Below are 115,343 nucleotides of genomic sequence, written 5' to 3'. Positions count from 1 at the left end.
CCGGTTTCTGTCGATGATTTCATTGAAGATGCCAATAACTATGCCTTAGGTAAGGCGAGTTTATTAGCCGCGGCTCAGACTCAAGCGATAGTTAAGGGCTTAGATAAAAAGTCGACTAAGATTTATCGCCACGCGACCTTTACCCTGACAGAGAAGAGTATTGCTCAGCTTGATGCCCTATCGAAATCCACCAGCATTGCAAAATCTCGCTTACTGCGTATTTTAATTCATGAGTTTAGCCAACTCACACCCGCGCAGCAGGACCAAATTGCCAATAAACGCCACGACGAAACCTAAGTTTCAGGGATTCAAGGAATCAGAGCTTCTAGAATCCTGAGCTCCAAGCTGCCTTAAGCTCAAACTCAAGATAGCTAAACCTCAAGAAATTTGGGAAACTTAGGCTTCAATCTCATAATGGTACTTCTCGCTTAAGCTTCTAAGGTGATAAACCCAATCAGAAAAATCAGCCTCGCTAGGTGTCATTCTATGGTCAAGCGATTGCCACACTCTGACTGCAATCTCGTATTACTACTGTGTTCTCGTATGACAGTTACGCCATCGCCAAAATATGTATGGCCACAATAGGCTAGTGCTCACACTTTCACCCAGCGGCCAGTTCAATGCCTTGGGGCGTTTCGTGAAACTTACCTTTACCTATGAGTAACTGAATCAATGCTTCAGCACTAAGATCGGCGGCACTACAAGTATGGTATCGAGCCGCAAAGCCAAACTTTTGTCCCATAAGGCATAATAATTCAGGCTTTATAATAGCGGCCCCTTGCGCTACCATCAGCGCCATAACATCATGACCGTGAACAGAATTGGACATATGTCCTCCTAAAGATGCAATATTATTGTTCTTTATATCCTAACGGTTGAATTTGAACCCTGATCTCGCGCACAGACTTTCTAATTGATACCACTGCGCTGACATCTGTGACGATAATGTGAGCCATTATGTCTTTAATCCTATTATTGACCCAACAGATGTCGCTGTACTTAGTGATCGTTTACTTAGTCAGTAAAACGCCGCTGTTTAAACTGTTTGCCGAAACCTCCCCGCGTCTGCCACATAAGATTTTTATGTATCTGATTTTTTCGAGTTTCTGCATCATGGCCACCTATTTTGGTGAGCAAACATCAGGCGCGATTGCCAACACCCGTGCTATGGGCGCAGTGTTAGGTGGATTACTTGGCGGGCCCGTTACCGGTTTTCTGGTAGGACTAACAGGTGGCCTTCACCGCTACAGTATGGGCGGCTTTACGGAAATAGCCTGCGCCATTTCCACCACCTTAGAAGGCTTATCCGCAGGGATGATAAGCTTCTACTTAAGACGTGCGGGTAAAAGTGAGCTTATCTACAATCCAATACTCGTTTGCCTAGTGACTTTTTATGCCGAAATGATGCAAATGAGCATCATCTTACTGGTCGCCCGCCCCTTCGATGATGCGTGGGAATTAGTGCGCCAAATCGCGCCGCCCATGTTGTTAGTCAATTCAGTGGGAGCGGCACTCTTTATGAGCATGATCCGCGACCAAAAAACCATGTTCGATAAACTCTCCTCCAGTTTTTCAACTAAAGCATTAAAGATAGCCGAACGCAGTGTCGGACTCCTATCCAAAGGATTTAACGAAGAAAGCAGTAGCCGTGTCGCCAAAATCGTCATAGAAGAAACCAATGTGGGCGCAGTAGCTATCACTGACAGGGAAAAACTGTTGGCTTTTATTGGCATAGGCGCCGATCATCATCTGCCTGGTACGCCAATTTCTTCCAAGATCACCTTAGAGGCAATCAATCAAAATAAAGTCATGTTTGCCGATGGCGTTGAAATACCCTATTCATGTTCTATTTCAAGCAACTGCCGCTTAGGGTCGAGTCTGGTGATCCCACTGCGCAGTGATACCGAAGTCATTGGCACCATTAAACTCTACGAGCCGAAAAATAAGCTTTTTTTGAATATTAACCGCACCTTAGGTGAAGGTATTGCGCGTCTGTTATCAAACCAGATTCTTTATGGCCGGTTTGAACAACAGCAAAATCTGCTGACTCAAGCCGAATTAAAATTACTGCAAGCGCAGGTTAATCCACACTTTCTGTTCAATGCACTCAATACCATTAGCGCGATTATCAAGCGCGATCCCGATATGTCTAAGCAGTTGCTGCAGCAGTTATCTCAATTTTTACGGATCAATTTAAAGCGAACGACAGGCTTAGTGACGCTTGGGGATGAGCTAGATCACATCGCATCCTATCTCACCATTGAAAAAGCGCGTTTTATTGATAAATTACAAGTCAGTATCGCGATACCTGAATCACTCTACCACTGCAAAGTACCGGCCTTTACCCTGCAGCCGATTATTGAGAATGCCGTAAAGCACGGCACTTCGCACATGATAGAGCAAGGGCAGATCAAAGTGACGGGCAAGCTCGAAAATGATGTGCTGGAATTAGAAGTCACAGACAATGCCGGATTATATCAGCCCGTTGAGGGCTCTGAAGGCCTAGGGATGAACTTAGTGCATAAACGCATTCAAAATATTTTTGGCGAGCAATATGGTGTCACTGTGGAATGCGAAGCCGATGAATTGACTCGTGTCACCATAAGATTACCCATAGAAAGACCTGAGATATCCAATATGGACACCCGCACGTGATCACTTGTTTAATTGTTGATGATGAACTGTTTGCTCGTGAAGAATTAGCCGATCTTTTGGGGCAAGAACACGACATTGAAATTGTTGGTCAATGCGCTAATGCCATCGAGGCGTTGCAAAGCATAGCCAAAGAAAAACCTCAGTTAATTTTTCTCGATATCCAAATGCCGCGCATTTCGGGCATGGAACTTATCGCTATGCTCGACCCTGATAACATGCCGAAAATTGTGTTTGTTACCGCTTACGACGAGTTTGCCGTCAAGGCCTTCGATAACCATGCCTTCGATTATTTGCTTAAACCGATAGATGCCGAGAGACTTAGTAAAACCCTCACTCGGGTGCGTAAAAATCTGACGCCTCAAATTATGGATCCCATTACCCCAAAGCGTCTGGAACATATTCCCTGTTACAGCGGCAATAAACTCAAGGTGATTGCAATCCAAGATGTGGAATATGTGTTCAGTGATTTAAGCGGCATTCATGTGGCCAGTACGAAAGGCAAAGTCCATACCCAATTGACCTTAAAAGTGTTTGAAGAAAAAACCCCACTGGTGCGCTGCCATCGGCAGTATTTGATTTCACCTAAGGCGATTGCCGAAATTGAGCTGTTAGACACGGGCGCCGAAGTCACCACCCATTCGGGGGATAAAGTGCCCGTATCACGGCGCTACCTAAAGAGCCTTAAGCAGCTGTTCGGCTTCCAATAACTCAAGGAAAAGCCATCTTAACGGCATGTTTTTAACCATAAGATGGCTAACAACACCCGCCGTTAACATACGATTGCAACCACTCAAGCCCACCTATTACCGCTCACCCTGCATTTTCGACCACTCATTGAGATTGCGAAGTTTTATATCAAAAACTTGTTTACACTCGCCAGAACTCAAATGGGGAGATAACAAAAATGATGTGGTTCCTACTCTGTGTCGGTCTGCTGATCGGCGGCTACTTTATCTATGGCGCCTTTGTCGAGAAAGTCTTCGGCATTAACGCTAATCGTCAAACACCCGCTTTCGCTCAAACTGATGGCGTCGACTTTGTGCCTATGTCTAAGGGTAAAGTCTATTTAATTCAATTATTAAACATCGCAGGCGTAGGCCCAATCTTTGGTCCTATCTTAGGTGCTCTCTATGGTCCTGCGGCCATGTTGTGGATTGTGGTTGGCTGTATCTTTGCGGGTGCCGTGCATGACTACTTCTCTGGCATGTTGTCAGTGCGCAACGGCGGCCAATCTGTGCCAAACCTTGCGGGTAAATATTTAGGAAAGAGTGCCAAACACTTCATGAACGTGTTTGCTATCGTGCTGTTATTGCTGGTTGGTGTGGTCTTTATCTCTGCGCCTGCAGGTTTACTGGGCAAGCTTACCGGTTGGGACGTCAGTATTTTCGTCGGCATTATCTTCGTCTACTACCTGATCGCAACTGTGGTGCCAGTCGATAAAATTATCGGTCGTCTGTACCCCTTCTTTGGCGCTTTACTGTTCTTCATGTCGTTCGGTCTGGCTTTCGCGATTATCCTATCAAGCGAGCACACCTTACTGCCGAACGTGCAAGCGGGCGATTTCTTCCAAAACTTAAATCCAAATGACATGCCACTTTGGCCTGCGCTATTCATCACCATCGCCTGTGGCGCGGTATCGGGTTTCCATGCAACTCAATCACCATTAATGGCACGCTGCGTTGAAAACGAAACCAATGGTCGCTTCGTCTTCTTTGGCGCTATGATTGGCGAAGGCATTATTGCACTGCTTTGGTGTGCGATTGCATTGTCATACTTCGGCGGTGTTGAAGGCTTAAGTGCGGGCATGTCAGGCAACCCTGCCAACGTGGTCTATGAGGCTTCTACTGGTCTGTTAGGCGCTGTCGGTGGCTTTATGGCTATCCTAGGTGTAATTATTCTGCCGATTACTTCAGGTGATACGGCTTTCCGCTCTGCGCGTTTGATTCTGGCTGAATTTTTCAACATGCCACAAATCTCACTGCCAAAACGCTTAGTGTTAGCTCTCCCACTGTTTGTTATCGGCGGTATGTTGACTCAAGTGGATTTTGGTGTCATTTGGCGCTACTTCGGTGTGGCAAACCAAACCACCGCGGTATTAATGCTGTGGACGGCTTCGGCTTACTTGTTACGCCATAACAAACTGCATTGGATTGCGACTATTCCAGCGATGTTTATGACCACAGTGGTCATCACCTTCCTGCTGAACTCGTCAACCTTAGGTGCAGGCTTACCGATGACGGTATCAACCATAGCGGGCGTGGTCACCACCTTAGTGATTACAGCGCTGTTGATTGTTAAAACCAAAGGTAAAGGTAAAGGTAAAGGTGAGATTGATTTACCGGTAGAAACTGAGCTTAAAGAAACAGTCAAAGACTAGTAAAACAGTCCGAATGACCAAGCTAAAACAGGCGCTTTATTGCGCCTGTTTTGATCATACTGCTCCATCAATAATAGCTATCGCAGGTTTACGCTAGCAAGGTATTCAGGCTTGACTCGATACCATTGCACACTGTATCAGGCATACAAAACTGCTATACTCCCGCCATAGCACACTGCAACATGCATAATATGAATCAATCGAATAACCCGCTCCACGGCATTAAACTGGAAACGATCATCACTTACTTAGTCGAGAAATACGGCTGGGAAGAATTAGGTGAGAGAATTAATATCCGCTGTTTTACCCACGATCCCAGCATCAAATCCAGTTTACGTTTTTTAAGAAAAACAGAGTGGGCGCGAGATAAAGTCGAATATCTTTATTTAAGAGCCAACAAATTACCGTTACCGCCACCTAAAGCCGAAGCGAGTCAAACCGCTAAAAAGCCTGCGGCAAAAGTCGCGACTAAAAAGCCCACTCAAACCGCTCCTGAAAAGCCGGCTAAAAGTGATAAACCCAGCTCAGATGGCACAGTAAACAGTCATATTTGGGGCAATAATTAATCTTCGCCTCTGCAGCCATAAAACGTAAACAGCCCTAAAATAAGGGCTGTATTGTCGTGATGAATCTATTACTAATCGATTTTCACGGATCTATTTGCGGCGAATAGCGCTCACTTATCGAATTTTGAACCAATAGCTTGCACACTTTTTAGCTGAACAACCCAAAATTGACTTCAGTTTTCAAATCTATGGCCGATACCGACTGTTATAGTGACTTGAGTATCAACGCAGTTTGCATCAATGGAGTGTTAAATGAACATTAATGGAATAAACAGTAGCGCAACTGGCTCTGCTTTCACCGCCATATCAAGCGCATATATCGCAGCGACACCAGCCGCAACACAAACAGCGAATAGTGAGTCCGCTGACTCACAAGATAGCCAAGACACTGTCTCCATTTCTAATGCGGGCCGCGCAGCTTTATCCGCAGATGTGGGCGCAACCTTAAGAGACAAAGCCTCAGCCAAAAAGAATGAAGTCGACAATGCCTCATCAGAAGAACCCATGACGTTAATTGATCAGCAGATCCAAAAAATAAAAGAGCAAATCAAGGCACTCCAAGAAATGTTGGCCAAGCTTGAAAATGATGACTCAGAGACCGCAGATCAGCAACGTAAGATGATCCAAGAACAAATAATGCAGCTGAGTAGTCAGATAGCAACCTTGACTGAGAAGAAGATGCGCGAAGCCCAAAAAAAGGAATCGGCTTAAATTAAGCGGTGATGATACTGCGCTAAGCTAACCCATGTTCACAACATCGACATGTTCAAGTGGTTTATATATTCAAGCCGTCTAGTTGACCCTACTTAGATAGGAAAACTGAACATCAAACGCCAAATGTTCAATCCATCACCACGGCGATAGCTGAATCCAATACGATCAACACCCAGCAATTCGCCCCCAAGGGGCTTAGAAAACGCGAGGGAAAAACCAGCCTCATAACTGCCTGAAACTATGGTATCTTGCTCTATCTCGCTGATAAATCTGAGCTCATTGAAATACCAATAACCCACAGCAAAGATCCTTGGTTGCACCTGCAGATCCCACCATTGCCACCGCGGCGCTAATCCTAAATCCACGCCAGTTTGTAACACCGCAAATTGATCGGCAAACTTGCCATAGTGCTCACTGTACCCAGCGAAACGTAATCTCGACACCCACACCGCATCTTGCCCAGCTAGGGTAAAATCATACAAGCTACTGATCCCAGAGGCGATAATGGCAACGTTATCGTTTTTATCGAAGTTAGTACCAAAACCGATATCTAAATACCCTTCCATTCGAGTGTTTTCGCTCGCCTGCCAGTGGTGCTCAAAACCTGGGGTAATGGTCATAGTGCCTATCGACGACGGTAACTCGCCTTCGGTGATATCTTTGGCTAAATAATCAAAAAAGCCAAAGGAGATAGGTAAACGTAACCAAGTCTGGCTTCCGCTATCTTTCTTTAAATCAAAACTTAACGGAATACTGACCACGGTCGCATTTTGGTTAGCGGCGCGATACACACCAGTGCCGAGATAACTGCCAAAGGCATAAACAGAATTGGGATTACTGCTCAACTCTATCGGATTGCTGCCATTGGCATTACTGCTAGGCACGTGACTGATAGAAACAGGATCAACAGACACGCCAGCATCATTTGCTTGAGACGCAGATGTAAGTGTCGCAGGTGTAAACGTATTGGCGGGGGATGCACTATTGGCGAAAACGGCAGGAACAATGCTCAGAAATACTAAGCAAGTTAACGACAAACATAATGGCAACCGACTGAAAAAATGGCTCAATTGACTTAAACCTTACTCATTTCTGACTCAATCGGTCGACCTATCATAAATACAAAGCTACTTATTTTCATCCATAAAATGATATTCAGACATCATGTGTCCAAGCTCAGTGGATTTGGTTTTTAAGTAGGCTTCGTTGTAACGATTCTTACCAACTTGCAGCGGTACGCGCTCAACCACTTCGATGCCAAACTCCTTCATTGCTTTCACTTTACGAGGGTTATTGGTCATCAAACGCACATGCTTCACGCCTATCTGTTCCAGCATAGGTTTGATCATGTCGTATTTACGCATATCGGCTTCGAAGCCCAGTTGCTCGTTGGCTTCAACTGTGTTGGCACCTTTATCTTGCAGCTCGTAGGCGCGGATTTTATTCAACAAACCAATGCCACGGCCTTCTTGGCGCAAATAGAGGATAAAGCCACTGCCCGTTTCCGCAATATTTTGCATCGCCGCTTGTAACTGAAAACCACAGTCACAACGCAAGCTAAATAACGCATCGCCAGTTAAACACTCGGAATGAATTCGACCCAACACAGGTTCATCCGCACTGAGCGTACCGAATGTGAGCGCAACATGCTCTTTGCCTGATTCTGTATCTTCAAAACCATGCATGGCAAACACGCCCCAAGGAGTGGGTAACTTTGACGTTGCGACATATTTTATCGACATACTTAACCTTAACGACAACTCTCATTCCATGAGACGAATAAGATCCCTAGAAACAAACGAGGATTAGGCACTTAGCCAACTAAGCGCACTATTCTAAAGTGTTTTTGAACAATCAAGAAATACTTTAGTGTTTTAATCAACTAAACCAAACATGAATGTCATTTTCGATGGGCAGCACGAAGGAATGGATTAAAACGAAGCTGTGCATAAAGTACTAGGCGCACAAACACGCGATCGACACTCGATCCCGTGTCAGTGACAGCCTAACCCACATTAAAATTTTGCGGGCGCGTATCCAGTGACTTCCTTTAGCCCCATTTCACGGCCGATAGCCGTCATAGGGTGGATCACCACAAGACCTTTGACAGACTTTTTCAGTTTGCCCATGTCCGCTTGTTCATCTTTAGTCAAAGCGCGATGGAAAGACAAACCTTTGATATCTGAACCTTGCTTATTCAATAAGCGGGTTTGTTGGCCTTTCACACTGCCAATTTGCTTAGTGACTGCAGCGATTTCGCGCTTGAACTGGGCAATAATGACGTCATCGCCTCTTTGTTCAGCCGCAGCAAGTTTACGACGAAATTTATCTAATTTATCGTTAAGCTGCTGCAGTTCTTGCTTTAAATTCATTCTGTTACCTTAAATTACCTAAGTTAGCCACAGTAAAATCTTAGCCTGATTATGCTAGCGTCTGTGTCAAGGCCTGAGATTATAGCAGCAAGTTACAGATCCTCGTTACCGCTTTTATAACAAACGAATGATCTGATTGCTGCTACCGCGGAATACGAGACTTGGATCGGCAAGACTTTGTTCAAATTTGCCATCCACCAGTACATCAATATAGGCCAACACGGCGCGCTGTTCATCACTCAACTCATCAAGCACATAACCCGTCCACAGCCAAATATCTTTACCTGCACACTCGCTCTTGACTCGTTTGACGAGCGCCAAAATGGCACTGAGATTGACAGGCAATAAAGGATCGCCCCCCGAGAGCGATAAACCACGGCGTACAATCCGCTTGTCATTGAGATCGGCAATCATCCTATCTTCCATCGTCCTATCAAACACATGCCCAGAACGGGGATCCCAAGTACTTTGATTGTAACAACCACGGCACTGGTGCTCGCAGCCAGAGACAAACAAGGTCGCACGGGTACCAGGGCCATTGACCACATCGATAGGGAAATATTGATGGTAATTCATTGATAGTACTTCATAGTGCATTTCATCTTTTAACATTGGGACTTATCCCATGGCACTATTTGATTTGATGCCACGTGATGCCACGGAATAAGTCTAACAAGCAGAATAAAATAATAGTGTTACAAGTGTTTGATCCTACGTTTTACTTCTTCCTGTTTACCATAATTAAAGGGTCGCGCATCTGGGCTGCCTAAGTAACCGCACACTCGGCGCGTCACTGACACCCGACTTGGCTCATGGTTGCCGCACTTAGGGCAAGTGAACCCTTTACTAGTACAGCTAAATTCGCCAGTAAAGCCACAGTCATAGCATTCGTCGATTGGCGTGTTCGTGCCATAGTAAGGCACGCGGCTATAACTATAATCCCACACGTTTTCCAGCGCTTCGAGGTTATGCTGCATGTTGGGATATTCGCCATAACAAATAAAGCCGCCGTTCGCAATTGCGGGATATGGCTGTTCAAAATCAATTTTATCGTAGGGGTTAACGCTTTTTTCCACATCAAGGTGGAAACTATTAGTGTAATAGCCCTTGTCTGTCACGCCTGTGACTAGGCCAAATTGCTTCGCATCCAGTTTACAAAAACGGCTGCAGAGACTCTCACTTGGCGTGCTATACAGGCTAAAGCCATAACCTGTTTCAGCCTTCCACGCATCCGTGGCGGCTTTAAGATAGGCAACAATAGCGACGGCTTTGTCCCTTAATTGTGCATCGTCAAATACATGGGTTTGGGTGCCATAGAGTGCATTCATGGTTTCATGCAGGCCAATGTAACCGAGTGAAATCGAAGCGCGACCATTTTTAAAGATTTGAGAGACATCATCATCGGCACGTAAACGTACTCCACAGGCGCCTTCCATATAGAGGATAGGTGCCACACGGGCTTTAACGCCATTGAGTCGCTCAATGCGAGTATCCAGCGCTTTACGGGCTAAGACTAATCTGTCATCTAAAAGACGATAAAATTCCGCTTCATCACCCTTAGCTTCCAAGGCAATTCGCGGTAGGTTTAAGCTCACTACCCCGAGATTATTGCGCCCTTCATGCACAAGTTCGCCATTTTCCTCGTAGGTGCCTAAAAAGCTGCGGCAACCCATTGGAGTTTTAAATGAACCTGTGACTTTCTCGACTTGCTCGTAATTGAGAATGTCGGGATACATGCGCATAGTTGCGCATTTGAGTGCCATCTGTTTGACATCGTAATTGCAATCGCCAGTCTTGTGATTAATGCCATCGCGAATCGCAAACACTAACTTAGGGAAAACTGCCGTCTTGCGATTTTTACCTAATCCCGCCATCCGTACTTTCAGCATAGATTGCTGAATTAAGCGGGATTCCCATGATGTGCCTAACCCAAAGCCAAAGGTCACGAACGGTGTTTGGCCGTTGGCGGTATGCAAGGTATTAACTTCATACTCCAAAGACTGAAATGCATCGTGACATTCTTTTTCAGTTTGCGCCGTGGCAAAAGCTTTGGCGTCGGTGATCTTCCAATTCAGGGCGATTTGGTAATGTTTGTCGTAGCTCTTAGCAACAAATGGCGCTAACACTTCGTCGATACGATTAATGGTCGTGCCGCCATAAATATGGCTCGCCACTTGGGCAATGATCTGCGCGGTGACGGCTGTCGCCGTTGATATAGACTTAGGGGTTTCAATTTCGGCATTTCCCATTTTAAAGCCATGGGTCAACATACCAGCCAAATCAATCAGCATACAGTTAAACATCGGGAAAAAAGGCGAGTAATCTAAGTCGTGGTAGTGGATCTCCCCCGCTTCATGGGCAGCAACCACGTCCTTTGGCAAGATATGACTCTTGGCATAATGTTTGGCGACTATGCCCGCGAGCAAATCCCGCTGAGTTGGGATAACTTTCGAATCTTTATTGGCATTTTCATTGAGTAACGCCGCATTGCTTTGCTCGACTAAACCACGGATTTCGAGGTTTAATTTACTGGTCGCTTCACGGCACACATCTCGGTCGTGACGGTATTCGATATACACCCGCGCCAAGGACTTATACGGCCCTTCCATCAGTAAATTCTCCACCGCATCCTGTAGATGATGGATATCAACTTCGGTTAAGGTCGCAACGCTTTGACTGATACACGCTGCCACTGTCGCTGCATAGTCGCCATCCTCTATTCCAACTGAGTTTGCAGCGGCATTCACTGCATCCCGTATCCTTGTTTCATCAAAAGGTGTGCGGCAACCATCACGCTTAATTACGACTGGCATTGTTCAGTTCCTCTCCATCTCGCCTAAAAATTAACACTACATCTAGTGATTTTAAAATCATAAAACACAATATGTAGAGCATTAGGCTACAACGACGGTGAGGCGTCCATGATCCAGATCATAGTTTTTAGGATGAAATAAAAGAACAAACCAGAACTGCAGCTAGGCCCAATTATCTGAAAATTGCGCCTTGACCTGCTGATTAAACCCAGCTAGTTGATGCCTGAAATCAGTGATGCTCAAGCACCATAACTCAAGATTAACGCTTAGCGAGTGCAAGATAACTACTGAGTTGGCCCGATGCCGACTGATGCGAGCCCATAGATGAAGCGAGTTGCATCATAGATTTAAGCCCCTGCCATTGCTGTTTTTGAGCATCTGTTAGCGGTGGCTCGGAATTCAAATAATCCGTTAATTGGCCAAGGACTTTGGTGGCTTTTTGGGCGAGCACCGGCGACTGAGCATCATCCATATTGGTCAAAACGTTTTTCGCATCGACCAAAGTATTAATCAGGGGGTTGTTCGGTGATTTTTTGGCTAATGATTTGAGCTCATCATCTAAGAAATCTTGCAGCGACTGCTTACTCGACGTGGTTGTGCTCGGAACTGTAATACCGTTTTTTGATAAACGGTCGAGTTGCACGTCCGATAAAATGCCGTCTTTTTGTAAACGTGACACTAATGCGGGAATATCGGCGACACCAAATTTGCCATCGGCAAAAAAATCCTTCGCCATCGACTGAATTTTCTGTGCACGTTGCGCCCGTGGCGACAGCGCTATCTCATCGGCTTTACCCGCGTCGGGTTTAGCGGCATCCGTCTGAGTTTTCTTGGTCTCAGTGGTCGCATCGGTTTTGGCCGTACTCGTCTTTTGGCTATTGGCACCATAGGCATCGGCGATACTGGTACTGCTGCGATTAAGATTGAAGGCATTTAAAATAGAATTCATCGTCAAAAATTCGGCGTCTAAGACTCAATGACGGTTTTAAAGCAAAAACTAAGCCAATCAAGTATTAATCTGTGCAGAGCCTGAATTTTCGGGTAGCGAACAGCACCAGTAGCTTTATCTCTAGGACTGTAAATCTTTAATAAGGGCAAGACATTGCCGCCTCAGTAAATCGAGTGCCTCGGCATCCATCTGCACTTTATTCAGCAAAGTTTGTTTCAAGGCTAGGGCTTCATGCTTAATCGCCTCTCCCTGAGCCGTCAGAGTGATCAATTTTTTCCGCTCATCTTCAACGCAGGCCAAACGCGTGATCAAGCCTTTTACCTCTAACCGCTTAACGATAGGCGTTAGCGTCCCCATATCGAGCTTAGTCGCCGCCGATAGCTGGGTTTGACTGCAGCCATTTTGACGCCACAGGGTTTGCATCACCAGATATTGAGGGAAAGTTAACTCGTATGCCTCTAGTAAAGGACGATAAGCGCGCACTAAGGCATTACTCGCGGAATATAACGCGAAGCACACATTATCAGATAAACACAGTGCATCCCTTGGCGCTAGGCTTTGTGACTCTGGGTTTTGTAGCTCTGGGTTTTGACTCTGCTCTGTAGATCCGAGCTCTGGGTGAGATAAACAATTTTGCACGTTTAAGCGCCTGTCATTCAAACATAGCGCTATCTTATCCGATCCGCCCCATCGCATCTAGTTTGCGCGCAAAGTATTTGCATTGTGTCATGAAGCCACGTACAGTTGACGCAGTTAGTTTGCGCACAAACAAAAGGTTAATTTTCTATGAATAGCACTATTACCGAAACCCGTGAAATCCATTTAGCCAGTCGCCCTGAAGGCATGCCTACGGCAGAAAACTTTGCTTTAGTAAATAATCCCTTAGCACCGCTCGCCGATGGGCAAGTGTTGATAAAAAACCTGTGGATGTCGGTCGACCCTTATATGCGCGGCCGCATGGTAGATCGTAAGAGTTATGTTCCGCCCTTCGCCCTGAATCAAGTCTTAGAAGGCGGCTCGATTGGTGAAGTTATCGCGTCTAAAAACAGTGATTTCCCAGTAGGCACTAAAGTCAGCAGCATGTTAGGTTGGCGCGAGCACGCTGTCACTGACACGGCTGGACTGACCGCTCTGCCGCAAACCGAATTAGACAGTTCACATTTCCTCGGCGTGCTTGGTATGCCGGGCATGACAGCGTGGACGGGACTGACTCGCATCGCAGATTTAAAAGCAGGTGAAACCCTGTTTGTTTCTGCCGCATCAGGCGCCGTCGGCAGTGTTGCTTGCCAGATTGGTAAACTGATGGGTGCTCGCGTAATCGCCTCAGTGGGTTCAGACGAAAAAGCGGAATTGCTGCGAAGCTATGGTGTTGATGCCATCATCAATTACAAAACCTGTGGCAATCTCACCCAAGCGCTCACAAAAGCCGCGCCAGAAGGGATTGATGTGTACTTTGAAAACGTCGGTGGCGAGCATTTAGCCGCAGCGCTGAGCAATATGAAAGATCATGGTCGTATCGCCGTTTGCGGTATGATTTCGCAGTATAACGACACAGCGCCAACACCTGGTCCAGACAACTTGGCCCTGATAGTGATGCGTAAACTTAAGTTAGAAGGTTTTATCGTATCCGAACATTGGGCGCATTATCCTGAGTTTGCCGTGAAAATGGCTCAATGGTTAGCTGAAGGTAAAGTCAAAGCTGAACAAACCATTTATCAAGGGCTTGAACAAGCACCTGATGCCTTTATCGGTCTGTTTGAAGGTAAGAATCGCGGTAAAATGTTGGTGAAATTAGCGTAACTCGCCATCAAAGCGACATAAATGCTCAGTTTTAGATAGCAAAAAGTCGGTATAACGCGAGTTATACCGACTTTTTCTATTTGATAGTCAACTGTTTATCTTTTAACGTTTTAGCCCTTCCACAGTGCAGCTTCAATCAAGTGAGCCACCTTCTCCACAGCAGCTTCACCAGCGGCAATCGCCTCATCAGCACGGTGAAACTCCATAGTGCCGATATTGCCAACCTCAGGCACAATACAAATATCTGGCGGATCGCCCATCAAGCGTGCCCGTTTATGTCTTTGCTCTAAAATGCCCATAGATTGCGACATTACAGCGATCATGCCAGGATTCGATTTAGTGCCAAGTGAAAAATTATCGGTCAGATTGCTGACATAATCTCGGCCACGGGCAAACAAATCCATAAATCCAGTTTCTTGTCGCGCTGACATATCCATTTCAGCTTCAACGTTTTTTTGGCTCGTCATGCTCACAGGTAATACTTGGATGCGACCAGAATGATAACCATATAAATCCACAGCGATCACCACATCGACACCCATGGCACGGCTAACAGAAACAGGCACTGGATTCACCACAGCACCATCGACAAGCCAGCGGTCACCTTGTCTCACAGGCGCCAAAATCCCCGGCATAGAGCAAGAAGCCCGCACCGCTTGACGTAAATCCCCTTCAGTAAACCAAATCTCCTGCCCGGAGTACAAGTCGGTCGCAACCGCCGCAAAGGGACGATTGAGGTTCTCAATATTCACATCCCCTATTCGAGCTTGCAGCACATCAAATACTTTATCACCGCCGATAAGACCGCCTTTACGCCATCGAATGTCCATCAAGCCAAGTACGTCCCAGCTAGAGAAACTCCGAACCCATTCTTCTAATTCAGGTAAATGGTCATGGGCGTACGCGGCACCCACTAAAGCGCCCACCGAACATCCCGCAACTTTATCGGGTTTGATCCCCATGGCGGCAAGGCCATTCAACACGCCAATGTGTGCCCAACCTTTCGCAGCGCCACTGCCCAAGGCAATACCAACCGAAGGGGTTGTTCCGTTAGCCATAAATCATTCTCCTGTTGCTCAATCCACTACACGATAACGTAAAATCATTTCATATCCAGTGTCAATTGGTGAAACCAAGGCAATTAAGTACTTGTAACATCAATGTAAACAAATGCAGGCAACTAAGTGTAAATGGCACACTTTCGCGATAAATCAACGCGTGAAGCAGAGATAATCACCGATGTGGATAGCTGAGTTAGGGCGATTAAGGCTATAATCTGCCCTTACTAAGATTTAGGGGATATACCTTTGCAATTTACCGATTTTTCTCTGGACCAGCGTCTGCTTCAAAGCATAAAACATATGGGGATCACAGAACCCACCGCCATCCAGGAACAAGCACTGCCTATCGCATTGGCAGGTAAAGATTTAATGGCGTCATCAAAAACAGGCTCAGGTAAAACCTTAGCGTTTTTGTTACCCGCATTGCAAAGAGTCATTTCTACCCGCTCACTGTCAAAACGCGATCCTAGAGTATTGATTTTATTACCGACCCGCGAACTAGCACATCAAGTGTATAGTCAGCTTCGCCTGCTGGTCGCCAACACCCAATACAAGGCCATCAGCGTTCTAGGCGGTGAAAACTTTAACGATCAAGCGAAAGCCCTAGCGAAAGAACCGCATTTTATTGTCGCGACGCCGGGCCGTATCGCCGATCATTTAGAGCAAAAACATTTATTCCTGAATGGGTTAGAGTTACTCGTGCTCGATGAAGCCGACCGCATGTTAGATTTAGGCTTTGCCCCGCAGTTGAAAGCCATCAACGATGCTGCCGATCATAAACGTCGTCAAACGCTGATGTTTTCTGCCACGTTAGATCATGACGAAATCAATGATATCGCGGCAACGCTGCTAAAAAATCCAGCGCACGTGGCGATTGGCGCGGCTCACTCTGAGCATAACGACATTCACCAACGCATCTTCTTATGTGACCACTTAGACCATAAAGAAGCGTTATTAGCCCGTTTACTTAAAGATGAAACCCACAAGCAAGTGATCATCTTTACTGCGACGCGCCCAGATACAGAACGCTTAGCCGCTAAATTAACTGCGCAAGGTTTTGCAACCGCCGCACTCAGCGGTGATTTAAAGCAAGCCGCACGAAACCAAATCATGGACCAATTTGCCCGTGGCCAACAACAAGTCCTAGTGACAACCGATGTTGCCTCTCGTGGTTTGGATTTGCTCAATGTGTCTTTGGTCGTCAACTTCGACATGCCTAAATTTGCCGAGGAATACGTGCATCGTATCGGCCGTACTGGCCGTGCTGGCGCGAAAGGTGATGCGATATCGCTCGTCGGACCTAAAGATTGGGACAACTTTAAGAAAGTCCAAGTGTTCCTTAGAAAGACCTTTGAGATCAGTACGATTCCAGGTCTAGAAGCTAAATTTAGTGGTCTAAAAAGCAAAGCCAAACAGACACCAGCAAAACGTGTTGCTAAAGCCGAGCTTGCTAAAGGTAAGAGCAAAAGAACTAAAGCAGCCACACCGGCGCCTTCACGGGATAAGCGTTTTATCACGGGCGTGGACATTGGCGATGCACCAATGCGTAAAAAGCCTGCTGCGGCGAAATTACTGCAAGACAATGATACAGAAGAAGTTTAGAACAAATTAAAGCATACATGCCGGTGGATTTAACATCAGATTTTATTTCTGATACACAACACATTGGCTGATCGAATACTGGGAATTGACGCACTAAGCGCATCAGTCTGTCGCCAAGCGAATCAAAAGCGCAGGGTAAACACTGATCCTCACGTCATTTCCAGCTACAATAGCGCTATTATCGATATTTTGAAGGTGTAACATGAGAGTTTGTGGTGTTGAATTAAAAGGTGGCGAAGCCATTATCAGTTTATTGAGCTATGAAGGTGAAACCTTCAATGTGCCAGAATGCCGTAAGGTGTCTTTCACCGTTTCCCAATCTGCTACCACAGAAGCTATTCGTGAGTTTCACTTCGCTTTTCATAAGCTTATGCAAGATTATCGCGTTGATGAAGTTGTCATCATTGAACGTGAACAAAAAGGTAAATTGGCGGGCTCAGCCACAAGTTTTAAACTTGAAGCCGCGATTCAATTAGGTGAATTACCTGTCAGCTTACTGTCTCCTGTCACTATCAAAGAGCAAAACAAGCGCAATCCACCACAGGTTGATTTCGATAGTTTAGATCTTAAAAAAGTGCAGCAGTTAGCTTTCGAAGCCGCTTACGCCCAGCAAAATCGCCGTATTTTCGGCAAAGTTTAAGTAATGCGATGACTCAGGCTCCGAAGTCATTCGGAGCCAAATTCCCTATGAATCCATTAAAATACTTAAGCGGTTACAGCCCAGATATTCAACAGCAGGTACAGCAACATCTCGATGCTGGCACATTACCTAAGCTACTGTTGAAACGTCATCCTGTCATACATAGCGTTCGCAGCGATAAAGCGCTGTACGACTACACCCAAGCGATTAAAAACCAATTTTTACGCCAGTCGTCACCACTCTCGAAAGTGATCTTCGATGACAAAATTAACATTAGTCATCATGCACTTGGCTTACATTCCTACGTCGCGCGAGTTCAAGGCAATAAAATCAAAGCTAAGAACGAAATTCGCATATCTTCACGTTTGAAGCGTGTACCGGAACCCTTATTGCGTATGGTCGTTGTACACGAATTAGCCCATTTAAAAGAAAAAGATCACAACAAGGCTTTCTATAATTTGTGTACTCATATGGAGCCGGATTATCACCAGTTTGAATTTGATTTACGCTTATTATTGACCTGTATCGACGCCAACGTATCCCCTTATTCCGCAGATAAAGCCGACACTTGACCTTAGTATATTTTTCGCCCACAACTTGACTGATAATAGTTTTCATTTAGAATACTGAAGTATCTCACGCTGCAGAATTCAGTAACGACAATGACGAAACAGAATATCGATAAACTTTTGAGCAAGTGGTGTAAAAAACAAGCTAAAAAGTTACTCAAAACACAGCCGAGATCTGTTCCAAGTTCAGGAAAAGCGATTCCATCCTTATCTCATCTGAACACACTGACTGATAAATCTTTGACGAATAAAAAAGCTCAGCGTAAGCACCTCACCAAATTACTCACGAAACATATTTCACAACAAGAATTTGCCCATAGCAATAAATCCGCACTCAAGAAACAGTTAAAACTGGCAAAGGCTAAGTTTATTGCCGCTAATGATGCAACATTTTCATCGACTATGATTACTCGGCTCACTCCTTTACCCACAGAACGCAGCTTTGCATTACGTCCTTTTAAAAAGTCTCCCTGCGGTGGCTGTCCCGCTCTAAAAGGTAAACTGTGTAAGTGTGCATTAAAAGTGATGCAAAGACGCCAAGCAAGCTGATAGACGCTATTTAACGCTAGGTATTTAGTTCTGTTCAGTCCCTAATAAATAGTGCTAGTTACTTTAAAGGTCATCAACTGCCAAATTGAGTCTCTTAACAGTCAAAAGAATAACTCGCTATCAGACCCTAACTGAAGCTCACCACATCCGCTCTATTTATCCCCTTCTGTGTATATCGCTATTACTACGAATCGAATAAATTTTAAAGCTTCCTTACAACTCGAAGAATACTTGTGATAGCAGAAAAATATCTACAACAAGAAGAATGATGGAAACAAAAATGCCGATGAAATTTACATTTCATCGGCATTAATAAAATCTTAGAACGCTTATTCAGACTTGGCGAGACTTAGTTCTATTAGCCAAGGTTCATCATAGCTTCACGACTCTTCACCATATTGGTAAATGTGCGTAAGTCTTGATTCGCTAACTTGCTAGACATAGGAATATCCGCTTTCAACGGGTCAACAGGTTTACCATTGATATGGAATTCATAATGTAAGTGTGGACCCGTTGAGCGACCAGTATTACCTGATAAAGCAATCACTTGGCCTCGAGTCACTCGCTGACCTTTACGCACAAGCGCCTTAGATAAATGCAGGTAACGGGTACGGTACTTACCACCGTGGTCAATCACAATATACTTACCAGCGAACTGATGGTCAGTCACTAAACTAACAACACCATCACCAGGAGCAATCACTTTAGTCCCGATAGGCACTGAAAAGTCGGTTCCGTTATGGGGTGAAATACGGCCAGTAATAGGATGCTTACGATATGGATTAAAACGGGAACTCATGCGGGGTTGTTTAGCTAATGGATAACGCTGGAACGCACGTACTAAACTCTGGCCCTTGGCATCGTAATAACTGCCGTCAGTATATTGAAATGCACTAATTTCAGAACGACCGGTTTTAATACTCACGCCTAAAATTTGGCTACTGCCCGTTGCTTCACCTTCAACATATTGATCATTTACCAAAACAGAGAATTTATCGCCAACGCGTAAATCACGGGCGAAATTCAATTTTTCTTTGAGTAAATCTTCAATCCGCTGAATGTCTGCCGCAGCTAAACCCATTTTTTGTGCAGAGACGTAGAATGAGCCTTTAATATCGCCAGATATAATACGATTTTGCCAAACGCCTTCAACGTTGACTTCTTCAACATTAAAACTGCCGTCTTCATAACGTGTAAACACCACTTGGCGAGCGGCGTTAAAATAAAGTTCTAATTTCTGTAATTGGCCTTCGTTATCGAGCCAAAATTGCATTCTGTTACCAGGCAATAAGGTATCAAGTGCCAAAATATTTAAATCAGCTTCTAACACCTTATACATGGTCTGCTGATCAACACCCGCTTTCGAAAATAACCCACTTAAGGTATCACCAGAAACGATAATTCGCTCAAACTGTGGAGCGTTATTAATAAGGGTTGCTTGATCTTGGACTTCAGGTTCAGAAACTTGGGGGAGAATATTTTCAATATCGAGGACAACAGGGATACGCTGAGCAGTTGGCACAACATGACCATTATTCGGCATTAACATAGCAGCGCCAATCAACAAACCACCCATTAATAGAATGTTTTTTTGGGTCGATGATAAGTTCTGCAAACGGGTTTGCGATAAGTTGATAAAGTTGGGTTTGCCTGTCTGCAACGCTTTTCACCTTTCGTTAACTTTGCGTTTTATTTTTGAACCAGTCCCTATGAGGGAAGCCCGAATTTTTTCCAACTTATCCCAAAAATCCCATTATGACAAATGCTATTTCGTACTTTTACCTGACTATTAACAAGAAACATGCGCCAGTTGGCATTTTCAACTCAGTTTGCGCACATTATCCTAATGTTAAACACGCAAGAATCACAATAAATAACATATACAAAACAGCAGGTTATTTATTGGACTCTGAGAGAACGAGCGACTAAGGCAAAACTATCGTCATTTCGCTCCCATGTGAGGTTTTATTGATGTCGATGCGAGTATTTATCTGCTCTTTCATCTCAGAAACGTGCGAGATCACCCCTATCATGCGGCCCGAAGACTGCAGATCCATCAAGGTTCGAATCGCCAATTCCAATGAATCTTGGTCTAAACTGCCAAAGCCTTCATCGATAAATAAGGTGTCGAGTTTGATCCCCCCAGCATAAGCTTGCACCACATCGGATAGCCCTAACGCCATGGACAAGGCCGCCATAAAACTTTCGCCGCCGCTTAAGGTTGCCACTGGGCGCACTTTTGAGGTGTAGGCATCTTCCACTTCTAACTCGAGCCCAGACGCCTTGTTGCCCTTTGCTCTATCTTCCTTACGCAGCAAGCGATAACGTCCCTTACTCATCAGATGCAGCCTATGGCTCGCTTCGAGTAACACATCGTCGAGCAGTACGCTTAACACAAAACGCTGCAAACTGATCTTATTTCCTGTTTTCCCATTCGCCACATCGGCAAGCGTGCCGATAACCGCATATTCATCGTCTAACGCCTTAGCTTTCGTATCTGCAATACTGAGCTGGGTTTGAGTTTGTGTGAGCAATACTGTGCGAGTATGAAGTAGCTGCCATACCTGCTCTGCTGCGTGTAATGCTTGCTGCGCCGACTCAAGCTCGGCAGCGAGCTTAATGCTATCGGGTGGCACTTTATCTTTAAGCTTCAGCGCTAACTGCTCGCACTGCGCCTTGGTCAAAGCACTGCGCTGCTGGTAAGCCTCAATCTCGCTGGCTAATGCATGCAGTTGATCTTCATCCAGCATGGCCGCAAATAAGGCCTGTTGGTCGGTAAACCCCGCTGCGACTAATTGCTGATTGAGTTGCTGCTGGGCGCGCGTTTGCTGAGCTAATGCCGCCTCAGCGGTATTTTCGGCACCATTCAATGCAGCTTTAGCTGCAACAAAGGTTTGCCCTGTTTGTTGCTGAAGCGCCCTCACGTCAGCAATCTGCTGTTTAATATGGCTTATCTGTTGCTGGTTTTGCGTTATTGCTGCGGTTAATGCCTCAAGCGTTGCAAGCGCAGGTGGGACGCTTTGCTGCATGTGCGCCAACTGCCCCTGCAATAAATCCACTTTAGATTGCAGAGCACTGTCGTGTGTTTGTCCTTGCTCCAGCTTTTGTTGCAGATGCGTTTCCTGCGCGTGCAACAATACAATCTCTTGCTGTAACTGCTGCAAATCTTGATGAGCTTGCTCAGCTTGCGTGAGGGAAAATGCATATTGCGACAAGGTATGCGCATGTTGATCTTGAGAAATATCAACCGCAGTACCCAATTGGGCCGCGAGATCTTGCGCTTGTTGCTGCAAGGTTTCTAGCTGTGTTTGTAATCCACGGTATTCCGCTCTGGCTTTGCTCAGGATATCTTGGGCCGTCGTTTCAGCGTCTTGGGCCAATTGCAGCGCTTCATCACTTGGGAGCGGCTCTTGGCTCTGTGCTGGCTGCGGATGGATTTGGCTGCCACAGACGGGGCAAGGTTCATCTTGCTGTAATTGCCGCGCTAAAATGGCTGCCTGTCCTTGGTGCCAAGTCAATAATAGGGCTTTATGCGCAACCTGTGCTTGCTGATGCTCAGCATTGAGTTGTTGCCCTTGTGCTTTCGCATTGGCAAGTTTTGCCTTTGTCGACGATACCCTTGCCGCCACTTGTTGCCATTGCTGATAAGTCGACAATAACTGCTGTTGCTGCTGGTGCGCCTGTTGCAATGAGAGGCGAGTGTCGCTGTTAGCCTGCAATTGTGGCAAAGCCGATTCCAGTTCACGGCGTTTTTGGGTTGCGGCGGTTAACTCATTTTTACTGATCTGAAGCTGTGTTTTAGCTTTAACTAACTGCGCTTGCTCTTGCTCGAGGGTTTTATTGAGTCTATCCAGTTCCCTAAGCTGCGGCCCCAGCGCATTAAGTTGCTGTTTGGCTTGTTCCTGTTCCAGTAGCGACGCTTCCAATAAGGGCAAGTCTTGCGCTTTGAGCCCGGCATCATCAAAGGCTTGCTTGGCCTGAGTCAACGCCGTTTGCGCATGACTAAAGGCGAGATTGGCGGCTTTGGCTTCTTGTTCACGAGCCAAAAACACCTCAACCATAGGCGCTAAACGCTGCGCTTGTTTGGCTAAGTTCAGCTTATGGGTTTGCGCGACTATGCTTTCTTGCTGCGCCTCGAGCGCTGCTGCGGTTTGAGTTAAGGTATCAAACTGCGCAAATTCAGCCAGTAGATGCTGGGCGGCATCGCTGGCTTTAATGATTAATTGTTGCTGCTGTAATGCCTGTTCCTTGGCACTTTGAGCGAGCGCAAGTTCAGGCGTGAGCTTGGCTAATTCATTGCTAAGCTCGTCATCGGATGCTAAGCCCGCACTTTGTAAAATACCATCGCGGCGGCTGCGTTGATCTTTCACTAAGGCGCTAATATCGGCAGCCTTATTTTTTAAGGTATCTTCAATCCGGCGATAAATATGCGTTTGAAATAACTGACTAAATATCAGCTCACGCGCTTTAGAGTCCGCCATTAACAATTCGCGAAACTTACCCTGAGGTAATACCATCACTTGGCGAAACTGCTCCACATCGAGCCCAGTTAAGGCTTCAATCTCAGCGGTGGCCTCGGACACTTTACTGGCAACTAATAAGCTTTCATTGCCATCGGCGTCAATTTTATAGAGCTGTGCTTCGGGCTTTTGCACTGTCGAGCCGTCACCGCTTTTCTTAACTCTGTCTTGCTCTGGCACCCGGCGAATACGATAGCTGTTACTGCCGAGCTGAAAACTGAAAGTGACTTCTGTTAGTAAACTATTGTCGGCCATATCGCAGCGCATCTGGCTGCCTTCACGCTCATTACCTGTGGTTTTGCCATAAAGCGCAAAACAAATGCCATCGAGCAAAGTCGTCTTACCCGCGCCTGTGGGGCCGTTGATGAGAAATAACGGATTGCTTCCAAGGGCTGTAAAATCAAGTGTCTGAGTCGATGCAAAGGGACCAAAGGCTGACATTGAAAGGCTAAGGGGTCTCATGCTTGGCGCTCCTCATTGTGTAGCTTAGTCAGGAGGTCATCCATCACGGCTTGCTGTGCCTGCGTCAATGACTCGCCAGACACCTGGGAGAAAAAGTCACAGAACATATCCATCTCGCCTTTTTTGATATGATCCCGGCTCAAAGCGACCTGTTGCTGCGCCGCCATCAAGCCTGTCCGCTCTAAATGCAGCACATTAGGGTAGACGGCCCTAAGTTTGCCCATAGCGTCTAAAATCGCATGTTTATCGAGGAGCCTGACCATAAGGTAATCCTCACGTTTTGCATCCGTTTTACCTTGGGCGAGTAAAGTGTCTAACTCCCCTTCTAAGATGCGAACATCACGCATCGACGTTAACGGCAATAAACGGATATCAATCGGCGTTTGCGTGCCCAGTTCGACTAAGGTCACCGACTTGTGTTGATGTTGTTCACTAAAGGAATACTTCAAAATCGATCCTGAGTAACGCACATACTCGGCGCCTTTGTATTGCGGTCCGTGTAAATGTCCAAGGGCGACATAATCAAACTCAGTAAAGAGCTTTGGCGATATTTTATCGGCGCCACCAATACTGAGCGGTCGCTCTGATTCTGACTCACTGCCACCATCCAAAAAGCAATGGCTTATCACCACTTTGGGTAAGCCTTGGCTATCGTGCTGACGCACTTTTTCCAGCAACACATCCATGGCCATTTCGTGGCTCGATGCCTCACACTCAAACACTTGCCGTACTGTTGCAGGTTCAGCGTAAGGCAAGGGATAAAAAACCACATCACCGCTTGAACTTGACAAAGTAATAGGATGAATGTCAGCACTCAAGGGGCCAATAATATGTAACCCACTTGCCGCCATTTGTTTTGCCGCAAACCCTAAGCGCTCGTGGCCATCGTGGTTGCCGGCAATCATAATCACTTGCACGCCTAAATCCTGTACTAAGCGGTTGAGCACATCATCTAACAGCGCGACCGCGTTTGCTGGCGGAATCGATCTGTCATAAATATCCCCCGCCACAATCACAGCATCCACCTTGTGCTCATCTGCTAATGCAATAATTTGCTCGAGCACAAAGGCTTGATCATCCAGTAATGACTGATTGTGTAACTGACGACCTATGTGCCAGTCCGAGGTGTGGATAAATTTCATAATCGCTCTTTTAAAGAAGTGGTAGCGCTAAACCCGAGCGCATGTGCCGGCACATCAACGCAAATATAAGGCGGACGAGATAGACACTGCACGCATGCAAATCGGGTTAAATCGTATTAAATAAAGACATAGCGTTTAAATGCACATAGAAAAATGAGAAGCCTAAAAAGTGCATTAAAATTGACAGGTTATACTATTCAAAAACCTTGAAAGAGTACACCTATTGCTAAAGTAGGAAGAGACGTTGCGATCATCTTTAGAGGATATTCTGAGCGATATCCACCTCAGCTAAACTTATGAGCCAAGGTGAACGTCACTCAGATCAGATAAAATAAGATAAATTAACTTAAGCTTACGCGCTAAGATTAACTAATTCGCCGTTTAAAGCTGCGCTTATTGATTATAAACAATCAATTAGAATAAATGATATTGCGTTGCGAGGAGTTTAAAGCTCATGGCAAGGGACATAGTCACGACGAGCGGCTTGATGATCTTCGTGCCTTTGGTCACAACCAGACGAGAACCCAAAGTTGCGCCAATCGCTTGTCCTGCGAGCATGACCAACCCCAATAACCAAATCACTTTGCCGCCCAAGGCGAAGAAGATCAGCGAAGCTATGTTGGTTGAGAAATTAAGTAGTTTCGCGTGAGCCGTAGCCTTAGCCAAACCAAAACCTGCTAACGATACAAACGCCAGCGCAAAAAAGCTGCCAGTGCCAGGACCAAAAAAACCATCGTACAATCCCACACCTAAGGCGGCAGTGAACGCAAACGCGGTAGGTGTCAGTACTTGATGCTTATCGTCTTCAGAAATCTTTTTCGAAAATAAGAAGTAACAACCAATTGCCAAAATCAAAAATGGCAACATTAATTCCAGCACTTTGGTATCGACGAGTTGAACGAGAATAGTGCCTAATGCCGCGCCGATGAACGCACAGATCAAGGCTAACTTTACGGATTTAAGATCCACGAGTCCTTTACGGACAAAGTACAAGCTCGCAAAAAAACTGCCGCCACAGGCCTGCAGCTTATTTGTGCCCAAGGCAACCGCAGGCGGCAAGCCAGCCCACATGAGTGCAGGAATCGTCAACAAGCCACCGCCACCAGCGATAGCGTCGATAAAACCTGCCACCATAGCGACGGCAAAAAGTATCGCAGCGATTTGTAGCGTCAGTTCAAATTCCATAATGATTTATTATTCTTCTGATAAAAAAGGGAGTGATAGCTGGGCATTAGACTGCGTTTGCCAAATAAACGCAAAGGAGTTATTGTCGTCACTGCGTGAGCTAAACTCACACAAAATCTGTAATCCTGTTCGAATTCCCCCAACAATAGGGCATCAAATGTTGACCGAACTGCCGCCACTTAATTCCCTCCGTGCTTTTGAAGCGGCTGCACGCTTGCAGAGCATGACATTAGCCAGCAAGGAGCTGCATGTCACCCATGGTGCGGTCAGTAAACAAATCCGAGTATTAGAGGATTATTTAGGTTTTGCGCTTTTTGTGCGCTTACATAAAAAAGTCAGTTTAACCGATGAAGCCAAGCGCTATTTGCCCCATGTCCAAGCCGCGCTGCAAACCCTGTCAAGTGCAACGAGTGACCTACGCCGCCAGCCTTCTAAGCCACAAACCTTAGCCATCAATGTGCTGCCAAGCTTAACCATTAATTGGCTCATCCCGAGAATGGAGCAGTTTAAGTCCCGCCATCCGCACCTTTATGTCGATTTGTCGATTGGTGACTTTGCCGTGGACTTTAGCCAAGGCCGTTATGATATTGCGATTCGCAGCTGCACAGCTATTCCTAAGGGCGCGAATTATATCAAACTGATGGATGAGGATTTGTGTTTGGTTTGCGCGCCTTCGTTAGCGCCAAAACTGCAAAATATCGAAGATATCAATCACGTCACCTTACTGAAACACACTACAAGACCCGAACTGTGGGAATATTGGGCTGAAAAAGTGGGCTTAACACTCACCCAAGTACAAACCTTTGGCGTCGAGCATTTCTACATGCTCAGCCAAGCCGCCGCGAGTGGCATGGGGGCAGCGCTTATTCCGCGATTTTTTATCGAAGAGCAATTGGCAAACGGCAGTTTAGTCATTCCCTTTGACGCCCCTTTTACCAGCCCCTATCGCTATTACCTGCTCACGCCCAAATCCCCTAGCCTGCCGTTAAAAGCCCAAGCTTTTATTGACTGGTTATTAGAAGTGTTTGCGCCTTATCGCCACTAAACAACATTTGGAATGTCACCATTCCAGCAAAGTGCAATAACGCTATGTGTGCCAAATAAGACTATCGAGTGCTGAACACAAGTGCAGCAAATGGGCGCAAAAAAACGGCAATAAAAAACCACCAAGAAGGTGGTTTCTTAGACTCAAAGGTCAAAGCAAATCAGCATCAGTGATTGCAATGAGCACCGTGAACATGCTCATGGTCATCATCTTCCATAAACTCGTCATCACCGTCTTGGTGTTGCATTACGCCCCAACCGTCGGTCATACCACCGAATTCGGCGGCAAAATCATTCAACATGACTTCTTGCTCAACCAAAGTATCGTAATCAGGTACCATATTGAGGCAAACAATGATTTCCCACTTGCCCAGCTCATCATTCAGATTCAGCTCAAGCTCGCCTTGCAAGTCAGAATTTGTGAGTTCTTCTAACGCCGTTTCAGCATCACGTTGGTCATCAAAAACCAAAAAGAAATCAACATCTAACTCTTTTGTTAAATCGATTCCTGCTTCAGCCATTGCGGCCAGCATTTTACCATTGTCATCATCTGGAAATTGCATATCTTGCTCCACTGTTTCAGGCTTATTCTGCCGCAATGATTTGAACTGATTCACCATTAAAGCTGACGATATCGCCCGCAATAATTTTTTTACGCTTACGAGTTTCAACTTCACCATTCACTGTGACTTGACCTTCCTCGATAAAATGCTTGGCTTCGCCGCCGGCATTGCTCATGCCCTGCACTTTTAATACTTTGTACAATTCAATGAAATCTTCGCCAGAATGCAAAGCCAATTGATTAATTTGCGCCACTTAATACACGCCTTCTAAAAATAAACCTGCGGCATTATACCAGCACCGCACAAAATCCGCTGAAGATAATTTGGCTAGAGACGTCTTTCATCGGCGAGTAAACCGAAGAGCGATTCATCGAGCCAGTTTTCACCCATTTTGAATTGCTGCCTGAGTAAACCTTCAGGCCTGAAGCCACACTTTTCAAGAACCCGCGCCGATGCATGATTATCTTTGGCGCAATGACCAACAAATTTATGCACATTAAAACTTAAGCAGGCCCAATCAATAACCGCCATTAAGCTCTCAGTCGCATAACCTTTGCCGTGGCCCTCTGCGGCCAGCAAGTAACCCACTTCGGCACGCTGCTCATCAAGGCTTTGGCAATAAAGACCTGTTAACCCGACAAATTGCCCTGTATCGACGGTCTCAATCACTAAGGTGAGCCAATCGCCAGAACCGTAAAACCAAGTATCGGAGCGCTGCTGAAACTTACTGCGGATCACCTCTTGCGACTCAGGAACTCGCACATAGCGATTAATCTCAGGATCGCTGTGCAACGCATAAAAATGTTCCCAATCGCTGTCTTGTAAGCTCCTGAGTTTCAATCTATCGGTATAGAGTTCCAGCATAGTGACTCCGTGATGAGCAGATAAAACAAAAACGGCAGCAAACGCTGCCGTATCAAACAAGCTGTATCAAATAAGCCGTAAAACTTATGCGCGGCTGGTCACTTCAAGTAAATGAAAACCAAACTGCGTTTTAACTGGACCTTGCACTTCGTTTAATGGCGCGCTGAAGACGACTTCATCAAACTCTCTCACCATCATACCAGGACCGAATGAACCCAATTCGCCGCCTTGGGCGCCTGATGGGCAAGAAGAGTGCGCGCGAGCAATTTGAGCGAAATCTGCGCCTTCTAATATTTGCTGTTTCAGCGCTTGGCATTGCTCTTCGCTGCTGACTAACAAATGTCTTGCTGTTGCCTGGACCATAGTAAAACTCCTGTGAGGATCATGAGACATTTGCCCCAAATATCATTGAATTCCCATTAAAACATCCGTTTTAACAGGTTTTGAATCAACAGTATAAAAACTTTCTGTTGAATAAAAAAGTCTTAAAATGCCGTCATTCACATCAAAGTCAAATAACGACATATTACGGACTAAGCCTGTTTAGATGCTATCCAACGATCGATTTTGTTTTCCATGACCGCCATAGGTAATGAACCTGAGGTGAGGATTTGATCGTGGAACGCTTTTAAATCAAATTTATCACGCAAGGCTTTTTCAGCGCGGGCGCGCAGTGCCAGGATCTTCAGCTGACCGACTTTGTAAGACAAAGCTTGGCCAGGGATCGCCATATAGCGCTCCACTTCAGCGACTATGTCACTTTCAGCCATCGGCGAGTTGTCTTTCATGTACTGAATAGCTTGTTCACGACTCCAGCCTTTTGAATGAAGACCGGTATCCACCACTAAGCGCATCGCACGCAGCATTTCATCGGAAAGCTTGCCAAAATACTGGTAAGGATCCGTAAACAAGCCCATCTCAATACCTAAGTACTCAGCATACAGTGCCCAACCTTCCTCGAATGCCGTATAGCCACTGAAACGCTGGAACTCAGGTACACCGGTTAGCTCTTGCTTGATCGCAATTTGGAAATGATGCCCAGGAGCAGCCTCGTGTAAAGATAAGGTCGTCATTCCCCACTTTGGCTGCGCCTTGAGGTTATAAGTGTTGATATAAAACACGCCTGGACGACTGCCATCCACCGCTGGCGATTCATAAGAAGCACCCGCCGCAGATTGTTCTCTGAAGCTTTCAACCGGCTTGACCACGTAATCAGCTTTTGGCATCACATTAAAGTAGTTAGGTAAGACTTGATTGATTTTATCTTTCAACACCATATAACCATCAATCAAACCTTGACGGTCGCTGTAGAAATACTGAGGTTCGGAAGATAAAGACGCGAAAAATGCTTTCAAATCGCCCTTAAAACCGACTTGCTCACGTACCTTATCCATCTCAGATAAAATTCGCGCCACTTCACTTAAGCCAATTTGATGAATTTCATCCACAGACATAGTGGTGGTCGTATGTGAGTTAGCCAGATGCTGATACCAAGCTTTGCCGTTAGGTAAACCAGACCAACCATCAGTCGCCCGCGATTTAGGTAAATAGGTTTGCTTAAAGTAATCACGTAAGTCCGTCAACGCTGGCACGATACGTTCGGCTATCATGGCTTGATAACGAGCTGTCAATTCCGCTTTATCTTGCTCAGAAAAACTCTCAGGGAAATGCTGAATGGGCGAGTAGAAAATGCTCTGAGTCGCATCAGTCGTTAGCATAGCGTCTAACTGGGGAATAATGCGCTCTACCAACACCCGAGGTAACACCACTTTACTTTCAATGCCTTGATTCATCCGATTTTCAGCAAGTGCTACCCACTTGATGAAACCATCGACTCTCTGTTCCCAATTACGATAATCTTGAACAGTATTAAAAGGTTGTGCACTCTCGCCACTTCCCAACTGCACCATGGTAATAACAGTACTATAGAACTGGCTTATCGGCATAAAGCGAGATGGGAAAGTTTCGTCCACTAACGCCATATCACGGTCATAGACAAACAGGTCATAACTTAACTGTAAATCAGCGGGCAGTTGCTTTGGATCTATCGCGCGCACCTGAGCTAAATAGTGAGTATTAAGATCATGGCGAGCCTTGAGGTAATCTTCAGTCAGATCCCCGCCAAAATCGGCGTTATAGTCATTAACGCCGACAAAAGTGGCGTAGATGGGCTCAAGCTTTAGGTAATCTTTAAAATAAGCATCCACAAGCGCTAAATAACGCTGCTCGGCCGTTTGTGTTTCGCCCTGCTCTGCAACTGCATTAGCTTGGCTGTTTTCTTGAACTGCAGTGGCTTCAGGCTTAGAACAACCTTGAAGGGTGAAGATTAACGCTATCGATCCTGCCAATAAACCCAATTTCATTTTAATATTTTTCCTTTTTGGCCCGCTATTGCAGAACTGTTTCTATACTTAGTTCAAGGTCTGCTATCGGAGTTAATCTATGATCTACTCGTTCCGCAACTCAGGTTTCAGGGATCCAGAAACTGGAGTCTATAACCAAACCTATTTCATGGAAGTATTCAACCGAGAATGGCATCGTCACATGAGAGAACACCAAAGCTTGGCACTATTGTATCTGTGCCCTCACATTCATGAAACCGTCAAACAACCCCATTTACTCGAATTCTTTACCAAACAAGTGCAGGAAGCACTATTAAGAGCAACAGATATGATTGCTAGGCTTGATCATAATCACTTTGCGCTGGGTTTATTCAACATAGATGAGGTGGGAACTGAGGTAGTGTTAAAGCGAATAGAACAACAAATATCTGACTTTAACCAAGATTTTGGTAAAAATCATAAGCTGACAATCGATTATAAGCTTGCCGCCTGTATTTGCTTACCGACGCAAGAAAACAAAATCGAGTCACTCTTCAGTAATGTCAGCCAACTTTCACAAGATCTTGAAAAAAGCCATGATCAATCGCAAGCCTTAATCCGCTTACAGTAAGCTTGTGTTGTAATTAGTAGCAAAGAAAAAGCCCCTTTCGGGGCTTTCAAATTCAAACGCTAAACTGCCAAGCGATTACAGTGTGATGTTATGCATACGTGCTTTCTCTTTGATATAAGAGATATAGCTATTTGCACTCTTCTGCGTCTTCTTATCATTAGCAGCTAATACTGCACGGTTATAAGCTGACTTGTACTGTTTCAAACTTAAATGAGCCAAAGCTAATTCGAAGTTTGCTTCGCCAGGATGATCAATGCCCATGGATATGGCTTTTTCAAGCACAGGGATCGCAGCAGTGTATTGTTCATCCAAGTTTAGTAAGCGACCTTGTTTCAGGTAAGTCTTACCATCCTTGCTTATAGCGGCAGCTTTACCATAATAATCAGCTGCTTGCTTAAACTCTTTAGCATTTTGATAGAAACCAGCCAAAATCTCTAAGGACTTAGCATCCTCAGCAATCAAGCCTGACTTCATGTGTTTCTGATACACTTTAGCAGCTTGATATGGAGCACCTTTCTGTGCCATCAACTGTGCTAAACGGGTAATGTTACCCGCGCTATCTAAGAAACCATTTCTATAAGCTAAATCGTAAGTAGCAAGAGACTTGTCATAGTCTTCAACCATCAAATAAAACTGCGCTAATTGAACCCACAGTCTGCCATCTTCAGGGAATAATGGCACCATGACTTCTAACACGCCAACAGCTTTCTTATACTTCTTCTGGTTGAAGTAAGCTGTCAGTTTCATCTGATACAGACCTTTATCAGGAGCTTCAGCTAATGAAAGACCTTTATCGGCCACTTCAATGACTTTATCCCACTGTTTTAGCTCTGAATGCGCAATACCAATACGACGGTATATTTGAGAATCAGATTTACAAGTGAATTCCATCCACTTGTAGTAGTAAGGAATCGCCTCCTTAAACTTCTTCTCTTGTAACAGCAAATCCGCATAAAGACGCATAGTTGCAGCATGATCTGTGCCACCTAAAATATCAGCTTCAACAGCTTGTTTTAGGTACTTGATCGCGGTATCCATTTTGCCTTTTTCGGCATAAAAGTTACCCAACATACGTGCAACATAAGCCTTGTCGAAGTCGTTCTTAGCATTAGCTTCGAGCAAAATAGCAATGGCTTCATCTAACTGGCCATTAGTATAAGCTTCGAACGACTTTTGAACTTTCTTCGCTGCGCCTTCGCCTACCGCTTTAGATTGTCGTTTGTCGATAGGACACTTTTCTTCCGCTACCGCAGAAGAAAGCGTTAATGTCCCGCCACAAACAGAAAGCAATAATAGAGCTGCGATTTTATTAACATTACGCATCGTTATTTGCCTCCCTTATCTAAGGTAAAGTCCAGCTGAACTGTCTGACCAGGTTGCTTCAGTGGTTTGCCATCAACAATCTTTGGCTTGTACTTCCACTTCTTCAGTGCGCGAATCGCTTCTTTATCAAATAAACGCTTTGGCTCTGCTTGAATAACTTCAACGTCATCGATACCACCGAGTTCGTTGATGGTGAAACGAAGTTGTACCCAACCTTCTTTCCCGTCACGCGCCGCAGCAATTGGATACTGAGGTTCGATACGAACGATAGGCGTAGCATCACCATCGCGAGTCATCATATTGCCTAATTTGAAACCAGTACTTGCACCGCCAGCTTCTACACCGCCCATATTGAACGACATTGATGTATCAATATTACTTGATGAATCAGGTGGCGTTGTATCAGGCTTCTGTGGTTGCTCTGGTGGTGGTGGTGGCTTAGGCACTACCCTTGGCTTATTCTGTGCTTTTGAATCCTGTCTATCCATAGTGATTTCAATTACAGGGGTCTCGGCCGATGTTTCGCCGCGCTGTGCGCCGCCACCGACCAAGAACGCCATAAAAGAGAACAGAGCAAAAGTCACAGCAGCACCAATAATGATCGATACTAGTGCTCTTAGCATATTAATCGTTCCCCGCAGATACCGAAATTTTATCTATACCAGCCGCTTTCACTTGGTCTAGAACTTTCACAACTAAGCCGTGCATTGCGTCTTTATCAGCCTGAATCAATACAGCAGCTTCAGGAGCTTCAGCCAACATACGTTCAACGTTTGCTGTTACACGTTCGATATCAACCTGACGGTTTTCCATCATGATCACGCCCGTTTTACTGACGCCGATAAAGATGTTAGCCGAAGGCTTTGAAGTCGCTTGTGAAGCTTTTGGTTTGTTATAGTCCAAACCAGATGGTTTCACGAATGACGTTGTTACAATGAAGAAGATTAGCATGATGAACACGATGTCGAGCATCGGTGTCATATCAATTTGCGCTTCCTCATCTATACTGGAATGCTTTTTACGTGCCATGTTCAATCTCTCTCTAGTGGTGCGGCATGCTGTCTTTTAGCTTTTCTAAACTGATCTTCATTTTGGCATCAAGACGAGTACTGAAGAATACTCCCGATAATGCTGCAACCATACCTGCCATCGTAGGCATAGTCGCCATTGAAATACCAGCCGCCATCAAACGAGCATTACTCGTCCCCTGAACTGCCATCACATCGAACACTGAAATCATACCTGTTACGGTACCTAACAAACCTATCATTGGACAAATCGCCACTAAGGTTTTAATAATCAGCATACGTGCATTCAAATCTTGCTTCGCTTGGGACATCCAAGCTTCACGGATACGGTGTGCATACCAAGAGGTCGTTTCCTCTCTGGCGTCCCATGCAGCTATGATTGCTTTATGTTGCTTTGGTGATATCCAATTAAGATACCAATAACGCTCAAGCATCAATACCCACATTAAGAACAGAACAGCCGCTACAAGCCAGAGTACGTCGCCTCCGGAGGCCATGAAGCCCCTGACGGAATCCCAAATGTCCATCAGGTATAGCATCATTAGTCAGCCCTCTTCTCAGCATGTGCTGCGATGATACCAGCACTTTGCTCTTCAAGGATCTGAACGATTGACTTGCTACGCGCAACAACAACTGCATGCATCAACATTAACGGTAGTGCAGCAACCAGACCTTGAACTGTAGTGATAAGCGCCATAGAAATACCGCCCGCCATCAGTTTTGGATCGCCAGTACCAAATAATTGGATACTTTGGAAGGTTGCAATCATACCCGTTACTGTACCTAACAGACCCATCATAGGTGCGATAGCGGCCAGTACTTTAATGATTGAAATACGCGCTTCTAATGCTGGAGTTTCTTTCAGAATCGCTTCATCAAGTTTTAACTCTAACGTTTCAACATCAACGTCTTTGTTTTCTTGGTAAACTTTTAAGATACGACCTAAAGCATTGTTACCAGGCTTATCGACGTTCTTACGTTGGCTATTAACACGAGCGCCAATGATAGTCATAGTGACAAGACGTTCGATAGAGATTAATAAACCCAGTGCTAACAGAGCAATAATGATGTAACCGATAGTACCACCGGCTTCTAAACGGTCTTCAAAGCTAGCTTTGTTAGTGAAGATGTTTAGCAGTACACCGCGTGCAGGGTCAATATAAAAAGGTGCAGTACCTGAAGTGATTTTTTCCCAGTCAGCAACCGCGCTAACTTGGTAACCTTCTGGTTGTTGAGATAACTGCTGAATTAAACCTAACTCAGGGTTATAAACAACGTACTTGCCATCAGCAGTTAAGTTGTAAGCACCAACACGATGGATAGTCGTTGTTTTAACGCTTCCATCGATACCAGTAACAGAACCTTCGAACTTAACAACTTTGCCAGATTGCGCCATTTCAAACAGCTGCTCTTGCCAGAATTGCTCAAGTTCTTCGATTTTTGGTAATTGCTTGCGTGCACCTAAATCAGCAATAAATTTATCACGATTTGGGTATTGAGCACTGATGTTTGAGCTTGCCAGTTTACCAGCGAAATCACCGGCTTCACCTTTAACAACACCAAACATCTCACCCAAGTCACCTTGAGCAGTTTTCAGATCTTCTTCTAACTGAGCAATTTTACGCTCGTTATCTAAGAACGCTTGGTTTAAATCTTTACCACGTTGTTTTTCAGCGGCTAAAGCATCTTTTTCACGCTTTAACAGTGCAGCTTTATCACCACGTTCAGCTTGGAATTCTTGCTCACGTTTGCTGTTGATTTTGCCTTCTGCAGCGCGTTCAACTTTAACTTGTTGCAATAATTGGTCAATCGACTTAGGCGCATCTGCAGCACTAGCCATACCAGCAGTTAAAGAGAAACTTGCAGCCAACACAGCTGTAGTAATTAACTTCTTCATTATTGTGCAGTCTCCGCAGCAGGAATTGGTAACGCAAATAGATCTAGAGCACCTTGTTTACGGGCAATGCGGATACCTTTAGTCAGTTCACGCAAATAGCTGTCATCTAACTTATCCCAACCCTTAGATTCTGGGTTGTACATCCAGCCAGTCTTTTGATCTAAACTCTGTGCATAAAGAGCAACACGACCTAAGTTAAAGAAGTCAACCAATACTTCTTTACCATCTAGGTTTAACTTACCTTGGTTAACAGCAACCGCACTACCATATTCACGCTCGATGCTATAAGCATCAAGAATTAAACGGTACTTTTCGGCTAAGGTAACTTCAGCAGTATTAAGCAGGTTTTTCAGCTCATTAACACGATTAGTACGTACTTCAGAGTTGAAAGGTAAATCTAATTGAACAAACTGTTCTAACGACTCAACCATTTTAAACATTAATGGCACTACGCCTTGGCGAAGTTTATCAACACCATTGATGTCGCCTTGCACTGAGTCCATTGTCTTTTGTTGATCAGCGACTAAGCTGGCAACATAATCGTTATATGATTTCAGTGATTCGCGCTCATCTGCGACAGAACCATACTCAAAAAGCATGTCTTGTGCTTGATCGAAATACTTATCAACGTTCTTTTGCGACGCAGCAGCATCAGCATGGATCATACTATCCGCTTTCTGCACGTCGGTAAGAGGATCTGCAACAACGAAGTTGCTGCTCGCTAATGCCAGCACGCCAACAAGTGCAGTAGCGATTTTTGTTCTATTGCTTACCTTGGACATAGTTCCCAACCAATTTGAAGTGAATAAAAAGGTTTAACTTACCAGCAACAAAACGAGAAGCAATTAATGCTCGCCGAAAAAATTACTGTAAGTTCGTCTTTCTCTTGTGATTCTTAGTTTTTTCTTCCCTTTCCTACGCCCCTACAGGCATAGACCCGCTGGCATCATTTCACAAAATGTTGACCTGTGTCAACATTTCGGCCGACTAAAAACTAGTGTAAAGATGCGCTATGAATAAAAAATTTCACGAAAGGTGTTTTTTTACACAAAATATCACCAATAAAGTTAATTAAATTGAGTGGCAAAAATCTAAATTTAATAATAAGCAATATAAATCAATAATATAAAAGAGCATCTTTCGCTCAATAGTTTTTTGTCAATTAACATCTTTCAACATGAAACGAACTCAAGCAGGTCATCTTTACTTGCTTATTGACTTTGGGATAGAGGATTTTGCAGAGGATGTAGAGCACGGATTCATTAATCAAGGCAACCTTTATGTAGCTGTAACCAAGGATAGCTTCTCTAACCTGAACTCTGGATAAGAAAATTTGAACTAATAGCCCTCCAAGTGTTCGGGTCTTTCGACCAAGAGAAACCCGATCACACCGGAGGGCCTATGCATAAATTAGTGGAAGTGTTTTGCGATGTCGATGATTTTTGCGCTGTTTCATTCCAGAATGGGAAAAAACGCTGTTAACCGATGGTACACGTAAGCGCCAACGTGCTGGCCGTATGACGATGAGCGAAGTGATGACCATCATCATACTTTTTCAGATGTCCCACCACCGTGATTTCAAGAACTTCTACATCGGTTATCTGGCTCATTTCTACAAATCCGCTTTTCCTCATTTACTCAGCTATACCCGCTTTCTTGAGATGATGCCCAAGGCTTTAGTCCCGCTTTGCAGCTACTTTGCCAGCCTCAAGAGTAACCCCACTGGCATCGAATTTGTTGATTCAACTAGCATCAAAGTGTGTCATAACCTGCGTATTCATCGCCATAAAACCTTGGCGGGACTGGCGTGCAGAGGTAAAGGTACTATGGGGTGGTTCTATGGCTTTAAGCTGCATTTGATTGTGAATCATCAACGCGGAATAGTGGCGGCCAAAGTGACCCCTGCGAATGTACACGACACAAAACCGGTGAACGAGATGGTGCAAAGTGATATGAATAAACTCTATGCAGATAAAGGGTATATCAGTAAAGCACTGTCCAGTGAATTGCTGGAGAAAGGCGTCACACTGGTGACAAACGTGCGTAAGAATATAAAAGCAAAAGCGATGTCGTTGTGGGATAGAGCGATGCTGTCGAGACGTTTCATCATAGAAACCATCAACGACCAGTTAAAAAATATCTCTCAAATAGAGCACTCTAGACACCGCAGCGTGCATGATTTTATGCTCAATATGATTGCAGGAATCATTGCCTATCAATTGAAAGCAATAAGCCACAACTGAACCTCACTAACATGGCTCGTTATCAGGTTAAATAGGTTGATATCCATCGATTGACACTGGTTCTACTGACCTTGAACATGCTTGCTACAGGCGGTACGAGAATGACCTTCGCTAAAATGGAGTAAGATAAGATGCTTACGTGCGTTTTTCTCAGATTTAGCTAAGGCAGCAGCGCAGCTATGCTGAGATTTCGCATATTCAATATGGTTAGAACATAACAATCAATTGGACCATATAATTAATGTAAATGGCATAAAATATTGGCACGAATCGGTACAACCAAGTTCCATTACATAATGTTATTAAATAAAAAAGCACTCTGTGAACTTCACAGAGTACTTTGATTTAAATAATTATTCAGAAATTATCTAATTTCAACAATTAGAACTTCTGATTTAGATTTAAGAACCAACTGCGTCCGAACAAACGATACGAACTCTCATCGGTATTACCATTAAAGGCAGTTTCAATATATGGTGGTTTTTCATCAAAAAGATTTGTTACACCAAGAGTAACTGTTGTGTTTGATTTGAAAGCATAGCTAGCAGTCAAATCATGGTACATTACACTTGGAATTTCATATGTCGGTAAGTATCCAACCTCTCCAAGGATGTCTGACTTAGTAAAATATGTTAAATCTTGATATGTCATACCAGAAATGTAATTTGTGCGGTAAGTAACAGTTAAGTCATCTAACTTATACACAGCAGTAAAATTCCACTTATCTTCAGCATAGGAAGTGTCATTAACAAAAGTACCAGCAACATCACCAAAACCGTAGGTATATTCAACAGAACCATCAGCCAATTCTGTGGTTTCGAAAGAATTTTCACCTCGCTCTAAGAAGTGTGTCCAAACAAAGTTTAAGTTGAAATCACCGATACTTGTATCGAACACATAATTTGCTTCGAAATCAATACCTTTTGCAGTCATTCTAGCTAAGTTAGTATTGCGAGCCTCAATATAGTCAATTGTACCATCAGAGCTACGCTTAACATTTTGACAAAGTGTATCAAGTCCACCAATGTAACACGCATCCAGCGAGTCTATAGGATCAATTGTTGTAATAACATTATCAATATCAACAGCCCAATAATCTAAAGTAATACCTAATCCTTCAACAAAATCTGGAGAATAAGCAAGACCTACAGTCAAAGTATCCCCTTCCTCAGGTTTTAAATCCGGATTTCCACCAATTTTAGCTAATTGCTGCTGATCATCATTATTTAAACCACCGGAGGGAACACCATCAGCAGTACAACGAGCTTGAGCATCAATAGTTAAGTTTAACCAATTTGATGAACGACAAGGATCAGTACCTTGAGGGAATGAATCGCCCCCTGGTGAATATAGATTACTAATAGTAGGCGCACGGAACACTGTTCCGTAGGAACTACGAGCTAGTAAACCATCAAAAATTGACCACTCTAAACCTGCTTGATAGGTTGTTGCACCACCAAATGTATTAAAGTTGTCATAACGGACACCAACTGGCATCTCTAATCGTTCAACACCAGGCAACCCTTCTAATAAAGGCACTCGAAACTCGGCAAACAATGAATTAACATAGAATGAACCAGAAGTTCCTGCGCCTTTATTTCCTGAAACCTGTCCCATGAACTTACCGGAATCAACTTGGGATGTTAACTTCTCTGCTCGATGTTCGTAACCCAAACCACCACTTACAGAACCAGCTGGTAAGCTAAAAAGATCTCCTCCTAAGAATGCTGTAAAAGTCTCAAGCGTATATTTATCACTGTCAACTAAAGGAGATGTAATATAATCAAGCATATCCTGTGTGATTGTACCTGGACCACCAAATACGTCTAAGGAAACACAATCCGCAATAGGGTTCGCTGCAGTACCACAAACTATTTTTCCTTGTGCATCTTTAAATGATGGACCTAATGCTTTAGCAAGGTTAGGACCATATAGTTGGCCGAAGTCAGTACTCTGAGTTTGATCGATTCCATAGTTATAGTTTACATCTAATGACCATGTGTCATTAAGGGCAATTTCTGCTCCAATAACTTGCTGTGCACGTAAAACATCCTGTTCAAAAGATCGCCCCCCCTCTAACATTCTACGGCGTGAACGCTTAACATCCTCACCAAACGGATTATAATAGTTATCCTTAGAAATACCTTGATAAGCTTTGCCCGTTATAGGGTCCAACACAGTATATCCAGGATCAAATTGAGTATCATAAGGAACGGCAGCTAATTCTTGGCGAGAACTGCGCTTATTGATTCGAGTTTCAGAATAAATTGTAACAGAGTCATTTAGCTCAAAACTTCCATCCACATAGAAGTTAAGTTTTTCATATGGCGTCTGTAAATAGTTTACGGGGTTAAAGTTATATGTATCTCCTCCGGTATATGGTCTCATATCATTGAGCACAGCCGTTCCTGTACCAAGGTCACCGTTATCTCGGCATGTCCCATTAGTAAAAGAACCTGGCTTCGTAAATAAATAGAAATTCCCACATGGAATAGAACCACTCCCTGCATCGAAGGCATTTTCGCCTTCTTGACCTGGTGGGATCAGACCATTTTGAGCAAAACTCTCAGGGTCAAAAACGTTCCATGGATGTTGAAAAAAATCAACATCAGTTACATCGCCTTGATAAACTTCTTTTTGTTTCACATAGTCAATGTTTACAACAAAATGACCTGAATCAAATTTTTTGCCTGCTAAAAAACTAAAGCTTGTTTGTTCACCTGCATCAACATCAAAGTTCTGTTTTGTTTGAGCATTAAACTCTAAACCATCAAAATCACGCTTAGTAATAATGTTTACTACACCAGCCACGGCATCTGCCCCGTAAGTTGCTGATGCTCCATCTTTCAAAATTTCAACACGCTCAATCATTGATGCTGGTATGCCCTGCATATCCGAAGATACAGGACGACGACCATTAACGAGAACCAACGTACGAGAAGAGCCAAGCCCCCTCAATTCTACATACGAATCCCCATTACCGCCGTTATTGGTTGTCGTAGCTATAGGTGAACCCGACATAACAGAGGTTGATTGAAGAAATTCACCAATATCTTGAATACCTAAACTTGAAATCTGCTCTGCTGTTACAGTTGTAATTGGCGTTGCAGTTTCTAAATCCGTGCGTTTCAAACGAGAACCAGTAACTTCGATACGTTCAACTTTATCGGCTCCATCATCAGCAGCCAGCACTAATGGAGCATTTAGCGCGGTTGCTGCCACACCACCAATCAACGCAAAACGCACTGACTTGGCTAAAAAGTTATTCTTATGCATTGTCTATCTCCCTGGACATATTATGTATTTATTATAATCCGCTTATTTAATAAGCAGTTTCAGACAGCAGTACTTCGGAAAAATACGGAGCACTCAGCGGAAACAATAAAATCACATATGAAACTTTTTATCAACAAAAAACACGCAGGTAAAACAAAGGAACCATTGTGAGATACTCAACTTGCATTCATATGAGTATATTTTGTCGGAATTATAATGCAAAAAAGCCAGTCATTGCTGACTGGCTTTTTGGTAAAATCAGAAGGTTCTTACTTTAAAGAACCTTGAAACTTAGAGCGTGTAACGGATACCGATTGCTACGCCATCAGATTCAGAAAGTGCCATTCTAGCTTCTTGGTCTTTATCTGAACTAGTGAAATCGCTGTAATCTTTACGGGCTTCTATGTACAGAACTGTATTTGGGTCCCATACAAAGTGTAAACCGACAACTAAAAACTGACGTTTGAATTCATCGTTAGGATCGGCATTGAAGTTAGGCTGGATAACATAGTCTTTACCCGCATCAAGCACGTTGTAAGAAATGAATGGACGCAGGCCATTGTCAAACTTGTAAGAAACTAAACTTTCAATACCATAGGCATCTTTGATCAAACGACCAATGTTGTCAGTGTCATGGTTTTCTTGTCTGTTAAAGTTTGCAGCAGCATATAAACCATCGTTATCGAAGTTACCCCAAGTGATACCTGCACCGTAGATAAGATCAACCGCTGTGGTTTGTTCACCGTTACCAAAACTCACATCAAACTCACCACGGTTAACACCCGCAGTTAACGTCAACATATCAGTGGCTTTATAGGTCAGCGCGCCACCATAAGTGTAGTTGTACTCAACTTGTTGAGCCGCTTTATCACCACTTTCCCAGTTCGCTTGACACTGAGCTTGAGTAATATCATCGGTGGTATCACAGGTATAGAAGCTACTGTTTTTCAACTGCGCTTGAACTGCGAAGCTAACATCGCCAAAGGCGTTGCGATACTGGACCGTTTTATCACCACGACCCACGCCGTTTACCGCGCCGTCATCTTTGTTATAAGTGTAAACACCTGCAGTGTTGCCGTCCCACACAAAACCGTAGTTAGTGTTGTAAACGACATCGTACCAAGCACCCCACTGCTTACCGATAGTCAGTGTTCCATAAGTGTCATGGGACAGACCTGCGTAACCTAAACGGTTATAGAAGAACTCTTCTTGAACAGATTCGAAGCGATTGTTATAGACGATATCGCTGCTACCAACTGGGTTTACGCCCCACTCTAATTTAGCAAAGGCTTTCCAACCGTCAGTCAACTCACGATTAAAACCAAAATTAATGCGAGATGCGCCGTTAACAACCTCAGTTTCCCCTTGAGTGTTGATCACGCGTGCATCAATAAAACCACCGATTTCTACGGCATTTTTATTATCTTTATAGATCTCGATAGCCGAGACTGATGGTACTAAAAAAATTGCTGCAAGCGCAGTTGCTACTAACGTCTTGTTCATTTGGTGCTTAACCTTTTTTTGTTTATGTTCTGCCAACGTCATTCCGTTGTTATATTTCCTTACAATTTCCACTTAAAGGGTAGCAAATTTTCAATATCCCCTCAAAGCGAAACCTAAAGAATATGTCGATTAACATCACAAAAACAAACCAGTTAACCTCTACAAAACAGGTTAAAACGCTACATTCGCCACCTATTGCAACACATAAAGAACATTAAAAACACTATATTAACAGCAACTGCTTTGACGCAATATCCATGTAGTTTAGTTTCATTATCGAAAATACCGGCTCTGCAATAGGGCCAATTTGCTTATCAATGTAGTATTGGTAATCAATTGGTGACGTTCTGTACAGTAAGGGTTCCGGTCCATTTACAGTAATCAGGTAGTCAATTTGCGCCCCACGCTTGCCAAAAGTGGTGTCACCTGTTAAGTCGCATAGTTGCTGGGCGACTTTAACATGTGGTGAAGATTTAGCCGTGTAATCTTCGATATTGCGCCGCATGCGTTTACGAAATACCAAATCATCATCCAACTGGCCATCCAGCAGTTTTTCAAACACGCTGGCTAAATAAATACTGATATCCCTTTGGTTAAACATTCGCTCATAGAGTGACTCTTGGACTTTGCGCGCTAAGGGGCTCCAATCACTCCGCACTTGTTCCATACCTTTAAAGGTGAGCTCAAGTTCATCACTCGCATTGCGCCACGCGCCAACATAACGTTTTTTACTGCCTTCTAATGAACCTCTTAAAGTTGGCATAAAGAACTGCTCGTAATGCCGCTCAAACTGTAACTCGAGAAAACTCTCAACTTGGTGTTCAGCACAGATCTTAGCCTGCCACTTAGCATTGATATCCTGCGCTAGTGTTTTACCTAAAGCGTTAATGTCAGAAAGATCAGGCTCGCAGCCAAGCCAGACAAAGGTCGAATCCGTATCGCCATAAATCACTTGATAGCCCATCTCTTCTATCCATGCGCGGGTTTGTTTCATGATTTGATGGCCGCGCATCGTGATCGAACTTGCCAACTTGGCATCATGGAACACGCAGCCTTGAGAGCCTAAAACCCCATACAGCGAGTTCATGATAATTTTTATCGCCTGGGATAACGGCGCATTGTGCTCACGCTTGGCCTTTTCGCGCTGCTCAGATAGGGTTTGAATTAGCTTAGGTAAAATAGGCTGTTGCCGACTGAAACGGCCGCCAAGAAACCCCGCAACACATTCAGACTCGGGCAACTGCAAGCCTTCAATCAATCCCTTGGGATCGATCAAAAAAGTGCGAATAATGGAGGGATACAAGCTTTTAAAATCGAACACTAAGATGTGTTTATAAAGACCCGGCACAGAATCCATCACGTAGCCGCCAGGACTTTCAATGCCCTGACTCACAGGCTCTGCTGGAGCGACATAACCCGCGCGATGTAAATGTGGTAAATACAAATGATTAAACGCCGCCACCGAAGCCCCTACCCGTCCCAGTTCTAAACCTGTCAGTTCGGCACGCGCGAGGGCAAAATCCCACAATTGAGTGTGAGTAAAAATATCCCACACTAGGCGGCTATCGGTAAGATTGTAATGCGCTAAGGCTTGTTTATCGGTCTTAAACAGCTGGTCAATTTCTTCAACGCGGTTATCGACGTTATGAATGGCCTTGCCTTCACCTAATAATTGCCGCGACACAAATTCCAACGAAAAACGCTCAAAGTGGTAAAAAGCGGCTTTAAGCCAATCGATACCATCGAGTACCACACGGCCCGGTAAGACTAAGGTTTCTGGGCGAAACTTATTGTCAACTTTCCAATCGAGCTTAGCGCCACCGCGGCCAATGGTGAGCGGAATACGGTGTAATAATGCACGGCGTGACAACAGCGCGAGATCGAAACTCACCACTGACCAACCGATAATAAAGTCAGGATCAAACTCATGGAACCACGCGATTAATCGATGGATCAGCGCCGCTTCATCGGCCACCCATTCGATATAATCGGGGGCGTTTGATTCAACTTCGCCCACCATAATCACTTTTTCATAAGTCTGCTTGAGGCTGCCTTGCCCCTCGTCTCGGCCACTGTCTTGACCATATAGCGCCACCGAATAGAGTAAGCCCTCAAAGCTGCATTCAAAATCCAGTGAGATACAGCGTAAATTCACCGCCGTTAAAGGGGCAATACTCTTAGCCCGCTCGGCGATAAACACGGGCAACGAGTTAGCCTCAAGACTGTCGCTATTCGGCGCAGAGAAATGCCCTAAAAATGCCACATCCAGCGCCACAAACCGCTCGATTAAATAACGCTGTTCAGGGCGAATATCCGCTTCAAATAAAGGGATATCGGCATCTTTTGCGATGCGCTGTAAGGTACGTAAGCTGTTGCTCGATTTAGTATAAACGCCACTGACGGCGCCGCCTTTAAAGCTTTTGAGCGCTAACGGCACAAACCGCAATGCTTGACCCGGCGTTTGTAACTGTAAAGCCGCCACATCCGTTTGATGACAAAAACAAATGTGTTCGGTGCCTTGCACTTCCACCAGCACAGGACCTTGGGCGGTCGCCAGATAATACTGCAACACTAAACTCCCATGACGATGAATCGCATGGCGTGTTAAGACTCGACCTTGTACACTAACGGCCGTTGTTGCCTCTGGCTTCATCGCATGGGTTCCCAAATCGTATAGCTACTCAATTTAAATGCCGCCAAATGGCAGAAAAGTTTCTTAGGCTATGCAATCACTGTTATTATGTACAGCATTAATTCGATAAAGTAGTGACGCATGTTACCTGACAATGTAAAAACCCAGATCCGCGCCATCTATAAGGATATCGCTACCGCCTTGCCTCATTTTAGGCCGCGCCGCGAACAAAACTATATGGTGGCGGAAATCTCTAAGACCCTCGCCGGCGACTATGACAAAGATAGACGCATCATAGTGGTCGAAGCAGGGACTGGTATCGGTAAATCATTGTCTTATATTCTCGGTACCATTCCACTGGCATTAGCGAGCAAGAAAAAAGTCTGTATCGCCACCGCGACCGTCGCCCTGCAAGAACAATTACTGCATAAAGACTTGCCCTTCTTCCTTGAGCAATCCGGCTTAAATTTCCGCTTTGGCCTAGTCAAAGGTCGACAACGTTATGTGTGTCTATCGAAACTGGCGATGCTCATTGGTGACGACAACAGTACACAAATGGCCATGTGGCAAACTAAGCCTGACAATAGCCAAGTGGCTATGATGCATGGCCTGTTAAAAGACTATAACGAAGGTCGCTGGAACGGTGAAATCGATACCTTAGCCGTGCCGCTGCCCGATCATCTGTGGCAACAAATCGCCTGCGACAAACACAGCTGTCATCGCCAAGTCGCCAGCCACAGAAATTGCCCGTTCCATAAAGCCCGTGAAGATGTCGATACCTGGGACGTGCTCATCGCCAACCACAGCTTGTTATTTGCCGATTTAGAATTAGGTGGCGGCGTGATTTTGCCCGATCCCGAAGACGTGTTTTATGTTATCGATGAGGCACATCACTTACCCATTGTGGCGCGGGATTTCTCCAGCGCACAGGCCACGCTGAGGGGTGCCTGCGACTGGCTCGAAAAAATTGGCAAAACCTGCGCTAAGTTACAAAACCAAATAAAGAGCAACAACATCATTGCCCCCGCGCAGGCGATGCAAGATCACTTAGGCGATCTTATCGCCCAGCTCAACCAAGTGGCTCACTATTGCGATACCCAGACAAAGCACTTTGCCAATCCTGAAAACCGTCTACGTTTTGAGCACGGCAAACTGCCGGACTCATTACTCATTCTGGCTGAAAACCTTGCAGTGACCTCTAATCTTGCCCTCAAGCAGTTTAATAAAATGCTGTCGCTGTTGGCAGAGGCGATTAAAGATGGCGACATTCCTAAACATCAATCCGAAGCACTATTGGCCGAAACCGGTTTTATGCTGCAAAGGCTCGAGAATCTACAAAAATTGTGGAAGATGATGGCCAAGGAAGATAAACATAAAGGTGCCCCTATGGCGCGCTGGGTCGAGCTAATCACAGGTAAGCAAGTCGATTATCTGTTTAGCGCCTCGCCCATTGAAGTCGGCTTTATGCTGGAATCCATGCTGTGGCAAAAGGCCGCGGGCGTAGTTTTATGTAGCGCCACGCTGCGCGCGCTCAATAACTTCGACCATTTTGTGCATCAAGTGGGGTTATCACTCAACGATGGCAGCCGTTATTTAGCCTTGCAATCGCCCTTCGATTATCCCAATAACGCGACACTTTATTTACCCAAAATGCGTACTGAGCCGACGGATGATGCCTATACGGCAGAACTTGCCGAGCAAATCATTACTCTGATTGAAGGAGAAATGGCCACCTTAGTGTTATTCGCCTCCTACTGGCAGATGGAAAAAGTGGTTGAATTACTTGAAGGTAAACTCACCACAGAACTGCTTATTCAAGGCAATGCGCCACGGCAACAGTTGTTAGAGAATCATAAAGCTAAGTGCGATAAAGGCGAACCGAGCATATTGTTCGGCACCGGCAGTTTCTCTGAAGGCCTCGACTTACCCGGCGATTATCTGACGAACTTGATCGTCACTAAACTGCCCTTTGCGGTGCCAACCTCGCCCGTTGAGCAAGCGCATGCAGAATATGTCAAAGTCAAAGGCGGCAATCCCTTCTTGCAACTGACTATCCCAGATGCTTCACGTAAGCTTATTCAAAGTTGTGGTAGATTACTGCGTAAAGAGCAAGATTATGGCCGAGTCACCATTTTAGATAGGCGGTTAGTTACTAAACGCTATGGCAAGTCCTTGCTGGACGCCTTACCGCCCTTTAGACGTGTCATAGAGTAGGATTAAAATTTGGAATTGTTACTCGAGCCCAGTCATTGGGCCCTGTTGGCAGTTATAGGTCTTATCGCTGGATTCATCGATGCCGTCGTTGGCGGCGGTGGTCTATTGTCGATCCCCGCGCTGTTAACCTTAGGCATTGCACCGCACACCGTATTAGGTACCAATAAGTTAGCCGCCAGTTTTGGCTCTTCAATGGCGGCTTGGACCTATTATCGCCAGCACCTTTTTAAACCCTCATTTTGGTACATGGCCTTTATTGCCACCTTTATTGGCGCCGTATTGGGCAGTTTCTTAGTCTATTTAGTCGATACCCAATGGCTCGAAAAAGTCCTGCCGTTGCTGATCATTGGCATTGCCATTTACAGTTTAGTCAGCCCCAATGCGATATCGGACGTTAACTGCCAAGCCCCAACCAGCAAACCACCCGCCAAGCAACAATGGCTACAGGGACTTGCTTTAGGCACTTATGATGGCTTTGCAGGCCCTGGCATTGGCGCGTTTTGGACTGTCACATCCGGCTCTTTGTATAAACTGCCTTTACTACACAGCTGCGGCCTCGCCCGTGCGATGACCTTCACCAGCAACTTGACCGCATTGACTATCTTTGGCTGGCTTGGGCAGGTAGAGTGGCAAATAGGTTTGTGGATGGGATTGTGCATGATGTTAGGCTCATTTATCGGCGCGCGCTGCGCGATTAAATTTGGCATGCCCTTTATTCGTCCACTGTTTATTTTGATCGTGCTAATGATTGCAGCAAATTTGGCATGGAGCGCATGGTTGTGAACACCCAACAATTATTGGTGATGCTGAAAAATCAGCTCAAAGCGCTAGAGCAAGAAGTACTGCAGCACGATAATCGACTCGCGCCGCCTCAGCGTAAACTCCTGCAAGAAACGGAGCGCTTCAATCATTCGCTATTTGTCCAACACGGCGCCCAACTCGGCCCTTGTATTGAACAAATTCGTAGCAGCATTATACAGCTCGAAAAACAAATTAAGCTCAAACTCGCCCCCCAGACGATTGCCCTCAGCTGTGAGCGGATCCAAGACAGATTCACCGCCGTCAAACGGGCCTTGCTGACGACCTCTATCGACATTAAGTCCAAGACTCAGCAACGTGCCAGTAGCCGCGCCCGTTTTGCTCAGCGTCAGAATCAGTCTCACCAAGCCAGTGGTTTCGATTGGATCGCCAATAACGTGATGCAAAATAGTCACGAGATCTATGAAGAATTGAACAAACACCTGAATTGGGCGAAAAAATTTGAACAAAAAATTGAAGAAATGGAATCAAAACTTGAAAACTGTCATAGTGCTGACAAAATAAAATTGCAAAATGACATCCTTTTGATGCATCGTCGTCTAGGAAAATGCAGGCAAGCTATTAGTTATATAGAAGATCGCATTCAAATATTCGAACGTCCGTATCAGAGTAATAATCGTTAAGGAGTAACAATTGAAATCACTTTTGCCAATCAGCAGCCTGCTAGTATTACTCGGTTCTGCTTCGGCCTTCGCCGCAGATCTCAACATTCCGATGTCATTTGAGTACCTTGCACTCGATGGTAAAAAAGTCGAGTCTAGCGTGTTCAATCATAAAAGCAGCTTAGAATTGACACCTGGTACTCATAAAATCGCCATTCGTTACCATGAGATAGTTGAAGACGATTTTAGCGATAGCCAAACCTTTGTTAAATCAGCCCCTTTCATCGTGACCTTAGACGTTGATGGCGACTATCAATATTACCTCCAAGCCGCCGAAGGCAAAGTCGTTAAAAAGCCAAAAGTTTACGCGCAAAACCCACAAATCAAATTGACCCGTGGCGACAAAGGCGACGTCAATTTCCAAGTGGTGAATACCAATTTAGAAGAAGAAAGCTTTGTCTCTCGCCTTTTCAGTGGTAATCAAGCCGTTGACGTTTCGGGAACTGCCGCAGCAGCAACCGGTGCAGCTGGCGCAGTGGTTGCCGTTGCACCAGTACCCGTGGCAACATCGGCTACCGTTAGCGCGACGTCACTCACAGCTCCTGTAGACACTTCTAAAGCAACAGCTGCCAATCCACAACAAATGTTGCAATACTGGTGGTTACAAGCGGATGAGAAAACACGTAAAGAATTTATGAGCTGGGCAATTTCACAGCTATAACGACTTGCGATAACGAGGTTTAGTCAATATTGACTCTGATCCCACTGGTTTATCACGCCAGCTATTCCAAGCTGGCGCTTCCTCCTCACCACAGATTCCCCACGACCAAGTACACGCATCTGCGGCAGTACTTACTCGATAATCAGCTTGCCACACCAGCCCAGTTCCACACGCCAACGGCGATGACAGCGCAGGATGTAATGCAAGTACATCAACGCGAATACGTAGAGCAGTTTATCGCGGGCACTTTGCCAACAGCGGCGCTCAGGCGGATTGGTTTTCCGTGGAGTGAAGCCTTAGTCGAGCGCACCTTGCATTCTGTGGCAGGCACAACACTCACGGCTTCATTGGCCATTAATCAGGGTATTGGCCTGCACCTAACGGGTGGCTATCATCACGCCCATTACGATTTTGGCAGTGGCTATTGTATTTTCAACGACCTTATCCTCGCAGCCAGAAATGCCATCGCGAGCCAGCAAGTGCACAAGGTACTGATTTTTGATTGCGATGTGCATCAAGGTGACGGTAGTGCGACACTCAGCCAGCGACATCAAGGGATAATCAGTTGCTCGATTCACTGCAAAGAGAACTTCCCGAGTCGTAAGCAGCATTCCCACCATGATATTGAGCTAACCAAAGGCAGCGATGACAATCTGTATCTCGAAACCGTGGAGCAAACACTCGCCCTACTCATTCGCATCCATCAGCCAGATCTCATTCTTTATGATGCTGGGGTCGATATCCATCAAAATGATGAGCTCGGCTTGCTCAATATCAGTCAAGAAGGGCTGTTCAGACGGGATTTAACTGTGTTATCAATGGCAAAATCGGAAAATATTCCAATTGCAGCCGTGATAGGCGGCGGCTATAGCAGAGACGCACTACAATTAAGCCAAAGACACAGCCAACTTTTTATTGCGGCAAACCATTTGTGGTAGCAAACTCAATGAAAACCGTCATGGAGCATAACGATGCAACTCGAAATCCGTAATTACTACGAAGTTCTTTTAATGGAAATATTGTCAGATGAAGGACTTATGGACGAGCTTCCTGAGGACTATCTCGCCGACTTATGTTGTGTGACCTTAAATCAACTGCCAGTGCGCTACATACGCCACCTCGTCGATACCTACTTCTTTGAAGACTATAACGAGCTGCAAGCATTAAAGCGTGAGATCCAAACCGCACTCGAAAAGTCCCGCGCCTTCCTTAAACAAAATCTGCAAAAAAGATTGCAGGAAGAAGCCGAAGCCAATCGTTAATCTCGCTAAGGTCTGACTTTTGAGGGTATTTTAGCCGTTGCAGTGGCAGGAAAGAGGCAAACAATGGATTATCCCATTGCGTATAAAGTATTCACGCTATAAATGATTAACGGCAGAAAACAGAACTAGTCAGTTAGCTACTATATTGAATAAAATAAATTGAGTAAATATAGAGAAGTGAAACGAGAATAAAACAGAGGTATTGCAGAATTGGAGGTTCCCCTAGAGCCGACACCCCGGCACACGAGTCGCTTGCTGCGGTTGCTCCCTTCCGGGCCTGGCCGAGTTCACAAGTTATCATTGCGGGGGGACCCTAGGGTCACCATAACTTCGAGCATTGCTTTGAAAGATATAAACCAAAGCGCTTGCTTGAACGCCGAGGATTATCCCCCATGCCTCCTATGGGATCAAGCGCTAATCGACAAGATCTCTTAATATCCCGCCTAACTGCACAATCTATAAGCAAGTGCAGTGATTGAAATGATAAAAGCCTGCAAATGCAGACTTTTATAGACATTTCCCTGAGTTTCACTGTGTCAAACTTGGCATATTAAAAATTCAACAAGAGTAAAACTCAATACATAATGCAACTCAATCATCGACTGGGATAATTACAACTTAATCAAATGACGATTCTGCTCAATCAACTTAGCCCCAACACCCGAGACATTGGCTAAATCATCAATTGCATTGAACTTACCATTTTTGGTTCGGTAATCGACAATCGCTTGCGCCTTAGCGGCACCTATCCCTTTTAGCACTTGTAACTGCTCGGCTGAAGCCGTATTGATGTTGACTTGAGCAGCATCTGGCATGGCTTTCTTCGCATCCGATGCCATATCGCTCGCCTCAGTTTTGGCCTGAGTCTGCATTTTAGCGGCGGCTTTAGTCGGGGTGTCTGCGGCGATTGCTGGCGTTGTTAAAAAAGCCGTTAATGCCATGGCGCTCATAATAGCGGGTATACATTTGGAGATGTTCATAACTCTTCCTCTATTCCATGAATTGCGGCCTCTCTTCCTACTTCCGTGGCCTCAAATCAAAAATAGTCCATGCTGTTATGAAATACCAAATCGGCGCCACAAATATTCACCCTAGCTAAACTTCGCCTATTAACCCGATGAACCTAAACTTAGCCATAGAAAAAGGGATGCTAAATTGCATCCCTTTTATCATTCAAATAGTTGGTGGTTTAAATTAGTGACACTCGTTAAGCTAAACGCGCTAACGCTTGATTCAAGTCGGCGATAATGTCGTCACAATCTTCTAAGCCAATGGAAATTCGCAGCAGATTATCACCAATGCCAGCCGCTGCTCTCGCCTCTGGCGTGTAGGGAGAGTGCGTCATCGACGCTGGATGTTGAATGAGGGATTCTGCATCGCCTAGACTCACCGCAATAGAGAACAAGCTTAAATGCCCCACAAAGGCCTTAGCCTCCTCTAAATTTGCCGCCAGTTCAAACGCGATCACCCCGCCGGCACGTTTCATCTGCTGACCAATAAATTTATGCCCTTGGTGAGAGGCAAGTCCGGGATAATACACGCGGTTAATACTGGGATGTTCGGCTAAAAATTCGGCCACGCGCTGGGCACTATCGCAATGGCGCTGTAAACGTACATCTAAGGTTTTAAGGCCGCGCAAGATCAGCCAAGCATCGTGTGGCGATATCACAGCGCCAATATCTTTTAAGATTTCATACTTCACTTTATGGAGCTGCTCTTCACTGCCACACACTATCCCCGCAATCACATCACCATGACCATTCAGATATTTAGTCGCACTGTGGATCACCAAATCAATACCAAAATCCAGCGGCCTCTGCAGTAATGGCGTCATAAAAGTATTATCGACAATACTGACCAACTGGTGACGTTTGGCAATAGTCGCAATTGCCGCCAAATCAAACACCTGTAAATGGGGGTTGACTGGGGTTTCACAGAAAATGACCTTAGTATTGGATTTAATCGCCGCTTCTATTTCTGCTACCGATGAAAAGTCCACTAGGGACACTTCAATACCAAAGCGAGCGAACTGAGTCGTCATTAGCGCATAAGTACAACCGTATACGGCATTGGATGCCACTAAGTGATCGCCCATCTGCAAGTTAGCCAGTAATGCGGCGGATACTGCGCCCATACCAGATGCGGTTGCAGCGGCAGCCTCTGCACCTTCTAAAATCGCCATTTTACGTTCAAGCTCGGCGGTTGTCGGATTCCCTAAGCGCGTGTAAATATAACCCGGCTCATTACCCGCAAATCGCTCACCGCCTTGCTGTGCAGACTCAAACACAAAAGTTGCACTTTGATATAGCGGCGTCACTAAGGCGCCAAAGGCCTCACGCTCATGGCCGCCATGAATAACCTGTGTTGCCGCTTTCCACATCTTGCCTGACTCATCTTGCATACCTAGCTCCTTGTAATTGCATTGAACTGATCCCTTCTTGATTGATTGTTCGTTTGGGATGCTCAATGCCTGCGTTATGGACTATTCAATGGATAACATTAGCCCTATCGAATAAGCCCTACCATAACGCGACCAAGCACTTAAGCCAGTAGCATGGCGAAAATAGCAGCGCGCCAAGTGTAATTAACTTGTTACATAGCATTTTTCAGCCGCACTTTGTCATACTCGGTACCTGCAAAAAATCATAAAAAATGCGCTAAGGAACAAGTCCATTAGCGCATCTACTTTCGGCCGATTTAAATCGGTTAATTTTTTGATATTAAATAATATCTACTCTTTAGATTTATCTCTAGCTGACTGAGGTACTTTGTCATCAACATCGGCGAACTGGCCTTTTAATGCGTCGCGGCCTTCCTTGGTAAACAACTTGCCTGAAAACTGCTTCAGTTCGATCAACAATTCCTGATGCACTTTAGACAATTTAGGCCTTTGCTCTTCCCTAAACACAATCGGCCGACACAGCGCCATGGCTTGATATCCAAGGCGCGCAGTTAGCATGCCGCCCCCTAAACCTTGCGCCAAACGAGCAGACAATTTACCTGTCATTTCAACCGATAACAGCTGTGTTCCTAAATCGGTAACTAACTCACTGGTGCCCGCATAAATAATATTAATGATGATACTGCGGATAAGTTTAATCCGGCTCCAATAACCCAGCTCTATGCCATAACAGCGGGCGACATCACGCAGCATACGTTGATTACGCCAAAGGATGATGGCCATATCGAGCACAGCTAACGGACTGGCCGCCAGTAGCACTGCCGACTCAGCCGCATAGCGTCGCACTACTTTTTTGGCCAGTTCATCTCGCTCCGTCAGCACTAAGTCCTCAAATAACAAGACTTTCTCGGCATCATTATGTTCATCTTTTAATGAGCGACGCAGTTGCTGCAAACCTTGGCTGTCGCCATAGTGGCACACTATGTTATCGATAAAACTGTCTGCCTCACCCATTTGCATGCTCTGCGCAAGCCTAGCGCCTGTTTCTTGAGTATCGGCGACCTGTTTGAGTCGCTTCAGTTTACGGTACTCACTAAACGCCCCCGCCAATGCCCACGCACTGACAACCCCAAGCACCACACCATAAAAACTGAACAACCAAGGGCTCTCAAGCCAAGCCCCCCTCAGTCCTAATCCCGTTTGTACCACTACGAGCAGCAATAAACTCGTTACCGCCAGACGAGCGAGCCAAGACCAACGGCGTGATTTTACGAGTTGAGGCGATACCGATTTAGCATCGATCATTTTAGGATGGGTAGACAGCGTTTCATCCATCAATTCCTCAATATCGGCAGCCACTTCTTGCACTGGCGTATGCGGTTCAAAGGCTTTCGCCCCTTTGAGCTCCTCTTTGCTGGGTTTGAGCTCAACAACTTGTGAGTCAAACAGCTGCTGCTTTTTCAGCCGCTTATGTTCAACTGAGTGTGCAAATGAGTTCGCAGAAGAATTAGAAGCCTGCTCATTAGCGTTATCTGATAGCTTTAGCGTCATTCCAACTTATCTCCCAGTAAGTACTGCAGCAAATGATCGAGACGAATATGGTCAAAGTGCACTTGAGATGGGTCAACATTGGCATTGATCGGCGGTGCAAAGCCGACAAAGTTAAACCCTTGGTCACGCCAAAAATCGGGTTCAGGTAAGCGAGTGGGCACTTCGCCTGGAAACAAGGTCAGGGCTTTACCATTGAGTCCCGTCCCCTGCACGACTTCGACCTCGCCCTCTTGGGTCGCTACCATGCCATGGCGAGTCGCTTTGATGGCGCTAATCGCCATCGCCTCCACTTTACAGCCATCGAAACTGGCAAAATGCTGGCTGTGTTTTAACATATCGGTTAACAGGGACAAAACATGGCTCTGCTGATCGCGCGTCACATGGTCAACCTTGCTCGCAGCAAACAATAAACGGTCGATGCGGGGAGAAAATAAACGCCGTAAATAACTCGATTGGCCAAACTGAAAACTTTCCATAATGGCATTGAGCGCCGCGCCCATATCCTCAAATTGCTTTTTACCACGATTCAACGCACTAAAGCAGTCAACTAACACGAGTTGCCGATCAAAACCGGCAAAGTGGTTTTTATAGAAAGGCTTAACCACTTTAGCGACGTATTCTTGATAGCGTTTTTCTAGGACGTGGAATCCACTGTGTTTATCGCTTTGCGAAAGCGCTGCGAACTTTTCATCATTGACCAATAACAGGGGGAAAAAAGCCAATAAGGGAGCGCCCTGCCATTCACCCGGCAATAACATGCGTCCAGGCTGCGCTTGGTAATAACCTTGCACGTGCACTAAATCATTGAGTAATAACTGATATTGATCGGCAATCCGCTTTAATTGCTGCTCATCGGCGCTGACGGCTAAATCTAATGACATCAAAGATTGTTCAAACTCAGCATACAAGGGTGAGCTTTTAAGATTCTCGATGCGAACTTGTTGGGCACGGCACCAAGTAACGAAGTCTTGGCGCAGCATAGGTAAATCGAGTAACCATTCGCCAGGATAATCGACTATGTCTAAATACAAGGTGGCGGTATCAGAAAACTTGGCCAGTAAGCCCTTTTGCGGGCGGTATTTAATCGCCAGTCGTAATTCAGAAATAGTGCGAGTGGAGGCAGGCCAAGTCGCAGGTTCGGAAGTGAGCGCTAACATGGCGCCTTGATAATCAAAACTGGCGATTTCCAGATCCGGCTGCATGGCACGCTTAACCCCGAGCAAACGCTGATCGCGGCTCACCTGCCACAGTGGCAAAGCGCTGTTGTTGCGGGCGTGGGGTAAGGTTGAGACAGGACCAGAATTAAGTAACTGATTGACTAACCCTGTGATAAACGCGGTTTTTCCCGCACCAGAAAGCCCAGTCACGGCCAAACGTAAATGCCGGTCCGCGGTGCGATGTAACAGGGATTGTCCCTTTTGGGTTAATTTATGGAGCGAGGCATCAAGCATTCCCATAGAGACTTCCCTTATGTCGAATGATGTTAACTTATGTCAAGTGATGTTGACTATACACTGGAGTGAAACAGAGATTAAGCAACAAGGGCGGACATGGCCGCCCTTTAGAAGGGTTACAAACTATTGATTTGTCTTTTTAAATCAAAGTTGTCAGAGGTGACGTGACGTTCTAAATTTTGTAGCCTAACTTCTAGGCTTCGAAATTGACGACTCACGTCGCTCAGCGCTTGCTTTGCGGGTTCTCCCGACTGCCACGGCTTCTTCTTCACCTCGATATCGTCTCTATCGTAATGCTTTTGCGGCTTGATGTCTAAAATCACCCATAAAGCGACATAGATGATAAATACCACACCTGAGCCGCCGAGTAAGAAGATAGACACCGCCAGTACTCGCACTAACCAAGTTTCAATCGCAAAGTACTCGGCAATCCCTGCACATACACCCGCTATTTTGCCTGACTGGGGAATGCGGTACAAAGTACGGCCATTAGATCCTCTCATGTTTCCCCCTCCATTCGGGCGATTCTGTATCCAGAATGGCCTCTAAGGTCTCGATACGCGCCGCCATTTTATCGGCCTTGGATATCAAGTCATTGAGTTGTGAAAACTCTTCCTCAGTGAGTCCCTGGCTCACTTGTCGCTTACTGCGATAATGAAGAACTAACCATATTGGCGCGACTATCACCATGAAAATAATAATCGGCGCCATTAGCACGTCCATATCCATAACTCACCTCTGAATTGTTATTCTTTTGACTTAGTTGGCGCTTTACCTTTTACCTTGGCTTTTAGCGCTGCCAGTTCTGCATTCACAGAATCTTCCGCTTCTAGCGCCGCAAACTCATCGGCTAAGGTCTTTTTGCTGCCAAGATCGTAAGATTCAACTTGGGCTTCTAAGCCTTCGACACGGCGCTCATATTGCTCAAACTTGAGCATAGCGTTGTCGATCTTGCTTGAATCTAACTGCTTTTTCACTTCTAAGCGTGATGACGCTGTTTGAGTGCGCAAAATAATGGTCTTTTGGCGCGCTTTTGCATCGAGCAGCTTTTCTTGCAACATACCCACTTCATCTTTCAAACGTGCGATATGTTCATCGATAACAGCTAACTCTTGATTCAGCGTGTCTGCTAAACCGGTCGCTTTTTGTTTTTCAACTAAAGCGGCTTTCGCTAAGTCTTCACGGTCTTTGGACAGTGCTAGTTCAGCCTTATCCTGCCAATCTTGCACTTGCTCTAACACGCGGTTGATACGACGTTGCAGCTCTTTCTTTTCAGCTAACACTTTAGCTGAGGTAGAACGCACTTCAACGAGTGTGTCTTCCATTTCTTGGATAATCAGTCGAACCATTTTTTCTGGGTCTTCGGCTTTATCCAGCAATGCGCTGATATTAGAGTTAATGATATCGGCGAAACGAGAGAAAATTCCCATAATCCTATCCTCAAATTGATGTTGGTCTCGTATAAGGTAATACACTAACCGTGCCAACTTTCACTTCTTATTTAAATACAATAGCTTAAACAAAATATTAACTTTTACTTCCTTTTACGCTTCAAGCCACTTATTATCATTTTCACCAAATTTTAGCGCGAAAGACTAAAAAATATCGTGGATAATAAATTTCAGCAAGACAACCTTATCGGTCAATCCAACGCCCTACTCGAAGTGTTAGAACATGTGTCGCAAATTGCACCGCTGTCTAAACCCGTACTGATTATTGGTGAACGTGGTACAGGTAAAGAGCTTATTGCCGAACGCTTACATTATCTGTCTAAGCGCTGGGATCAAAGTTTTATTAAGCTAAACTGTTCATCTTTGAGTGAAAATTTACTCGAGAGCGAATTATTTGGCCATGAGTCAGGTGCCTTTACTGGCGCCAAAGGCAAACACGAAGGTCGCTTTGAGCGCGCCGACGGCGGCACCTTATTCCTCGACGAATTAGCCAATACCTCAGGACTTATCCAAGAGAAGCTTCTGCGTGTCATTGAATACGGCGAATTTGAACGAGTCGGCGGCAGTAAAACCGTGCAAAGTGATGTTCGTTTAATCTGCGCCGCCAACGAAGATTTACCATCACTTGCTGACGCAGGCGAATTTCGTGCCGACTTGCTCGATAGACTCGCCTTCGATGTGATCACTCTGCCACCGCTGCGTTGCCGCCCAGAAGACATAATGACGCTGGCGGAATACTTCGCCGTTGGCATGGCGCGTCAGTTAAAGCTGCAGCTGTTCAGCGGTTTTAGTGCCCATGCGGTCGAGCAACTAATGACCCACGACTGGCCGGGCAATATCCGAGAACTTAAAAACGTGGTCGAGCGCAGCGTTTATCGTAATGGTGGTGAAAATCGGCCCATCGACCATATCACTCTTGATCCCTTTGCTTCACCCTATCGACCTAAAACTCGGATCAAGACCCGCGAACGTCAAATCACCTCAGTCGCGCCAACAACCGTTGCCAGTACGCCGCAATATGCGCCGATACTTGAGGCTGAAGTACCCGTCAATACTGAGTCTTCGGTGAATAGCTTTAATTTTCCGCTGGATTTTAAAGAGCAAACTGAGAAGTTTGAGATGGATCTGATCCAACAGGCGCTCTCAAGCAGCCAATACAACCAAAAGAAAACCGCCGACATGCTCGGATTAAGCTACCACCAACTGCGTGGCATCCTTAAAAAATACAATTTACTTGATAAAGCATAAGCAGATTGCCCATGGGGGAGATGCACTGCTAAAATAGCCGTTCATAGTCGATAAAATAATGATTTATAAATGAGTGTGCTAATTAGACGCCTGTGCCTAACAACTGCAGTTTCTTGCATGAGTTGGTTGTTGGTCGCGTGTGGCCCCCAACGACTCCCTTCCGGTTTGGTGTATTGCTCCGAAGGGAACCCTGAGTCTTTTAATCCACAATTGGTGACGTCTGGCACGACAATCGATGCCACCTCGCACCAAATTTATAGTCGCTTAGTGGATTATGATACCCAGTCAGGCAAGCTTGTCCCTGCCTTGGCGACGAGTTGGGCTATGTCCGATGATGGCTTAAGCTATCGCTTCACCCTCAGGGAAAACGTGCAGTTCCAGCATTCGAAGCGGTTTACCCCAACACGGCCCTTCAATGCCGACGATGTGTTGTTCTCCTTTAAGCGTATTATCGATACCCAGCATCCTTATCATTTTGTCTCCCGCACGGGTTATCCCTTCTTCCAAAGTATTGGCTTTTCTGAACAAGTTAAAGGGATAGAAAAGATAAACGATCATGAAGTGGTCTTTTATTTGACCCGCAAAGACGCTTCATTTCTGTCAAATCTGGCCACCGACTTTGCGGTGATTTTATCCGATGAATATGCGCAGCAGCAGTTAGCCTTGGGTCATCCTGAAAACGTCGACCACTTTGCCATTGGCACTGGGCCGTTCACCTTAGTGCAATACGCAAAAAACGAATATATTCGCTATCACCGTCATCCTGACTTTTGGGGCGAACCAGCAAAAATTGATATGCTCGTATTTGATATCACGCCAAAAAGTACCGTCAGACTCGCGAAACTGATCGCGGGGGATTGCAGTGTATCTGCGCTGCCCAAAGCGGGTGAGCTGCCCGTTATCAAGCAACATGAAGAATTGAATATTGAGTCACAACCTGGACTCAACGTAGCATTTTGGGCCTTTAATACGCAAAAGCCGCCACTGAATGACGTCCGAGTGCGCCGCGCACTGGCCTATGCGGTCGATAAACAAAATATCCTGCGGGCGGTTTATCAAAATACCGCCATTGAAGCCACAGGCGTTCTGCCGCCAGCGTCTTGGGCCTACGACAATAACAAAGGGCTTGTGGATTACAATCCGCAAAAAGCGCGCGATCTATTAAAAGAAGCAGGCATTAAAAATCTCAGTATCGATATTTGGGCTATGCCAGTTGCCCGCGCCTATAACCCCAATGCGTTAAAAACGGCTGAATTAATTCAATCGGATCTGGCCAACATAGGCGTGAAAGTGAACATCGTCAGTTACGACTGGAGCGTGTTTAGTCAGCGGCTCAGCCGCGACGACTATGATTCAGTGTTAATTGGCTGGAATGCTGATAACAGTGATCCCGATAACTTCTTTACTCCACTGCTGAGCTGCGCCGCAATGCAGTCGAACAACAATCGTTCGCGCTGGTGTAACCCTGAGTTTGATGCCATCTTAGATAACGCAAGAGAAGTGTCAGATCAGGGCGAACGTAAAGTCATTTATCAACAAGCAGAAGCCTTTTTAGCTGAACAAGTGCCTATGCTGAGTCTGGCCCATGCCAAGCGTGTGGCGTTAACTCGCCATGATGTCAAAGACATGCAACTCACGCCTTTTGGTGGCATTTCCTTCGCCCACACTAGCCAAGCACAAGAGGAGGCGAATTAATGTTTAAATACCTACTGCGCCGCCTCAATTTGTTTCTTGCCACCTCGTTAGTCATGGTGGGTGTCTTATTTTACGCCACGGGCTTATTTCCGGTGGATCGCACCCACGCACTCACTGGCATACATACACCTACGGCGAGCCAACTGGTTCAAATCGAGCAGGACTACAAATTAGATAAAAACCAAGCGTGGCAATTTATCGCTTATCTACAACAAAGGCTTAGCGGTAATTTAGGCATTTCAGTCACCTCACATCAAGAAGTGGCTGAAGAACTCAGCGCTGTCCTACCCGCCTCCTTCGAGCTTGCTGTGATGGCGGCCATTATCGCAATTTGCTTTGGTGTGCCCTTAGGCGTGCTTGCTTCCCAGAGCCAACATAAGCTCACCCAAAATACCATTATGGCGATCACGCTAACGGGCTACTCTGTGCCCGTGTTCTGGTTAGGTCTTTATCTTTCGCTCTGGTTTGGTGTCGATCTCGGTTGGTTACCTATTTCTGGCCAAATCAATTTGTTATATGAAATCAAACCTGTCACTGGCTTTATGTTGGTAGATACCCTGTTGTCAGAGTCTGAATACGGCATGTCGGCATTTAAAGATGCGCTGCTGCACATCATTTTGCCTGCCACAACACTCGCAGTGTTACCTTTTACTGTGGTGGTTCGCAGCACCCGTTCGGCGATGATGAATGTAATGAATCAAACCTTTATCCGCGCCGCCGAAGCCAGAGGCATGCATACCGGGACTATTATACTGCGCCACGCCCTACCTAACGCCTTGATCCCCGTGCTGAAACATTTAGGGTTAATGCTTGGCTCATTTGCCAGTTATGCCATAGTGGTCGAAATGATTTTCTCTTGGCCTGGCGTGGGTTCTTGGCTGGTTTCAGGGATTTACCAACGGGACTACACTGTCATCCAAGGTGGTATTTTGGCCGTAGCCCTATTAATTATCTTCCTAAGTATCTTGATTGAAGTGCTGCATACAGTCTTTAATCCACTGAGCAGAAAAGACCTTTATGCCACCAGTTAAAATTTATCAAGAAGATCAGATTGCCTCCCCGACTATGCGGGTTTGGCTTAACTTTTCGGCTAATCCTTTCGCCTTGGCAGGTCTATGGACGATTGCTTTCCTGCTCTTGCTAACGCTATTTGGTCCTATGATTGCGCCCTTCCCACCAGAGGCACAAGATCCCAGAGCCTTGCTATTGCCCCCCTCGTGGGACCCTTCAGGCACAGTAGCGCACTTTTTAGGAACAGACGATTTAGGCCGCGATATCTTCAGCCGATTATTACACGGCGCACACTTGACCTTTGGTATGGCGCTGCTGATCGTCGTCACCGCATTATTCACAGGCTTTATCATAGGGTCACTGTCCGGCATGATGCGGGGCTTAAAATCCAGTATCCTCGGGCACTTACTCGATGCGCTGTTATCCATTCCCTCATTATTGATGGCCATTTTAGTGGTGGCGGTAATGGGGCCAGGACTTGAAAATGTGTTCTGGGCCGTCGGGATAGCGTTAACCCCGCAATTTGTGCGCTCGATACACCAATCAGTGCATGAAGAGTTGCAAAAAGAATACGTCACAGCGGCGCGTTTAGATGGCGCGAACTCAATGCAAATTTTTTGGTATGTCATCATGCCAAACGTGTGGGAAGTGGTGATCATTCAAACCACACTTGCCATTTCGGCCGCCATTTTAGATATCGCAGCCCTCGGTTTTTTAAGCTTGGGGGCGCAGGCACCAAGCCCTGAATGGGGCGCTATGGTCGCCCAAGGTATGGATAATTTATTAACGGCGCCTTGGGCTGTAACTATCCCGGGCTTAGCGATTCTTTTCAGTGTGCTTTCCATTAACTTGGTTGGCGATGGCCTACGGTCGGCGCTTGCGCCCATCAGAAACTAACTTATGCCTTTACTCGACGTACGAAATCTCACGATTGAACTCGATACGCCCCACGGTAGAGTGCGGGCGCTCGAAAAAGTCAGCTTAACGCTCAATGCCGGCGAAATTCATGGCCTAGTCGGTGAGTCAGGCTCTGGACGAAGTTTATTAGCCAGAGCGATTCTTGGGATCCCAGGTCCCAACTGGACCATCACAGCCGATCGCATGATGTGGGATGGCAATAACTTGATGGCCATGAGCTCAAAAGAGCGCCGCAATCTGATGGGTTCAGACATGGCGATGATCTTCCAAGATCCATCGGGCAGCTTAGATCCGGCGCAAACCGTCGGCAGTCAGCTGATGCAAGCTATGCCTAAGAATCCCAACGCCTATTTTTGGCAACGGCGTCGACATGAACGGCTGACGGCACAAAAGTGGCTACATAAAGTCGGGATCAAGAATCCGAGGCAGGTAATGTCTAGCTACGCCTGGGAATTATCCGAAGGCGAATGCCAAAAGGTGATGATTGCGATGGCGGTTGCTAATCAGCCTCGCCTCTTGATTGCCGATGAACCCACAAGCTCGATGGAGCTCAGCACTCAAGCGCAGATATTCAGATTATTATCTCAATTAAATCAATTACAAAACGTATCGATTCTATTGATCAGCCATGAGCTTGAAACCTTAGCCCAATGGTGCGATCACTTATCCGTGCTCTATTGCGGTCAGGTTATGGAATCGGGGCCGACGGACGAAGTGATTAAGCAGCCTTATCATCCTTACACTAAGGCGCTGCTTGATAACATGCCCGACTATTCAGGCTCAGGTGGCCACAAGGCGATTATGCCTACCCTTCCAGGGTCTGCGCCCGCCTTACAGCATTTGCCAATCGGTTGCCGCTTAGGGCCTCGTTGCCCTGAAGCCCAAAAAAAATGCGTTAATCAGCCAAATTTAAGTCATATTAAAGACCGCTATTTTGCCTGTCATTTCCCTTATCACGGCGAAACCCACAATGACGACCCCACTGCTTAAAGTTAACGATCTTTATAAAAGATACGATACCGGTTATAGGGGCTTTTCCCGCCAATATAACGATGCACTAGCGCCTGTATCCTTCGAGCTCCAGCGCGGCGAAACCTTAGCCATAGTAGGTGAAGCAGGGTCGGGTAAAAGTACCCTCGCCCGCATTTTAGTCGGCGCTGAGCCCCGCAGTGGCGGCGAGATTTTTTTCGAAGGTGAAGCCTTAGACAGCCGCGATATTAAACAAAGATGCCGCTTAATTCGGATGATTTTCCAAGATCCCAATACCTCACTGAACCCGCGTTTGACAATAGGTCAATTGCTCGATGAGCCGCTGCGGTTTAATACCCAAATGTCGGCGCAATCGCGACACACCCAAGTGGTCGATACGCTACGCAAAGTGGGGTTATTACCTGAGCATGCAGAGTTTTATCCGCACATGATTTCCGAAGGCCAAAAGCAACGCGTTGCGGTAGCGCGGGCCCTAATGCTTAACCCTAAAATTATCATTGCCGATGAAGCTTTGACCGCGCTTGACCTGTCAGTACGCTCACAAATTCTCAATTTGCTGCTGAAACTGCAAAAAGACCTCGGCTTGTCTTATATCTTCGTATCCCATAATCTCAATATTATTCGCCATGTTAGCGATAAAATCATGGTGCTGCACAAAGGTGTTATGGTCGAGAAAGCGCCTACAGAACAGATATTTAACTCGCCGCAACATGAATATACCCAGAGGTTGATCCAGGAGCAGAGTCTATTTGTTCACAAACGTTAAACTGCTCCAACCACTTAAATAATCAGGTGAATTGGCTAAAAATAGGTGCCATTTACCCGCCGAAATATTTATCCTATTGGTCATTTTGATAGAAGAAGCTTAAACATGATTATCAAACCAAAAATTCGTGGATTCATTTGTACCACTACACACCCAGTCGGTTGTGAAGCCAACGTTCAAGAACAAATCACGCTAACCAAAGCTAAAGGTAAAATCGCTAACGGCCCGAAAAAGGTATTAGTGGTTGGCTCATCAAGCGGTTACGGTCTGTCTTCACGTATTGCCGCCGCTTTCGGTAGTGATGCCGCAACGATTGGCGTGTTCTTCGAAAAGCCAGGTACTGAAACGAAACCAGGTACTGCGGGTTGGTACAACTCTGCCGCTTTCGACAAATTTGCTAAAGCTGAAGGCCTATATTCTAAGAGCATTAACTGCGATGCCTTTAGCCATGAAGCAAAACAAAAGGTGATCGAACTTATTAAGCAAGATCTCGGTGAAATCGACATGGTCGTTTACTCACTGGCATCACCTGTGCGCAAACTGCCCGATTCTGGTGAACTTATTCGTTCTGCGCTAAAACCAATCGGTGAAACTTACACCGCGACTGCGGTTGATACCAATAAAGACTGCATCATTGAAGCCACCGTTGAGCCAGCAACTGAGCAAGAAATTGCCGATACAGTAACGGTTATGGGCGGCGAAGATTGGGAACTGTGGATCAAAGCCTTATCTGAAGCCGGTGTATTAGCGGATAACTGCAAAACCGTAGCCTATAGCTACATCGGTACTGAACTGACGTGGCCAATCTACTGGCACGGCGCCCTTGGCAAAGCCAAGATGGATTTAGACCGTGCAGCAAAAGCCTTAAATGAGCAATTGTCAGTCACTGGCGGCAGCGCTAACGTTGCGGTACTGAAGAGCGTTGTGACTCAAGCGAGTTCGGCTATTCCAGTTATGCCTTTGTATATCGCTATGGTATTCAAGAAAATGCGTCAGGAAGGGCTCCATGAAGGTTGTATGGAGCAAATTTACCGCATGTTCAGCGAGCGTCTATTCCGCGCCGATGGTGCTAAGCCAGAAACTGACAGCGACAACCGCATCCGTTTAGACGATTGGGAACTGCGTGAAGATATTCAGCAACACTGCCGTAATTTGTGGCCACAAGTGACCACAGAAAACTTGTCAGAATTAACGGATTACCGTGAATACAAAGCTGAATTTATTAAATTATTCGGCTTTGGTATCGAAGGTATTGATTACGATGCCGACGTTAACCCATACGTTGAATTTGACGTTATCGAACTCTAATCAACTCGATAGCGAATCACTGCTTATCACAAACGTTAAACGCCACTTTTTAGTGGCGTTTTTATTTATAACTCCCAGATTAAGATGCGCTACACTAGCTGCAGTTGACCCCTAATAATCCCTCAATAAGGAAAATCAATGAAAATTAGCGCAAGAAACACCCTCAGCGGTACGATCAAATCCATAGAAATGGGCGCGGTAAACAATGAAGTGACGATCGAACTTGCACCCGGAGTGGTATTGACCTCTGTGGTGACTAAAGCGTCCTGTGAGCGCCTAGGTCTTAAAGTGGGGGATTCGGCTTATGCACTTATCAAAGCCAGCAGCGTGATGATAGGCGTTGATGATTAGCACGACTGTAACGTCGCGCTTGATGTTATGGCGTATTGAGTCTGACTGTGTTGCTGTAACTTATTCACTGCACAATCATCGACATACTTCATCGCATTGAAAAACAAAAAGGCCAAGTGAAATCACTTGGCCTTTTTAATCGAAGTTTACAAGTAGGATAACCAGTTCAACGCGCTATCCTCGCTTAAATCATTCTTCTACAGGGTAAAGCACCTTGGCATTGGCTTTAAGTGAATCTATCAAGCCACGGTAGTCTGCTTCACTGTATTGTGCGTTCAGGCGTTGTTTAAGTGCATTAACCAGCTCATCACTCACACCTTCAGCTGCGTTGACTTTATCTAGCGCAACCACGGCATAACCATTTGCTAAACCCACGGTATCGACAACAGGAGAAGTACTTGGTGTTGGCATTTGGAACGCTTTGCCTACAATCGCAGCATCAACATCTTGCGCGCCGCGGCCTAGTTTCGCTTTAGCCACTAAACCAAGATCCGTTGCACCGGCTTTAACTTGTGCCATCAGCTCTTGTGCTTTCGCACGGGCAGCTTCGTTTGCTTGATCTTGCTTCAAACGTTCTGTGATATTGGCTTTCACTTCCGCTAAGGCCAAAGTGCCCGCATCGTGATGTTCCTTCACACGAACCACCACCACGTGGTTAGGTTCAAGCTCAATCACTTCACTGTTTAACCCTTTTAGCATAACAGTTTCAGAGAACGCAGCTTTAACTAAGTCTGGCTTGTTCAGCGCAGCAGGAACGTTATCGCGAGAGAACAGTGGAGTCGTCTTAATATCGACGCCCACAGCTTTAGCGGTTTCAGATAACGTATCTGGCACTTCATAGCTAGTATCAGCTAATTTGCTTTGTAAGCTGTAGAACTGATCAACCGCTTTCTTATCTTGCAATTGCGCTACTATCTTAGCTTTCACATCAGCAAAGGGTACAGTCACACCAGGTTGCACATCTAATAGCTTGATAATGTGGAAACCAAAGTCAGTTTTAACCACAGCAGAATGTTGGCCTTTGTTCAATGCAAATAATGCAGCATTGAAAGCGGGGTCCATCACGCCTGGTTCAAACCAATCCAGTTTACCGCCCTGCTCTGCACTCAAGGTATCGTCAGAGTTCGCTTTAGCCAGATCAGCAAAATCGGCACCGCTGTCTAATTGCTTAGCTAAATCTTCAGCCTTGGCTTTTGCAGCCGCTTCATCGCTACCTGGCATAACCAGAATGTGTGCGGCAAGACGCTTCTCATTAGACACATATTGCGCTTTATGTTCTTCGTAATAAGCTTGCGCTTCTTCGTCTGAAACTGGGTTATTTCTAGCAAAATCAGCTGCATTCAGCTCAACATATTCTAAGCTCACCATTTCAGGGCTCATAAACTGCCCTTGGTTTGCGTCGTAATAGTTTTTCACTTGCTCGTCAGTCACAACCGCTGTCGCTAAGAATGGCGCAGAATCAACGACTAAATAACGCACATCGCGAGTTTGGCCTTGTAACTCAGCTAACTGCTTAGCTTCACCTGCTAACACAAATTCAGTACCAACTAGCGCAGCTGTTAACTGACGACGGGTCATATCGACACGCATCATGTCTCTAAACGCCTGTGGTTGATAACCTAACTGACGTAGAATCGCTTGATAACGGTCGTTATCAAATTTGCCATCAGTTTGGAATGCGGGTTCAGTTTTAACAGCTGCAATAATCTGTTCGTCAGATACTCGCAAACCCATTGCCGTAGCCGCTTGATCTATCAATTTGTCAGCGACTAAGCGCTCTAATACGCTCTGCTTAATGCTTTGTAGATATTTTTCGTCAGCAGATAACGCAGCAAACATCTCACCTAGCTGTTGCTCCATACGAGAGCGCTCGCTTTGGTAAGCCTGCTCAAGCTCGGCTTTAGTGATTATGTCACCGTTCACTTCTGCTGCAGGCACATCAGTTGTAGAACCTAAGTAACTGCTGACTCCTGCAAATGCAAAAGATAAAATCACAAGTACGAGAATGCCTTTAGCAATCACGCCTTGCGAACCATCGCGGATCTTTTCTAACATCAGATTTCTCGCTTGTTGCGATTAACAAAATAAAAAGGCGCATCAGTTTGAGATGCGCCTTTCTGTAATTTATGGGGAATATTCAGACGCTACCACTGGTAAATTCTAAAACCCCGAGTAATGGTAGAAATTAAGCTTCATATTCCATTACTTTCAATTCGTAAAAAGCACTGATAAACAGTGCTTGTCATTACGAATGCCTTACAAAGGCTACGATATTAATGATTAATTAACAGCGTCTTTCAGTGCTTTACCAGCTTTGAATGCTGGAATTTTAGCTGCTGCGATTTTGATTTCTTCACCCGTTTGTGGGTTGCGACCAGTACGCTCAGCGCGTTCACGCACTTCAAAAGTACCAAAACCAACAAGAGAAATTTTATCACCTTCTTTCAGACCTTCGGTCACAGCAGCGATAAAAGAATCCAGTGCACGGCCGGCAGCGGCTTTAGAAATGTCAGCACCAGATGCGATTTTCTCGATTAGTTCAGATTTGTTCATGTCATCCCCTTGAATGTAATTTTTTTGCGCCGCAACCAAATCCGTCTCTAGAGCGGTCTGCGGAGGCTTTTATAACAAGCTTGAATTCAAAGTTCAAGCTGAGTTCGAAAACCAAAGAAATAAAACTGGATACAGCTCAAAGCCAGTTGCGCCAAGGGCTTGGAGCAGCTGGCTCTCCACAGACCTAGGCTACCACAGGTCTACGCTTTGTTAAGCCCCTTTTTTCATTTTTTTTAACGTGATAGCGCAATTTCTTGCGTTATGCCAAGTTTTTAACCACTTCGAAGCCTTCAACCGGTCTTTCTAGGGCCAGTTTTAACACTTCATCGACCCAACGCACGGGACGAATTTCTAAATCGGCAATCACATTGGCAGGAATTTCTTCCAGATCACGCTCGTTTTCTTTTGGAATAAGCACCAATTTTATGCCGCCGCGGTGTGCTGCCAGCAGTTTTTCTTTTAAACCACCGATAGGTAACACTTCACCACGTAAGGTTATTTCACCTGTCATGGCCACGTCGCTACGCACTGGGTTACCCGTTAAGCTGGATACTAAAGCGGTACACATAGCCGCACCGGCTGATGGACCATCTTTTGGCGTTGCACCTTCGGGCACATGCACATGAATATCACGTTTCTCGTAGAAATCCGCATTGATGCCTAATTGTTCCGCACGGGCGCGAACAACGGTCATCGCCGCTTGAATCGACTCTTGCATCACGTCGCCAAGGGAACCGGTATAAGTTAATTTACCTTTACCAGGCACCGATGTTGCTTCAATCGTTAGCAGATCACCGCCTACTTGTGTCCACGCTAAGCCTGTCACTTGACCGATTTGGTTCTTCGACTCGGCTTTACCGTAATCGAAGCGCTGCACGCCAAGGAATGACTTAAGGTTATCTTGATTCACAGTGACAGATTTAACTGATTTATCGAGCAAAATCATTTTCACGACTTTACGGCAAATCTTAGACAATTCACGCTCAAGCGAACGCACGCCCGCTTCACGGGTGTAATAGCGGATAATGCCAACGATAGCGCTATCCTCTACTTTAATTTCAGCCGCTTTTAAGCCGTTGCGCTCAATTTGCTTATTCAGCAAATGTTGCTTCGCAATATTCAGCTTCTCGTCTTCGGTGTAACCCGACAAACGGATCACTTCCATACGGTCCAGTAGTGGACCAGGAATGTCCATAGAGTTAGACGTTGCCACAAACATCACATCGGATAAGTCGTAATCGACTTCGAGGTAATGATCGTTAAAGGTCGCATTTTGCTCAGGATCTAACACTTCTAATAAAGCAGAAGCCGGATCGCCGCGCATGTCTGAACTCATCTTGTCGATTTCATCGAGCAAGAATAATGGGTTTTTCACGCCCACCTTAGCCATTTTTTGAATGACTTTACCAGGCATAGAACCAATATAGGTACGGCGATGACCACGGATTTCCGCTTCATCACGCACGCCGCCTAAGGCAACACGCACATACTTACGACCGGTCGCCTTAGCGATCGATTGACCCAAGGAGGTTTTACCCACACCTGGAGGTCCAACGAGACACAGGATTGGCCCTTTAAGCTGACGCACTCGGCTTTGGACTGCCAAATATTCCAAGATACGTTCTTTAACTTTTTCCAGACCGAAATGATCGGTATCGAGCACTTCTTGGGCTTTTGCTAAATCACGTTTGATTTTAGAGCGTTGGCTCCAAGGCACTGACGTCATCCAATCCACATAGCTGCGCACAACTGTGGCTTCTGCCGACATAGGTGACATCATACGTAGCTTGTTAAGCTCAGCGAGGGCTTTTTCTTTCGCCTCGGCGGGCATGTTAGCCTCTTCAATCTTACGATTTAAGGCTTCAAACTCGTCATGGCCTTCGTCTAAGTCACCCAGTTCTTTCTGGATGGCTTTCATCTGTTCGTTCAGATAGTACTCACGCTGACTTTTTTCCATCTGTTTTTTAACGCGGGTACGGATACGTTTCTCAACCTGCAATAGGTCGATCTCCGATTCCATCATCGCCATTAAATATTCCAGACGCTCGCCAACGTTGATCATCTCAAGCACAGATTGCTTATCTTCAAGCTTAAGTGGCATGTGTGCGGCCATAGTATCTGCCAGACGCGCCGCTTCATCGATACCCGATAAAGAGGTCAATACTTCTGGCGGGATCTTTTTGTTCAGCTTGATATAACCTTCAAACTGACCAATAGCACTGCGCACTAACACTTCTTCTTCTTTGTCTTCCAGCGGTTCTGATTCCAGATACTCAGCCTTAGCCACAAAGAATTCTGTTTCTTGAGTGTAACGGGTAATACGGGCGCGACGACCACCTTCTACCAACACTTTGACTGTGCCGTCTGGCAGCTTAAGTAACTGTAAAATAGAGGCAACCGTACCCACTTCGAAGATGTCATCTTTTGATGGTTCATCGAGTTCGGCATCACGCTGCGCCACTAAAATAATTTGCTTATCCTGCGCCATTGCGGTTTCGAGACATCGAATAGATTTTTCTCGTCCGACAAATAACGGAATTACCATATGGGGATAGACCACCACATCTCGCAGTGGCAGCACGGGGAGTTCGATATGCGCTTCACGCTCTTGGGTCATAGTTCGATTCCGTTTTGGTGAAATGGATTAATACTGGAGTATATTGGGACGCTTTATTGAGTTTCAATGGCTAATACGAAAAAAGGAGTCCATTGGACTCCTTGTTTTTCAGTTTATTAGCAATCAGTACAATTATTGCTCGCCAGAAGCTGCTTGGGCTTCATTGTGCTCATAAATCAGGATAGGTGCAGATTCACCTTTCACGACTGATTCATCGACAACGGCCTTCACTACACCATCGACTGAAGGAATATCGTACATAGTATCCAGTAGAATACTTTCAACGATTGAGCGTAAACCACGGGCACCTGTCTTACGTGACATCGCCTTGTGTGCTATCGCTTTAAGTGCATCTTCGCGGAACTCAAGCTCGACGCCTTCCATCTCAAATAACGCACTGTACTGCTTAGTCAGGGCATTTTTAGGTTGAGATAAAATTTGCACTAGGGCTTCTTCATCCAGCTCAGTGAGAGTCGCAACCACAGGTAGACGGCCGATAAACTCAGGAATTAAGCCATATTTGACCAAATCGCCAGGTTCAACTTGAGTTAAGGTTTCAGAAATCGTCGCCTTCTCTTTTTCGCCTTTTACCTGAGCACCGAAACCAATACCCGAACCGACGTGTGCACGTTGCTCAATCACTTTCTCAAGCCCTGCAAACGCACCGCCACAGATAAACAGGATCTTAGAAGTATCGACTTGTAAGAATTCTTGCTGTGGATGCTTACGGCCACCTTGGGGTGGAACCGCGGCAACAGTACCTTCAATCAGCTTAAGCAGCGCTTGCTGCACGCCCTCACCCGATACGTCACGGGTGATCGATGGATTGTCTGACTTACGGCTAATTTTATCGATTTCATCGATATACACGATACCACGCTGCGCTTTCTCTACATCGTAGTCGCACTTTTGCAGCAACTTTTGAATGATGTTTTCAACGTCTTCACCCACATAACCCGCTTCAGTCAGTGTCGTGGCATCGGCCATAGTGAAAGGTACATTGAGTGAGCGCGCAAGGGTTTCAGCCAACAGCGTCTTACCACTACCCGTTGGACCGATAAGTAAAATGTTACTCTTACCCAGCTCGATACCATCTTTAGGCGACGCATTTTTCAAACGCTTATAGTGGTTATACACTGCCACAGACAGCACTTTCTTTGCTCTGTCTTGGCCAATCACATAATCGTCTAAATGTGCACGCAACTCATGTGGTGTCGGTAACTTATCGCTATCGCGCTTTGGAGAGATTTCTTTAATCTCTTCACGAATGATGTCGTTACATAACTCAACACATTCGTCGCATACATACACTGATGGGCCAGCAATGAGTTTTCTGACTTCATGCTGGCTCTTTCCGCAAAAAGAGCAGTACAGCAATTTACCGCTGTCACCATTATTTTTGTTGTCGCCCATTAATTACCTCATTTGCAGTCTGCTCTACTGCCTGTCTTAAATTTGCTTAACCTTTACAGAGCATAGCTCAGTCAAAAGCAAAAATCAGCCGCGTTTCGTCATCACAGAGTCAACTAAGCCATATTCGACGGCTTGAGTCGCACTCATAAAGTTGTCACGATCGGTATCGCGTTCAACGACTTCGAGCGGTTGGCCAGTGTGCTCGGCTAACATTTGGTTAAGCTTATTCTTAATGCCTAAGATTTCTTTGGCATGGATAGCGATGTCAGAAGCTTGACCTTGAAAACCACCCAGTGGTTGATGGATCATCACGCGAGAGTTTGGTAAACAGTGACGCTTGCCCTTCTCACCACCGGCTAATAAGAATGCACCCATGCTAGCCGCTTGACCGATACACACAGTGCTAACATTTGGTTTGATGAACTGCATAGTATCATAAATCGCCATGCCTGCCGTGACAGAGCCACCTGGAGAGTTTATGTATAAAAAGATATCTTTATCTGGGCTTTCTGATTCTAAGAATAATAATTGCGCCACGATAAGGTTTGCCATGTGTTCTTCAACTTGACCGACCAAAAAGATAATCCGCTCTTTCAACAAACGAGAATAAATATCGTATGAGCGTTCACCCTTAGCAGTCTGTTCGATCACCATAGGCACTAAAGCACTTTGTATGTCTGACGCATTATGCATTATTCACTTCCCTAAATAAAAATGGCTCGCATGAGGAGCCTCATACGAGCCATTATAAATGGCGAACAGCTAATCAAGTCAAGCTTAGCTTATGCGCGACCAGTAGCCTTGTTCATAAATTCTTCAAAAGCGACTTCTTTTTCGGTCACTTTGGCAGATTTCAACAGTGCTTCAACCGCTTGCTCTTCTAAAGCAACGTTGCGCATGTTTTGCATCAGCTCTTTGTTGCTGTTGTAATAAGCAACCACTTCACTTGGATCTTCGTAGGCAGAAGCCATAGAAGCGATCAAACCTTGTACGCGTTCGTCTTCTGCTTTCAGTTCGTTAGTCTTGATGACTTCGCCTAATAACAGACCGATTTTAACGCGACGTGCAGCTTGTTCAGTGAACAATTCAGCTGGCAGTTCAGGCATGTTTGCCGTTTGATTGCCAAAACGTTGCATTGCTTGTTGACGCAGTACGTTAACTTCGCCATCAATCAGTGCTTTTGGCAAAGTGATGTCGTTGTTCGCTAACAGACCGTTGATCACTTGCTCTTTCACGTTAGCTTTTAACGCTTGCTCAAGTTCACGGTTCATATTTTTACGGATTTCAGCTTTAAGGGCTTCTAAGCCACCTTCGCTGATACCGAACAGAGCAGCAAACTCATCGTTTACTTCTGGCAGGTTAGCGGCTTGAACTTCAGTCAGCGTAATCGCGAACTTAGCGGCTTTACCTTTCAGGTTTTCAGCGTGATATTCTTCTGGGAAGTTCACGTCGATAACAAATTCTTCACCCGCTTTGTGACCTAAAATACCCGCTTCAAAACCAGGGATCATACGGCCGCTGCCTAATTGCAGTTCGAAATCGTCAGCTTTGCCGCCTTCAAATTCTTCACCATCAACTGAGCCAACAAAGTTCATTTTCACTTTGTCGCCATCGGCAGCTTCACGTTCAACAGCAGCGAAAGTTGCGTGTTGTTTACGTAGCGTTTCAATCATAGTGTCAACGTCAGCGTCAGTCACTTCAGCTTTTGGTTGTTCTACTTCGATTGCATCTAAGCCTTTCAGCTCAACTTCTGGATAGATTTCAAAGGTAGCGATAAATTCGAACTTTTCGCCATCAGTTGAACCAGGAACAAAAGTCGGTGCACCGGCTGGGTTTAACTTCTCAGCAATAATTGCTTCGATGAAGTTACGTTGCATCACTTCACCCATGATGTCTTGACGAATCGCTGCGCCGTAACGTTTGTTAATCACAGTAATAGGCACTTTACCAGGACGGAAACCTGGGATACGAGCACGCTTAGCTTCACGTTGTAAACTGTCTTTAACCAGCTTTTCAATTTGTTCAGTAGGAACAGAAATGGTCAGGCGACGCTCTAGGCCTTGGGTTGCTTCAACAGAAACTTGCATTGTTTTACCTCGAAATTTGTCTAACGTCCTTTGTAATAGCCGATTCATCAACTATTCAGGTATTCGTTTCTTGATCATTAAATTTGACTACAATGCCCACCACTACTGGCTTTAGGCACAGGTCGCTCATAGTTGATATCTATCAAGACGCGACATTATAGCCACCGTTTTCTGCAGAGTCGAGCCTCAACAGCCGAATCTGGGGTATAAAAAAAGCGACACAAGGTCGCTTTTTTTAATTTGTACTCAAAGTACTAAAAAATGGGGTGACTGATGGGGCTCGAACCCACGACAACCGGAATCACAATCCGGGACTCTACCAACTGAGCTACAATCACCACTGAAACTGGTACGCCCGGCAGGATTCGAACCTGCGACCACCCGCTTAGAAGGCGGGTGCTCTATCCAACTGAGCTACGGGCGCATGGTTTACAGAACTTTCTGTATCCTAACCGATTTTGGAAAGCACTTAGCTAACCCTACCATTCGCTTATTTGAGTTCAAATTATCTTTAAATTCATTGAAGCAAACAATAATAAAGTGGTCGGTGATAGAGGATTCGAACCTCTGACCCTCTGGTCCCAAACCAGATGCGCTACCGGGCTGCGCTAATCACCGAAGGTCTTACATTTTTTGGTATCAACTCAGAGGGTTTCCTCTGGTCCGCTCTCATCAAAAAACTAGATGGACTACCGGACGCGCTAATCACCGAAGGTCTTACATAACATTTTCAGTGCTAGATGAATACATCTGCCTGAGAACGGAGCGCATCTTATCCCCTCACTTTACAACCGTCAACGATTTTTTTATTGATTGACTCTAGGTGCTGAATTATCAGGCTAATCCGGTTTTTTTTATCCATTTGGCGACGGCTTTAACCATGACACAGTAGCTGTGCCCTGTTAAAATAGCCGCGATTGCCAATCTCTGTGTTAACTACTGTTTTAACCATCGCCCATATAAAGGATATCCTACACCCATGACAGCCCAAATAATCGACGGCAAGGCGATTGCTCAATCCATCCGCACTAAGCTCAGCGAAAAAGTCACCGCCCGCAAAGAGGCTGGACAGCGCATTCCGGGTTTAGCCGTAGTATTAGTGGGAGCCGATCCGGCATCACAGGTTTATGTTGGAAGCAAACGTAAGGCCTGTGAAGAAGTTGGATTTATTTCTCATTCATACGATTTAGAAACAAGTTGCAGTGAAGATGAGTTGCTGAACCTTATTGATAGTCTGAATGATGATCCGACCATCGATGGCATTTTAGTGCAACTGCCACTACCCGCCCATATCGAAGATTCAAAAGTCATCGAACGTATTCGCCCAGATAAAGATGTCGATGGATTTCACCCGTACAACGTTGGCCGTTTAGCCCAGCGTATTCCTGTGCTGCGCTCTTGCACGCCGATGGGCATAATGACACTCATCAAATCCACCGGCGTTGATACCTATGGTTTAGATGCTGTCGTGGTTGGTGCGTCTAATATTGTCGGTCGTCCTATGACGTTAGAATTACTGTTGGCGGGTTGCACTACGACCACTTGCCACCGTTTCACTAAGAATCTTGAGCAAAAAATTCGTATCGCAGATCTCGTGGTTGTCGCAGTCGGTAAACCCGGCTTCATTCCTGGTGAGTGGATCAAGCCCGGCGCTATCGTCATTGACGTAGGCATTAACCGTTTAGATAACGGCACCTTAGTCGGCGATGTGCAATATGACGTTGCGGCGCAAAATGCCAGCTTTATCACTCCAGTCCCCGGCGGTGTTGGTCCGATGACGATTGCGAGTCTATTGGAAAACACCTTATACGCTGCTGAGCAATATCACGACTAAGTTCTAAGTTCTAAGTTCTAAGTTCTAAGTTCTAAGTTCTAAGTTCTAAGTTCTAAGTTCTAAGTTCTAAGTTCTAAGTTCTAAGTTCTAAGTTCTAAGTTCTAAGTTCTGCAAGCATAAAAAAACCTGCATGATGCAGGTTTTTTTATGGCTGAAGATTTCATCTAGATGAGAGAAAACAACTAACTAAGCTTATTTCTTACGCCAAGTGGTACCACTTGGGCCATCTTCGAGCTCAACGCCTAACTCATTCAAACGGTTACGCGCCACATCCGCAGCAGCCCAGTCCTTTTCAGTACGAGCACGGTTACGTTCAACGATTAAAGCTTCGATTTCAGCCACTTCATCGTCACTACCGCCGCCTTGGAAGAAAGCTTCAGGCTCTTGGCTTAATAAGCCTAAAACATCCGCTAATTGCTTCAAGGTGACTGCTAATGCCGATGCCTGTGCCATATCGGTCAGTTTTAAACGATTGATCTCACGCACCATGTCAAACAGGACTGAGTAGGCTTCAGGTGTATTAAAGTCATCATCCATCGCCGCTTTAAATTTCGCGACAAACTCTTCTGCTGGCGCCGCAGCGACAGTCAAGTCGACATCTTTAATAGCCGTATACAAACGTTCTAAAGCTGAACGAGCTTGTTTCAAGTTATCTTCTGAATAGTTCAGTTGGCTACGGTAATGGCCAGATAACAGGAAATAACGCACAGTTTCAGCATCATAGTGACCAAGTACATCGCGAATAGTGAAGAAGTTGCCTAACGACTTAGACATTTTTTCACGGTCAACCATCACCATGCCAGTGTGCATCCAATAGTTCACGTATGGCGTGTCATGGGCACAGCAAGACTGGGCAATTTCGTTCTCATGGTGCGGGAACTGTAAATCAGAGCCGCCGCCATGAATATCAAAATGCAGACCTAGATGTTTGCTGTTCATGGCAGAACATTCGATATGCCAGCCAGGACGACCCGGTCCCCATGGTGATTCCCACGTCGGTTCGCCAGGTTTAGACATTTTCCACAACACAAAATCCATTGGATTTTGTTTGGTTTCGTCCACTTCTACCCGAGCACCGGCTTGCAGTTGATCTAAATTCTGGCCTGATAAACGGCCGTAATCAGGATAGGAAGCCACGCTGAAAAGCACATCACCATCGCTCGCCACATAGGCATGGCCACGGGCGAGTAATAACTCAACCATGTCGATGATTTCGGCAATATGCAGGGTTGCGCGCGGTTCAAAGTCGGGGCGCAACATATTTAAGGCATCGAAGTCTTGATGCATTTCACCGATCAAACGCTCGGTTAAGGCTTCACAGCTTTCGTTATTCTCGTTAGCGCGCTTGATGATTTTGTCATCAACATCGGTGATATTGCGCTGAAAATTCACTTCATAACCCGCGTAACGCAGGTAGCGCACTATCATGTCAAAGGAAACAAAAGTACGGCCATGACCAATATGACAGAGATCGTATATGGTCACACCACACACGTACATCCCGATTTTTCCGGGAGTAATCGGCTTAAATTCCTGTTTTTGGCGGGTAATACTGTTGTAAATCTTCAACATCGATATTCTCTTCAATGATACATTCAGGTGTAAAATCAAGGAGTCAGTCTACCACGGCCTGACAGGTTTTGAATACTGCACTTTGCGCGCAATCCGAGATAAGTTAGAATCGCGCCACTATTTACAGAGAGTATGAAAACATGATCACAATACACACCAATTTGGGCGACATTAAACTGCAACTGAACGCTGAAAAAGCGCCGTTAACAGTAGCAAACTTTATGAAATATGTTGACGAAGGTTTCTTCGACGGCACTATCTTCCACCGTGTGATTGACGGTTTCATGATCCAAGGTGGTGGCTTCAACGAAGACATGAGCCAAAAACGTTGTAACGAGCCAGTGAAAAACGAAGCCAATAACGGTTTATCAAATCGTACTGGTACTGTTGCTATGGCACGTACTTCTGATCCACATTCAGCCACTGCACAGTTCTTCATTAACGTGAACGACAACACTTTCCTCGATTTTAAATCAGAAACCTCACAGGGCTGGGGCTACTGCGTATTCGGCGAAATCGTTGAAGGCATGGACATTATCGAAAAAATCAAAGCTGTTAGCACTGGCAACCGTGGCATGCATCAAGATGTGCCATTAGAAGCCATTGTGATTGAAAAAGTCAGCGTTGCGGCATAATCCCTGCGGATGCGAACTTTATTTATAGGCGATCTGCACCTGAGTGCAGATCGTCTTGATATCACCCAAGCGTTCACTCGCTTCCTCGACACTGAGCTCGATGATGCCGACGCCCTCTATATCTTAGGTGATTTGTTTGAAGTCTGGGTTGGCGATGATATTGCCTTGCCTTTTGCCCTCGAACTCGCCGAAAAACTCAAGCAAGTATCACAAAAGCTGCCGGTGTATTTCATCCACGGCAACCGTGACTTTATGTTAGGCAAGCAGTATGCGCGCGCCGCAGGAATGCAAATCTTACCCGAAGTGACGTGCCTGAATTTATACGGCATAGAGACGGTTATCTTACACGGCGACAGCTTGTGTACTTTAGATAAAGCCTATCAACGCTTTCGAAAACTGCGCAGTTTGTCACTGGCGCGTTGGCTATATGGTTGTTTATCCAAGAAAACCCGTCAGGGCATTGCCGATAAAATTCGCAGCAATAGCAAAAGCAGCAATCAGAAAAAAAGCTATACCATCATGGATGTGGAGCCCAATGCGGTCGATGCGTTATTTGCCAAGACCCACACCAAACATATGATCCACGGTCATACCCATAGACCCGCCATTCATCAACTTGCTAATGACTGTCAACGTATTGTGGTTGGCGATTGGTATGAGCAAGGCAGTGTGCTGAGTGTGAGCGCCGAAGGGATTAACTTACAGTCCTTACCCTTCGAGCATACAACTTAAGTTAGCTTGCTTTTATTGACCTTGTTTGAGGTTAAAGACGCATTATATTAACGGTTCGAGCGAACCGTTAATCATTTTAGCTATATCGACTTAATTCATCAATTTTTAAAAAGAAGGTACTTCAAATCAATTTGCTAGCGGCGATCCACTATGGAAACGAAACTCATCATCCTGCGCCAGAATCAACTCAGCCTCTAACTCACCAAAGTACTTTACGCGCTCGCTAATATCCTCAGGTGAAACCAACTGTGCTAATGCGAGATAATCTTGATAGTGGCGGGCTTCAGAGCGCAGCAGTGACACATAAAACTTACTCAGCTCACCGTCTAAATAGGGCGCCAACTTAGCAAAACGCTCGCACGAACGCGCCTCAATATACGCCCCCACAATCAGCTTATCCCGCAGGATATCTTTCTCATGGGTCGTCACATAGCTCATCATGCCTTTGGCATAACGGCCTGCGCGAATATTACGATACTCAATGCTGCGTTTGTGCATCAATTCCAATACTTGCTCAAAATGATGAAACTCTTCTTTAATCAAGCGGATTAAAGGTGAAACCAAATTGGCGGCAAACTTAAAGTTTGGCTTAGGCATAAGTTCGGCCACCAGCTCATTCTTTTTCACATCGCGCGCCAGAAAGCTCACCACATCATGATCTTGCGAATAGATAAACTCTTCATAGGGTTTCGCCCACGCCAACAGAGCTCGGCCACTGTCTTTATCTAACGCATATTTTCGTAGCAAAAATATCGCCGTCTGGGCCGCTTTTAACTCACAGTTACAATGATCGATAAGCAACTCATCCAAGGAATCTGATTTTATCGCGACATCAATCCAAGTTTGCGGTGTTTCACAGCGAAGAAACGCGTGGATGGGGGCAAGAAGTTGCTGCATGGACTCACTCAATATCATTCTGAATATCGCGCTATTTTACGCATATTTACTCATAAGCTATAGCATTAGGCTTCAGTAAACTTGACGCGCCGAACTTTTTGTTCAATAAATAATCTACACTCTAAAGAACTGAGATCCTGATCACACAGCTTCTCACTTCTGTATGTGTCACCAATCGGCAGTTAAAGGGACAGGACACCATTTTAACCTCGATTGTGGAGCTGTTATCAGCTCGTCTGACGTTTGGCGAGCCATTCATCAATGCTGAACAAGGATAATTATAATGATATTGAATCACTTAATGGGGCTATACACTCATCCTAAACAAGAGTGGCACACAATTGAAAAAAACCATGAGGCACTAAAAAGTAGCTTAAGTCATGTGGTACTGATCGCCTTAATCCCTGCGATTTGCAGTTATATTGCTACGGCTTATATTGGCTGGAACCCAGGTGCTGGCGATCCAATTTACCTCACACCTCAAAGCGCCATGTTTATGTCGGCTGGCATGTATTTAGGCCTAATTGCGGGCGTATTCGCCCTCGCCTACTTGGCCTATTGGATGGCAAAAACCTTCGATGCAAACCCAACCTACACCCAAGCGTTAGAACTCGCGTCCTATACCGCTACGCCATTGTTCATGGTCGGTTTAGCTGCGTTGTATCCAGTGCTGTGGTTTATCATGATAGTGGGATTGATTGGTTTGGCTTACTCAGTGTACTTACTGTACGCGGGTGTGCCGATTATTATGAATATCCCTGAAGAGAAAGGCTTTATCTACGCCAGTTCCATGGTGACCGCAGGTTTAGTGCTGTTAGTGGGGCTAATGGCAACCAGCGTTATCTTATGGAGCCTAGGCTTTGGTCCTATGTATCAATAACAACTCAAATTAACTGTAACCACACCAGCCAATAGCTTTATCGCTGATTCATAAAATAAAAAAGAAGGCCTAAAGGCCTTCTTTTTTGGGTCTAATGAATGATCAGAATGACTTAGCTTAATTCAACTTAGCTTCGTTGAGTTGAACTGTTTGACTCATTCCATCAAACAAATTCAATCAAACCAATTCTATCAAATCACTCGAAAGAATCACGCAGCGCTACGGTTAAGTTAAACACGAGTTTATCAACTGATGAATCTTTGCTGTCAGCACAGAAATAACCTTCACGCTCAAACTGATAAGCTTTTTCTGCTGGTGCATTCACTAGGCTTGCTTCAGCAAAACCGTGCACAACCACTAATGATTCAGGGTTTAATACTTCGTCCACAGTCTCAGCCGCAGCTGGGTTAGGATCGGTAAATAAACGCTGATATAAACGGAATTCAGCAGGCTTGGCAGTAGATGCCTCAACCCAGTGGATCACGCCTTTGACTTTACGGCCATCTGCAGGGTTTTTACCTAAGGTTTCAGGATCATAAGTGCAGTAAACCGTCGTGATATTGCCTTCGCTGTCTTTGTCACAACGCTCAGCTTTAATCACATAGGCATTGCGTAAACGTACTTCTTTGCCTGTCACAAGGCGTTTGTATTGTTTGTTGGCTTCTTCTCTAAAGTCAGCCACATCAATCAATATTTCACGGCCAAAGGCTAATTCACGCGTCCCCATGCTCTCATCATTTGGATGAGCGGCCGCTTGAATGTACTCAAGTTCACCTTCAGCATAGTTTTCGATGATCACTTTCAATGGACGTAATACAGCCATCGCACGCGGTGCATGTTCGTTCAATTCTTCACGAATACACGCATCTAACATGCCGACTTCAATCATATTCTCTTGCTTAGTCACGCCGATACGTTGGCAAAACTCGCGAATTGACGCAGGCGTATAACCACGGCGACGTAGACCAGCAATCGTAGGCATACGTGGGTCGTCCCAACCTGACACTAATTTACGAGTCACAAGGTCGTTTAGCTTGCGCTTAGACATCAAGGTATATTCAAGATTTAAGCGTGAAAACTCGTATTGACGAGTACGATTCGGCGCTTGAAAATCGTTCAAATTATCCAACACCCAGTCGTATAAACGACGGTTGTCTTGGAACTCTAAAGTACATAAAGAGTGGGTAATCTGTTCTAACGCATCAGAAATACAGTGGGTAAAGTCGTACATTGGGTAAATGCACCACTTGTCACCCGTTTGGTGATGATGGGCAAAACGAATACGGTAGATAATAGGATCGCGCATACACATGAATGGCGACGCCATATCAATTTTGGCACGCAGTGCACACTCACCTTCTTTAAAACCACCGTCGCGCATCTTAGCGAATAAGGCGAGGTTCTCTTCGACTGATGTGTCGCGGAAAGGACTGTTTTTACCTGGCTCTTTTAACGTGCCGCGGTATTCGCGGGTTTCATCAGCATTCAAGAAACACACATAAGCCAAACCTTTATTGATCAGTTCAACCGCATATTGGTGTAACTGATCAAAATAGTTTGATGAATAGCGCACGTCGCCATCCCACTGGAATCCAAGCCAACGCACATCCGCCTGAATAGAATTTACATAATCAATGTCTTCTTTTTCAGGATTAGTATCGTCAAAACGTAAATTACACAGACCGTTATAGTCTCGCGCTATCCCAAAATTTAAGCAGATAGATTTAGCATGACCAATATGAAGATAGCCATTGGGTTCCGGCGGGAAACGAGTCTGTACACTCGTGTGCTTACCGCTTTGTAAATCTTCATCTATGATATTACGAATAAAGTTACTCGGACGTACTTCAGTGTCCACATGACTCATGGAATTCCTCTTTGCGAACAATGGCAATTTTAAGAAAACCAGCATGATCCTACAGATCACTACTAGTTACAATGCCTAGTGCTAAAAACTATGGTTTTTGACCGGCGGGGTTATAGTCGCGATAGTAAAACAATAAAAGCAGCCATGAAAGCTGCTTTTATCTTTGACCTAACTAAGCTGACATTTATTACTCAGTCATGCTGACTCAGTAAATCTTACTCGGTAATGATGCGGATCCCCGGAATGATCTGCTGGGTTCTTCTGCCCTTACGTTTCAGCCATTGATAAAAGGCCACTAACGCAAAGAGGAAGAAACCAATCCACAGACTCGATTGCACAGGATGCTGCGTAAAAGTTGCCGCTTGATAGACCACCGTCGCTGAACCATAGGCCAGTGAGAAAGTCCACGTTGCCGCAAATGTCGCCCAACGAGAGCCAAACTCATGCACTAAGGCGCCCATCGCCGCAACACAAGGGGTATACAGCAAGATAAACAACAAGTAAGAGAACGCCGCAATTTTACCACTGAAACCAGCTTGCAGAGCACCGAAGGTCGATGTTGCCACGCCTTGCTCTTCCGCTATCGCTTCTTGATTGGTTAGATCACCGACTGACAGTTTTAGCGGATCTTCAAGATCTAACCCAAACAAGTTTGCTGGAATCGTCGCTAGAGCCGCATTAAAGCTCTCACTCAAGGGTGTCAGCTCTTCATCAGCGGGCGCTGCACTGCTGTACAAACTATTTAAAGTACCGACCACGGCTTCTTTGGCAAAAATACCTGTGATAATACCAACCGTTGCTGGCCAGTTATCCTGCTCTATGCCCATAGGCGAGAAGATTGGCGTGATTTTTTGGCTCGCAACACTCAGCAAAGATGCTTGGCTATCTTCATGGCCGAAGGTGCCATCAACACCAATAGCATTGATAAAGTTTAATAACGTCACCACCAGCACAATGGTTTTACCCGCACCTAAAATAAAGCTCTTAGTGCGTTTGCCTGTGCGGACCATAACAGCTTTAAATTTTGGCATCTCATAGCTTGGCAGTTCCATCACCACAGCACTGCTGGTGCCGGGCAACAGGGTGCTTCTGAGTAATAAACCCGTACCGATAGCGGCAAAGATACCAATAACGTAAAGCAAGAAGACTAAATTCTGTCCAGAATCGGGAAAGAAAGCCGCGGCAAATAACGCATACACTGGCAAACGTGCACCGCAAGACATAAATGGCGCCATCATACCCGTGACAATACGCTCACGTTCACTGCCTAAGGTGCGCGTCGCCATAATCGCCGGCACAGAACAACCAAAGCCGACAATCATAGGCACGAAAGCTTTACCGGGCAGACCGATACGGCGCATTAACCCATCAACTACAAATGCAGCGCGGGCCATGTAGCCAGAGCTTTCAAGGACTGACAAACCGAGGAATAAAGCAGCGATCACCGGAATAAACGTGGTCACGGTTTGAATACCTTGGCCAACACCACCAGCGAGAATAGTGACCAACCAAGCCGGAGAGCCCACGTTCGTCAAAAATGCGCCAAAGTGGTCGACAAACAACGCACCCGCAAATACATCGAAGAAATCGATAAAAGCACTGCCAATGTTGATGCTGAACATAAACATCAAATACATCACAAACAAGAACACAGGAATGCCAAGCACCGGATGCAATACGAGTTTATCTAATTTGTCACTGAGGGTGAGGAATCCCGACTCTTTCACTGAACCTTGAAACACTTTCTCAACGAAATTAAAGCGCGTGGTAGCCACCATCACTTCAATATCATGGCCTTGCGAAGAGATAATCTGGGTACAGGTATTCACTTCATCCTGCAGCTCAGCATTCTGACAGCTGCCACAACCTGAACCATTGCCTAACATAGCCAAGGCGCGGCCACGGCTTAATTGCGCGTCTTTGCTGCAAAGTAACTGCACGCCCGCTTCAATTTGTTCATCATAATGCAGCATCAATGGCGCTTCAGAGACTCGGCCTTGCAGTAAATCGAGTACCTGCGCCTGCACTTTTTCCACATCGGCAGGATCGCGAGAGCACACCCCAATCACGGGGCAGCCCAGCTCTTTGCTCATTTTCTTTAAATCGACTTTGATACCGCGTTTGACTGCAGAATCGATTTTGTTCAACACCACCACCATAGGGATCGCGAGTTCACGCAATTGGGCAGTGAGATATAAGTGACGTTCGATGTTAGTGGCATCGACTAAATTGATAATGCCATCGACACGTTGCTCGGCGAGATATTGCTGCGCAATTTGCTCATCGAGTGAACAATCGCAACTATTGCCCGCAGGCAGAAGATCGTAAATACCGGGTAAATCGGTCAGATAGACATCGGCACCGTTTAAGGTGAAATGACCAGTCTTTTTCTCGACCGTCACACCAGACCAGTTACCGACTTGTTGATTCGCGCCGGTTAGCGCGTTAAAGAGCGTCGATTTACCCGCATTCGGGTTACCGACTGTGACGCAATGAAACTGCTTAGTCATTCGCCTTTTCCACCTCAATGATGTCTGCCAAATCTCTGCGCATACAAAGTTTACTACCACGAATATCCAGTTCGAGACCAGAGCCCATAGGTGCGTATCGGATCAATGAAAAACGCGTATTCGGCGTGATCCCCATGGACAACAACTTACGCTTCACGGTTTGTGGTAACGCTAAACGTCCCACTTCAGAAATAATACCGCGATCACCGGGACTGAGTTCGCTTAACTTCATTACGTATTCCACCTTGCAACAGGTTCAGCTCGAAAAACTGCGCCCATTGTAACTGAGCTATGACCCTAATAACTTTACCTAGATCAAGATTTTTGACTGGTAACGATAATAGTTTTCAATTGTGTTGGGTATTATGTGACAAAAATACCAATGAATAAACGGCCAACTGAAAATAAAAATTCACGCCCAAGTGCCCAAGACGGTTATGCGATCGACAGAAGTCAAAAAGCTGTGAACAAATCCCCTACCGAAGCAAACGTGATCATGGTCACGCTTCCTCTATATCACCAGTAAAATCATCCCTCTTTACAGTGAAAAGACGCTCAGATGTTAAGCGAGTGTCACACATTTGTTCTAATATTAATCAGCTTGAATAAGCTAAATTAGCAATATCGAAAGCGTCAAAATAACAAATATAAATGCACTCGGGAAAAGATGAACATGGAAATAAGGCTAAAGTTCAAAAGCATAGCTAAGGCTATGCTATGTATTTTGTTATCAATCGTGAGTATTTCGGCCTCGGCGACGCCTTGGGATGACAAAAAACCAGAGGATGTTGTCGCGACATTAGACAAAAAATTCGCCGAAGGTAAGTATTCCGCCAAAGGGGCTGACACTTGCCTGATGTGTCACAAAAAAAGTGCCGTGGTCATGGCGATATTTGATGGGGTTCATGGCAACCCCAATGTGAAAGATTCGCCCATGGCCGATTTGCAGTGTGAAGCCTGCCACGGTCCGTTAGGGAATCATAACAAAGGTGGCAAAGAGCCAATGATCACCTTTGGTGCAAATTCTCCTGTTCCCGCGCAAAAGCAAAACAGTGTTTGTATGAGCTGCCACAATGACAGCCAACGTATCGCGTGGAAAGGCAATCACCACGATAACGCCGATGTTGCCTGCGCAAGTTGCCATCAAGTTCATACCGCAAAAGATCCTATCAGCGATAAAGCCAATGAAGTCGCCATTTGTACCCAGTGCCATACCCAACAAAAAGCTGATATGCACAAACGCTCAGCGCATCCACTACAGTGGCAACAGATGGTGTGCAGTGACTGCCATAATCCCCACGGCAGTTTGAACGATTCAAGCTTGAAACAAATGAGCGTCAACGAAAATTGCTATAGCTGCCACGCCGAAAAACGCGGCCCTAAACTGTGGGAACATGCCCCCGTCACCGACAACTGTGCGAATTGCCACAATCCCCATGGCAGCGTGAACGAAGCCATGCTGATCAGTAAGCCGCCGCAGCTTTGTCAACAATGCCACGTCTCGGATGGTCATAGCAGCAATGCCTACTTTGGCAATCAAACCAATGCCTTCACTTCAGGTAATTCCTGTATGAATTGCCACGGGCAAGTGCATGGTTCTAACCATCCTTCTGGCAAATTGCTACAGAGATAACAAGGGAATGATCATGCGAACAGCTAAAATGTCTCACCCTAGTGCTTGCTTCTCACTCACTTTGTTAGCATGGGTGATAAGCGGTGTTTTGACTCAAGCACATGCCGACGGTTATGAGCTACAACAGGCGAATCGAAGTGGCATTAAGACAGAGGCATGGAGCTGCAAACAATGCCAACCTAAGACAGGGCATAGTGGTAATGTCAGTGCCACTCTCGCTTATAACGATGGCGAGGACAGCCGTTTCGGTAACCGCACAGGGACAGATAATGATGGTATCGTTGCCGCCGTCGGTGCGGATATGGTGTACAAAACACCGTCAGGTTATCAAACTCAGTTGGTCGCGGATAAGTTAGGTTTTGATGCGGGCTCAGCCAAGCTCACAACAGGAAGGCCGGGGAACTATCAAATCAACTTAGGTTATAGAGGCTTAGCGAGCTATAACCATAATCAACTCAAAAGCCCTTATACCTCAGTGCAAGATAAGATGTTGTTGCCCGATAACTGGATAACAGGCGGCACAACACAATCTATGCCTATGCTACAGAGCAGCCTTGTTGGCCAAGATTTAAGTATTCAACGTGATCGCTTTATGATCGGTGGTTACTATGCCGGAAAAATATCACCCGAAAGCGACAATGCCAGTCACTACAAAGCATCATTAAACTATCAACATGAAGACCGCAGCGGCGCCAAAAAGACCAGCGCTAATATACTCACCAATAGCGTCATGCTCGCCCAACCTATTGATGACAGTACCGATGAAATCGATGCCAGAGTCTATTTTAATGGCACTGGCTGGCAAGCTGGCATCAATAGCCAAGTCAGCCAATATAAAAATGAGCACCAAGCCATGCAATGGCAATCAGCCTACACGCCCACCTTTGGCGCGGCATACTTAGGTCAAAATGCGACCGACCCCGACAGTAAAGCCTATCGCGTTGCCGCAGAAGCCTCTGGGGGAGCGAATGGTCAGAATGTGCTAATGCACGCAGGCTTTAGCCGTATGACCCAAGATGACACTTTTATTCCAGCGACCATCAATGGCCCATCACCTATCCTGCCTGCGGATACCTTAGATGGCCAAGTGGATATTATTGAGATGGTCCTTAAATATTCGGGCCGGATCACCCAAGACTTAAGCGTACAGGCTAGCTACAACTATCAAGACAGAGATAACAAAACGGCCAAATTAGCCTTCCCACAAATCATCACCGACAGTATTAACCAAGGCACTGCTCAAAATAGCCTTTATGATAAGCGAACCAAAAAACTCGAGCTCAAAGGCAAATACCGTTTTACTTCAGCCGCCTATGCCGAAGCAGGCTACAGCCGTAACGAAAACGATTACACTGAACTCGACCGCCAATCCGTCGACGAGTCCGGCGTGTTTGCCAAACTGAGCTATCGCTATTCCCCTGCTTGGTCAGCATGGTTGAAAGGAGAAGCACTAGAGCGAGATGGCAGTGAATACGATCCCGTCACGACCACTCAAAGTCAAAGCAATCCTTGGCTACGTAAATCCTACCTTGCCGACAGAAAAAGACAAAAAGTCACCTTACACACTGATTATCAAACTGATATCGGCCTCTCACTGGGCGCCAGCTTGCACAGTGTCGATGACGATTATCACCATACCCAAGCGGGACTCACTCAAGTGTCCTACCTAGGTTATGACGTATCGGCCCAATATGCGCTGAGTAACGATCTGCATTTCACCGCTTTTGTTAACCAAGATTGGCGCGACTCAGATCAAGCGGGCAGTAACCGCTTTTCAACGCCCGATTGGTACAGCACTGCCGAAGAAAAATCGACTCTAATTGGGGCTGGTTTCAGTTATCAAAACCTGTTCGATAATCACCTCGACATTGGCTTGGACTACAGCTATTCCGATGGACAGAGTGATACCGAAGTCATCTACGGCATCACTAGTCCCTATGGCGACTTTTACGCCCGCAAACACAATATTAATGCCTACGCCAAGTATAAGCTTGCCGACAGTATGTCGCTGCGCGTCGATTGGTTATTTGAGAAATATCAAGATGCTAACTGGCAAAACCAAGGCACAAGTTGGGACACGATTCCCAACGTACTCAGTTTTGGTGATATGGGCCACGACTACAATGCTCACTACTTAGGCTTGACCTTAAGCTACCAAATGTAACTTAGGCACTGACAGCGCATTCCAAGGATAGAAATATGAACAAGTTTGCAAAAATGAGTACTCAATTCAGTCTGATGCTGGCCTTAGTCTCGCTATTAAGTGCCTGTGGCGGTGATAACGGCCAAGATGGTAATCCCGGTGAACCCGCAAAACCGCCCGCATTAACCATCACTAGCCTTAACGTCATGGTTGATAAAGTTGCGGTGACAGATGGCATTGCTCAAGTGGATTTTCAAGTGAGCAATCAAGATGATGAAGCCGTCATTGGTGTCCCATCGGCAACGTTTATTGCAGCGCAGCTTCTTCCCCAAGGTTATACAGGCGCGGGAAATAGCAGTGAATGGCAGCATTTTACCGCCGAAACCTGCGCGGCAACTTGCCCTGGCAGTCTCACAGATCATAAAAACGGTCACTACACTTACACCTTCAGCGCCAAGTTTAATGGCATGAATGGGGTGACGTTTATGCCGGAAGCGCCCCAAAGAATGGTGGTCAAAATCGGCGGCGATAAACTTGCAGATAACACGCCCTTGCCTATTACCAATCAACATTATGACTGGCAATCTTCTGGGGATAATGTCGCTTACACCCGCAACTTAGTCACAATAGAAACCTGTAATAGTTGCCACAGCAATCTTGCTTTCCATGGCAGTAAATATAATCAAATCGAAACCTGCGTCACCTGCCATAACAGCAAAAAAGTCAGTAACCCTGCGGATATTTTCCCGCAAATGATCCACAGCAAGCATTTAACTGGTTTCCCGCAACCCATCAGTGATTGCCAAACCTGTCATGTTGATAAGGCAGAGTTAGCTGAGCAGCAAAACTGGCACAGAGTCCCAACCATGCAAGCCTGCGGCGCCTGCCATACACAAATCAATTTTCCCGCTGGCGAAGGACACCCTGCGCAGGCTGATAACAGTAACTGCGTGGCGTGCCATAATGCCGACTGGACCGCAAGCGTTCACAGTGATGAAGACAAAACAGCGGCACTGATGCAATTTAGTCCTAGTATCACCAGCGCCAGTATGGATGCCAATGGTACAGTCACCGTCGCGGTTAAATTGATGAACCCAGCCACAGGCTCCGTCTACAGCGACAGTGCCGATAAGCTAAAATTCATCAATGATTTAAGGGTCTATGCCAACTGGGGAACCAGTTTTGATTATACCACCCGCTCTGCCCGCTCGATTAAGCTGCCGGAATCCACCCCAGTGTCAGGCTCAAATGGCATTTATACCTATACGATTTCGGGTCTTACTGTGTCTGCGGGCACTGAAGCGGATAATGGCGGACTCGCAATTCAAGGCCGAGTCTGCGCCAAAGACAAAGTACTCGTTGATTGCACGACTGAACTGGCGGAAGTGTTAGTGATTAAAGCCAGCCACAGTTATTTTGATACGTCAGCATTAAGCAGTACGGGTCGCCGCACTGTTGTCAGTAATGCAAGCTGCGGTAATTGCCATGGCGATCAAAAGCTTAATATTCACGGCTCACGCAACGATCTCGGTGGTCAATGTCAGCTATGTCATAACGCCAATATGCTGGCTGATGCGACGGCGGCAAATCCTTCCACCACGTCGTTTGACTTTAAGCAGCTGATCCACGGTATTCACACCAGCCAATTCGCAGGTTTTGAAAACCTAAACTACCCAGGGAAAATCGGTAACTGTGCCCAATGCCATGTTAACGATTCTGCGGGGATATCTACCGTCGCCCTTCCCTTAAATTCAGCGGTACAACCCCTTGCCCTCGATAACGGCACTTTTACCAGCCCGATTGCCGCTGTGTGTAGCAACTGCCATTCAGATACCAGCACTCGTAACCACATGGCTCAGCAAGGTGCTGTTTTTGCAGGCACAAAAGCCGATGCAACCGCAGGAACTGAAACCTGTGCTTTCTGTCATGGACAAGGCGGAGTCGCGGACGTGTTAAAAGTGCATCCCATAAACTAAGCCTATGATGCTGGCCTAAAAAGGCCAGCAACTGCAGATATAAAAGGAACTCATACTATGCAGTCATCTACTCCTAAAGAAATAGTCAGATCTCAGTCACATTACCCACCTAAAGTGACTGATTAATACCAGTGACTTAGTTAGCCTTACAGATGGAAAACTAATTCCACACATCTTATGCGGGTAATGAGATTTATTCTTATCTACCAAGCGTTTGATGATGATTACAACTATTGCAGGGAAATATCATGATGAAACGGTTCAATTTCAATGCCGCAACAAAAGCGATGTTGGGTGCCGGTTTACTCTCTCTACTACTCGCCGGTTGCGGTGGTAGTGACGGTAAAGATGGTGAAGACGGTAAACCGGGTCCGGTAGGCTTAGATATCAGTCAAGCCACCACACTCAAAGCCACACTTGAAGATGTAAAAATTGACAGCGGCACAGTCAGCGTCGACATAGTGCTAACGAATGCGAATGGCGTTCCTGTAACAGGCCTAGAGCAATACGCTCAAATCAATGCCATAGGATTAGGTATTGCAAAACTTACCCCTGAAGGTGGCAAGGGTTATAAAACCCCTCAATGGGTCAGCTATATCAACTCAGTGAAAGCGGCAGATCCTGCACGTAGCCTGGCTAATTATAGCTATACCGATGGTAAAGATAGCGCTGGCAATCCGATTATCAAAGAAGTGAAATTCACTCCTGGTGATGCCATTCAAGCGAACATAGAATCTAGCTGTAAAACCACTTGCCTAACTGTGGTAGATAGTGGTGTTTACCGCTATACCTTCCAAACTAACTTAAGCACGTTACCCGCTATTGAAGGTCTAGATTTAACCTACGACCCAACATTAGTGCACCGTATTACGTTAGAGCTGCAAACCGATGGCAGTAAAGATGCCAAGTTAGTGAACAGTCATATCGATTTCTTACCAAGCGATAACTTTAGAGAAGCCAAGGCTGAAGAAACGCGTACTGTTGTCGATTTAGAAGCCAACTGTATTAAGTGCCACAGCACAAACTACAGCGATACTTCCTCTACCGCTAAACCATTAGCACTTCATGGCGGAAGACGTATTGCGATTGCAAACTGTCAAGTTTGTCATACCAGTTACAGTAAAGATCCAGAAACAGGCTCATCAATTGATTTAGGTGCCATGGCTCACGCCATCCATAAAGGCACTTATACCATGGTAGGTTACAGCGGCACAGCCTATGACTTTAGCGGCACTATGGCGAAAGCCGCTGCTGAAAATGGCTATCCACAATTCCGCGAAGGTAAAGACACTTCCGAGCGTGTCACTCTGCCAGTGTCAATAGGTAGTTGCCAATCTTGCCATAGCACAGATGCTAAAGGGCCAGTTGATGCTGATAACTTTAAACATCACAGAGGCTTAGCTTGTGCATCTTGTCACATGTCAGGTTTCAACCCAGTTGATAATAGTGAATGGTTAACGCCACCTGAAGGTCAAAAAGACCGTGGTTTCGTCGGTAACTACTTCCACTACTATGCAACGCCTGAAATTGACGGTATTCCAGGTGCAAACCTAGTGAATGTATTCCAAACCGGTGGCTGTGCTTCATGTCACGCCGAACAGGGTGAAGAAGGCAGCGCTAAATATCACTTAGCCAAAGCCAATGCCACTAAGTTACTGCGTACTGAATATGCCTATAAGTTAGAAAACGGCACATTTGATGCGACGAAAGGTGAGCTAACGTTCACAGTGGACTGGCACAGTGATGTTGCACCACATCAAGATCCTAAAGTGAAAGAATTTTGGGTCAGCCTAGCGGCGTTTGATGGCAATGAATATACCATGGGCCCACGCCCATCTAACGGTACGCTAGGTCGTAGCGAAAGCCGTATTTCAGTGAACTTAGCCAAAGTTGAAACTAACGCTAACTTAACAGCGACCGCTAATGGCACAAAAGTGACGTACACTTTGACGGGTATTACGGCAGTGATTAGCGCCTCATCTGTACCATACAAACAAATTGTGAGTATTGGTAAAGGCTTTATGGACGGTAAATTGCTGGTTTGTGCAAACTCAGCAGAACTCGATCCAACAATGGATGCGGCGATTGATTGCACCAGCACTGATGCGCCTATCTACGAAGTGATTGTAGGCAGCAACAAAGCTTCATTCTCTGCCGATGCAAGCAATGTCACCGCGCGTAGTGTCGTTGTCTCTGAGGCTAAATGTGCTAACTGTCACGGTGAAAAAGCCGACTTCTCAGACTCCCATAAGCTGACTCATGCGACTGATAAGCCTGACAACAGTTGTGGAACTTGCCACTCAGCCGTACCAAATACCGCGGTAGCTTTAGCCGATGGTAGTTGTGTTGCTTGTCACAATGGCGCACCTGCTCACAGTAAAAAGCCGTTTGAACGTGGTTTTGACTTCAAAGTCATGATCCACCAAATTCACGCAGATACTCGCAGTGTTCGTCGTTTAACAACAGATGCAGCAACCTTCCCTGAAAACCCAGCGAACTGCGCAGCTTGCCATGATAAAGGTCAACTCAGCTTAACTAAACTAGGCGATAAACCTGCATTCTTGGCAAGTACAGGTGAATACTCACCTACTGTAGCAGCTTGTGCTTCTTGTCATGCGACAACCGCTGCAGACAGTGCCGTCATAGGTCACTTCGAAACCAACGGTGGTGTGTATAACGGTGCTGCTGGCACTTATACCCCAGGTAGCGAAACCTGTGCGACCTGTCACGGTGAAGGTAAGTCATTTGGCGTGGATAAAGTTCACCCAGTGAAATACTAATATGAACCAGAGTCACGACTGAGCACTTAACCACTTTGGGTTAATCAAATTAGTGACTCACATTAAGCTCAGCAAAATCCCCCGCAGTGCGGGGGATTTTTTGTTTCCGATAACACTAAGTTAAATAATACCAACCTCAGTTTTACAACACTAAACCCAGCTACAGCACATAGCTAAAATCCGCTGTTTTTTTGATCTGAAATCGTTTTTACCTCTCGCTTTAAATACCTCTTTAGAAATAGAAAGATCCAAGTCACACATTAGCAAAGGCCTTGGAGATTTTAAGGTCATGTTAGGTTAGCCTTTCCTTGGGGAATTCTATTTCCAGCATCCACTTAAGTCGCTTCTAGTGACCAAAAACACAGACATAGAATCTGTTGGCTCTAGAACACAGCGTTTAAGCAATGCCAAACCTATGCAGGGAAAAAAATGATGAACGCACAAACAACTAAAATCGCACTGCTGTTAGCAGCAAGTGCAGTCACTATGGCCTTAACTGGCTGTGGTGGCAGCGATGGTAATGATGGTAATCCCGGTGAACCTGGTGGCGAACCTGCTCCAGCGATTCAAACCCTTAATTTCACGTTTGATAAATCTGTCGTCACTAACGGTGTACCGAGTGTTGAGTTTACCGTGACTAACGAAGATGATTTACCCGTCGTTGGTCTCCAAAAAATGCGCTTCGCCGCAGCACAGTTGATCCCACAAGGTGCTACAGGTGCCGGTAATGCCTCGCAATGGCAATACTTTGGTGATGAAACCTGCGATGTCGCAGCAACATGCCCAGGGACCTTTATTGACCAGAAAAACGGTCACTACAGTTATACCTTCAACATGAACCTGACCGCTAACGCTAAAATCACCTACAACGATCAGTTAGCTCAACGGGTGTTAATCCGCGCTTATAACACGCCGTTACCCGATGGTACTCAAGTCCCTAACAGTAACGCCTTTGTCGACTTTACGGCCGATACCGGTGCTGCACCGACATACAGCCGCAAAATTGTTGCCACTGAAAGCTGTAATACCTGTCACCAAGATTTAGCCAATGTGAAACACGGCGGCGCGTACTCAGATGTTAACTACTGTGCAACTTGCCACACAGCAGGCAAAGTTGGCGTAGGTAAAGAGTTCAATGTTCTCGTTCACGCTAAACACAAAGACCTGACCTTAGGTTCATTGGAAAGCTGCCAAAGCTGTCATGCTGCAAACGATGCCGCGCCAGATTGGGGTAATTGGTCACGTATTCCAACTGCCGCTACCTGTGGAAGCTGTCATAGCACAGTGGACTTCGCCGCAGGTAAAGGCCATTCACAACAACTAGATAACTCTAACTGTATCGCTTGTCATAACAGCGACTGGACTGCCGAGCTACACACAGGCAAGACTGCTGACAAGAAAGCCGTTATCGCTCAGTTAGGTATGCAAGCGACTCTCGTGGGTCAAACTGATGATACTGCGGTATTAACCGTCTCTATCTTAGACAAAGACGGTAACGCGATTGATGCGGCAACGGTTCAAGACAAGATTAAACGTTTAGAAACTGTCACTAACGTTGGCCCTAACTTCCCTATTATGGGTTACAACAAGAGCCCTGGTAGTGGTGCTGCGAAAATTGCTAAAGACTTAGTTAAAGATGGCGCACTGCAAGATGGCGTGACCTTAGTTGACGGCAAACTGGTTTTCACGACACCTGCCCTGCCTTTCGGTGCTGGCGATACAGATACGGCCTTTACCTTTATCGGTCTGGAAATGTGTAGCACTGGTACTAGCTTAACGGCATGTACCGTTGATAGCGCAACCACCAGTATGAAAGCAGAGCTCGCCTTTGGTACTAAATCAGGCAACGCCCCAAGCATGCGCCATGTTAACTCAGTTAACTTCAGCACCTGTCAAGGCTGTCACAGCGATACCTTTGAAATCCACAAAGGCCACCATTCAGGTTTTGTGATGACAGAGCAAGTATCACACGCAAAAGATGCGAACGGTAAAGCGATCGTCGGTGTTGATGGTTGTGTCGCGTGTCATACACCTGATGGTACTTATGCCTCTGGTGCTAACAAAGGCGCATTCGAGATGAAACTGCACGTGATCCACGGCGAGCAAGGTGTCATCAAAGAATGTACCCAATGTCACAACGATTTCAACCTAGATGCATTCAAAGTGAAAGGCGCGCTGGCAACATCAGCAGGTAAATACACCACGCCAATCACAGCCACTTGTACTTCATGCCACGCGCCAGAATCCATTGGCCACGGCTTAGAAAACATGGGAGCGATTGTGAACGGTGATTATGTTCAAGCTAACCAAGCGGCGCAGTCAGAAACCTGTTTCTACTGTCACAAACCCACACCAACAGATCACACTCAGGTGAAAATGTAATTTGCCCAAGCAGGGGGAGCTCGATCCCCCTTTCTTGAATTTTGTTGGGACAAATTGGGAAGCCTATTATGAAGAACAGCCTAAAAATGAAAAACCTACTGCCGGCACTTGTCATCACCATGGCAATGTCAGCAGTCATGTCTTTATGCATTGCACCAAACGCTTATGCGTCGAAGTGGGATGCGAAAATGACGCCAGAGCAAGTCGAAGCCACCTTAGATAAGAAGTTTGCCGAAGGCAACTACTCCCCTAAAGGTGCCGATTCTTGTTTGATGTGCCATAAAAAATCTGAAAAAGTGATGGACCTGTTCAAAGGTGTCCACGGCGCCATTGATTCATCAAAAAGCCCAATGGCTGGCCTGCAATGTGAAGCCTGTCATGGCCCTTTAGGTCAACACAATAAAGGCGGCAATGAGCCGATGATCACTTTCGGTAAGCAATCGACCTTAAGTGCTGAAAAACAAAACAGTGTCTGTATGAGCTGTCACCAAGATGATAAACGTGTGTCTTGGAACGGCAGTCACCATGACAATGCCGATGTCGCTTGTGCCTCTTGCCACCAAGTGCATGTGGCAAAAGATCCTGTGTTATCAAAAAACACCGAAATGGAAGTCTGTACTAGCTGCCACACTAAGCAAAAAGCAGACATGAACAAACGCTCAAGTCACCCACTAAAATGGGCTCAAATGACCTGTAGCGATTGTCATAATCCCCATGGGAGCATGACAGATTCCGATCTAAACAAGCCGAGCATTAACGAAACCTGTTACTCCTGCCACGCCGAAAAACGCGGCCCCAAACTGTGGGAACATGCCCCCGTCACTGAGAACTGTGTCACTTGCCACAATCCTCACGGCAGCGTGAATGATGCCATGTTGAAAACCCGCGCACCGCAGCTGTGTCAGCAATGTCACGCCAGCGATGGCCATGCCAGCAATGCTTACTTAGGTAACACTGGTTTAGGTTCAAACGTCGGTGACAATGCCTTCACGGGTGGAAGAAGCTGTTTAAATTGCCACAGTCAGGTTCATGGTTCAAACCATCCATCTGGCAAGCTATTACAGCGCTAAGGAGACGAGAAAATGAAATTTAAACTCAATTTGATCACTCTTGCGTTACTGGCAAACACAGGTTTTGCGATAGCGGCCGATGGGTATGGCTTGGCCAATGCCAATACCGAAAAAGTCAAAATGTCCGCATGGAGCTGTAAAGGCTGCGTCCTTGAAACGGGCACATCGGGTACTGTGGGTGTCGGCGTAGGTTATAACAGCGAAGAAGACATTCGCTCGGCGAATGCCTTTGGGACGTCAAACGAAGTCTCAGGAAAATTGGATGCTGATGTCACCTTTCGCGGTGAAAAAGGCTATCGTGCCAGCGTTGAAGCCTATCAACTGGGCATGGATGGCGGCCGCTTAGAGGTGAATGCCGGCAAACAAGGCCAGTACAATGTCAATGTGAACTATCGCCAGATTGCTACTTACAACAGCAACAGTGCCTTAACGCCTTACTCGGGTGTGGGCAGCGATAATTTAACGCTGCCAGACAACTGGGTGACGGCGGGTTCAAGCAGCCAAATGCCATTACTGATGGACAACCTGAACTCCTTAGAACTGTCGCTCAAACGTGAGCGCACAGGGCTAGGTTTTGATTATCAAGGTGAATCGCTGTGGAGCACACATGTGAGCTACATGCGTGAAGAAAAAACCGGCTTGAAAAAAGCATCAGGTGGATTCTTTAACCAATCTATGATGTTAGCCGAGCCTGTCGATTACACTACTGACTCCATTGAAGCAGGTATCAAGCTTAAAGGCGACAACTGGTTCACCGCACTTAACTACAATGGCTCGATTTTTAAGAACGAGTACAACCAGTTAAATTTTGACAGTGCGTTTAATCCAACCTTTGGCGCGCAAACCTCTGGCACTATCGCCCTTGATCCAGACAATCAGTCACACACTGTATCGTTAATGGGCCAATACAACGACAGTACCAATGTGCTATCGGCTCGCTTGCTTACCGGACAAATGAGTCAAGACCAAGCGTTAGTGACTTCAGGTTATGGTTATCAAGTGCCAACTGAAGCCCTTGATGCCAAGGTCGACCTTATCGGTTTGAACTTAAAAGTGGTCAGCAAAGTCACCAACTCACTGCGCTTAAGTGGTAGCTACGACTATAACGACCGCGATAACAATACGCAGATTGAAGAGTGGACCCAAGTCAGCATCAACAATGTCAACGGTAAGGTGGCCTATAACACCCCTTACGATAACACTAGCCAACGTTTCAAAGTGGCGGCAGATTATCGTATTACCCGCGGTATGAAACTCGATGGCGGCTATGACTTCAGACGTGACGAACGTAATTATCAAGACCGTGAAACCACGGATGAGAACACGGTTTGGGCGCGTTTCAGAGTCAACAGCTTCGAGACTTGGGATATGTGGGTTAAGGGCAGTTACGGTCAACGTGACGGCTCTGAATATCAAGCCTCTGAATGGACATCGTCTGAAACCAACAGCCTGTTGCGTAAGTACAATCTGGCGAACCGTGACAGAACCCAAGTGGAAGCACGAGTCACTCACTCGCCTATCGAAAGCCTGACCATAGATTTCGGTGCCCGTTACGCATTAGATGACTACACAGATACTGTCATCGGTTTAACTGAGTCAAAAGACACCAGTTATGATGCCAACATCAGCTACATGATCACCGATGACTTACTGGCGAACGCCTTCTATAACTATCAAATCATTGAATCTGAACAAGCGGGAAGCAGCAACTACAGCACCCCAACCTGGACAGGATTCATTGAAGATAAAGTCGATGTTGTCGGCGCTGGCATTAGCTACAACAACTTACTTGAGAACAAGTTACGCATGGGACTGGATTACACCTATTCAGACTCCAACAGTAACACCCAAGTTAGACAAGGTATCACAGGCGACTACGGCGATTATTTTGCCAAAGTACACAACATTAACTTATACGCTCAATATCAAGCCACCGAGAAAATGGCGCTGCGCTTCGATTATAAAATTGAGAACTATAAGGACAATGACGCTGCCAATGATATCGCCGTCAATGGGATCTGGAACGTCGTAGGTTTTGGTGATAATAGCCATGACTACACAGCGCAGATGATCATGTTAAGCATGAGCTACAAGATCTAATCTTCAATGATAGACAATTCAAAAGCCCGCATCTTGCGGGCTTTTGTTTAACCGCAGCAGTCAGATGCAAAGTCATTACATCTGCCCAGATAAAAGTAAAAATCTTGAATAAGATCAGACTCTGGCGCAAAAGTCCGCCCATAAAAACCTTATTCCTTGAGTTTTAGCTCACTTTAGCGGATCTTAATTCAATCTTTTGGTTAATCCTCTGAGCCCATGCGTATTTATTCTCCCCTCTGCCAATCTAAGTGGTTTTCATCGCTTCCTGCCCTACTGGGACTGAGTCTATTGCCCTTGCCCGCCTTGGCGTTCGACCCCTCGGGCGGCACCGCCAGCCTGTTTATCATTCTCGGCCTCGGCGGTTTTACCTTGATCAATTTATTTTTGCAGGGTTTGTTCTTTTTTGCGGGTAAGTATCGCAGCGCCGCCTTTGCCAAACGCCATGTATTAAGCGCCTTAATCGTACCGCTGATTGCCGTCGCGTTAGCCATTTATGATCACAGAGGTTGGAGTGATTTCGCCCTGAACTTAGGCATTATTTGTGTGGGGATTGGACTGATATTATTGCCGCTACAATTGTGCCAAATCGATAAGTCCAGCAATCGCAATGCCGATTGGATCATCAGCCTAGGTGCATTGTTTATCCTCGCCTTGAGCTATGTGATTGCCCCATTAGCCTTCTTTACCATTGTGCTGGCCCATATCTGTTTGGCTTCAAGCCCAAGTCGAGTGCCTAAACTATTAAGTTATATAAGCTTGCTATTTGGCTACGGTCTTTTTGGCTACTGGCTGTATCAAACGGCGATGATGTTCCAATCCTGATTGAAAATGGATGAGCGACCATGAATAAGCAACGATGAATGAGCGATAACATTTACCATTAACCACGGGCACTGACCACTGACTAAGAAAAATTTTGACTAAAAAACATTGCACTAACGCGCAGGCGTCATCGCCGCTAAGCGAAACAGTATCTCCGCCCAGTTCTGCATCAATGACAGCGCTGCTGACAAAAATTAACGCCTGTACTTTATGTCAGGCTGATTTGCCCTTAGCGGCCAAACCGATATTGCAGGCCAGTAGCCAAGCGCGGATTTTGATTGCCGGCCAAGCTCCGGGCGTGAAAACGCACCATAAAGGCATCCCATTTGACGATGCCAGCGGTGAACGGCTGTGCACTTGGTTGAATGTCACCCGTGAGCAATTTTACGATCCTGCCCTTTTTGCCATTATCCCTATGGGATTTTGTTTTCCGGGCAGTATCGAGAAAAACGGTAAAAAGCAGGGTGATAAACCACCGCGCCCCGAATGCGCCGCCACTTGGCATCAAGCCTTACTTGCGTTAATGCCACAAATTGAGCTAATCGTGATCCTCGGCCAATATGCCATCGATTATCATCTCCCGCGTGAATCGTCCGTGGCCGTAAACCCCAGTTCACCGCTCACCGAGCCTCAAACAACCCACATAAATGTATCGTCCAGCGCCAAAGCAAAACCTATCCCCAAACTGAAACCCATCACAGTGACCCAAGCGTGCGCGCAGTGGCAGCAATATTGGCCTAAATATTTTGTCTTACCGCACCCGAGCCCACGCAATAATCTCTGGCTTAAGCAGCATCCTGAGTTTGAACGCGATATGCTACCCAGATTAAGAATGCGTATTGCATCCCTGTTAAACCTTCAATCACACTAGGCACTTATATGTATCTGCTTGATTCTGCCATCGCTAAACAAATTGTGAGTCGTACAATGAAAATCATTGGCCACAATATCAATGTGATGAACGGCCAAGGAGTTATTTTAAGCTCAGGCGATCCTAAACGTATTGGTTCAACCCACGAAGGCGCGCTGCTGGCGATTGCCCAAAATCGCAATGTGGAGATAAGCCAAGAAGTGGCCTCTGGGCTGCATGGCGTTAAACCTGGCATCAATTTACCCTTGCATTATCAAGGACAAATCATTGGTGTTGTCGGCATTACTGGCGATCCTACTGAGCTTACCCATTACGGTGAATTACTCAAAATGACCGCCGAAATGATTGTCGAACAAGCCAACCTGCAGGATAAATTGCAGTGGGAGAATCGCCAGCGCGAAGAGTTTATTTTGCAGCTGATCAAAGCTGAAACCGACGATGATGAGCAGTTGCACCGCTGGGCAAAACAGTTAGAAATTGATATCAGCCTGCCACGGGTCGCGGCCATTATTGAGATCAGCGAGAAGCACACCCAAAAACAACATTTAAAGACTGACGCCAACTCATCGGCCTTGTACTTAGCAGAAGCTTCCGCTCAGTCCGCCGATGAACGCAGCCCCAGAGTCAGTGAAACCCTCAAGCAAGTGCTGCATCTATTGCAATACCCTGACCGAGGCAACTTGATTGCCATGACCTCAATGTCGCAATTGGTGATCCTAAAGCCCGCTTTTTTAGATGGTAGACAATGGGATCCTGAGCTTGAAAATCAACGCATCGACAAGCTGTTACAACGCTTACCCGCCCAAATGGATTTAAACTTTAAAATTGCCTTGGGTCATTTTTTCCCTGAAAAAGGCGGTATAGCGCGCTCCTATCAAACCGCGCAGGAAACCTTAGCCCTAGGTAAACAGCGCAATGCTGAGGGCAATAAATACCTGTTCGAAGATTATTCCCTGCAAGTACTACTAGCGGGACTTAAACATGACTGGCGCGGTCAGGCACTAGCGTCACCCTATCAGCAACTCGCCAAGGCCGATAAAAACGGCCAGTTACGCAAAACCTTAGCCGCCTATATCACCCACTTTGGTGATGCGCAGCAATGTGCGAATGCGCTGTTTATACACCGCAACACACTTAGATATCGCCTCGATAAAATTCAGCAAATCACCCAAGCCGATATCCAATCCCTGCATGGATTATTGAGTTTGTATCTTGGACAACTGCTTGATACTTCGGCAACCCCAAGATAACGGGTGTTATTTCCTACGTCATTGAGTCAATAAAGCATTTATTAACAGATCGATTGAAAGATTTATACCGTATCCCCTTTCCTATAGTTTCTAATAACAATCTCGCGTCGACATGTCGAACGCTCGACCCAGACCATTGAAAGGAATTGCAATGACCCCATTCAAACTGACTTTACTCGCCAAAGCCTGCCTCATCACAGGCTTAGCGCTAACTTCACAGACATTAGTCGCCGCCGAAAAAACCATTCCAGAGCTGGTTGATGCCGTCAATGGCACGCCCGATGCGGCAAGTCGCGAGGCGGGTAAAAAGGTTAAACTGCGTAATCACACCAAAGGATTTTGCACCTCAGGCAGTTTTAAACCGGATCCGCAATTACAACAAACACTGGCGATTCCGTTTTTTAATCAAGATGCCATTAAAGTCACTGCCCGTTTTTCCCTTGGTGGCACGAATCCACAGATCTCCGATAAAACCGCTGGGCGCTTTATGTCACTCAAAATAGATGGCGATAAAGAAAACCTTAACTTTGTCACCACTAACGTCCCCGTTTTCTTCGCCAGTAATCTAGAAGACTTTTTTACCTTTCAGACCAAAGTAAAACAAGGCGCGGAAGGTAAACAGTGGCTTATCGACAATCAACCCAGCGCTAAAGCCTTTTTCGACTATGTCAAACAGCTGCCTCCTAGCCCAAGTTTTGCCAACAGCCGCTACTACGGCGTGAATAGTTTCCTGTTTAGCACCCAAAAAGGTGGCACTCAGCAAGGTGAAACGGTTGCGGGTAAGTGGATTTTTGAACCTGTCGCAGGTACGGCAGCACTGTCAGCCAGCGAGCTTGCTAATCTGGGTGACGATTTTTTAAAGGCGGAATTACTCGAGCGCATTAAAACCCAGCCAGCACAATGGAATCTCTATATTCAACTGGCTGAAACGGGCGATGAAATTAATGACCCTACCGTGATTTGGCCTGAGACTCGCCAGCGCTTGTTGGTCGGCCAAGTGGTGATTAACGGTGAGCGAGATAGCGATCCCCAAGTGCAACAGTGCGATAAAGGCATTTTCAACCCGCTGTTATTACCTAAGGGCATTGCCGCGTCTGCCGATCCTATACTCAATGCCCGCACCGCTGCCTATGTCGAATCTTTTATTCGTCGCCAATAAAACGACGAGTTAAGCCAAGTTCCTCCTATTTAAGGTTGGCAAATAGCCCTATTTGCCAATCCTTACCGACAAGCCCCCCCTTATCGACAAAACGCCTCCTCTTACATTCGAATTCACCCAAGCTTTTTTGTGCATGAGCACAAAAATGGCGAAACATAACGCGGTAATTCCGTGGATTTAGCCAAAGCTATTCAAGCATGCCTGCACAATAATAGGATGATCTTAAAATAGGATAACCTTAAAGCAGCCCTCATATGGACTCAGGCCCAAATAAGCACTGCGCCCTACAATATAAGTCAAAAAACTTACTCAAAAACTTCAGCCAAGAACTGAACGGGACATAATATGAACTTAGTGCTTATTCTTATCGGCGTGATTGCATTTATTGTTATCGCGACCTCAAAATTTAAACTCCACCCCTTTTTAACCTTAATTCTAGCCGCCTTTATCGCGGCGTTCGCCTATGGCTTACCGAGCGGAGAAATCGCTAAAACCATCACCACAGGTTTTGGCGGTATCTTAGGTTATATCGGCCTTGTGATCGTCTTGGGGACTATCATAGGTATTATTCTGGAAAAGAGCGGCGCCGCCATTACCATGGCGGATGTGGTGATCAAGGTATTAGGTAAACGCTTCCCGACATTAACTATGTCGGTCATCGGCTACCTAGTGTCTATTCCAGTCTTTTGTGATTCGGGCTTTGTGATCTTGAACTCGCTAAAACAATCGATGGCGAACCGCATGAAGGTCTCTAGCGTCTCCATGAGCGTTGCCTTAGCCACGGGTCTGTATGCCACTCACACCTTTGTACCACCAACGCCGGGTCCTATCGCCGCTGCGGGTAACTTAGGCTTAGAGTCGAACTTAGGCTTAGTGATTGGCGTGGGTCTTTTTGTGGCCGCCGTTGCCGCATTAGCGGGCATGTTATGGGCGAACCGTTTTGCCGATGTTGAACCAGATGGTGAAGGTGCGCAGGAGCTTAAAGCGGAAGCGAGTGACTATGAAACCCTGAAAAAAAGCTATGGCACCCTGCCCAGCCCATTAAAAGCCTTCGCACCGATTTTTGTGCCTATCGTATTAATTTGTTTAGGTTCTATCGCTAACTTCCCTTCAGCGCCTTTAGGTAAAGCAGGGTTATTTGACGTACTAGTGTTCCTCGGTCAGCCCGTTAACGCTCTGATGATTGGCCTATTCTTATCCCTATCTTTATTAAAAGGTGAGAATAAGATCAGTGAATTTAGCGAGCGCATCAGCCAAGGGTTAGTCACAGCCGCGCCGATTATTTTAATCACAGGTGCAGGCGGTGCCTTTGGTGCTGTCTTGAAAGCCACGCCTATCGGTGACTTTTTAGGCACATCACTGTCGGCTCTCGGTATCGGTATCTTTATGCCCTTTATCGTCGCCGCAGCGCTTAAATCGGCGCAGGGTTCATCGACAGTGGCGTTAGTCGCAACTTCAGCACTGGTTGCGCCTATGCTGGGTGATATCGGCCTTGGCAGCGATATGGGCCGCGTATTGACGGTGATGGCAATTGGTGCCGGTGCGATGACGGTTTCCCACGCTAATGACAGCTTCTTCTGGGTCGTCACCCAGTTTAGCCGCATGAGTGTGAAACAAGCTTACAAAGCACAAACCATGGCAACCCTTATTCAAGGTGTCACCGCTATGTTGACTGTGTATGTGCTGAGCTTAGTCTTGCTCTGATAGTGATTAGTAATTAGTGATTTAACCTTGATTCAAGCTTGTCCCTTTAGCTGTAGGATTTTTAATGAAAATAGTTATCGCCCCCGACTCATTTAAAGAAAGCTTAAGCGCACTCGAAGTGGCCAACGCCATCGAGCAAGGCTTAAGACAAGTGATCCCCGACTGCGACATAGTCAAAATTCCCGTTGCCGATGGCGGCGAAGGCACAGTGCAATCTATGGTCGATGCCACGGGCGGCAGTATTGTCAGCTTAGAGGTCATGGGACCACTGGGGCATAGGGTGCAAGCGCACTATGGCATTCTTGGTAATTTATCAAATAGTGACTCGAATAATGACTTGGATAGTCGCTCTAATCATGGCTCTGCAACGGTTCCAAATACTGGCGCGATTGCCGTGATTGAAATGGCCTCGGCCTCTGGTCTGCACCATGTGCCAAGGGAGCAACGTAATCCGCTGATTACCACCAGTTATGGCACGGGCGAGCTGATTTGTGATGCGCTTAATCGGGGGATAAAGCACATCATTTTAGGACTAGGCGGCAGTGCCACCAACGATGGCGGCGCGGGTATGGCCCAAGCGCTGGACATTTTATTGCTCGATAGCCAAGGTAAAACCTTGCCTTCTGGCGGCGCGGCGCTAGCGAACCTTGCCCAAATCGATGTCTCGAACGCTCATCCACTGTTACGTGAGTGCAGCTTCGAAGTCGCCTGCGATGTTGACAATCCGCTGTGCGGCGAGCGTGGTGCCTCGGCGATTTTTGGTCCGCAAAAAGGTGCAACACCCGAGATGGTTAAGCAGCTCGATACGGCGCTCGCCCATTATGCAGATGTGATTGCCCAAAGTGGCATGACAGATCACCGAGAACATGCGGGTGCAGGCGCTGCGGGCGGCATGGGTCTTGGCGTGATGGCTTTTTTAAATGCAGAGCTTAAACCCGGTGTTGAAATTGTAATGAAAACCGTTGGCCTTGCTGACAAAATCCGTGGCGCCGATTTAGTGATCACAGGTGAAGGCCGTATCGACGGTCAAACCGTGTTTGGAAAAACCCCGATGGGCGTGTTAAAGCAAGCCCAACTGCAGGGCATTCCCACTATCGGTATCGCGGGCTGCCTCGGTGACAACGCCAATGCCATACTGGGTCACGGTATGGCGGCTATCTTCCCTATCATTCCGCACTTAAGTCCGCTCGATGATGTGCTGGCCAATGCCAAGCTAAACCTTTGCAATACCGCCCGAAATATCGGCGCGGTACTCATGTTAGGCAAACCCTGCTAGTCCGTCGGCAAAGGGGAAATCGAGCAAAGGCGCCCAAACGGCGCCTTATTTTTACTCCACCGCCGTGCCAGCGCTATATTTGAGAGCTTGATATTTTAATGCTTGATGCCTAAAAGGCCTTGCAGTAAAGTGAGCTCCCTTTTTGGTATTCCGCTGATTGAACATTTTGAGAGTCACTGGTCCGTTATACTCTTCGAGCCAATTTGCGGTTTCACTATAAAAATTAATAGACGGCAAGCCCCATGACCCAGAAACTCCCTCGCCAAGCCACAGCATCCGAAGAAAGTCTGCTCCGCATTTTTACTGCACCGGAAGATGCAGGATCAACGCTGAGTATTATCGAGCAGAAGCTCTCCGAGGACTTAGCAGGCTTTTTGGGTGACAGTATCGCCGCGCTCGAAAGACCTTTGTCGGAAATTGAAACTGATTTTCAAGCCTTTGAGATCCCAACTCAGCCGCGTTTCGTCTCCGATTATACCGACGAAATCATGCAAAATTTGGTGGCGCATTCGGTACACACAGCGGCACCGAGTTTTATCGGCCACATGACGTCGGCACTGCCCTACTTTGTGTTACCGCTGTCAAAAATGATGGTGGGGCTCAATCAAAATCTGGTCAAAATCGAAACCTCAAAGGCATTTACGCCGCTTGAGCGCCAAGTGCTCGGCATGATGCACCATTTGATTTACGCCCAAGATACGGATTTTTATCAAAGCTGGATGCACAGCGCCAATCATTCCCTCGGCGCATTTTGCTCCGGCGGCACAGTGGCCAACATCACGGCCCTGTGGATTGCCCGTAACCAATTATTGAAGGCCGATGGCGAGTTTAAAGGCGTCAGCCGCGAAGGATTACTCAAGGCACTGCGTCACTACGGCTATGACGATTTAGCGATTTTAGTCTCGGAGCGCGGTCACTATTCGCTGGGCAAAGCCGTCGATCTGCTTGGTATCGGCCGCGACAATATCATCAGCATTCCCACGGGCAGCGATAACAAGGTCGATGTCGCGAAAATGCGCCAAGCCGCCCTTGAACTTGCCCGTAAAAACATCAAAGTGTTGGCGATTGTTGGCGTAGCTGGCACCACAGAGACGGGTAATGTCGATCCACTGACAGAATTAGCGGCGCTGGCAAAAGAGTTAAACTGCCATTTCCATGTGGATGCAGCGTGGGGCGGCGCAAGTTTATTATCCAATAAATACCGCCACTTACTTGCAGGTATCGAACTTGCAGACTCAGTTACCATCGATGCCCACAAACAAATGTACGTGCCTATGGGCGCGGGCATGGTGTTATTTAAAGACCCTGAGTTCGCCCACGCCATTGCCCATCACGCCGAATATATTTTGCGCCGTGGTTCAAAGGACTTAGGCAGCCAAACGCTCGAAGGTTCACGCCCTGGCATGGCGATGTTAGTGCACGCTTGCTTGCAGATCATCGGCCGCGATGGGTATGAAATCTTAATCAACAACAGCCTTGAGAAAGCGCGCTATTTTGCAGAGCAAATCAAAGCCCATGAGGATTTTGAGCTGGTCACTGAACCAGAACTGTGTCTGCTGACTTACCGTTATGTCCCCGCCTGCGTCCAAGCCGCCATGCAGCTGGCCTGTGAGCAAGCAGACACGATAAGAGTCGCCCGCTTTAATGAGCTGCTCGATGGCCTCACTCAGTTTATTCAAAAGCACCAACGCGAACAGGGTAAATCCTTCGTCTCCCGCACCCGCATTCAGCCAGCCCGCTATTTTAGGCAAGCAACCGTGGTATTCCGTGTAGTACTCGCTAACCCCCTCACCAGCCATGACATCCTCAATCAAGTGCTGGTAGAACAAAGTGAAATCGCTGCATTAGATAACGAGTTTTTACCCGCACTCATGGCGATGGTTGCCCAATAGCGAGTTGTGAATGATGGAATAGCCCCAATACTATTTGTGGCTATCCCATCATTCGCCGAAATCTGAAGGATTGAACGATTCGGCGAGATCATTAATCACCGAAGAATGATGTAAAAGCCTCTGTATCCCCACTTAGACGTTAATAATAAAGTACATTCATTCCAGTGACTCGCTGCGAGTACATCCCTGTAAGCTCGACCGTGGCATCCATGCCACAAACGGTCACTTACATAAATATGCTTTATTCATTCAGTCATGTGTATCCTGTTACTCGACTAACTTGTGTTCTACCTGATAACGTTTTTCTGACTCACGGCGCATGAGTTAAACTAGGTAAGCATTTGAAGTTAAAGAAAAGAGATGATTAATGATAACACCTACGCTTAATCTCAAAGCAGGCTCAAAAAATACATGAATCTCGCATTATTTGATTTTGACGGCACAATAACCGATGCGGATATGTACACTAAATTTATACGATTTACGGCTTCTAAAAGACGAACTGTCGTCGCGGGCTGTTTATTATTACCGCTTTACACACTGTACAGAATTGGCTGGTTTCCAGCACGAAAACTAAGACCGATTGTTAGCTATCTTGCCTTTCGTGGTCGTGATTACCAGCAATTAAATACTATGGCAGCTACCTATGCCCAAAAAGTGATCCCCAAACATGTCATGCCACATGCGCTAAACAAAATCCGCTGGCACCTAGAAAATGGCGATACCGTCGTAGTTGTTTCAGCGTCACTCGATGTCTATTTAAAACACTGGTGTACTCCGCTCGGATTAACGTTAATCAGTAGTGAGTTAGAGGTAAAAAATGGCATTTTATCGGGGTATTATGCAACAGGTGATGTCAGTTGTGAGACAAAGGCAATAAAAGTCAGACATACTTTCGACTTAAACAGCTATGAACGTATTTACGCCTATGGTGACACAGCAGAAGATCTGGCAATGTTACAACTTGCACACGAAAAATATATGAACTGGAATGAAGTCACTTACTAGAAAAATAATACCAAGGGATCACTATGTACTTCATTGCTGCTTTTGGTTTAATGATGTTGTTATTAAGTCTAGTGATGGCTGTAAAGCCTGAGTCTTTCTCTAAGGAGATTATTTCATTTAGCGAGCAGCCCTACTTCCATATTGCTGAGGTGATCAGCCGAATTATTGCGGGTCTCATTTTTACCCATTACTCAACCGATACTCAGTTTCCACAGACCATTTTTGCGATAGGTATTGTATTGTTCTGTGTCGGAATGGGCTTAGCATTAACGCATCCAAGGTTACATAGGAAGTTTGCGCTATGGTCTGCTCAATACTTCAACAATAAATTCCGTTTAATTGGTCTATTTTCCATCCCGCTATCTTTGTTACTTATCTATTCTGCTGTTGGCGCCTAAAAAATAGTATGCAATCCAACAACAAGGATTTTGTCACAATAATTTAGTTTTAGCTAAAGCATCGCCACTTGTAAAAAACAATGCTAAGGTAATGATTCGTATAACAAGTATAGCTTTCTAAGCAAAATCTGTCGGAGAAAAAGGATGTTTATCAGATATATTTTAATGCTCACTGCCGTGCTGCTATGCCTTTACCCTGTTTGGGGATTAGTGAGCCCAGCAAGCTACTTGCAGGAGATATTAGAGGTTTATCCCGATGCGGAAAAAGCCAGTCATACTCAAGTACGAATTACGGCGGCTATTTTATGGATAAGCAATCTGACGCTATCATTTGGGTTACTATTTATTGCAAAATTCATTAAACAACCTCAAACGTACAAATTCGCAAAAATATCGTCTATCGCATTAATTAGCTATCCATTTATTCTGACGATAACAGAGGTAATTTCTCACAGTATTCTATACCGCCACCTAGAACATCCTACGCTGACAATCGAGTTTTCAGCGCAAAAAATGTTCTATTTCGTATTTGGCCTGATCATTCTGGGAATTTATCAATCCCAACAAGAGTACAAACGCGCCAAAAAAAATGGTTAATTTATCAACATATTTTAAGGGAAAACCATTGAAGTTCTTTATCTCTTTTATCTTTGCTTTTATTGGCTCAAAATTATTATTCAAATACTTCGATTTTCACTACGATATTTTTAGCGACCCTTTGGATCCATTGAAATTTATTATTGATACGGGGGTGTTCGTTGTTATTTTTATATCAACACAGATACTGTATGAAAAATATTGGGAAAAACGAATAAACAAGAACAGCCATGATTTCCCCAACTAATGCATATAGGGATAATGCGCATTGGAACTATGAATAATATTTGCTGTTAACACGCTCACAAGCGCTAAGCGACCAACCGGAATCACATAGGAACTAAGATGTTTTCCATGCGAAAGATAATTCTCCCACTGATCATGTTAAGCCTTGGCGCATTGCCTCTATTTGCTCAAGCACAGGACACCAGCGCGTTATGGGGCAAAAAATACGCTGAGGTGAAATCGAGTTTATTGGCTGCAGGCTGGGTGTTAACGCCCGTAGCGGAAGATGAAACGCCAATGACAGAAGATTACCCTGAAATAACCTGTGGTAGCGGCGCGATTGCAATTTGCTCTGTCGGCTTTATGCGAGACAAAACTACGCTTGCCTTAGTGGTTGAACCTATTGAAAATACACTTGTGGTGACGGGCGAGTACTAGTCCGACTCATCCGGCTATCAACACCACCACAGGCACCACAATCAACATCGCAAATAGGCACCACAAATTCGCACATCAATCGCATAAAAGAATGCACGAGTTAAGACGTACTTTAACGATGGAGACCGTTATGCCTGACACAACAACCCACGCCCAATTAGGCCCAAATCCCAACGACAAAGCGCCGATGAAAGGCTTCCCTCAGGTTGGGTTTCTTAAAAACTTTATTACCCGCGAGAACATTATCGTCGGCGATTATACCTATTATGACGATCCTGCGGGGCCTGAAAGATTCGAGTCGAATGTGCTTTATCACTTTGACTTTATTGGCGATAAACTGATTATCGGTAAATTCTGCGCCATTGCTAAAGACGTGAAATTCATTATGAATGGCGCCAATCATCAAGTGTCTGGCTTCTCGACTTATCCCTTTTATATCTTCGGCAATGGCTGGGAAAAGGTAATGCCAGATCCCACCGATTTGCCCCATAAAGGCGACACCTGTATCGGTAACGACGTGTGGATTGGCTATAACGCCACTATCATGCCTGGAGTAAAGATTGGCCACGGCGCAATTGTTGCCAGTCAATCCGTGGTGACAAAAGATGTGCCGCCCTACGCTGTAGTTGGCGGTAATCCTGCCACTGTCATCAAGCTCAGGTTCGAGCAAGATGTGATAGATGAGCTCGTGACCATCGCTTGGTGGGATTGGCCGATAGAGAAAATCACTCAGCATCTACACGCCATCGCGGGCGCGGATCTGACTCAATTACAGCAGGCGGCCTAAGCAAAGCAGTCGAAAGCAAGACTGAGCCCTCAAATATTATGTAACTAATATCTCAAGTGACTAATATCTCGAGCGGCTAATATATCAAGAGACAAATATATCAACTGGCTAATATCAACTGACCAATATTAGCAATAGTGATTAATAAACAGTCATTAAGCGCAAAACAAAATCCAATATGCGCAATTTTGTACAAAAGCGCTGAGGATTTCTGGGTTACTATCAGGCATAACCCGCCCATTCATCCATTCAAGAAAGGAGGCTTGATGAACACAGAACATGCGGCCTACCAGATTGCCGATGAATTAGGTGGCCTCGAGTTACTCAATGCTCATTACCATAAACAAAATTTTAGTCGGCATACCCACGAAGGTTACACAGTAGGCGTGATTGAAACGGGTGCGCAGCGTTTTTATCGCACCGGTGGCAACCATGTGGCGCCAAAACACAGCATTATTCTCGTCAATGCTGATGAAGTCCATAATGGCTGTAGCGCCACTGAGGGCGGCTGGTCCTATCGCGCCATGTATCCAGTCCCTGCGCAGTTTGCCGGTATTAACGGTGCGCCTTATTTCCCTGAGCCCGTAGTGTACGATCCTGAATTAGCCGAACTGCTGCGCCTCACCTTTACTACCTTAGATACATCGGATAATCGCTTACTGCGCGAAAGCTTAGTCTATTCAAGCTTGACGCAGTTGATGGCGCGCCATGGCAAGCATCGTCCAAGCGACAACCTCACGGCAATAGCTAAGCCTGCGTTAGCCCTGGTGAAATCCTTTATCGACGATCATCCCGCAGCCGATATTTCCCTTGAAGAGCTGGCAACGCTTGCGGGATTAAGCCCCTATTATTTACTCAAGCAATTTCAGCGTTATTACGGCTTACCGCCCCACGCTTACCAAATTCAGGCCAGAGTCAGACTGGCCAAGGGGAAAATCAAGCAAGGCACACGGCTGCTTGATGTCGCTCTCGATTGTGGTTTTCACGATCAAAGCCATTTGAATCGGCATTTTAAAAAGACAGTCGGCGTAACTCCGGGGCAATTTGCCAAAGAAATAGGCCGCAATATTATCCAAGCCTAAACAACCACTTTAGGTTAATCTGCCATGCTCATGCTTGCTTTCTATCCCTAATAACAGGCCCGCTAATAACAGGCCCGCCATGACTAAACACTAGTCTCTAAGAAATAGTCACTAAACAGTCGTAACTGAGCGGTAATAACAGAGCAAGCAAACCTTATCCAAGCATTCATTGTTTAACAGCGACCCTCGCGTCGCCGCTATTTTTAGGAGCCAAAGTGACAACCGACAAGCTTATAGAATCTGATGTTTCTCCCGCGCATCCCACAAAAGCCAAGGCTTTTTTAAAAGGCACCTTGGCCATGATGCCGCTAACAATAGCAGTAGTTCCTTGGGGAATTTTAGCGGGCTCCTTCGCCATTGAGGTTGGGCTCACGCCCATTGAAAGCCAAGCCATGTCAGCCATTATCTTCGCGGGCGCGGCTCAATTAGTGGCGCTCGGCATGGTCAAAGCCGGTATTGGTCTGTGGAGTATCTTAATTACGACGCTACTCATCACCTCGCGCCATCTGTTATATGCGATGGCGATGCGCAGTCAAATCAGTCCCTTGCCATTAAAGTGGCGCCTGACATTGGGCTTTTTGCTCACAGATGAACTGTTTGCCATCGCCAATCAAGGCAAGTTGCATAAGTTCGATCGCTGGTACGCCCTTGGCGGCGGCTTGAGTTTTTATATCGGCTGGAACATAGCGACCTTGCTTGGCATAGTCGCAGGCAATGCTATCGAGAACTTAGGCGAACTTGGGCTCGATTTCGCCATCGCAGCCACCTTTATCGCACTGGTCGTGCCCACGGTAAAAAAGCCGTCGATTCTCGTCTGTGTATTAGTCTCGCTCACTCTCGCTGTGGTATGCGCCTTGTTTGAAATTCAAGCGGGATTACTGATCGCAGCCATAGCCGGAATGACAACTGGCGTACTTTACGCCAAAGTAACCAAGGAAGCGGAACGCGCAGAACAATCCGCAACTGAGCTTGCAAGCACACAAACCCAAGCAGAAACTGGGACTAAGACAAACACAGCATCAGGAGAAAAAGCATGATTTGGTTAATGATTTTCTCAATGGCAGCGGTTGTGTTTATTAGTCGTCATTTACTGCTCGAACCTAAATTACCGCTGCGATTAAGTAAGGTCACCCAAACTTTTTTAAGTTACTCAGCCCCTGCAGTACTGACCGCTATCTTCGCGCCCATAGTGTTTGTGCAAGAAGGCCAGCTCGATCTCAGTTTAGACAACAGCTATCTCATCTGCGCCGTGGTCGCGACGATACTCGCGCTCGTCACCCGTAACACCTTGCTGACCACAGTGTTGAGTATGGGACTGTTTTTCTTTATCCATTAAGCAAACAACATTAAGTAAACAAAGAGTCAGTGCCCAGCAGCGGCACTGGATCTTGCATCAAGCACTTAACCGCCTCTACCACTCTTTTACACAACCTAATCCCATCTGAGACGTCGTCTCTTAGAAAATCATTTTCACATTATCTTTATCTTCCACAATCTTCATGTCTCTATGCCCTTATGGCTCTACAAAAACAGTAGCGACTTTAACGGCCTTTCATACATCGACGATAATGGAGAGAGATGAGATTTGTCTGCAATAACAAAGACTCAAACCACAAAGAAAAAATACTTAACCTAGCCATATTCACACTATTCATTCCCTAAATACTTCCGCTCAAACATGTTATTTACTGTATCTATTACAGTATTTATCTCAGTATAACTATTGATATAAATCTCGGCACAAAGAGTCCATTTAAAAAATTTCATAAAAAAGTCAGCATAAATATTAAATACGCCATGCCATTAATATTAATCCACGCACAAAAATCCACCCATTAAAAATTAAAGTAAATACACTATATATAAAGTTTAAAATACCGTTTAAAATTAAAGCAATTAACAATTTTAACTTAAATTAAACGCCATTTAAATTAATCTAATTTTACTTTGTTTAATAAAAATAAAAGTGCTAGTTTTTAGATGTGCCTAGCAGTAATGATTATTTATATGATTTAGGACTACATATAATTGCCATCGGCGCTCTCAATGAAAGGACATATTTTATTAAAATAAAGGAACAATCATGAGAA

99 protein-coding genes, 3 tRNA genes, 1 other RNA gene and 2 pseudogenes (2 of these 105 only partly in view) are annotated in these 115,343 nt (G+C 45.8%); 55 read left to right on the top strand and 50 right to left on the bottom strand.

Translation table 11 applies throughout. The annotated features are described in order from the left end of the window. Positions 1-297, top strand: partial view of a ribbon-helix-helix domain-containing protein gene (locus AC5YB3_RS19980; protein WP_107404800.1) — the 3' portion only. 48 nt of this gene lie to the left of the window's left edge; the window shows 297 of its 345 coding nt (coding positions 49-345); its start codon lies beyond the left edge, outside the window; its stop codon occupies positions 295-297. 304 nt (positions 298-601) lie between these two features. On the opposite strand, the gene AC5YB3_RS19975 is transcribed toward AC5YB3_RS19980, so the two are convergent. Continuing rightward, positions 602-829: a YecH family metal-binding protein gene (locus AC5YB3_RS19975; RefSeq protein ID WP_494526019.1), complete on the bottom strand. Its 228-nt coding sequence runs from the start codon at positions 827-829 to the stop codon at positions 602-604. A gap of 128 nt (positions 830-957) precedes the next feature. On the opposite strand from AC5YB3_RS19975, the gene AC5YB3_RS19970 reads away from it, so the two are divergent. The 5 genes from AC5YB3_RS19970 (at position 958) to AC5YB3_RS19950 (ending at position 6,309) form a co-directional block, all read left to right on the top strand. Then, complete coding sequence (locus AC5YB3_RS19970; RefSeq protein WP_494526018.1) at positions 958-2,655, top strand: LytS/YhcK type 5TM receptor domain-containing protein; 1,698 nt, start codon at positions 958-960, stop codon at positions 2,653-2,655. Continuing rightward, positions 2,652-3,362, top strand: a complete 711-nt coding sequence (gene btsR, locus AC5YB3_RS19965) for a two-component system response regulator BtsR (RefSeq protein ID WP_006081188.1) — start codon at positions 2,652-2,654, stop codon at positions 3,360-3,362. The genes AC5YB3_RS19970 and btsR overlap by 4 nt, the downstream gene beginning before the upstream one ends. 197 nt (positions 3,363-3,559) lie before the next feature. Then, the gene (locus tag AC5YB3_RS19960; RefSeq protein ID WP_494526017.1) at positions 3,560-5,032 is read left to right on the top strand and encodes a carbon starvation CstA family protein; all 1,473 of its coding nucleotides are present in this window, start codon (positions 3,560-3,562) and stop codon (positions 5,030-5,032) included. 182 nt (positions 5,033-5,214) lie between these two features. Continuing rightward, complete coding sequence (locus tag AC5YB3_RS19955; protein ID WP_006087426.1) at positions 5,215-5,598, top strand: VF530 family protein; 384 nt, start codon at positions 5,215-5,217, stop codon at positions 5,596-5,598. 252 nt (positions 5,599-5,850) lie between these two features. Next, on the top strand, positions 5,851-6,309 hold the full coding sequence (locus AC5YB3_RS19950) for a FlxA-like family protein (RefSeq protein WP_006087425.1): 459 nt from the start codon (positions 5,851-5,853) through the stop codon (positions 6,307-6,309). A gap of 95 nt (positions 6,310-6,404) precedes the next feature. Here AC5YB3_RS19950 and AC5YB3_RS19945 read toward each other — a convergent pair whose 3' ends face one another. The 7 genes from AC5YB3_RS19945 to AC5YB3_RS19915 all read right to left on the bottom strand — a co-directional run bounded on the left by AC5YB3_RS19945 (position 6,405) and on the right by AC5YB3_RS19915 (position 13,085). Next, positions 6,405-7,382, bottom strand: coding sequence for a hypothetical protein (locus tag AC5YB3_RS19945; protein ID WP_347672558.1), 978 nt, complete (start codon positions 7,380-7,382; stop codon positions 6,405-6,407). A gap of 57 nt (positions 7,383-7,439) precedes the next feature. Then, positions 7,440-8,054, bottom strand: a complete 615-nt coding sequence (ribA, locus tag AC5YB3_RS19940) for a GTP cyclohydrolase II (protein WP_006087423.1) — start codon at positions 8,052-8,054, stop codon at positions 7,440-7,442. Between the two features lie 273 nt (positions 8,055-8,327). After that, positions 8,328-8,684 (bottom strand): YibL family ribosome-associated protein, encoded by a 357-nt coding sequence (locus tag AC5YB3_RS19935; protein ID WP_006081182.1) that lies wholly within the window; start codon positions 8,682-8,684, stop codon positions 8,328-8,330. 114 nt (positions 8,685-8,798) lie between these two features. Then, entirely contained in the window at positions 8,799-9,260 is a 462-nt protein-coding gene (gene nrdG / locus AC5YB3_RS19930) for an anaerobic ribonucleoside-triphosphate reductase-activating protein (protein WP_494527202.1), read from the bottom strand. 119 nt (positions 9,261-9,379) lie between these two features. Next, the gene (nrdD, locus tag AC5YB3_RS19925; RefSeq protein WP_006087421.1) at positions 9,380-11,497 is read right to left on the bottom strand and encodes an anaerobic ribonucleoside-triphosphate reductase; all 2,118 of its coding nucleotides are present in this window, start codon (positions 11,495-11,497) and stop codon (positions 9,380-9,382) included. 259 nt (positions 11,498-11,756) lie between these two features. Further along, complete coding sequence (locus AC5YB3_RS19920; RefSeq protein ID WP_494526016.1) at positions 11,757-12,446, bottom strand: hypothetical protein; 690 nt, start codon at positions 12,444-12,446, stop codon at positions 11,757-11,759. Positions 12,447-12,566: 120 nt separating this feature from the next. After that, positions 12,567-13,085, bottom strand: a complete 519-nt coding sequence (locus tag AC5YB3_RS19915) for a MarR family winged helix-turn-helix transcriptional regulator (protein ID WP_494526015.1) — start codon at positions 13,083-13,085, stop codon at positions 12,567-12,569. A 147-nt stretch (positions 13,086-13,232) separates the two neighbouring features. On the opposite strand from AC5YB3_RS19915, the gene AC5YB3_RS19910 reads away from it, so the two are divergent. Next, the gene (locus AC5YB3_RS19910) at positions 13,233-14,246 is read left to right on the top strand and encodes an NADP-dependent oxidoreductase (RefSeq protein ID WP_494526014.1); all 1,014 of its coding nucleotides are present in this window, start codon (positions 13,233-13,235) and stop codon (positions 14,244-14,246) included. Between the two features lie 110 nt (positions 14,247-14,356). On the opposite strand, the gene rssA is transcribed toward AC5YB3_RS19910, so the two are convergent. Further along, positions 14,357-15,304, bottom strand: a complete 948-nt coding sequence (gene rssA, locus AC5YB3_RS19905) for a patatin-like phospholipase RssA (protein WP_494526013.1) — start codon at positions 15,302-15,304, stop codon at positions 14,357-14,359. Between the two features lie 249 nt (positions 15,305-15,553). Between rssA and AC5YB3_RS19900 the strand changes: the two genes are divergently transcribed. From AC5YB3_RS19900 to AC5YB3_RS19885, 4 genes are all read left to right on the top strand, one after another. Continuing rightward, the gene (locus tag AC5YB3_RS19900; RefSeq protein ID WP_006087417.1) at positions 15,554-16,909 is read left to right on the top strand and encodes a DEAD/DEAH box helicase; all 1,356 of its coding nucleotides are present in this window, start codon (positions 15,554-15,556) and stop codon (positions 16,907-16,909) included. Positions 16,910-17,111: 202 nt separating this feature from the next. After that, positions 17,112-17,549: a DUF3010 family protein gene (locus AC5YB3_RS19895; protein ID WP_006081174.1), complete on the top strand. Its 438-nt coding sequence runs from the start codon at positions 17,112-17,114 to the stop codon at positions 17,547-17,549. 47 nt (positions 17,550-17,596) lie between these two features. Next, entirely contained in the window at positions 17,597-18,121 is a 525-nt protein-coding gene (locus AC5YB3_RS19890; protein ID WP_494526012.1) for a M48 metallopeptidase family protein, read from the top strand. A 90-nt stretch (positions 18,122-18,211) separates the two neighbouring features. Beyond that, positions 18,212-18,667, top strand: coding sequence for a hypothetical protein (locus AC5YB3_RS19885; RefSeq protein ID WP_311989429.1), 456 nt, complete (start codon positions 18,212-18,214; stop codon positions 18,665-18,667). A 358-nt stretch (positions 18,668-19,025) separates the two neighbouring features. Here AC5YB3_RS19885 and AC5YB3_RS19880 read toward each other — a convergent pair whose 3' ends face one another. From AC5YB3_RS19880 to AC5YB3_RS19865, 4 genes are all read right to left on the bottom strand, one after another. Continuing rightward, positions 19,026-20,327: a peptidoglycan DD-metalloendopeptidase family protein gene (locus tag AC5YB3_RS19880; RefSeq protein WP_006081171.1), complete on the bottom strand. Its 1,302-nt coding sequence runs from the start codon at positions 20,325-20,327 to the stop codon at positions 19,026-19,028. Between the two features lie 265 nt (positions 20,328-20,592). Continuing rightward, positions 20,593-23,649 carry an SbcC/MukB-like Walker B domain-containing protein gene (locus tag AC5YB3_RS19875; RefSeq protein ID WP_494526011.1) on the bottom strand — a complete coding sequence of 1,019 codons (3,057 nt, stop codon included), beginning with the start codon at positions 23,647-23,649 and terminating at the stop codon, positions 20,593-20,595. Beyond that, positions 23,646-24,791, bottom strand: coding sequence for an exonuclease SbcCD subunit D (locus AC5YB3_RS19870; protein ID WP_259484220.1), 1,146 nt, complete (start codon positions 24,789-24,791; stop codon positions 23,646-23,648). The genes AC5YB3_RS19875 and AC5YB3_RS19870 overlap by 4 nt, the downstream gene beginning before the upstream one ends. 414 nt (positions 24,792-25,205) lie before the next feature. After that, on the bottom strand, positions 25,206-25,976 hold the full coding sequence (locus AC5YB3_RS19865) for a TSUP family transporter (RefSeq protein WP_006081168.1): 771 nt from the start codon (positions 25,974-25,976) through the stop codon (positions 25,206-25,208). Between the two features lie 157 nt (positions 25,977-26,133). Between AC5YB3_RS19865 and AC5YB3_RS19860 the strand changes: the two genes are divergently transcribed. Beyond that, positions 26,134-27,021: a LysR family transcriptional regulator gene (locus AC5YB3_RS19860; RefSeq protein WP_011846491.1), complete on the top strand. Its 888-nt coding sequence runs from the start codon at positions 26,134-26,136 to the stop codon at positions 27,019-27,021. A gap of 166 nt (positions 27,022-27,187) precedes the next feature. Here AC5YB3_RS19860 and AC5YB3_RS19855 read toward each other — a convergent pair whose 3' ends face one another. The 5 genes from AC5YB3_RS19855 to AC5YB3_RS19835 all read right to left on the bottom strand — a co-directional run bounded on the left by AC5YB3_RS19855 (position 27,188) and on the right by AC5YB3_RS19835 (position 30,810). Then, the gene (locus AC5YB3_RS19855) at positions 27,188-27,583 is read right to left on the bottom strand and encodes a ribonuclease E inhibitor RraB (protein ID WP_011846490.1); all 396 of its coding nucleotides are present in this window, start codon (positions 27,581-27,583) and stop codon (positions 27,188-27,190) included. Between the two features lie 22 nt (positions 27,584-27,605). Further along, complete coding sequence (locus tag AC5YB3_RS19850) at positions 27,606-27,836, bottom strand: RNA-binding S4 domain-containing protein (protein WP_006081165.1); 231 nt, start codon at positions 27,834-27,836, stop codon at positions 27,606-27,608. Between the two features lie 74 nt (positions 27,837-27,910). Continuing rightward, complete coding sequence (locus tag AC5YB3_RS19845) at positions 27,911-28,447, bottom strand: GNAT family N-acetyltransferase (protein ID WP_494526010.1); 537 nt, start codon at positions 28,445-28,447, stop codon at positions 27,911-27,913. 84 nt (positions 28,448-28,531) lie between these two features. After that, on the bottom strand, positions 28,532-28,810 hold the full coding sequence (locus AC5YB3_RS19840) for a peptidylprolyl isomerase (protein WP_006081163.1): 279 nt from the start codon (positions 28,808-28,810) through the stop codon (positions 28,532-28,534). A 170-nt stretch (positions 28,811-28,980) separates the two neighbouring features. After that, positions 28,981-30,810, bottom strand: coding sequence for a DUF885 domain-containing protein (locus AC5YB3_RS19835; protein WP_494526009.1), 1,830 nt, complete (start codon positions 30,808-30,810; stop codon positions 28,981-28,983). A gap of 79 nt (positions 30,811-30,889) precedes the next feature. On the opposite strand from AC5YB3_RS19835, the gene AC5YB3_RS19830 reads away from it, so the two are divergent. Then, the gene (locus AC5YB3_RS19830) at positions 30,890-31,399 is read left to right on the top strand and encodes a diguanylate cyclase domain-containing protein (RefSeq protein ID WP_006081161.1); all 510 of its coding nucleotides are present in this window, start codon (positions 30,890-30,892) and stop codon (positions 31,397-31,399) included. Between the two features lie 75 nt (positions 31,400-31,474). Here the strand turns inward: AC5YB3_RS19830 and AC5YB3_RS19825 are convergent, their stop codons facing one another. Genes AC5YB3_RS19825 through AC5YB3_RS19800 form a run of 6 tightly spaced genes read right to left on the bottom strand, consistent with a single transcriptional unit; the run spans position 31,475 to position 36,429 of the window. Next, entirely contained in the window at positions 31,475-32,722 is a 1,248-nt protein-coding gene (locus AC5YB3_RS19825; RefSeq protein ID WP_063883129.1) for a tetratricopeptide repeat protein, read from the bottom strand. Between the two features lie 2 nt (positions 32,723-32,724). Continuing rightward, a complete protein-coding gene (locus tag AC5YB3_RS19820) occupies positions 32,725-33,345 on the bottom strand; it encodes an energy transducer TonB (RefSeq protein WP_006081159.1) in 621 nt (206 codons plus the stop codon). A 1-nt stretch (position 33,346) separates the two neighbouring features. Then, a complete protein-coding gene (locus tag AC5YB3_RS19815) occupies positions 33,347-33,751 on the bottom strand; it encodes an ExbD/TolR family protein (RefSeq protein ID WP_006081158.1) in 405 nt (134 codons plus the stop codon). Between the two features lie 13 nt (positions 33,752-33,764). Further along, the gene (locus AC5YB3_RS19810) at positions 33,765-34,292 is read right to left on the bottom strand and encodes a MotA/TolQ/ExbB proton channel family protein (RefSeq protein WP_006081157.1); all 528 of its coding nucleotides are present in this window, start codon (positions 34,290-34,292) and stop codon (positions 33,765-33,767) included. Continuing rightward, positions 34,292-35,647: a MotA/TolQ/ExbB proton channel family protein gene (locus AC5YB3_RS19805; protein WP_494526008.1), complete on the bottom strand. Its 1,356-nt coding sequence runs from the start codon at positions 35,645-35,647 to the stop codon at positions 34,292-34,294. Before AC5YB3_RS19805 ends, AC5YB3_RS19810 begins: the two co-directional genes overlap by 1 nt. After that, entirely contained in the window at positions 35,647-36,429 is a 783-nt protein-coding gene (locus AC5YB3_RS19800) for a DUF3450 domain-containing protein (RefSeq protein ID WP_006087403.1), read from the bottom strand. Before AC5YB3_RS19800 ends, AC5YB3_RS19805 begins: the two co-directional genes overlap by 1 nt. A gap of 619 nt (positions 36,430-37,048) precedes the next feature. Between AC5YB3_RS19800 and AC5YB3_RS19795 the strand changes: the two are divergent. Then, a pseudogene (locus AC5YB3_RS19795) lies at positions 37,049-37,925 on the top strand (IS982 family transposase). Here the strand turns inward: AC5YB3_RS19795 and AC5YB3_RS19790 are convergent. The 4 genes and pseudogenes from AC5YB3_RS19790 to AC5YB3_RS19775 form a co-directional block, all read right to left on the bottom strand. Continuing rightward, positions 37,916-38,093, bottom strand: a pseudogene (locus AC5YB3_RS19790) (helix-turn-helix domain-containing protein); the annotation flags it as partial. The pseudogenes AC5YB3_RS19795 and AC5YB3_RS19790 overlap by 10 nt on opposite strands. A 178-nt stretch (positions 38,094-38,271) precedes the next feature. Beyond that, positions 38,272-41,166, bottom strand: a complete 2,895-nt coding sequence (locus tag AC5YB3_RS19785) for a TonB-dependent receptor domain-containing protein (protein ID WP_432358342.1) — start codon at positions 41,164-41,166, stop codon at positions 38,272-38,274. A gap of 291 nt (positions 41,167-41,457) precedes the next feature. After that, entirely contained in the window at positions 41,458-42,669 is a 1,212-nt protein-coding gene (locus AC5YB3_RS19780) for a porin (RefSeq protein ID WP_432331087.1), read from the bottom strand. Positions 42,670-42,892: 223 nt separating this feature from the next. Next, positions 42,893-45,322 carry a DNA polymerase II gene (locus AC5YB3_RS19775; protein WP_494526007.1) on the bottom strand — a complete coding sequence of 810 codons (2,430 nt, stop codon included), beginning with the start codon at positions 45,320-45,322 and terminating at the stop codon, positions 42,893-42,895. A 120-nt stretch (positions 45,323-45,442) separates the two neighbouring features. On the opposite strand from AC5YB3_RS19775, the gene dinG reads away from it, so the two are divergent. The 6 genes from dinG to AC5YB3_RS19745 are packed head-to-tail and all read left to right on the top strand — an operon-like array spanning position 45,443 to position 50,919. Beyond that, positions 45,443-47,515: an ATP-dependent DNA helicase DinG gene (gene dinG, locus AC5YB3_RS19770; protein WP_011846477.1), complete on the top strand. Its 2,073-nt coding sequence runs from the start codon at positions 45,443-45,445 to the stop codon at positions 47,513-47,515. Between the two features lie 9 nt (positions 47,516-47,524). Continuing rightward, complete coding sequence (locus AC5YB3_RS19765) at positions 47,525-48,298, top strand: sulfite exporter TauE/SafE family protein (RefSeq protein ID WP_006081148.1); 774 nt, start codon at positions 47,525-47,527, stop codon at positions 48,296-48,298. Then, positions 48,289-48,957, top strand: a complete 669-nt coding sequence (locus AC5YB3_RS19760; RefSeq protein ID WP_264175268.1) for a primosomal replication protein — start codon at positions 48,289-48,291, stop codon at positions 48,955-48,957. Before AC5YB3_RS19765 ends, AC5YB3_RS19760 begins: the two co-directional genes overlap by 10 nt. 10 nt (positions 48,958-48,967) lie before the next feature. Further along, positions 48,968-49,657 carry a DUF2057 domain-containing protein gene (locus AC5YB3_RS19755; RefSeq protein WP_494526006.1) on the top strand — a complete coding sequence of 230 codons (690 nt, stop codon included), beginning with the start codon at positions 48,968-48,970 and terminating at the stop codon, positions 49,655-49,657. Between the two features lie 29 nt (positions 49,658-49,686). After that, positions 49,687-50,595 carry a histone deacetylase family protein gene (locus AC5YB3_RS19750; protein ID WP_494526005.1) on the top strand — a complete coding sequence of 303 codons (909 nt, stop codon included), beginning with the start codon at positions 49,687-49,689 and terminating at the stop codon, positions 50,593-50,595. 33 nt (positions 50,596-50,628) lie between these two features. Continuing rightward, positions 50,629-50,919, top strand: coding sequence for a late competence development ComFB family protein (locus AC5YB3_RS19745; RefSeq protein ID WP_006081144.1), 291 nt, complete (start codon positions 50,629-50,631; stop codon positions 50,917-50,919). 219 nt (positions 50,920-51,138) lie between these two features. Here AC5YB3_RS19745 and ffs read toward each other — a convergent pair. The 8 genes from ffs to pspA all read right to left on the bottom strand — a co-directional run bounded on the left by ffs (position 51,139) and on the right by pspA (position 57,755). Continuing rightward, positions 51,139-51,236: signal recognition particle sRNA small type (gene ffs / locus AC5YB3_RS19740), an RNA gene on the bottom strand. A gap of 294 nt (positions 51,237-51,530) precedes the next feature. Beyond that, entirely contained in the window at positions 51,531-51,899 is a 369-nt protein-coding gene (locus tag AC5YB3_RS19735) for a ComEA family DNA-binding protein (RefSeq protein ID WP_494526004.1), read from the bottom strand. A gap of 227 nt (positions 51,900-52,126) precedes the next feature. Continuing rightward, complete coding sequence (gene megL / locus AC5YB3_RS19730; RefSeq protein WP_259563177.1) at positions 52,127-53,320, bottom strand: methionine gamma-lyase; 1,194 nt, start codon at positions 53,318-53,320, stop codon at positions 52,127-52,129. A gap of 330 nt (positions 53,321-53,650) precedes the next feature. Continuing rightward, entirely contained in the window at positions 53,651-54,871 is a 1,221-nt protein-coding gene (locus tag AC5YB3_RS19725) for a TIGR01620 family protein (protein WP_494526003.1), read from the bottom strand. Then, on the bottom strand, positions 54,868-56,328 hold the full coding sequence (locus tag AC5YB3_RS19720) for a YcjX family GTP-binding protein (RefSeq protein WP_494526002.1): 1,461 nt from the start codon (positions 56,326-56,328) through the stop codon (positions 54,868-54,870). Before AC5YB3_RS19720 ends, AC5YB3_RS19725 begins: the two co-directional genes overlap by 4 nt. A gap of 113 nt (positions 56,329-56,441) precedes the next feature. Next, a complete protein-coding gene (gene pspC, locus AC5YB3_RS19715) occupies positions 56,442-56,828 on the bottom strand; it encodes an envelope stress response membrane protein PspC (RefSeq protein WP_006081139.1) in 387 nt (128 codons plus the stop codon). Continuing rightward, on the bottom strand, positions 56,815-57,054 hold the full coding sequence (pspB, locus tag AC5YB3_RS19710; protein WP_006081138.1) for an envelope stress response membrane protein PspB: 240 nt from the start codon (positions 57,052-57,054) through the stop codon (positions 56,815-56,817). The genes pspC and pspB overlap by 14 nt, the downstream gene beginning before the upstream one ends. A 17-nt stretch (positions 57,055-57,071) precedes the next feature. Then, complete coding sequence (pspA, locus tag AC5YB3_RS19705; protein ID WP_006081137.1) at positions 57,072-57,755, bottom strand: phage shock protein PspA; 684 nt, start codon at positions 57,753-57,755, stop codon at positions 57,072-57,074. A gap of 177 nt (positions 57,756-57,932) precedes the next feature. Between pspA and pspF the strand changes: the two genes are divergently transcribed. The 8 genes from pspF (at position 57,933) to AC5YB3_RS19665 (ending at position 66,063) form a co-directional block, all read left to right on the top strand. Next, positions 57,933-59,024: a phage shock protein operon transcriptional activator gene (gene pspF, locus AC5YB3_RS19700; RefSeq protein WP_494526001.1), complete on the top strand. Its 1,092-nt coding sequence runs from the start codon at positions 57,933-57,935 to the stop codon at positions 59,022-59,024. 69 nt (positions 59,025-59,093) lie between these two features. Continuing rightward, a complete protein-coding gene (gene sapA / locus AC5YB3_RS19695) occupies positions 59,094-60,719 on the top strand; it encodes an ABC transporter substrate-binding protein SapA (protein ID WP_494526000.1) in 1,626 nt (541 codons plus the stop codon). Next, positions 60,719-61,750 carry an ABC transporter permease gene (locus AC5YB3_RS19690; RefSeq protein ID WP_006085371.1) on the top strand — a complete coding sequence of 344 codons (1,032 nt, stop codon included), beginning with the start codon at positions 60,719-60,721 and terminating at the stop codon, positions 61,748-61,750. The genes sapA and AC5YB3_RS19690 overlap by 1 nt, the downstream gene beginning before the upstream one ends. Next, entirely contained in the window at positions 61,737-62,627 is an 891-nt protein-coding gene (locus AC5YB3_RS19685) for an ABC transporter permease subunit (RefSeq protein ID WP_006081133.1), read from the top strand. The genes AC5YB3_RS19690 and AC5YB3_RS19685 overlap by 14 nt, the downstream gene beginning before the upstream one ends. Positions 62,628-62,630: 3 nt before the next feature. Beyond that, positions 62,631-63,638: a peptide ABC transporter ATP-binding protein gene (locus AC5YB3_RS19680; RefSeq protein WP_494525999.1), complete on the top strand. Its 1,008-nt coding sequence runs from the start codon at positions 62,631-62,633 to the stop codon at positions 63,636-63,638. Beyond that, positions 63,619-64,404, top strand: a complete 786-nt coding sequence (locus AC5YB3_RS19675; protein ID WP_106650147.1) for a peptide ABC transporter ATP-binding protein — start codon at positions 63,619-63,621, stop codon at positions 64,402-64,404. The genes AC5YB3_RS19680 and AC5YB3_RS19675 overlap by 20 nt, the downstream gene beginning before the upstream one ends. Positions 64,405-64,509: 105 nt before the next feature. Next, positions 64,510-65,712 (top strand): enoyl-ACP reductase FabV, encoded by a 1,203-nt coding sequence (fabV, locus tag AC5YB3_RS19670; protein WP_106650146.1) that lies wholly within the window; start codon positions 64,510-64,512, stop codon positions 65,710-65,712. A gap of 138 nt (positions 65,713-65,850) precedes the next feature. Beyond that, positions 65,851-66,063 (top strand): TOBE domain-containing protein, encoded by a 213-nt coding sequence (locus AC5YB3_RS19665; RefSeq protein ID WP_006085368.1) that lies wholly within the window; start codon positions 65,851-65,853, stop codon positions 66,061-66,063. 189 nt (positions 66,064-66,252) lie between these two features. Here AC5YB3_RS19665 and AC5YB3_RS19660 read toward each other — a convergent pair whose 3' ends face one another. From AC5YB3_RS19660 to AC5YB3_RS19620, 9 genes are all read right to left on the bottom strand, one after another. Further along, on the bottom strand, positions 66,253-68,118 hold the full coding sequence (locus AC5YB3_RS19660) for a SurA N-terminal domain-containing protein (protein ID WP_494525998.1): 1,866 nt from the start codon (positions 68,116-68,118) through the stop codon (positions 66,253-66,255). A gap of 225 nt (positions 68,119-68,343) precedes the next feature. Beyond that, positions 68,344-68,631 carry a nucleoid-associated protein HU-beta gene (gene hupB / locus AC5YB3_RS19655; protein WP_255211589.1) on the bottom strand — a complete coding sequence of 96 codons (288 nt, stop codon included), beginning with the start codon at positions 68,629-68,631 and terminating at the stop codon, positions 68,344-68,346. A gap of 244 nt (positions 68,632-68,875) precedes the next feature. After that, positions 68,876-71,233, bottom strand: a complete 2,358-nt coding sequence (lon, locus tag AC5YB3_RS19650; RefSeq protein WP_006085366.1) for an endopeptidase La — start codon at positions 71,231-71,233, stop codon at positions 68,876-68,878. A 132-nt stretch (positions 71,234-71,365) separates the two neighbouring features. Further along, positions 71,366-72,646, bottom strand: coding sequence for an ATP-dependent protease ATP-binding subunit ClpX (gene clpX, locus AC5YB3_RS19645; RefSeq protein ID WP_006081125.1), 1,281 nt, complete (start codon positions 72,644-72,646; stop codon positions 71,366-71,368). An 84-nt stretch (positions 72,647-72,730) separates the two neighbouring features. Next, entirely contained in the window at positions 72,731-73,339 is a 609-nt protein-coding gene (clpP, locus tag AC5YB3_RS19640) for an ATP-dependent Clp endopeptidase proteolytic subunit ClpP (protein ID WP_006081124.1), read from the bottom strand. Between the two features lie 89 nt (positions 73,340-73,428). Next, positions 73,429-74,733, bottom strand: coding sequence for a trigger factor (tig, locus tag AC5YB3_RS19635; protein WP_494525997.1), 1,305 nt, complete (start codon positions 74,731-74,733; stop codon positions 73,429-73,431). Between the two features lie 262 nt (positions 74,734-74,995). Then, a tRNA-His gene (locus tag AC5YB3_RS19630) sits at positions 74,996-75,071 on the bottom strand. A gap of 9 nt (positions 75,072-75,080) precedes the next feature. Next, positions 75,081-75,157, bottom strand: a tRNA-Arg gene (locus tag AC5YB3_RS19625). Between the two features lie 117 nt (positions 75,158-75,274). Further along, positions 75,275-75,351, bottom strand: a tRNA-Pro gene (locus tag AC5YB3_RS19620). 361 nt (positions 75,352-75,712) lie between these two features. Between AC5YB3_RS19620 and folD the strand changes: the two genes are divergently transcribed. Next, a complete protein-coding gene (gene folD, locus AC5YB3_RS19615) occupies positions 75,713-76,567 on the top strand; it encodes a bifunctional methylenetetrahydrofolate dehydrogenase/methenyltetrahydrofolate cyclohydrolase FolD (RefSeq protein WP_494525996.1) in 855 nt (284 codons plus the stop codon). A gap of 192 nt (positions 76,568-76,759) precedes the next feature. On the opposite strand, the gene cysS is transcribed toward folD, so the two are convergent. Next, positions 76,760-78,139 (bottom strand): cysteine--tRNA ligase, encoded by a 1,380-nt coding sequence (gene cysS / locus AC5YB3_RS19610; protein WP_006081121.1) that lies wholly within the window; start codon positions 78,137-78,139, stop codon positions 76,760-76,762. A 140-nt stretch (positions 78,140-78,279) separates the two neighbouring features. On the opposite strand from cysS, the gene AC5YB3_RS19605 reads away from it, so the two are divergent. Further along, positions 78,280-78,774 carry a peptidylprolyl isomerase gene (locus tag AC5YB3_RS19605; RefSeq protein WP_006081120.1) on the top strand — a complete coding sequence of 165 codons (495 nt, stop codon included), beginning with the start codon at positions 78,280-78,282 and terminating at the stop codon, positions 78,772-78,774. Positions 78,775-78,783: 9 nt separating this feature from the next. Continuing rightward, positions 78,784-79,506 (top strand): UDP-2,3-diacylglucosamine diphosphatase, encoded by a 723-nt coding sequence (locus AC5YB3_RS19600; RefSeq protein ID WP_494525995.1) that lies wholly within the window; start codon positions 78,784-78,786, stop codon positions 79,504-79,506. A 126-nt stretch (positions 79,507-79,632) separates the two neighbouring features. On the opposite strand, the gene miaE is transcribed toward AC5YB3_RS19600, so the two are convergent. Beyond that, entirely contained in the window at positions 79,633-80,403 is a 771-nt protein-coding gene (gene miaE, locus AC5YB3_RS19595; protein ID WP_012588031.1) for a tRNA isopentenyl-2-thiomethyl-A-37 hydroxylase MiaE, read from the bottom strand. Between the two features lie 283 nt (positions 80,404-80,686). On the opposite strand from miaE, the gene AC5YB3_RS19590 reads away from it, so the two are divergent. Continuing rightward, positions 80,687-81,283 (top strand): Yip1 family protein, encoded by a 597-nt coding sequence (locus tag AC5YB3_RS19590; RefSeq protein WP_006081117.1) that lies wholly within the window; start codon positions 80,687-80,689, stop codon positions 81,281-81,283. A 196-nt stretch (positions 81,284-81,479) separates the two neighbouring features. Here AC5YB3_RS19590 and glnS read toward each other — a convergent pair whose 3' ends face one another. The 3 genes from glnS to AC5YB3_RS19575 all read right to left on the bottom strand — a co-directional run bounded on the left by glnS (position 81,480) and on the right by AC5YB3_RS19575 (position 85,892). Next, positions 81,480-83,150, bottom strand: coding sequence for a glutamine--tRNA ligase (gene glnS / locus AC5YB3_RS19585; RefSeq protein WP_494525994.1), 1,671 nt, complete (start codon positions 83,148-83,150; stop codon positions 81,480-81,482). Between the two features lie 215 nt (positions 83,151-83,365). Continuing rightward, on the bottom strand, positions 83,366-85,660 hold the full coding sequence (feoB, locus tag AC5YB3_RS19580) for a Fe(2+) transporter permease subunit FeoB (protein ID WP_494525993.1): 2,295 nt from the start codon (positions 85,658-85,660) through the stop codon (positions 83,366-83,368). Next, a complete protein-coding gene (locus AC5YB3_RS19575; protein ID WP_006081114.1) occupies positions 85,653-85,892 on the bottom strand; it encodes a FeoA family protein in 240 nt (79 codons plus the stop codon). Before AC5YB3_RS19575 ends, feoB begins: the two co-directional genes overlap by 8 nt. 435 nt (positions 85,893-86,327) lie before the next feature. On the opposite strand from AC5YB3_RS19575, the gene AC5YB3_RS19570 reads away from it, so the two are divergent. From AC5YB3_RS19570 to AC5YB3_RS19460, 23 genes are all read left to right on the top strand, one after another. Next, positions 86,328-87,293, top strand: a complete 966-nt coding sequence (locus AC5YB3_RS19570) for a DmsE family decaheme c-type cytochrome (RefSeq protein ID WP_494525992.1) — start codon at positions 86,328-86,330, stop codon at positions 87,291-87,293. A gap of 13 nt (positions 87,294-87,306) precedes the next feature. Continuing rightward, positions 87,307-89,457, top strand: coding sequence for an MtrB/PioB family decaheme-associated outer membrane protein (locus tag AC5YB3_RS19565; RefSeq protein ID WP_494525991.1), 2,151 nt, complete (start codon positions 87,307-87,309; stop codon positions 89,455-89,457). A gap of 35 nt (positions 89,458-89,492) precedes the next feature. After that, entirely contained in the window at positions 89,493-91,412 is a 1,920-nt protein-coding gene (locus tag AC5YB3_RS19560; protein ID WP_494525990.1) for an OmcA/MtrC family decaheme c-type cytochrome, read from the top strand. A 248-nt stretch (positions 91,413-91,660) separates the two neighbouring features. Continuing rightward, positions 91,661-94,192: an OmcA/MtrC family decaheme c-type cytochrome gene (locus AC5YB3_RS19555; protein WP_494525989.1), complete on the top strand. Its 2,532-nt coding sequence runs from the start codon at positions 91,661-91,663 to the stop codon at positions 94,190-94,192. Between the two features lie 429 nt (positions 94,193-94,621). Next, entirely contained in the window at positions 94,622-96,574 is a 1,953-nt protein-coding gene (locus AC5YB3_RS19550; RefSeq protein ID WP_494525988.1) for an OmcA/MtrC family decaheme c-type cytochrome, read from the top strand. 68 nt (positions 96,575-96,642) lie between these two features. Then, the gene (gene mtrA / locus AC5YB3_RS19545) at positions 96,643-97,644 is read left to right on the top strand and encodes a decaheme c-type cytochrome MtrA (protein WP_006081107.1); all 1,002 of its coding nucleotides are present in this window, start codon (positions 96,643-96,645) and stop codon (positions 97,642-97,644) included. 12 nt (positions 97,645-97,656) lie between these two features. After that, on the top strand, positions 97,657-99,744 hold the full coding sequence (locus AC5YB3_RS19540) for an MtrB/PioB family decaheme-associated outer membrane protein (RefSeq protein WP_494525987.1): 2,088 nt from the start codon (positions 97,657-97,659) through the stop codon (positions 99,742-99,744). Between the two features lie 216 nt (positions 99,745-99,960). Continuing rightward, on the top strand, positions 99,961-100,566 hold the full coding sequence (locus AC5YB3_RS19535) for a hypothetical protein (protein WP_494525986.1): 606 nt from the start codon (positions 99,961-99,963) through the stop codon (positions 100,564-100,566). A 172-nt stretch (positions 100,567-100,738) separates the two neighbouring features. Next, positions 100,739-101,437 (top strand): uracil-DNA glycosylase family protein, encoded by a 699-nt coding sequence (locus AC5YB3_RS19530; protein WP_494527201.1) that lies wholly within the window; start codon positions 100,739-100,741, stop codon positions 101,435-101,437. 8 nt (positions 101,438-101,445) lie between these two features. Next, positions 101,446-102,687 (top strand): sugar diacid recognition domain-containing protein, encoded by a 1,242-nt coding sequence (locus AC5YB3_RS19525; protein WP_494525985.1) that lies wholly within the window; start codon positions 101,446-101,448, stop codon positions 102,685-102,687. 151 nt (positions 102,688-102,838) lie between these two features. Continuing rightward, entirely contained in the window at positions 102,839-103,846 is a 1,008-nt protein-coding gene (locus AC5YB3_RS19520) for a catalase family peroxidase (protein WP_494525984.1), read from the top strand. A gap of 345 nt (positions 103,847-104,191) precedes the next feature. Beyond that, entirely contained in the window at positions 104,192-105,550 is a 1,359-nt protein-coding gene (locus AC5YB3_RS19515) for a GntP family permease (protein ID WP_107402194.1), read from the top strand. A 64-nt stretch (positions 105,551-105,614) separates the two neighbouring features. Next, positions 105,615-106,826 carry a glycerate kinase gene (locus tag AC5YB3_RS19510; protein WP_259584931.1) on the top strand — a complete coding sequence of 404 codons (1,212 nt, stop codon included), beginning with the start codon at positions 105,615-105,617 and terminating at the stop codon, positions 106,824-106,826. Positions 106,827-107,068: 242 nt separating this feature from the next. After that, positions 107,069-108,718 (top strand): pyridoxal-dependent aspartate 1-decarboxylase PanP, encoded by a 1,650-nt coding sequence (gene panP, locus AC5YB3_RS19505; RefSeq protein WP_494525983.1) that lies wholly within the window; start codon positions 107,069-107,071, stop codon positions 108,716-108,718. Positions 108,719-109,129: 411 nt separating this feature from the next. After that, complete coding sequence (locus tag AC5YB3_RS19500) at positions 109,130-109,726, top strand: HAD-IB family hydrolase (protein WP_259483155.1); 597 nt, start codon at positions 109,130-109,132, stop codon at positions 109,724-109,726. A 23-nt stretch (positions 109,727-109,749) separates the two neighbouring features. Further along, positions 109,750-110,124 (top strand): hypothetical protein, encoded by a 375-nt coding sequence (locus tag AC5YB3_RS19495; RefSeq protein WP_259507650.1) that lies wholly within the window; start codon positions 109,750-109,752, stop codon positions 110,122-110,124. 144 nt (positions 110,125-110,268) lie between these two features. Beyond that, positions 110,269-110,721 (top strand): hypothetical protein, encoded by a 453-nt coding sequence (locus AC5YB3_RS19490; protein WP_259483157.1) that lies wholly within the window; start codon positions 110,269-110,271, stop codon positions 110,719-110,721. Between the two features lie 345 nt (positions 110,722-111,066). Next, a complete protein-coding gene (locus AC5YB3_RS19485; protein ID WP_494525982.1) occupies positions 111,067-111,384 on the top strand; it encodes a hypothetical protein in 318 nt (105 codons plus the stop codon). A gap of 130 nt (positions 111,385-111,514) precedes the next feature. Continuing rightward, positions 111,515-112,171, top strand: coding sequence for a Vat family streptogramin A O-acetyltransferase (locus AC5YB3_RS19480; protein WP_494525981.1), 657 nt, complete (start codon positions 111,515-111,517; stop codon positions 112,169-112,171). Between the two features lie 266 nt (positions 112,172-112,437). Continuing rightward, positions 112,438-113,253, top strand: coding sequence for a helix-turn-helix transcriptional regulator (locus AC5YB3_RS19475; RefSeq protein ID WP_012588055.1), 816 nt, complete (start codon positions 112,438-112,440; stop codon positions 113,251-113,253). Positions 113,254-113,468: 215 nt separating this feature from the next. Then, on the top strand, positions 113,469-114,290 hold the full coding sequence (locus AC5YB3_RS19470) for an AzlC family ABC transporter permease (RefSeq protein WP_011846435.1): 822 nt from the start codon (positions 113,469-113,471) through the stop codon (positions 114,288-114,290). After that, positions 114,287-114,589, top strand: coding sequence for an AzlD domain-containing protein (locus AC5YB3_RS19465; protein WP_006081091.1), 303 nt, complete (start codon positions 114,287-114,289; stop codon positions 114,587-114,589). The genes AC5YB3_RS19470 and AC5YB3_RS19465 overlap by 4 nt, the downstream gene beginning before the upstream one ends. A 747-nt stretch (positions 114,590-115,336) precedes the next feature. Then, positions 115,337-115,343 carry the 5' end (the start) of an aerolysin family beta-barrel pore-forming toxin gene (locus AC5YB3_RS19460; protein WP_259523653.1) on the top strand. It continues 1,286 nt past the right edge of the window, so the window shows 7 of its 1,293 coding nt (coding positions 1-7); it begins with the start codon at positions 115,337-115,339; its stop codon lies beyond the right edge, outside the window.

The sequence above is a fragment of the Shewanella sp. 1311 genome (genome assembly GCF_059338235.1).
This window is presented reverse-complemented; position numbering and strand designations above follow the sequence as displayed.

Bases quoted from the DNA above. Each gene is read 5' to 3' on its own strand.
- AC5YB3_RS19815 (WP_006081158.1), bottom strand. From the start codon at position 33,751: ATGGCACGTAAAAAGCATTCCAGTATAGATGAGGAAGCGCAAATTGAT.
- AC5YB3_RS19475 (WP_012588055.1), top strand. From the start codon at position 112,438: ATGAACACAGAACATGCGGCCTACCAGATTGCCGATGAATTAGGTGGC.
- AC5YB3_RS19855 (WP_011846490.1), bottom strand. From the start codon at position 27,583: ATGCAATTTCCAGATGATGACAATGGTAAAATGCTGGCCGCAATGGCT.
- pspB (WP_006081138.1), bottom strand. From the start codon at position 57,054: ATGGATATGGACGTGCTAATGGCGCCGATTATTATTTTCATGGTGATA.
- panP (WP_494525983.1), top strand. From the start codon at position 107,069: ATGACCCAGAAACTCCCTCGCCAAGCCACAGCATCCGAAGAAAGTCTG.
- AC5YB3_RS19955 (WP_006087426.1), top strand. From the start codon at position 5,215: ATGCATAATATGAATCAATCGAATAACCCGCTCCACGGCATTAAACTG.
- sapA (WP_494526000.1), top strand. From the start codon at position 59,094: ATGAGTGTGCTAATTAGACGCCTGTGCCTAACAACTGCAGTTTCTTGC.
- folD (WP_494525996.1), top strand. From the start codon at position 75,713: ATGACAGCCCAAATAATCGACGGCAAGGCGATTGCTCAATCCATCCGC.
- AC5YB3_RS19775 (WP_494526007.1), bottom strand. From the start codon at position 45,322: ATGAAGCCAGAGGCAACAACGGCCGTTAGTGTACAAGGTCGAGTCTTA.
- AC5YB3_RS19800 (WP_006087403.1), bottom strand. From the start codon at position 36,429: ATGTCCAAGGTAAGCAATAGAACAAAAATCGCTACTGCACTTGTTGGC.
- dinG (WP_011846477.1), top strand. From the start codon at position 45,443: ATGTTACCTGACAATGTAAAAACCCAGATCCGCGCCATCTATAAGGAT.
- AC5YB3_RS19760 (WP_264175268.1), top strand. From the start codon at position 48,289: ATGGTTGTGAACACCCAACAATTATTGGTGATGCTGAAAAATCAGCTC.
- AC5YB3_RS19935 (WP_006081182.1), bottom strand. From the start codon at position 8,684: ATGAATTTAAAGCAAGAACTGCAGCAGCTTAACGATAAATTAGATAAA.
- AC5YB3_RS19660 (WP_494525998.1), bottom strand. From the start codon at position 68,118: ATGTTAGAAAAGATCCGCGATGGTTCGCAAGGCGTGATTGCTAAAGGC.
- pspA (WP_006081137.1), bottom strand. From the start codon at position 57,755: ATGGGAATTTTCTCTCGTTTCGCCGATATCATTAACTCTAATATCAGC.
- glnS (WP_494525994.1), bottom strand. From the start codon at position 83,150: ATGAGTCATGTGGACACTGAAGTACGTCCGAGTAACTTTATTCGTAAT.
- AC5YB3_RS19830 (WP_006081161.1), top strand. From the start codon at position 30,890: ATGATCTACTCGTTCCGCAACTCAGGTTTCAGGGATCCAGAAACTGGA.
- lon (WP_006085366.1), bottom strand. From the start codon at position 71,233: ATGACCCAAGAGCGTGAAGCGCATATCGAACTCCCCGTGCTGCCACTG.
- AC5YB3_RS19970 (WP_494526018.1), top strand. From the start codon at position 958: ATGTCTTTAATCCTATTATTGACCCAACAGATGTCGCTGTACTTAGTG.
- AC5YB3_RS19805 (WP_494526008.1), bottom strand. From the start codon at position 35,647: ATGAAGAAGTTAATTACTACAGCTGTGTTGGCTGCAAGTTTCTCTTTA.
- fabV (WP_106650146.1), top strand. From the start codon at position 64,510: ATGATTATCAAACCAAAAATTCGTGGATTCATTTGTACCACTACACAC.
- clpP (WP_006081124.1), bottom strand. From the start codon at position 73,339: ATGCATAATGCGTCAGACATACAAAGTGCTTTAGTGCCTATGGTGATC.
- AC5YB3_RS19885 (WP_311989429.1), top strand. From the start codon at position 18,212: ATGACGAAACAGAATATCGATAAACTTTTGAGCAAGTGGTGTAAAAAA.
- rssA (WP_494526013.1), bottom strand. From the start codon at position 15,304: ATGGCTAACGGAACAACCCCTTCGGTTGGTATTGCCTTGGGCAGTGGC.
- clpX (WP_006081125.1), bottom strand. From the start codon at position 72,646: ATGGGCGACAACAAAAATAATGGTGACAGCGGTAAATTGCTGTACTGC.
- AC5YB3_RS19540 (WP_494525987.1), top strand. From the start codon at position 97,657: ATGAAATTTAAACTCAATTTGATCACTCTTGCGTTACTGGCAAACACA.
- AC5YB3_RS19840 (WP_006081163.1), bottom strand. From the start codon at position 28,810: ATGGTCCAGGCAACAGCAAGACATTTGTTAGTCAGCAGCGAAGAGCAA.
- AC5YB3_RS19535 (WP_494525986.1), top strand. From the start codon at position 99,961: ATGCGTATTTATTCTCCCCTCTGCCAATCTAAGTGGTTTTCATCGCTT.
- megL (WP_259563177.1), bottom strand. From the start codon at position 53,320: ATGCAAGATGAGTCAGGCAAGATGTGGAAAGCGGCAACACAGGTTATT.
- AC5YB3_RS19735 (WP_494526004.1), bottom strand. From the start codon at position 51,899: ATGAACATCTCCAAATGTATACCCGCTATTATGAGCGCCATGGCATTA.
- AC5YB3_RS19570 (WP_494525992.1), top strand. From the start codon at position 86,328: ATGAACATGGAAATAAGGCTAAAGTTCAAAAGCATAGCTAAGGCTATG.
- AC5YB3_RS19575 (WP_006081114.1), bottom strand. From the start codon at position 85,892: ATGAAGTTAAGCGAACTCAGTCCCGGTGATCGCGGTATTATTTCTGAA.
- AC5YB3_RS19785 (WP_432358342.1), bottom strand. From the start codon at position 41,166: ATGCATAAGAATAACTTTTTAGCCAAGTCAGTGCGTTTTGCGTTGATT.
- AC5YB3_RS19565 (WP_494525991.1), top strand. From the start codon at position 87,307: ATGCGAACAGCTAAAATGTCTCACCCTAGTGCTTGCTTCTCACTCACT.
- nrdD (WP_006087421.1), bottom strand. From the start codon at position 11,497: ATGCCAGTCGTAATTAAGCGTGATGGTTGCCGCACACCTTTTGATGAA.
- AC5YB3_RS19860 (WP_011846491.1), top strand. From the start codon at position 26,134: ATGTTGACCGAACTGCCGCCACTTAATTCCCTCCGTGCTTTTGAAGCG.
- AC5YB3_RS19500 (WP_259483155.1), top strand. From the start codon at position 109,130: ATGAATCTCGCATTATTTGATTTTGACGGCACAATAACCGATGCGGAT.
- AC5YB3_RS19685 (WP_006081133.1), top strand. From the start codon at position 61,737: ATGCCACCAGTTAAAATTTATCAAGAAGATCAGATTGCCTCCCCGACT.
- AC5YB3_RS19870 (WP_259484220.1), bottom strand. From the start codon at position 24,791: ATGAAATTTATCCACACCTCGGACTGGCACATAGGTCGTCAGTTACAC.
- AC5YB3_RS19960 (WP_494526017.1), top strand. From the start codon at position 3,560: ATGATGTGGTTCCTACTCTGTGTCGGTCTGCTGATCGGCGGCTACTTT.
- cysS (WP_006081121.1), bottom strand. From the start codon at position 78,139: ATGTTGAAGATTTACAACAGTATTACCCGCCAAAAACAGGAATTTAAG.
- feoB (WP_494525993.1), bottom strand. From the start codon at position 85,660: ATGACTAAGCAGTTTCATTGCGTCACAGTCGGTAACCCGAATGCGGGT.
- ribA (WP_006087423.1), bottom strand. From the start codon at position 8,054: ATGTCGATAAAATATGTCGCAACGTCAAAGTTACCCACTCCTTGGGGC.
- AC5YB3_RS19875 (WP_494526011.1), bottom strand. From the start codon at position 23,649: ATGAGACCCCTTAGCCTTTCAATGTCAGCCTTTGGTCCCTTTGCATCG.
- AC5YB3_RS19510 (WP_259584931.1), top strand. From the start codon at position 105,615: ATGAAAATAGTTATCGCCCCCGACTCATTTAAAGAAAGCTTAAGCGCA.
- AC5YB3_RS19780 (WP_432331087.1), bottom strand. From the start codon at position 42,669: ATGAACAAGACGTTAGTAGCAACTGCGCTTGCAGCAATTTTTTTAGTA.
- AC5YB3_RS19745 (WP_006081144.1), top strand. From the start codon at position 50,629: ATGCAACTCGAAATCCGTAATTACTACGAAGTTCTTTTAATGGAAATA.
- AC5YB3_RS19950 (WP_006087425.1), top strand. From the start codon at position 5,851: ATGAACATTAATGGAATAAACAGTAGCGCAACTGGCTCTGCTTTCACC.
- AC5YB3_RS19555 (WP_494525989.1), top strand. From the start codon at position 91,661: ATGATGAAACGGTTCAATTTCAATGCCGCAACAAAAGCGATGTTGGGT.
- nrdG (WP_494527202.1), bottom strand. From the start codon at position 9,260: ATGAATTACCATCAATATTTCCCTATCGATGTGGTCAATGGCCCTGGT.
- AC5YB3_RS19520 (WP_494525984.1), top strand. From the start codon at position 102,839: ATGACCCCATTCAAACTGACTTTACTCGCCAAAGCCTGCCTCATCACA.
- AC5YB3_RS19825 (WP_063883129.1), bottom strand. From the start codon at position 32,722: ATGCGTAATGTTAATAAAATCGCAGCTCTATTATTGCTTTCTGTTTGT.
- AC5YB3_RS19975 (WP_494526019.1), bottom strand. From the start codon at position 829: ATGTCCAATTCTGTTCACGGTCATGATGTTATGGCGCTGATGGTAGCG.
- AC5YB3_RS19890 (WP_494526012.1), top strand. From the start codon at position 17,597: ATGAATCCATTAAAATACTTAAGCGGTTACAGCCCAGATATTCAACAG.
- AC5YB3_RS19515 (WP_107402194.1), top strand. From the start codon at position 104,192: ATGAACTTAGTGCTTATTCTTATCGGCGTGATTGCATTTATTGTTATC.
- AC5YB3_RS19680 (WP_494525999.1), top strand. From the start codon at position 62,631: ATGCCTTTACTCGACGTACGAAATCTCACGATTGAACTCGATACGCCC.
- AC5YB3_RS19480 (WP_494525981.1), top strand. From the start codon at position 111,515: ATGCCTGACACAACAACCCACGCCCAATTAGGCCCAAATCCCAACGAC.
- AC5YB3_RS19690 (WP_006085371.1), top strand. From the start codon at position 60,719: ATGTTTAAATACCTACTGCGCCGCCTCAATTTGTTTCTTGCCACCTCG.
- tig (WP_494525997.1), bottom strand. From the start codon at position 74,733: ATGCAAGTTTCTGTTGAAGCAACCCAAGGCCTAGAGCGTCGCCTGACC.
- AC5YB3_RS19820 (WP_006081159.1), bottom strand. From the start codon at position 33,345: ATGCTAAGAGCACTAGTATCGATCATTATTGGTGCTGCTGTGACTTTT.
- AC5YB3_RS19490 (WP_259483157.1), top strand. From the start codon at position 110,269: ATGTTTATCAGATATATTTTAATGCTCACTGCCGTGCTGCTATGCCTT.
- AC5YB3_RS19720 (WP_494526002.1), bottom strand. From the start codon at position 56,328: ATGGGAATGCTTGATGCCTCGCTCCATAAATTAACCCAAAAGGGACAA.
- AC5YB3_RS19600 (WP_494525995.1), top strand. From the start codon at position 78,784: ATGCGAACTTTATTTATAGGCGATCTGCACCTGAGTGCAGATCGTCTT.
- AC5YB3_RS19725 (WP_494526003.1), bottom strand. From the start codon at position 54,871: ATGACGCTAAAGCTATCAGATAACGCTAATGAGCAGGCTTCTAATTCT.
- AC5YB3_RS19560 (WP_494525990.1), top strand. From the start codon at position 89,493: ATGAACAAGTTTGCAAAAATGAGTACTCAATTCAGTCTGATGCTGGCC.
- AC5YB3_RS19835 (WP_494526009.1), bottom strand. From the start codon at position 30,810: ATGAAATTGGGTTTATTGGCAGGATCGATAGCGTTAATCTTCACCCTT.
- AC5YB3_RS19530 (WP_494527201.1), top strand. From the start codon at position 100,739: ATGACAGCGCTGCTGACAAAAATTAACGCCTGTACTTTATGTCAGGCT.
- AC5YB3_RS19895 (WP_006081174.1), top strand. From the start codon at position 17,112: ATGAGAGTTTGTGGTGTTGAATTAAAAGGTGGCGAAGCCATTATCAGT.
- AC5YB3_RS19810 (WP_006081157.1), bottom strand. From the start codon at position 34,292: ATGATGCTATACCTGATGGACATTTGGGATTCCGTCAGGGGCTTCATG.
- mtrA (WP_006081107.1), top strand. From the start codon at position 96,643: ATGAAGAACAGCCTAAAAATGAAAAACCTACTGCCGGCACTTGTCATC.
- AC5YB3_RS19590 (WP_006081117.1), top strand. From the start codon at position 80,687: ATGATATTGAATCACTTAATGGGGCTATACACTCATCCTAAACAAGAG.
- AC5YB3_RS19665 (WP_006085368.1), top strand. From the start codon at position 65,851: ATGAAAATTAGCGCAAGAAACACCCTCAGCGGTACGATCAAATCCATA.
- AC5YB3_RS19495 (WP_259507650.1), top strand. From the start codon at position 109,750: ATGTACTTCATTGCTGCTTTTGGTTTAATGATGTTGTTATTAAGTCTA.
- AC5YB3_RS19465 (WP_006081091.1), top strand. From the start codon at position 114,287: ATGATTTGGTTAATGATTTTCTCAATGGCAGCGGTTGTGTTTATTAGT.
- AC5YB3_RS19865 (WP_006081168.1), bottom strand. From the start codon at position 25,976: ATGGAATTTGAACTGACGCTACAAATCGCTGCGATACTTTTTGCCGTC.
- AC5YB3_RS19525 (WP_494525985.1), top strand. From the start codon at position 101,446: ATGTATCTGCTTGATTCTGCCATCGCTAAACAAATTGTGAGTCGTACA.
- AC5YB3_RS19605 (WP_006081120.1), top strand. From the start codon at position 78,280: ATGATCACAATACACACCAATTTGGGCGACATTAAACTGCAACTGAAC.
- AC5YB3_RS19920 (WP_494526016.1), bottom strand. From the start codon at position 12,446: ATGAATTCTATTTTAAATGCCTTCAATCTTAATCGCAGCAGTACCAGT.
- miaE (WP_012588031.1), bottom strand. From the start codon at position 80,403: ATGCAGCAACTTCTTGCCCCCATCCACGCGTTTCTTCGCTGTGAAACA.
- AC5YB3_RS19845 (WP_494526010.1), bottom strand. From the start codon at position 28,447: ATGCTGGAACTCTATACCGATAGATTGAAACTCAGGAGCTTACAAGAC.
- AC5YB3_RS19910 (WP_494526014.1), top strand. From the start codon at position 13,233: ATGAATAGCACTATTACCGAAACCCGTGAAATCCATTTAGCCAGTCGC.
- pspC (WP_006081139.1), bottom strand. From the start codon at position 56,828: ATGAGAGGATCTAATGGCCGTACTTTGTACCGCATTCCCCAGTCAGGC.
- AC5YB3_RS19675 (WP_106650147.1), top strand. From the start codon at position 63,619: ATGACGACCCCACTGCTTAAAGTTAACGATCTTTATAAAAGATACGAT.
- AC5YB3_RS19485 (WP_494525982.1), top strand. From the start codon at position 111,067: ATGTTTTCCATGCGAAAGATAATTCTCCCACTGATCATGTTAAGCCTT.
- AC5YB3_RS19550 (WP_494525988.1), top strand. From the start codon at position 94,622: ATGATGAACGCACAAACAACTAAAATCGCACTGCTGTTAGCAGCAAGT.